The sequence below is a fragment of the Streptomyces sp. NPDC101194 genome (genome assembly GCF_044767885.1).
Taxonomy (GTDB): Bacteria; Actinomycetota; Actinomycetes; order Streptomycetales; family Streptomycetaceae; genus Streptomyces.
Map to the genome: position 1 here is coordinate 516,617 of NZ_JBIWOS010000001.1, position 115,343 is coordinate 631,959.

The window sequence follows — 115,343 nt, forward strand, 5'->3', positions numbered from 1 at the left end:
GCCGCGGGGCCCCTTGTTCCTCCGCCCGCCCGGGGGGGGGGGGGGGGGGCGGGGCCCGGCCCCCCCCCCCCGCGCCCCGCCTCTCACGCGTACAGCGCGGCCAGGTTCGGCAGCCGCAGCGCCACCCGCTCCGCGTCGTCGAAGTCGAAGTCCCACTCCGGGTCCAGCGCGGGGTATCTGATCGAGAACGAGCCACCGGGCAGGTCCTCGCCGGTCGCCGCCCGGTGCGCCTCCCAGGCCAACGCGAGCATCGACTCGCACTCCACCTCCTCCCCCTCCGCCGCCGCGGCCCTGATCACCGGCAGCTCGGCCAGCGTGTCCGGATCGGCGACGACCCGCTCGAACACCTCACGCCCCTGCGCTGTCAGCCAGCCCCGGAAGTAGTCGAAGCCGTCGTCGGAACAGCCTCCGTTGATCGTGTACGCCGCGGCCCACAGCGGTGCCCGGTAGGAGGCGGCCATCAGGTCCCACAACAGCTGCTGCGCGGCGACGATCTCCTCCACGGGCCGGGCGGCGAGCAGTTCACGGGCCCGCTCGACGACGGCCTCCGCATCCGTCGGGTCGGTGACCTGTGCGCGGGCGTCGTCGATCAGATTCCAGAAGTCCGTCCTGTCCATGGGGTGCAGCATGACGGAGAGGTCTGACAGTCGGGCGGACGCCCGGTCGCGTGGAACCGGGCGGGCGTGGAAGCGGGCCACCGAAGAAGCAGGGACCCCGAGGGAGCCGGGGCGTTGCCGTCACCGCCTGCCCAACTCACCGAACCAGCGCACGATCGCCGACGTGGCCGCGACATTGGACCCCAGGTGACGGGATCTCTGGTAGTCGACAGCGCCGAGATCGACGACCGGGGCGTTCACGCCGTTCCTGAGCAGAGCCGCTCGGCAGTGCTCGGTGTTGGCGGTGTCGGCCTGCTCGTCCCCGGTCGCCATGTAGAGCCGGACCGGGGCACGGGGGGCCCAATCGTTGCATACGGCGTCGGTTGTGCGCAGCGCCGCCGCCAGCGGCCCCGTCGGATGCGTGAGCAATGCGCGGCCGTGCTCGGTCAGCAGCTCGTCCAGAGTGCCCGGGGTGCCCTGCATCAGTTGTTGCCCCGTGTGTGCGCCGTCGAAGAGCCCCTCGACGGTGTCGGCGTAGGGATCCGAGAAGACCTCGCCCGGGCTGTCGTAGATGTGGTGGAGACGGTTGAACGCCACCAAGGTGTACGCCGCGTACAGCACACCGGACTTGGTATCCAGCCTGCCCTGAAGCAGCGCGGGCAGCTCGACGCCACCGAAGTCGTACGCGCCACTGACCGGTGCCAGCGCGCCCAGCCTGAACCAGCGGTCCTCGCCCGCCTGAAGAGCCCGGCCGAGCCCCAGTGCCGCGGAGGCTCCCTGCGAGAAGCCGGTGACCATGACCTCGCGCTCCAGCACATGTCCGGTGCGGGGCGCGAAGGCGCGGGCCGCCCGCAGCATGTCCAGGGATGCCGTGGTCTCGGAGCCGATGTCCATCCAGGGGTGCAGACCGGGACCCTTGCCCATGCCCAGGTAGTCGGGCGCGACCCCCGCGGCCCCGGCCGACGCGTGCGCGATCACCGACGCGGACACGAACGCGCCGCGCCGCATGGACGGGGAATCGTCCTTGTGACTGCCGGTGCCGTGCGCGAAGGAAACGGCCCGCAACCGTCCCTCGCCGTCGAGCGGCAGCACGAACAGCCCGCTCGCCGTGGTGGGCCGCCCGTACGCGTCGACGGTCCGGTAGACCAGTCGGTACGCGACCACGCCGTGCCGGACGGTGTCGTCCCCGAACCCGGCCGAGCCCAGCTCGGCGGCCACGGCCTGCGGGGTCGCGAGCGTGTACAACTTCTCGGCGGAGACCAGCGTGCCCCGGCCGCGCTCCTCGTGCCGCACCTGGGCATGGGCGGCGGGCGGAGCGGCGGCGGTGGCGACGGCCGACCCGCTCAGCAGCAGTCCGCAGCAGAGGGCTGCCGCTCTGAGACCGCTGCGGTACCGGGTTCCACCGCGCGGCGATGTCGAGGCGGGGACGGCCATGATTTCCTCCAAGTACGGTTCGGATCAAGCCCGTTCAGCCTCACGCGCGGCGAGTGCCGGCGCACTGGTGCGGGCCCCCGGCTTCTCCTGGAGGCTGCCCCCGGTCACGGAGCCGACCGAAGGGCCGGCCCAGCGGGCGGAGACCGAGGCGCTGAAGGCGGCCGTAGGCGGTCAGGCCGCACCGACCCCTTGCCGGGGGCCGGTGCCTTCGTCGGCGGGCACCGAGGCCCGCCGCCCCGCCACGACGAGGGCCAGGGACACGGTGAGGGAGGCCGCGGCCATCACCGCCATCGCCGTCCCCGGCGAGGTCCGCTGGGCGACGGCACCCGCGAGCGCGGCCGCGACGCCCTGCACGGTGAGCATCCCGGAGGAATGCAGTCCGAGGGCCTGACCGGTGAACTCGTCCGGGGTCAGAGCCATCAGCCGCTCCTGGAACAGCAGACTCGCCGCGAACCCGACCGAGGCGAGCGTGGTCAGAGCGAACGCCACCGGCAGCGCCGGATACGCGGCGAAGAGCAGATACGGGGCGGCCAGGAGCAGCTGCAGCGGGGTCGCCAGTCGTCCCCGCCAGTGCCTGGCGACGAACCGGCCCGCCACCGTGTCCCCGACGAGCATCCCCAGCGCGCCGAACGCGAAGAGGAGCCCCGCGTGTTTTGGGGAGTACGGAACGAACAGCGACTCGCAGCCCACGATCAGCCCGTTCGGCACCCAGAGCGCGAGGTAGACCCGGCGGCGCGGACCGGACGACCACAGCACGGCGTTGGTCCGCCAGGTCTCGGCGACCGACGGCCGCCCGGCGGCGCGCGGCGGCCGGTGCACGAGCCCGAACCGGGCGACGGCCGCACCGGTCAGATACAGGGCGGCGGCGACCAGCAGTGTGCCGCGCGCGGTGAGCGTCGCCACCAGGAGTCCGCCGAGCGCGAACCCGCCGATCTGCATCAGGCCCGAGCACATGTTCAGCACCGAACGCCCCAGCAGATAGCCGTCCTTGGGCAGCACCTCGTTGAGCAGGCCGTACCGCACCCCACCGCCCACGGCGGCGATCACGCCTTCGACCAGGATGATCGCGAAGAGCACCGGCAACGGGAGCCCGGGGACGGCGAGCACGGCGGTGGCCAGCCCGAAGGCGAGAGCCATGCCGGACATCGCGGCCCGCGGCGGCAGCCGGTCCGCCGCCGACATCAGCACGGTCGCCCCGATCACCTGGGCGAGCGAGGAGCCGAACATGGACAGCGCGGTCAGCAGCGGCGAGTCGGTCGCGGCATAGACGAGGGTGCCGAGGGCCAGCCCGCTCATCGTCGACGCGGCGACCTGTACGGCACTGGTCGCGAAGAGCGGCCGGAACTGCGGCGCTCGGAAGAGTTCCCGATAGGTACGCATGCGGGGAGTCTCGGAGGCCGTTCCCGCACGTCGATATTGTTTCGCGGGGAGGCGAAAGGTCATGGGCCTGTGGCAGATCAACACGGACACGCTCGCGGGGAGCCGGTTCGTCGTGTCGCCGCTCGCCGAGACCATCTCCGCCCTGAACGCCCTGGAATGGGGACGGGCCGAGCACCCCGGCGAACGGGCCTGGCTCGATGTCCATCTGCCCGCCTACCGGGCGCGGCAGGCCGCCGACCCGGTCGCCGCCCTCCTGGTACCGGCGGCACTCGGCGGCAGCTGGAACGCCGACTTCATCACCCCCACGCCGACGGGCGAGGGTGCGCCGTCCCTGGAGGAGGAGCTGGCCCCGGTCCGGGCCACCACGCCCGGGCGCGCCCGCGCCGACCTGGTTGTGTCGCTCGGCGGCCGTCCGCTCCCGGAACTCCTGGACCGTGACGACCTGGCGCAGCGCGCCGCCGACGTACTGCACTGGGTCTGGCGGTACACGGTCCTGCCGGACTGGCCGCGCCGCCGCCGGATCATCGAGGCGGACGTCGTCGCGCGCACCGGACAGCTGAGCCAGGGCGGCTGGGCCGCCGCCCTCAGCGGTCTGCGTCCGGGAATGAGGTGGCTCGGCGGGAGCCGGCTCCAGATCAACGCGCACGACTACCCGCCGAAGCAACTGTCGGGTGTGCGGCTGTTGTTCGTCCCGGTCACCCAGCGCAGCGGCTGGGTCTCCTGGGACGACGACGCCCTGCGGTACGCGGTCGTCTACCCGTGCTCGGGCACCCTGGCCGACGCGGGCCGGGACCGGGTGCCGGACGGTCTGGGCCGCCTGCTCGGCCCCGCGCGGGCGGCGGTCCTGGTCCTCCTCGCCTCCCCGAAGAGCACCACCCAACTGGTGGCCCTGACCGGCCAGGGGCTGGGTTCGGTGGGTCGCCACCTCAGGGTCCTGCTGGACTCCGGCCTGGCCGACCGCCGCAGAGCGGGGCGGTCGGTGCTGTACTTCCGCACGGACGTGGGCGACGCGCTGGTGGGTGCCCAGCGGGACGGCTGAGGGGGAGCGGGCCCTCCGGCCGGCCCCGGGCGGGCATAGGCTGCGGGCAGAGCATCGGAGTCATGCGGTGACGAACGGAGAAGGTCCTGCCAACTCCCGGCGCGACACATTCGCGTGACGAATCATCAGGGAGGTTTTACCGTGGCGGATCAGGGCCGGGGGAGCGACGAGCGGCGCCGGAAGGTCGATCCGGCCGAACTGGGACCGGTCCTCGCGACGTACCGGGAACGCCCGACGATGGGCAAGCTCGCCCTGGTCGTCGTCCCGGCCGCCGCGTTCCTGCTGTTCGGCGGCATACCCGACTCCATGCCGGGCGTCGGGCACCTCGTGTTCGACGTCATCTGCGTCCTGCTGTTCGTCTGGGGGGTTTTCGAGCTGCCCCGCTCCCTCGCCTCCTGGCTGATCCTGCACGAGGACGGAATCGTCCACCGGGGCCGGCGCAAGGTGTGGTGGGCGCACCGCTGGGAGGACTTCCACGACGTGGTCCTGACCCGTCATGTCACCCATCTCGGGTCGACCGCCGTACGGCCGATCTCGGACCGGATCGTCGCTCGCCTGTGGACGGCGACCGGTCAGGGCGCCCGTGATCTGTCCGGCAACTACTTCCTGACCGACATCGGTGCCGGACTCCTGCGTACCTTCCTGCGCTCCCCGGGCAGCCTGACACCGATGCTCGGGGGGATCGTCGACCGGGTCGCCGCGGCGCGCGCACAGCACGACGTGCGCCAACTGGCCACCGAGGGCGGCGTGGTCCGGTACGGACCCATCGAGATCGGCACCACGTACCTGTACGTCAAGGGTGCCGCGGACGAGATCCCGTGGGACGAGGTCACCCGGGTGACCGTGGACGACCACCAGGTCGGCGTCACCGTTCCCCATCTGCGGCGCCGCATGGAAGGACTCAAGCTCAAGGCGGACGGCCGCCGGGAGAACTACCGCGTCGGCGGGGACAACACCCTGTACATCGAGGCCAAGGACATGAGTCCGTGCCGGAAGGCGATCATCTGGGCCGTCATGTCCCACCTCGGGGAGTCCCTCGGCAAGGACACGGACAGGGAATCGTGGTGACCGCGCCCCGGGGCAGGGCCCGCACGGGGCGCACCGCTCGATCACGATCGCGCCGCGCGGTCGTGAGGGACCGGGGCGACTCGCCGCCCTTCCCGGGCCGGGCGAGCAGTAGCTGAAGGGCCGTCAGCGGCCGAGCCACTCCGCGACCTCGACCGGGTCCCCGACGGTCACCACGCCCTCGCAGACCACCGCGTTCTTCGCGCCGAAGCTCACCTTGTTCTTGTACTCCGGCTCGCGCCGGTACGTGGCCAGGGTCCGGACCGGTTCCGGGCCCGCACGGCGGCCCGTGCGCTGGTCGACGAGCGGGACGCTGCACCGCATCGCCCGTACGGAATAGGCGAGTTCCACGGAACCGAGGGTCATCCGGCGCACCCGGTCCTCGAAGTGCGGTTCGTCGTTGCCGGTCAGGACGATGTTGGGGCGGAAACGGTCCATCGGCACAGGTTCGGCGTCGCCCCGGGTGGCGATGCGGGCGTTGAGGTCGTCCAGGGAGGCCGTCGAGGCGACCAGCACCGCGTGTGCGTCGGCGAAGTTGACCTTGCCCGGGGTGTCGCCCCAGCCGTCCCGGTCGAAGCCGGGGGCCACCCGTACCAGGCGGGACTCGGCTCCGAGCGCCTCGGAGAACCATTCCGCGACCTCGTCCCCCTGGTCGGCCGCCGCGCCGAGCGGGCGGTCGAACATGCTGACCTCGCGGCGCGGGCCGTCCCGGTCGACCTTCAGTCGGAGCGGCTCGACGCCCTCGGCGGACAGGTCCAACACCGCGCCGGCTTCCAGGACCTCGACCCTGATCGCGGCCATCGAGGCATGCGTGCGCTGACTGCGGAACGCGCCGTCCGCGGCGTCGACCACCATGAACGTCCGGTCGTGTGCGAGGCCGGTCCCGAGGACCTGTGCGGATTCGACCACGGTTCCGGCGCAACCCTTGATCGGGTAGTAGGTCAGTTCTCGAACGGTGATCGTCATGACGTCCCCTCCGGGGCAGCCGCTTCGAGGTCGTCGACGCTGCCGGACATGATGGTGCGGATGTGCTGGGTGAGGTGGTCGACGGGCCAGTCCCACCAGGCGACGGCCAGGAGTCGGGCGATGGTCTCGTCGTCGTACCGGGTGCGGATCAGCTGGGCGGGATTGCCGCCGACGATGCCGTAGTCGGGTACGTCACCGGTGACGACCGAGCCGGCGCCGATGATCGCACCGTGCCCGATCCGTACGCCCGGCATCACCATGGAGCCGTAGCCGAACCAGACGTCGTTGCCGACGATCGTGTCGCCCCGGCCCGGCAGCCCGGCGAGCAGGTCGAAGTGCTCGGTCCATGAGCCGCCCATGGTGGGGAAGGGGAACGTCGACGGGCCGTCCATCCGGTGGTTGGCGCCGTTCATGATGAACCGCACCCCCGTTCCCAGCGCGCAGAACTTCCCGATGACGAGCTTCTCCGGACCGTAGTGGTAGAGCACGTTGCGGGTCTCGAACGCCGTCGCGTCGTCGGGGTCGTCGTAGTACGAGTAGTCACCGACCTCGATCAGTTCGGACGTGACCAGGGGCTTCAGCTGTACGACCCGGGGCTGGCCCGGCATCGGGTGCAGGACGGTGGGGTCGGCAGGGGGAGCGCTCATGGCGCCCATCATTGCATTCACCTCGCATGATGTAAGTTCCCTTTGGGAACTCACATGCATTCGAGAGGGGAACATGTCATGACGACGGCGCGATGGACCGAGGTCGACGACTACTTCAACGGCCTGCTGGTGGGCTCGGACGAAGCCCTGGACGCGGCCGTCGAGGCCAGTGACGAGGCCGGGCTCCCGGCCATCCAGGTCGCCGCCAACCAGGGCAAGCTGCTGCACCTGCTGGCCAGGCTCCAAGGGGCGCGCACCGTGCTGGAGATCGGCACCCTGGGCGGCTACAGCACGATCTGGCTGGCCCGCGCGCTGCCCGAGGGGGGCAGGCTCGTGACGCTCGAATCCGATCCCGGGTGCGCCGAGGTCGCGCGGGCCAACATCGAGCGGGCCGGTCTCTCGGACGTCGTGGAGATCAGGGTCGGGCGGGCCCTGGACACGCTGCCGGAACTCGCGGAAGAGGGATGCGGGCCCTTCGACGTCGTGTTCATCGACGCCGACAAGCCGAGCAACCCCGACTACCTGGCCTGGTCGCTGAAGCTGACCCGGCCCGGCAGCCTGATCATCGCCGACAACGTCGTACGCGACGGCGAGGTGGTCGACGGCGGCAGCGACGACCCGAAGGTGCAAGGTGTGCGCCGCTTCACCGAACTCGTCGCGGCCGAACCGACGTTGAGCGCGACCGCGCTGCAGACGGTCGGCAGCAAGGGGCACGACGGACTGATGATGGCGCTGGTCACCGACGGCCGGTAGGACGCGGCGAGCGCGGCACCGGCCGGGGACGAGGGATGTCCCGGTCCGCGCGATGTGACACAGAGGCCCGCGTCGGCGGCCCACACGCGTGTGCCGTCCGGGTCCGGCGCGGGCTGGAAGTGGTGGAGCAGGGCGTCGCTGACGCGGCCGAGGGCGTAGAGCTCGTGACGGAGATACAGATCCGGTCGCTCGGGCACCTTCCCGCCGGTGCGCCAGGCACCGTCCGCGGAGGCATGCGCGATCGCGTCGCGGTAGCCCCGTCCGGTCCTTGCCAGCCACGGTACGGCCACCCGGCCGAAGGCATCCGGCCCTTCGTGGTCGACCAGGGCGCGGAAGAGTTCGCGGGCGTCGGTCTCCTCCTCGTGCATGCGCAGAGCGTAGGAGCGAACCGTGGGCCGGTCGACGGATTTACGCCTCGGCGTCCGGGCCGGCCAGATGCGCGACCCGGAGCGCGCCTCGCGCGGCAGCCGGGCGTCGGCGGTCCCGCGCCGCCCGACGTGGTGGAAAGCCTCCAAGAGCGGCTGAGCATTACTGTGCCTGACGAGGCGACTGTCGGTGTTCGTGCGGTCGCAGACTTGCAGGGTGTGGTGCGGGCCTCCGTGCCGCCACCTCCATTCGTGACGACCCGAAGGGCCCGAGCCCATGAACGAACGCGTCATCGCCCCCAAGAACCGCGGCTTCCTCTTCCTCGATTCCCACCCGGCCGGCTGCGAGCGCCTGGTGCAGGACATGTGGCGGGCCGTCCCCGCGCCCTCCCGGGTGCCGGACCGGGCACCCGTGGCACTGGTCATCGGCTCCTCCGCCGGGTACGGGCTGGCCGCGACGATCGCCGGCCTCGCCCGGGCCGGCATCCGCGGGATCGGGGTCTGCTTCGAGAAGGCCCCCGGACGCCGCACCGGTACGGCCGGTTGGTACCGCACGGCCGCGACCGCCGAACTCGCCCGGCGGCACGGTCACGACATGGTGTTCCTCAACGGGGACGCGTTCTCCGACGAGATGAAGCACCAGGTCGCCCAGGTGCTGGAGGAGCGCTTCGGCGGCCGTCTGGACCACCTGATCTACTCGGTGGCCGCCCCGCGCCGCACCGACCCCGACACCGGGACCACCTACGCGTCCGTCCTCAAGCCCGTCGGCGAGGCGTACAGCACCAAGACCCTCGTCTTCGACGACCGGGGCGCCGGCGAGGTGCGGGAGGTCGAGACGCAGCCCGCCGACGGCGACGACATCGAGCAGACCATCGCCGTCATGGGCGGAACGGACTGGGAACGGTGGATCGACCATCTCGCCGACCGCGGGCTGCTCGCCGATGGATTCAGCACCGCCGCCCTCTCCTACATCGGTTCCCCCCTGACCGCCGCGATCTACCGGCAGGGCACCATCGGCGCCGCCAAGTCCCATCTCGAAGCGACCGCCCGCATCCTCGACGAGCGGCTCGCGAAGCTGGTGGACGGCCGCGCGGTCACCTCCGTCAACGCGGCGGCCGTCACCCAGTCCTCGACCGCGATCCCCGGCATCGCCCTCTACGTCGGGCTGCTCCGCGGCGTCCTCGGCGACGCCATGGTCCCGCCGATCGGGCAGCTCACCGACCTGTGGGACCAGCTCACCGGTGCCCGCCCACTCGAACTCGACGACGAGGGGCGTGTGCGCCTGGACACCTGGGAGCTCGATCCTGCTGTCCAGGCGGCCGTCACCGAGCGGTGGAACGCGGCCACCACCGAGAACATCACCGAACTCGCCGACCTCGACTGGTTCCACGCCGAAGTGCAGCGCCTGTACGGGTTCGCCGTGCCCGGCATCGACTATGCCGCGCCGGCCGAGACCGACACCGCCTGGCCGGACGCCACCGCCCCCTGAAGCGGTCCGGTCCGGGTCCGGTGAACGTCCTTCGGCCAAACCCCTTCGACACGCTCCGCGGATCCGGTCATGATCGGGCGCATGACTTTGCACATGATCGACCCGGTTCGTATCGGTACCGAACAGCTGCCGGGAGGGCGGCAGCTGGGCTGGGCCGAGTGGGGACCGGCGGACGGGGTGCCGGTGCTGCTGTCGCCGGGGGCGGCCACCAGCAGGCATCTGGGGTTCGGTCACGACGTGGCGGCCGGCCTCGGCGTGCGGCTGATCTCGCTGGACCGTCCGGGGCTGGGCGCCTCCTCACCGGTGCCCGGCCGCACCTTCGGGGACTTCGCCGACGACATCCGCGCGTTCGCCGCCCTGCGCGGCCTGGGCCGGCCCCTGATGGTCGGCAACTCGCAGGGAGCGCCCTTCGCCCTCGCGTGCGCCGCCGCCGACGTGATCCACGCGCTCGCCGTGGTCTCCGGCGCGGACGAGGTCGCCGCACCGCGGTTCGCCGACGCGCTTCCGGACGACCTGCGGGGCCTGGTCGACCTGGCGGTGTCCGACCCGGCCGCCGCCGAGAAGGTCTTCGCCGGGTTCGCCGCGCAGGCGATGTGGGACATGGTCATGTCCGGCAGTCCGGAGCGCGACCTCGCCGTCTATCAGCAGCCCGCGTTCGCGGCCGCCTACCGGCGCGCGCTCGACGAGGCGTTCGCGCAGGGGGCCGCCGCGGGCTATGCCCGGGACACGGTTCTGGCCATGGGGCGCTGGGGCATCGCACTGTCGGACATCGCCGTACCGGTCGACCTCTGGTACGGGGAGGAGGACACCGGTCACTCGCCCGATCTCGGCGCCGGTCTGGCCGCGCGCATCCCGGGTGCGGTCCGGTACCTGGTGCCGGACGCGGGCGGGGCGGTGCTCTGGACGCATGCCGAGCAGGTGCTGAGCACGCTGCTGGGGCGCGCCGCGGGCCGCTGAGCCGCCGGACGCACAGAAGGACCCCCGCCCGTCACGTCCGGGCGGAGGTCCTCCCTTCATCCGCCTGCCCGGTGAAGGTTGAGAAGACGATCACGAGGCAGGACGTTCGTGTGCCTCCCGGTCAGGGGGCGAGCAGCAGCACGTCGGCGCGCTCCTTGGCGGCCGCGTAACGCTTCGCCACGTCCTGCCAGTTGACGACGGCCCACATGGCGTCGATGAAGTCGACCTTCTGGTTCTTGTACTGGAGGTAGAAGGCGTGCTCCCAGGCGTCGAAGACCAGGATCGGGGTGGAGCCCTGGCCGACGTTGCCCTGGTGGTCGTAGACCTGCTCGACGATCAGCCTGCCGCTCACCGGCTCGTAGGCGAGGACACCCCAGCCGGAGCCCTGCGTGGTGGCCGCGGCCTTCGTCAGCTGGGACTTGAAACCGGCGAACGTGCCGAACGACTCCGTGATCGCGTCCGCGAGGTCGCCGACACCGTCCGCCGCGAGGGGCTCGCCGCCGCCGTCGCCGGTCATGTTGTGCCAGTAGATCGAGTGCAGGATGTGGCCGGAGAGGTGGAACGCGAGGTTCTTCTGGAGCCCGTTGATCGCTCCCCAGGCCTCCTTGTCGCGCGCCTCTGCCAGCTGCTCCAGGGTGTCGTTCGCGCCCTTCACATAGGCGGCGTGGTGCTTGTCGTGGTGGAGCTCGATGATCTGCGGATTGATGACCGGTTCGAGCGCCGCGTAGTCGTACGGGAGTTCCGGGAGCGTGTACGTGGCCATGTGGTCGAACCCTCCAGCTGCTTTCCTGTTGTTATTGCAACCACTATGCAGGAGCAGGCTAACAGCAGGAGGGGATGATGGTGATCAGCCCTTCGACTTAGGACCGGGCGCGCGTCGTCCCGCGTGCACGCGGCCGGTGCGGCGACCGGGCGCGCACCGCTCACTCACGCGCGGGCCCGCGCACGGGCCTCGGCGAGCCGGGTCAGGTGGTCCTCGTACGCCTTCGCGTAGAACGACGCCCGCGCCGGGTCGGGTTCGACGACCGTGGTCGGGGCCGTCCAGGCGGCCGTGTCCAGCTCCGCCCCGAAGCGCCGCGCCGCCGCGAGCACCGCGCCCCGCGCACCGACCTCGCCCTCCACGATCCGGACCGGTCGGCCCAGTACGTCCGCGAACAGGCGCATCCAGGCGGGGGAGCGGGTGCCGCCGCCGCACAGGGCGAGGGAGCCGGTGAGGCCCGAGGCCTCCAGGCAGTGGCGGGCGGCGAAGCCGATGCCCTCGCAGACCGCGCGGATCAGATCCGCCGGGGTGGTCTCCAGGGACACGCCGGTGAGCTCGGCGCGCAGGCGTGGCTCGACGAACGGGGCGCGCTCGCCGGACGGGGCGAAGTAGGGGAGTACGTGGACACCGTTCGCGCCGGGCGGGGTGGCGGCGAGCAGGGGGTCGACCTCCGTGTGCCGCACGCCGGTGGTGCTCAGGACCCAGTCGAGGGCCGCGGTGCCGACCATCGCGGGCATGGCGCGCAGCCAGTGGCCGGGCCGGTCGGTGGAGATGTGGAGACCGGCGGGCTCGCCGTTCAGATCGAGTCGTTCGGTGGCCACCAGGGCGGCCAGACAGGTGCCGACGATCAGCAGACCGTCACCGGGACGGGTGACGCCCGCGCCGAGGGCGCAGGCCGGCAGATCGTACGGGCCGTTGGAGATCCTTACCCCGGAGGGGAGTTCGGCGGTGGCGACCGGGTCGCTGACCGGGGCGAGGAGCGAGGCCCGGTGGTCGAGGCCGAGCGCGGCCACGACGTCGGACGAGTACGTACGGGTCATCGGGTCCAGGAACGGCATCGACGCGTCGGAGACGTCCGTGGCCCGCACCCCGGTCAGCCGTTGGAACACCATGTCCTTGCAGTACAGCGCGGTCGTCGCCGCGTCGAGCGAGGCCGGGTCGTGACGGTCGAGCCAGGCCAGCACCGGGCCCGGACAGCCGGGGAACATCGCGCTGCCGGTGCGCCGGTAGACCGCCCCGAAGACACCGGACGCCTGCCAGGCGTCGACCAGTTCATGGGCGCGGCCGTCCATCCAGGAGATCGCCGTACGGACCGGTCGGCCCGCCGCGTCGACCAGCCAGACCCCGTCGCCCTGTCCGGTGAGACCGGCGAACGCGACCCCGTCGGAGCCCAGTGCGGCCAGGACCTCGCAGACCGCTGCGTACACCTCGTCCATGTCCTGTTCCACGCAACCGCCGTGGATCGTGAGTGCCACCGGGCGGGACTCGACGGCCAGTGTCCGGCCGCGCGGGTCGAAGGCCGCGGCCTTCACCACGGATGTGCCGACATCGATGCCGATGTATCTCGTCATGGGTCCGGCCTTCCTCACAGGGCGTGGGCGAGGGGTTCGTCCCGCACGTAGCGCGCCACCTCGGCCGCGGCGATCCGGGCCGCCTTCTGTGCGACGGCCCGGCTGGCGCCCGCCACGTGCGGGGTCATCAGCAGACGCGGGGTGCGAAGGATCCGTGACCCGGCCGGGGGCGGTTCCTGCTCGTACGTGTCCAGTGCCGCGGTCCGCAACCGCCCCGAGTCCAGGGCGTCGCACAGTGCCTCCGTGTCCAGCAGTCCGCCCCTGGCGGCGTTGACCAGAACCGCGTCGCGCGGCAGCAGGGCCAGCTCGCGCGCGCCGATGAGGTGCCGGGTCTCCGGGGTGAGCCTGGCGTGCAGGGTGAGGACACGGGAGCGGTTCAGGAGCGCCTCCAGCGAGGGTGCCCGCATGCCGTGGACGTCGCCCCGCACGTACGGGTCGTACACCTCGACCTCGGCGCCGAACGCGGAGAGCACCCGGGCGACCCGGCTGCCCACCGCCCCGTAGCCGATCAGGCCGACGGGGGTGTCCTCCAGCTCCAGCCCGCAGTTCTCGTACGTGTAGTGGGAGGCGTCCCAGCGGCCGTCGTCGGCGAGGGAGCGGTGGGCCTCGGGGATGCGGCGCAGGGCGCAGAGGATCAGACCCACGGTGAACTCCGCGGTCGCCGCCGCGTTGCGGCCGGGCGCGAAGCAGACCCGCACCCCCCGGGCCCGTGCCGCGGCCGCGTTCACGTTGACCGGGCCGCCCCGGCAGACCACGACCAGCCGCAGATCGGGTGCGGCGGCCAGGACCCGCTCGGTGAACGGGCCCATCTGCGTCACGCACACCTCCACCCCGTCCAGGGCGGCGATCAGCGCGTCCTCGGCGTCGCTGGCCTCGTCGACCTCGGCGACCTTGCCGAAGGGCTCCAGGGGCCAGGGGAGGGTGAGTTCGGTGAGGTGAGGCTCCGTGCCGAGAGGGCCGAGGGCGCGCCGCAGGGCCTCGGAGATCAGGGAGTTGCGGACGAAATGGTCACCGGCGACCAGAATTCTCGTCGTGGGGCGGACCGTCGCGGGGCGGTTCATCGCAGAGCGTCTCCTGTCCGGGAGTCGAAGACATGGATGTGCCGGGGGTCGGCGGTGATGCGTACGGTGTCGTCCCGGTCGAGCCGTACCTCCGGACCGGTCACGGCGACCAGGGGCTCCGCCACCCCGTCGAGCGAGAGCGTGGCGATGCCGGATTCCAGCAGGGGTTCATGGGCGGCGACCCGGGCCCGTGCACCAGTGTCGTCCAGGCGCAGGTCCTCCGGGCGGATGCCGAGCACCACCGCGCGTCCCGCCGCCGGGCGGTGCGGTACGGGGATGCGCACGGAGTCCGAGAGCCGTACCCCGCCCGCCCCGTCGGCCGTCCCCGGCAGCAGATTGATCGCCGGTTCCCCGACGAAGTCGGCGACGAACAGATTCACCGGCGCGTCGTAGATCTCCTCGGGGGTGCCGAGCTGCTGGATCTCGCCGTCCCGCATCACCGCGATCCGGTCGGCGAGCGACAGCGCCTCCTCCTGATCGTGCGTGACGAGGATGGTGGTGTGGCCGCTGTCCCGCTGGATGCGCTTCAACTCCCGTCGGGTGGTGTCGCGCTGGGCGGCGTCCAGATGGGACAGCGGCTCGTCGAGCAGCAGCACGTCCGGGGTGCGGATCAGGGCGCGGGCGAGGGCGACCCGCTGCTTCTGGCCGCTGGAGAGCCCGGCGGGGCGCGCGTCCAGCAGATCCGTGATCCCGATGCGTGCGGCCATGTCGGCCACCCGGCGGCGGATCTCGGCCCGGCCGTACCGGCGCCGGGCGGCGAGTCCGAATCCGAGGTTCTCCGCGACCGTCAGCGGCGGGTACAGGGCGTAGTTCTCGAACGCCACCCCGATGTTGCGCCGCTGGGCGGGGAGTCCCACCACCGAGGTGCCGCCGATGAGGATGTCGCCGCCGGTGACCGGCTCCAGTCCGGCGATCATCCGCAAGGTGGTGGACTTGCCGCAGCCGGACGGGCCGAGCAGCCCCAGCAGTTCGCCGGAGCGCAGTTCGACGTCGAGGGAGCGGACCGCTTCGACGGCGGCCCGGCCACGTCCGGTGTAGGTCTTGCGCAGTGCGCGCAGGACCAGTTCAGTCATCCGTCATCGCCGCCTCCCGTTCCGGACTCGCGGCCGGTGCCGCAGACCTCGTAGGGCACCTTGTGCTCGTCGAGTTCGCGCAGGTCCCGCTCGGACGCCCCGTCGTCGACCAGCAGCAGATCGAACCGGGAGAGCGGGGCGAGCCGGTGCAGGGCGACCCGGCCCAGCTTGGAGTGGTCGAGCAGCAGCACATTGCGGCTCGCCGAGTCGAGCATCGCCCGCTTCACGGAGACGATGTGCTGCTCCTGGTGGTAGGCGTAACCGCCGGACGCCGCGGAGGTGGAGGTGAAACAGATGTCGACCTGGAGCGACTGCACCGCCTCCACGCAGGAGACGCCGAGGAAGGAGGAGTGCAGCGGATCGAAGTCGCCGCCGAGGCCCATCAGATGGATGCCGCGCTCCTGCGACAGCAGGTTGATCGCCTCCAGGAAGTTGGTGACGACGGTCAGCGGGGTGATGGAGCGCAGCCTGCGCGCTATCTCCAGGGTGGACGTCGAATCGTCGAGCATCACCGCCATGCCCGGTTCTATGAGCCGCAGGGCCCGCTCGGCGACGGCGGCCTTCTCGGCGCGCATCGTCTTCAGCCGGTAGGAGACGTTCGATTCGAAGACCCCGGACGGCTGGGCGGTGACACCGCCGCGGAACTTGCGGACGATGCCCTGCCGTTCCAGCTCGTCCAGGTCCCGGTGGATGGTCATCAGACTGACGTCGAAGCGTTCCGCCAGCTCGGCGGCGCTCACCTCGCCCTGTGCGAGGACGTACTCGGCTATGGATGCCTGGCGAGGGGCGGGGCCCCGCTGCGGAACGTTGCTCACGTGCTGATCCTTCGTCCTGGACGTGCCGGCCGGTCGGCCTCGAACAGCAGCAGACTCTCAGGCGGTACGGAGAGCCGGACCGGGCGGTCGGGACTCAGGCCCGACGCGTCGGCGCGCGGGACGACGAGGGACAGCCTCAGGCCGCCGATCCGGACGGTGACCTCGGTGGCCCGGCCCAGCAGTTCGGTCACATGGACGACTCCGGTCAGCTCCAGGCCCTCGCACGTGCCGGCGCCGGCCGGCACCGCACCCGGGCCCTCGCCGGGTCCGAGGAGCCGGATGTCCCGCGGCCTCACGCCCAGTTGGACCGCGGTTCCGGGCGGTGCGGGCACCCTCAGCGGCAGTTCGTACCCGCCGTCGGGCGACCGGACGTGCCCCTCGGCCGTGACCGTGCCCGGCAGCAGATTGATCCGGGGTCTGCCGAAGGACCGGGCGACGAAGGTGTCGTACGGGCGGTGCCACAGCTCTTCGCGGGTGCCGGTCTGCACCATGCGGCCGTCGCTGATCACCCCGATCCGGTCCCCGAGCGCCAGTGCCTCCACCGAGTCGTGGGTGACGTAGAGCGTGGTCGTGCTCCGGACCGAGCCGATCGCCTTCAGCTCCGCGCGCATCGCCTGTCGCAGCTTCGCGTCGAGATGCGACAGCGGCTCGTCGAGCAGGAACGCGCGGGCCGGCCGGACCAGTACCCGGCCGAGCGCCACCCGCTGCCGCTGACCGTTGGAGAGCCTGCCCACCGGACGGTCCAACAGGCCGCCGATCCCGAGGAGTTCGGCGACCTCCCCGATCCGCTCGCGCGCCTCGTGCGCGGGGAGGCGGTGGCGCGGCGAGCGGAGCGGGGAGGCGAGATTGTCGTACGCGGTGCGGTGCGGGTACAAGGCGTACGACTCGAAACACATGGCCACGCCCCGGTCGTACGGTTCCACGCCCGCCATGTCCCTCCCGCCCAGTTCGACCGTCCCGGTCTGTGGCTCCTCCAGGCCGGCGATCGTCTTGAGCGTGGTCGTCTTCCCGGCGCCGGACGGGCCGAGCAGGCAGAAGAACTCGCCCTCGGCCACCTCCAGGTCCAGACCGTCGAGCGCGGTGTTCCTCCCGTACCGCTTGCCGACCCCGCGCAGCGTGATCGCCGCAGGGCCGGTCACGACTTCACCGCCCCGAACGACAGTCCGCGCACCAGATACCGCTGGATGGTGAGCGCCAGCAGCAGCGGCGGGACCACCGAGACCAGGGCCGCCGCGGCCGTCAGGTTGTACTTGGGCCGGTCGCCGCCGAGGAAGGACAGCGCGCCCACCGTCACCGTCTGGGCGTCCGACGAGGTGAGGATCAGCGGGAAGACGAAGTTGTTCCACGCGAAGATGAACGCCAGCAGCGAGACGGCCGCGATGCCCGGTTTCACCAGCGGCAGCGCGACCTTGAAGAACGCCTGCTTGCGGGTGTATCCGTCCAGCAGCGCCGCCTGCTCCAGCTCGGGGGAGAGATCCGAGAAGTACGACCGCATGATCCAGACGATCAGCGGGAGGGTCACCAGTTGCAGCACCCACACCATGCCGACATACGTGTCGAAGAGCCCGAGCTTCTGGTAGAGCACGAACAGCGGGATGATGACGGTGAGTTCGGGTGCGAAGCGGAACGAGAGCAGGGTGAACATCAGGTTTTCCGAGCCGCGGAACCGCCACCGCGCGGCGGCGTAAGCGGCGGGCAGCCCGATCAGCAGCGACAGCGCGACCGCGCCCAGCGACACGACCAGGCTGTTCACGAAGAACCGCACGAACGGCACGCCCTGGTCGTCCCCGGCGCCGAGCACGGTGCGGTAGGAGTCGAAGGTCGGGGTGAACGAGAAGTACGTACTGAACAGCTCGTTCGTCGGCTTCAGCGACAGGATCACCATCCAGGCGACCGGGAACAGCGCGAAGACGAAGTAGAGGATCAGCGCCAGGTCGGCGGCGACGGCGAGCACCCTGCGCCTCATCGCGGCACCTCCGTGTCCGCCCCTGTACGTCCGCGCCTCATCCCGGCACCTCCGCCGCCCGGTTCTGGATCCGGCCCAGATAGCGCACCAGCACCATCGTGACCAGGTACACCACGGCCCAGAGCACGATCATGTAGCTGATCCCGAACGAGTAGCGCTGGAAGCGGATCGCCTCCAGATAGGCCCGGATCTGGAGGACCATCGTGGAGTCGCCGGGGCCGCCCTCGGTCAGCGCGTAGATGATGTCGAAGACCTTCAGCGAGTCCATGAACCGGAAGATCACGGCGACCAGGACGTACGGCCACAGCATCGGCAGGGTGAGGCGCCGGAAGGTGAACCACCAGCCCGCCCCGTCGACCGCCGCCGCCTCGAACGGCGAGGCGGGCAGCGAGCGCAGTCCGGCCAGCGCGAGGATCGCGACGAACGGGGTGTAGACCCACACGTCCACGGCGATCGACGACAGCAGCGCGCCCGTCGGCGTGTCCGTCCACTGCACACCGCCGAGGCCGAACGGCCTGAGCAGATGGTTGACGACGCCGACCGACGGCTGGAGCATCAGCTTCCACATGATCGCGGCGATCACCGGCGCGATCATCAGGGGCAGGATGAGGATCTTCTCCAGCACCCGTCCGACGAGGCTCGACCGGTGCAGCAGCAGGGCCACGGCCACCCCGAGCACGGTCTCGACGGCCGCCGCGCCGACCGCGTACAGCGTCGTCACCCGCGCCGAGTCCCAGAACGAGGGCTGGGTGAGGATCCGCCGGTAGTTCTCGATGCCGACCAGGTCCGGCCGCGGCCTGCTCGCCGCGAAGTCGAACACCGTGTAGTAGAGGCCGAGTCCGAACGGGTAGAGGATGCCGCCGGTCAGCAGCAGTGCGGGCACGATCAGCAGATACGGCCGCAGCGAGCGGCGCCACGCCGGTACCGCCCGCCGTGCCCGCTTCCCGGCCCCCGTTCCGGAGGCCGCCCCGTGGCCGGTCTCCGGCACGGGCGCCACACGTCCGGACATCGGTCAGCCGGCCTTCGACGCCAGATCGCCGGCCAGCGAGTTCAGCACGGACGAGGCGTTCTTCCCGCCGTAGATCTCCTGGAGCGCGGCGGCCCAGCTGGTCGTCGCGTCGAAGAACTGCTCCTGCGGGGTGAACTGGATCTTCGTCTGGTCGACGACCGCCTCGAACGTCTCGATGAAGCCGGGGACGGTCCGCATCTTCTCCTTGTACGCGGGGTCCTGGCTGACCGACCTGCGTACGGGATCGATGTGGTTGTGCTCGATCGCGCCCTTGCGCAGATGCTCCTTGCCGGTCGCCCACTGGAGGAACAGCCAGGCCGCGGACTTGTTGCGGCTCCTGGCGTTCATGCCGAGCGACCAGATCCACATGTTCGTGGCGAGCGAGCCGTCGGGGCCCTTGGGGCCGGGGTGGAAGGCGATCTTCCCGGAGGCGGGGGAGGCCCCCTTCACCGCCTGGAAGTAGGCGGCGGTGTCCGCGTCGAAGAGCATCCCCGCCTTCTCGGCACCGAGATCGCCGGAGCACTGGTACCAGGTGTACGAGGTCCAGGACGGCGGCCCGCCCTTCCTGACCATCTCCGCCCAGTCCCGGGTGAACGCGATCGCCTCCGGGGTGTTCATCGCGGGCTTCACCCCGCCGCCCTCGACGGTGAAGTCCTTCAGCCCGTTGCGGGCGTACATCGTCATGAAGCCCGGGTGGATCGTCGCCCAGCTGCGCGAGCCGCGCACCGCGACCCCGTACATCCCGTCGAAGCCCGCCTTCGGCGCCCTGCGGGTGATGGCCCCGGCCACCTCGCGCAGTTCGTCGAAGGTCTCGGCCGGCTTGAGGCCCAGCTTCTCGAACACCTCGGTGTTGTACGCGACGACATTGGTCTCCCAGCCCCACGGCAGCGCGTACTGCCCGCCCCGCCCGAGCGGAGCGCCCGCCTCCAGTGACCACTGGTCCGCCCGGAGCAGGTTGGGGAAGAAGTCCGCCTGGTCCCATTCGGCCCCGGTGGCCGAGGAGTTGCGCATCCACGGGCCGAGATCCTCCAGCCAGCCCGGCGGGCCGTACTGCCACACCATGTACGCGCCGAGCATGAACACGTCGTAGGACGCGCGCCCGCTGGAGAGGTCGACGGTGAGCTTGTCGAAGTAGTTGTCCTCGGGGAAGACGTCGTACTCGACCTCGATGCCGGTCTTCTCGGTGAACGCCTTCAGATCGGCGATCAGGGCATCGGTGTACGGGTGCTTGTTGAGCAGGGCCTTGACCGTCCTGCCCTTGGCCCGCTTCCAGTCGAAGGAGCCGGTGACGTCGTCGGCCGCGGAGCCGCCGCCCTTGCTGTCGTCACCGCCGAAGCCCGTACCGCAGGCGGTGAGCAGCGGGGCGGCGGACGCGGCCGCCGCCGCACCGATGGCGAGGAACCGCCGCCGGTCGTGCGCGTGCATGTCCATCCGTGACCTCCACGGTCCGGCCGGAGATGGGTGGGGGGAGCGGAGCGATGCCGTTCACACGTCGAGTCGACTGGTTAACAGAGCTTGGAACAACAGAAGTTGGCCGTCAATCCCTCGCGCAACGGAAATTCTCGGTGCAGAGTGAGAACTTCACAAGGAGGGCCGATATGTGGATGGGCATCGATCTCGGCACGCAGAGCGTCCGCGCGGTGGTGGCGGGAGACCGTGGTGAGATCCTCGGCAGCGGCTCCGCGCCGCTCGCCGGCAGACGCGACGGGGTGCGGCACGAGCAGAGCCCCCTCGACTGGTGGACGGCCGTCTGCGCGGCCAGCCGCCAGGCGCTGCGCGACTGCCCCGCGCCGCGTGCGCTCGCCGTCTGCGCCACCTCCGGCACCGTTCTGCTCGGCGACCGGACCGGCCGGCCGCTGACCCCGGGGGTGATGTACGACGACGGGCGCGCCGCGACGGAGGCGGCCACGGCCCGGACCCCGCCGAGCTGGGCGCTGCCCAAGGTGATGTGGCTGCTGAAGGAGTACGGGGGAGGAGCGGGTGACGCCGTGCGGGTCATGCACCAGGCCGACCTGGTGCTGGCGCGGCTCGCCGGGACTCCTCTGCCCACCGACTCCAGCCATGCCCTGAAGACCGGCTACGACCTGGAACGCGACGCCTGGCCGCACCGGAGGTTCGGCGAGCTGGGCCTGCCCGACGGGCTGTTCCCGGACGTGGTGCGGCCGGGCCGGCGGATCGGTGAGGTCGGGCGGGCGGCAGCGGCGGAGACCGGGATTCCGGCGGGCACGCTCCTGGTGTCGGGGATGACGGACGGGTGCGCGGCGCAGATCGCCTCCGGCGCACTGACCGTGGGCTCCTGGAACTCGGTGCTCGGTACGACGCTGGTCCTGAAGGGGGTGACCTCGTCGCCGGTCGTGGACCGGGCCGGGGTGGTCTACAACCACCGGGCTCCGGACGGGCTCTGGCTTCCGGGCGGGGCCTCGGGGGTGGGTGGCGGGGCGCTGACCGCCGCCTTCCCGGGCGTGGACCCGGCGCGGATGGACGCGCTGGCCGGTGAGCACGAGCCCGCGCGGGTGGTGGCGTACCCCCTTGCCGCGCCGGGCGAGCGCTTCCCCTTCGCCGCGCCGGAGGCCACCGGTTTCCTGCTCGGCGAGCCCGCCACCGACGCCGAGCACTGGGCCGCCCTGCTGACCGGGGTGGGCCTGGTCGAACGGCTCTGCCTCGACTACCTCGACCTGCTCGGTGCCCAGCTGTACGGGCGGCTCACCTTCACCGGCGGCGCGGTCCGCAGCGGCCACTGGAGCCGGCTGCGCGCCGACATCCTGGGCCGGCCCGTGCACATTCCGCGGTACAGCGAGCCGGCGCTCGGCATGGCCGTCCTCGCCGCGTACGGGGCGCGGGCCACGACCACGCTGCAGGCGGCGGCGGGCCGGATGGTGCGGTTGCGGCACGTACTGCACCCGCATCCGGTGCGTACGGCGTGGTACACCGAGCCGTACCTCACGCTGGTGGACGAACTGGAGCGAAGGGGCTGGCTCCCGGGCCCGGTCGCCGCCCATGCCCGTACCCGGGCCCAGTCGTCGTGATCCGCCCGTACCCGATCGGAGAAGCCGTGATCCGCACCCGGTCGTTCGGCGACACCCCGATCCGCCCGTACCCGAACGGAGAAGCCATGACCATGCGCACCCGAACGGAGAAGCCATGACCGGGAGACCGGCCGCTCTGCTGCTCGTCCGCCACGGACAGACCGTCTGGCACGCGGAGAACCGTTACGCCGGGGTCAGCGACATCGCCCTCACCGACGAAGGGCGTCGCCAGGCCGAGCGGCTGGGCGAGTGGGCGGTCCGGCACCCGGTCGACGCGATCTGGACCTCGACGGTCACGCGCGCCATCGAGACGGCGGAGCCCGCGTGCCGGGCGCTCGGCCTCGTCCCCCGGCGCGCATACGACCTGCGCGAATGCGATTTCGGCGAGGTGGAGGGGCGCACTCTGACGGAGTTCGCGGCCGAGGACCCGGAGCGGGCCCGGCAGTACCGCGCGGACCCGGTGGCCCACCCCTTCCCCGGAGCCGAGGACCCCCGGGCGGCCGCGGCCCGGGGGGCGATGGCGCTGCGCCGGATCGCGGACGGGCACCCGGGGCAGCGGGTCCTCGTCGTCGCGCACAACACCCTGCTCCGGCTCGTGCTGTGCGAACTGCTGTCGATTCCGCTGGGCGCCTACCGCAGGGTCTTCCCGCAATTGCGCAACGGTGCGGTCAGCGAGATCCGGATCGGGGAGCAGGGCGGTGCGCTGCTCTCCCTCAACGTGCCGTGCGTGCCCGGCGTCAGCCCGTGACGGCCGCGGACCGCCGCTGCCGTACGAGACCGACCGCCGCCAGCGCGACGGTCAGGGCGCCGGACGCCATCAGCTGGTCACGTGTGCCGGGCTGGCGCAGCATCAGGACGAAGATGCCGAGCATGGCCAGGAGCGCCACGACCGTCAGGACCGGGAAGAACCACATCCGTACGACCAGCTTCTCCGGTGCCTCGCGTTGCAGCCGGCCGCGCAGGATCAGCTGGGAGAGGGCGATGAAGATCCAGACGACCAGGATCACCGCGCCGATCATGTTGAGCAGCCACGGGAAGACGTCATCGGGACGCCAGTAGCTGAGCAGCACGCAGAGGAAGCCGAACACGGACGAGACCAGGACGGCCGCGCGCGGGACGCCCGAGGAGATCCTGCCGAGCCGCTTCGGACCCTGGCCACGGGCGACCAGCGAGCAGGCCATGCGTGAGGAGCCGTAGATGTTGGCGTTCATCGCGGAGAGCAGGGCGACCAGGATGACCACGTTCATGATCTCCGCGGCGCCGCTGATGCCGAGGTGGTTCAGCGCCGCGTAGAACGGGCCGACCTCCACGACCTTCGGGTCGTCCCACGGGACCAGGGTGACGACGACGGCCATCGAACCGACGTAGAAGAGCGCGATCCGCCACATCGCCGTCCGCACGGCCTTCGCGACACCCCGCACCGGGTTCTCGGACTCGGCCGCGGCGATGGTGACGGTCTCCAGACCGCCGTATGCGAAGACGGAGGCGAGCAGCCCGATCACCAGGCCCTCGGAGCCGTTCGGCATGAAGCCGCCCTCGCCCCTGAGGTTGGTGGCGCCGGGGGCGTCCGTGCCCGGCAGCACACCCAGGATCGCCAGCACGCCCAGCACCAGGAAGAGGGTGATCGCCACGACCTTGAGGGTGGCGAACCAGAACTCGAACTCGCCGAACTTCTTCACCGAGGCCAGGTTCGTGCCCAGGAAGACCAGCATGAACAGCGCGACCCAGGCCCACTCCGGCGTGCCGGGCAGCCAGCCGGTGACGATCTTCGCCGCACCGATGCCCTCCAGACCGACGGCGACACAGAGCAGCACCCAGAACGCCCAGCCCACGGTGAACCCCGCCCACGGCCCGATCGCCCGCTCCGCGTGGACGGAGAAGGAACCGGAGGCCGGGTTCGCGGCGGACATCTCGCCGAGCATCCGCATCACGAGCATGACCAGCAGCCCGGAGACGGCATACGCGACGACGATCGACGGGCCGGCGGCGGCGATGCCCGCACCCGAGCCGACGAAGAGCCCGGCGCCGATGACACCACCGAGGGCGATCATCGAGAGGTGGCGCTGCTTGAGCCCGTGGGTGAGCGCCGAATCGTCCCCGGTGCCGGAGACGGCGACCGGGGAGCGGGTGGGGGGAGACGCGGTGTTCCGAGACATGGACGAGCTCTGTTCGGTAGGGGGGCACGGCGCACGCGGGGGCCGGGGAGGGACGGAGCAGGTGGCGGGGGGTGTGGGGGACCTGCGCGGACAGTCTGGGCACGCACTCCGCCCACAGGGAACCACTGTCCGCATTACGGGCACGATGCTCACACATGGTGCACACCCGGGCACGCACCGATGCCGGGGAGGGATCCGGGACGGTTCGGGGGCGGGCCCCCGGCGGACCGGGAACGGCTCCGCAGGGTGCGGGAACAGTCCCCGGCGGGCGGGGAGCGGCCCGCGGGCGGCCCCAGTTTTGGCGGGACCCTACAGTCTCCCCCGGCCGCCCCTCCCGGCAGAATATGAGCCGATCCGGCCTCACCTCAGTGACGAGCATCACGCCGGTACGTGATTGCGTGAGCTCCTTTGTGCGAATCCCACCAACGCCTCGACCGCCGCTTTGTGGGCCACTGATGGTGATCGGGCGTTAACCCGTGGGCTAACGTCGGCCTCAGTCTGTCCCCACCTGCCCTCACCCCGCGGAGTCCCGATGAGCACTGCTGCCGCCGCCCCTGCCCGTACCGGAGCGGTCCTCGCCGACCTGCTGCCCGCCGCCAGGCACCGTTACGCCGTCGACGCGGCCCTGGTCGTCGGTGGTGCCGCGCTCACCGGCATCGCCGCCCAGATCGCCGTCCCGGTGCCCGGCTCCCCGGTCCCGGTCACCGGCCAGACCTTCGCCGCGCTCCTCGTCGGCACCGCGCTCGGCGCCCGCCGCGGCTTCCTCTCCCTCGCCGTGTACGCGCTCGTCGGCATGGCGGGCATGCCCTGGTTCTCCGAGGGCACCTCCGGCGCGGGCTTCCCCTCGTTCGGCTACGTCCTCGGCATGCTGCTCGCCGCCACCGTGGTCGGCGGCCTCGCCCGCCGCGGCGGCGACCGCTCCGTGCTGCGCACGGCGGGCACGATGGTGCTGGGTTCCGCGATCATCTACGCGGTCGGCGTCCCGTACCTGGCCCTGGCCACCGGCATGTCGGCGAGCGCCGCGATCGCGGTCGGCCTGGTGCCGTTCCTGCTCGGCGACGCGCTGAAGGCGGCGCTGGCGATGGGCGCGCTGCCCGCGGCCTGGAAGCTCATCGGCCGTCGCGGCTGATGCCGTAGCTCCCTCCGAAGAGGCTCGCCGGGTCGTGTTGCGACACCAGACCGGCGAGCCTCGCTTGCGTCCGCGCGTCGTGGAAGCCCTCGGTGCGGTCCCCGCCGCCGAAGGAGAAGTTCAGCGAACGGCCCAGGGCGAGCGGGCCGAGCACCCCGGCCACCTCCGCGTACAGGGCCCGTACCGACGGCACGTCCGTACCGTCGAGCGGCGACAGCAGCCGCAGCAGGAATCCGGCCTCGCGGTACGGCACCGCATTGTCGACGGCCGGCCGCGCGGCCAGCGCGCCGCCCAGGTGGTTGAGCTGGACCACGGTCATCATCGGCGCCCTCGGCCCGGTCAGTTCCAGCGTGCGCACGGCACGCCCCGCGTCCAGATCGCCGAGCACCACGCCGTCGCCGTAGTAGGCGTGCGGAAACGGTGGGTCGCTGTGAATGGTGTGGCTGTCGGTGTACGGCATCTCCCGCAGCGAGTCCGTGAGCGCGGGCCCGATCGCGCGCAGCGGCGCGACCAGCCGCTCGCCCTCGGCCGCTTCGCCGGTGTACGCGACCCGCACCGAGATCACGTACCGGCCGCGCATCGGCTCCGGCAGCCGGGGGCTGTCGGGGAACCGCAGCGCGGACAGTGAGGACGTCAGCGTGTCGGGGACGGTCCGGGTCCACTCCAGATAGCGGCGGATCACGCGGTCGCCGACCCCGGCCCCGTCGAAGGCGATCGACCCGCCGTACAGCCGCCCGACCTCCACCAGGTCGACCTCCAGGCGGGTCACGACACCGAGCCGGTGCCCGCCGCCGCGCAGCGCCCAGAAGAGTTCGGGCTCGCTGTGCGGGGAGACGTGGCGCAGTGCGCCGTCGGCGGTCACCACGTCGAGCGAGCGGACCCGGTCGGCGGCGTAGCCGAACTCCCGGGCCAGGACGGGGAGCCCGCCGCCGAGGGTGTACGAGACGGCGCCGACGCCCGGTGCGGAGCCGTTCAGCGGGGCGAGCGCGTGCGGTGCGGCGGCCTCGATCACCTGGCCCCAGGTGACGCCCGCGCCGATGCGTGCGGTGCGGCGCACCGGGTCGATCTCGACGGAGTCCATCCGGCGGGTGCTGATCAGCAGCCCGCCCTCGACGGTCCCGGACAGCCCGTGGCCGGTGGCGTGGACGTGGACGGGCAGGCCGCGCGCGGCGGCGTCGGCCACGGCGGTCCGTACGTCCTCGGCGTGGGCGGCCTCGACGACGAGGTCGGGACGGACGGCGAAGCCGGTCTGGAAACCGGTGGGGACACGTGCGGGGGCGGATGTCATGAGGAGGCTCTCCGGTCGTTCGCTCGGTGGCGTTGCGACGGAGAGCCTCCCCGGTATACCTGACATCCGCCGTCAGGTATCGGTACGGCCGACGGCCTCAGGCACGCGCCTTCCGCTGCCGGACCTCACGCACCAGCGAGATCGCCACCACCAGTGCCGCGACGAGCAGGGAGAGCAGCACCTGCCGGCGTCCGCCGTCGTCGGTCAGCATGTAGACGAGGACGAACGAGATCATCGCGATGGTCGCCCAGGTCAGATACGGGAAGAGCCACATCCGTACGACCAGCTTCTCCGGCGACTCGCGCAGGATCATGCCGCGCATCCGCAACTGCGTGAAGCAGATGACCAGCCAGACGAACAGGGCGACCGCACCGGAGGAGTTCAGCAGGAACTGGAAGACGGTGTCGGGCCACTGGTAGTTGAAGAACACGGCGACGAAGCCGAAGACGACGGACGAGAGGATCGCCGCCTGCGGCACACCCCGCTTGTTCACCCGCGCGAAGGCCTTGGGCGCGTCCCCGCGGCCACCGAGCGAGAAGGCCATCCGCGAGGCGGTGTAGAGGCCGGAGTTGAGGCAGGACAGCACGGCGGTGAGGACGATGACGTTCATCACCTGGCCGGCGTGCGGGATGCCGATGGAGTTGAGGGCGGCGACGTAGCTGCCGTCCTTCACGATCGACTTGTCGTTCCACGGCAGCAGGGTGAGCACGATGAAGATCGAGCCCAGGTAGAAGACGGCGATCCGCCAGATCACGCTGTTGGTGGCCTTCTGGACGGCGCGCTGCGGGTTCTCGGACTCGCCGGCCGCCAGCGTGACGATCTCACTGCCCATGAAGGAGAAGACGACCATCAGCACACCGGTGAGGATGGCGCCGGGTCCCTGGGGGAAGAACCCGCCGCTGTCGGTGAGGTGCGCCAGCCCCGCACCGGGGTTGTCCGAGCCGGGCAGCACCCCGAAGACGGCGAGCAGTCCGACGATCACGAAGGCGCCGATCGCCACGACCTTGATCCCGGCGAACCAGAACTCGAACTCGCCGTACGAGCCGACCGAGACCAGGTTCGTCGCGGTCAGTACGACCATCACGATCAGTGCCCAGGCCCACTGCGGGACGCCCGGCACCCAGCCCTCCAGGATCTTGGCACCCGCCGTCGCCTCGACGGCGAGCACCACGACCCAGAAGAACCAGTACAGCCAGCCGATCGAGAAGCCTGCCCAGCGGCCCAGCGCCTGGTCGGCGTAGGCGGAGAAGGAGCCGGAGCTGGGGCGGGCCGCGGCCATCTCGCCGAGCATCCGCATCACGAAGACGACCATCAGGCCGACCAGAGCGTAGGACAGCAGGATGGCCGGTCCCGCGGCGGCGATCCCGGCGCCGGAGCCCACGAAGAGGCCCGCGCCGATCACCCCGCCGATGGCGATCATCGAGAGATGGCGGTTCTTGAGGCCTGCCTGGAGTCCGTCGGATGAGCCCGTTGTGTCCGGCCCGTTCGGCCGGCCCGGCTGCTCGGGCCGGTTGCCCGGCTCGGCCAGAGTCGTCTGCGACGTCATGGATCGAATCCTCACGTTCTCGGAGCACGCGATGCGTGACTCTCCGCCGGAGTGGGGTGCGGCGGCGAGTGATGCATTGAAGCCCGCCGGAGCACAAAAGCGGAACCCTTTCTTCCGTATTTGCCCCAGTGGCGTCGGCCACACTGGGTCCGCACACGGCTCCCGTAGGCGGCCCCACCGCCCGCCGGGGCGGACCGGCCGGAGGGTCCCGACCCCGATGACGGCTACCCGGCGACGCTCGTGCCACACTCGGAACATGCGCGTGTACCTCGGCTCGGACCATGCCGGCTATGAACTCAAGAACCACCTCGTCGAGTGGCTCACGGCCCAGGGCCACGAGGCCGTCGACTGTGGCCCCCACATCTACGACGCCCAGGACGACTACCCGCCGTTCTGCCTGCGTGCCGCCGAGAGGACGGCCGCGGACCCGGACAGCCTCGGCATCGTGATCGGCGGCTCCGGCAACGGCGAGCAGATCGCCGCCAACAAGGTCAAGGGGGTGCGTGCGGCACTCGCCTGGAGCGAGCAGACCGCCGCCCTGGGCCGCGAGCACAACAACGCCAACGTGGTCGCCATCGGTGGCCGGATGCACTCGGTGGAGGAGTCCACCAAGTTCGTCGAGATCTTCCTCGCCACCCCGTACTCGGGTGAGGAGCGTCACACCCGCCGGATCGAGATGCTCACGGCGTACGAGACGACCGGCGAGCTCCCCCCGATCCCGGCCCACCACCCGCAGCAGGGCTGACCGGCTTCCGTCCCTGTGCCGCCGGTATCCCCGGCGGCACAGCCATGTGCGCACGTCACCACGTGCGCACGCCATCGAGGAGAGCAGCTGTCGTGCCCGAGGGACACACGATCCACCGTCTCGCGGCGGACCACCGGGACAGGTTCGCCGGGCGGCCGGTGCGGGTGAGCAGCCCGCAGGGCAAGTTCTCCGACAGCGCCGCGCTGCTCGACGGCCGGACGTTCACCGGCGTCGACGCCCACGGCAAGCACCTCTTCCTCGGGTTCGAGGGCGCCGGCTGGGTCCACATCCACCTGGGCCTCTTCGGCAAGCTGGGCTTCGGTACGGCCCCGGCCCCGCCGCCCACCGACACGGTCCGGCTGCGCCTGGTGAACGAGGACCACCACGCGGATCTGCGCGGCCCCACCACGTGTGCGCTGATCACCGACCCCGAGAAGCGCGCGATACACGACCGGCTCGGCCCGGACCCGCTGCGGACCGACGAGGACGGGGAGCGGGCGTGGCGGCGCGTCTCCCGCAGCCGGATCACCGTGGCGGCCCTGCTGATGGACCAGAAGGTCATCGCGGGGGTCGGCAACGTGTACCGGGCCGAGGTGCTGTTCCGGCACGGGATCGACCCCTACCGGCCGGGCAAGGACCTCGGGCGCGCGGAGTGGGACGCGATCTGGGCCGACCTGGTGGTGCTGATGCGCGAGGGCGTGCGGAACAACCGGATCGACACGGTCCGCCCCGAGCACACGCCGGAGGCGATGGGACGTCCGCCCCGGGTCGACGACCACGGCGGCGAGGTGTACGTGTACCGCAGGGCCCGGCAGGCCTGCCACATCTGTGGCGGCGAGATCCGCACCGCCGATCTCGCCGCCCGCAACCTCTTCTGGTGCCCGGGGTGCCAGAAGGCCCAGTAGTGCTTGGTCATGTGCGGTCCGCGATGGCGTGTCTTCCTGATGGGTCGTGTCGGTGATCGGGTGTGCCGAGTGGGGAGTCGGCTGCGGTCCGCGGCGGCGGTGAACTGGCGTCTGTTCCTGCCCGAGAGCCGGGATCCCGCCTCGCTCAGGGCCGACCGGGCCAAAGTGGTCCGTCGTGAACCCTCGTCTCGGTCGCCCACGCCTTCTGCACATTTCAGCGACTGACCCGATCCCCGAAAGAGACGGCGTCGGCCTGAGCCTCTGCCGAGTCGTCCACGAGCTGCAAACACTCCTCGTGAACGTGACCGGCGCCTGCCCCACCTGTCACCGCGACATGCCGGACCCCGCACCGACATGACCAAGCACTACTGGGCGGTGAGGGTCCGGCGGACGGTGGCCGGCCGGTCGGTGATGCGGCGGCTGTCGAGGGAGGACGCGTCGGTGCCGGAGACGGTGGCCGCGGGGGTTCGCCGAGGTGGAGCGGGCGACGCGGGTATTGGAAACGATCTTGGGCGGAGTTCGTGCGGACTTGGTGAGGCCGTGCTTTCGGATGCAACCGGTGCGTCTTGAAGGATCATCCTGCTTCTCAGTTGGCTCTCAGATTTTTTGATGGGGAAGAAGGAAGTTCATGCGCACTCGTGCCCGTACCCGCATAGCCGCTGCCGGCGCACTCGCTGCACTGTCCGCGCTCGCGCTCACCGGCTGCAACAGCGGTGACGAGGCTGACGCCGCCGCCGGTTCGTCGGCCTCGACCGCGGCTTCGCCCGAGGCGTCGTCCGGGAGCAGCTCGAACGGTGGCGGCAGCTCGTCCGGTGGCGGCAGCTCGTCCGGGAGCAGCTCGAACGGTGGCGGCAGCTCGTCCGGTGGTAGCTCGTCCGGTGGCGCCACCGCGGCCTGCACCACCCAGAACACCTCGGCGCAGTTCCGCCAGAGCGCGAACCACGCCAGCGAGTCGCAGGCGGCCGCCGGTTCGCTCAGGATCACCAACTCCTCCGGCGCCGCCTGCACCATCGTCGGTCCCACGGTCGTGACCGTCACCGATGAGGCGAAGGGCAGCGGGCCGGTCTCCGCGGACAACTCCGAGGAAGGCTCGGATGCGGTCGACATCCCGGCGGGCGGCACGGCGACGGCCGACGTGATGTACAACGACGTGAACACCGAGGGGACCGCGCGCTTCTCCTGCAGGACGGAATCGCCCACGGTCAAGGTCGCGCTGCCGAAGGACGCGGGCACCACGGTGAACGTGATGAAGGCGGACGGCTCGCCGGGCGGTGTCTTCAGCCTCTGCGCCGACTCCTTCAAGCTCGGCGCCTTCTCGGTCGGCTAGCCTCGATCGTTCATGAGTTCTCGTCGGTTCGCCGGCGGGGCTCTGTGTGTGCGGGGCCGGTGTCCGCCGTCCGCGGCGGGAGAGCCAGTCGAGGGTGCCGTCGGCGGAGTCGGTGCGGACCGGCGTTTGCCGGCCCCGCCGCAGGTGTTTGGGCAGTTGAGTCAGGGCGAGGCGGGTGGTTTCGATACCCCGTGGCCGACTACCGGTCCGAGGTCGCCGCGGTCTGCATGGCCGGATGGCTCTGCGAGGAGCTCGACGCACCGGACCCCGGCATCACGGTCAGGGCTGACCCGGAGAGAGGTGCGTTTGTCTTCGCATGGGGCGACCTGGTAGGGGACCCGTTCACGGAGTAATCGCAACTCGACAAGGAACCACCGCTGCGTGCCTGCGACTCGCGGCGTCGCATCACCCGAGTGCGGCCGGCACGAGGGCGGTCCTCCGCCTCGCGACGCTCCGCACCGGACGCCGCGAGCCTCACGGCAAACCTTTCCGGCCGCAGCGCCAGGGATTGCCTAGAACCCCCGCGGCAGCCACGGCGCCGCGTCCGACGAGAAGGCCGGCGACGCCTCCGCCAGTGCGCCCGCACGCAACTCCCGTACCCGCCCGGCCAGGGCCAGCGAGTTCAGCGATTCGCCGCCCAGGTACGCCGAGCCCAACTCCCGTACCGAGAGCGCCAGGTCGGCCGCCTCGTCGGTCCGCCGGCAGGTCGCCGTCCCCTTCGCGTCGGACGTGAGCCGCCAACGCCCCTCGTTCCAGGGGCAGAACGCGTCCTCGACCTCGAACACCACGTCCACCGGCGCCCGGTACGCCCGCGCCTCCAGCGCCGCCCCCAGCTCCACCAGTCGCACGTGCAGACAGTCCCGGATCCGGATGTTGCACCGTCGCACGTCCGACACCAGGTGCAGCACCGCGTCGTCGACCGGTCGGTTGCGCGCGTCGATCGTCGAGGTCAGATCGATCTCGAAGAGGAACCGCCACAGCGCCGCGTACGCCGCCGGGTCGAGCGCGGCCAGGTCGTTCAGCTTCACCTGGCCCTTGGGACCGGACGGCTCCCACTCGGGCTTGATGTGGTACGTCACATAGCCGACGACCTGCCCGTTCAGCTCCGCCAGCACGCACTGCTGCGCCGAACCGCCCTGCCGTTCACTCACCGGGTCCACCATCGGCTTGCGTTCCCAGCCCGGGCCGTGGGCCGGTGTGCCGGGCCGGCCGGCCACCAGCCGGTCGTACACGGCCTCGCACGCGGCCATCGCCTCGTCCGGCTTCGCGTGACGCAGCCGCACCTCGTCCGTGCCCTCCGGAACCGTCAGCCGCACCCGGTCCGTGTCGATCGTCAACGACATCTGACGCGAGGCCGCGCCGTACCCGAACCGGCCGTAGATCACCGGTTCCGAAGCCGTCAGGACGGCGATCGGCTCGCCCAGCGCCCGGACGTCGTCGAGCTGCCGACGCATCATCGAGGTCAGCAGCCCGCGCCTGCGATGGGTGGACGCGACACTCACCATCGTGACACCTGCGGCGGGTACCAGCGTCCCGCCGGGCACGGCGAGCCGGAAGCTGAACGCCCCCGCCGTGGCGACGACGTCGGAACCGTCCCAGATCCCGATCGACCGCTCGTACTCGGTCAGCTGTTCGTCCAGCTCGCGCTGCTCGGGAGGCTCTGCGACACCGCCGAATGCGAGCTCCAGACACTCGAACCATTCGTTCCATTCGGACGGCTGCAGTACGCGAAGCTCTGTAGTCATGAGCCATCCCTATCAGGGGCGCGGCGGCCGGTCGACCCGATTTCGAACGCATTGTCATGGGGTCCCCCTGCACCGGAGGCCGTCGGGTCGATAAAGTCCCCGCAATGGCCCGACGCGCAGGAACAGAGTCGTACCCGGCCCGATTGCGAAAATCGGCGCACCGGGCACGCATCGCGCTGCGCAAGTCCGGTGTCGACTACTTCCGCGGCGACGGTTCGGACTGGATCGCGCTGGCCGGTCTGCTGCTCACCGTTCCGGCCATCACCTGCGCCACTCTGTTCGACCCGGTGTGGTGCTCACCGGCCGCGCTCGTCCTGCCGATCGTCGCGGGCGGCCTGCTGCTGAGGCCCGCGAGTCTGCTGGGTCTGTACGCGACCGCGGCCACGGCCCTGATCGTGGAGTCGCTCGCACTCGGTCCGTACGAGGAGGGGCCGGCCCGGGTGACGCCAGGCATCGTCCTGGTGGTCGCGGCCTGCGGCTTCTTCGGACTGGTCCTCGCCCAGTTCCGGGCCAGGGTCGGTGTGCCGTGGCGGCGCGGCGGCACCATGCTCTTCGACCTGCGCGAACGCATCAGGGTGCAGAGCGCCCTGCCCCGGCTGCCGCAGGGCTGGCACCGCGAGATGGCGCTGCGCCCGGCGGGCGGGCAGTCCTTCTCCGGTGACTTCGTCGTCGCCGCCCGTACCAATGGCGGGCGGACGCTGGAGGCCGTCCTCACCGATGTCTCCGGCAAGGGAATGGACGCGGGCTCCCGCGCCCTGCTGCTGTCCGGTGCCTTCGGCGGGCTCCTCGGCTCGCTCCCCCCGCACGGCTTCCTCCCGGCGGCCAACGGCTATCTGCTGCGCCAGGACTGGGACGAGGGTTTCGCCACCTCGATCCATCTGGTCCTGGACCTCGAATCCGGTGACTACGAACTCTTCTCGGCGGGCCACCCGCCGGCCCTGCAGCTGCACTCGGGCAGTGGCCGGTGGGAGGAGAAGGTCGCGGAGGGCCCGCTGCTCGGCGTGTACGACGGGGCGCAGTTCGATGCCGTTAAGGGCTCGCTGGCCCCCGGTGACGTGCTGATGCTCTTCACGGACGGCCTGGTGGAGGCGTCGGACCGCGACATCGCGGAGGGCATGGACCGGCTGACCGGTGAGGCCGACCGTTACGTCGTCACCGGTTTCGAGGGTGCGGCCTGGCATCTGATCGAGGCGTGCGCCAAGGACGTCAACGACGACCGGGCGCTGCTGCTGCTGTCACGCCGGTCCTGAACCCTGCGGAAGCGGCTCGGGCCGGGCGTGCGCCGGTGGGCGTCGGACGTTCACCGGTACCCGGCTCTCGGCAGGTCCGGGTGTCCGGCGTGGTGCCGGTCCCCGGACCTGCCGGCCGTCGTCTCAGGCCGGGACCGAGATCTGTCCGGCGCCGGTGTCGCTGTCACTGCCCTCACCCCGGCCCCGCCCGCCCGGCAGGACGCGGGCCAGCCAGTGCGACCGTCCGGCTGCCAGCGGTGCGAGGACCGCGAGGAGGAGTACGTATCCGGCGATGAACGGGGAGAGCCGCTCGTCCAGCCCCGCGGCCGCCGCCATCGTGGCGAGGATCAGGGCGAACTCGCCGCGGGCCACCAGTGTGGTGGAGATGTTCGCGGTGGCCTGCGGGCCGAACGCGTACACCTTGGCGGCGGCGATCCCGGCGAGGACGTTCATGGCGAGGGTCACCGCGACGGCGGCCAGTACCGGCCACAGGACGATCGGCAGGTCGCCCGGGTCGATGGAGAGACCGAAGGCGAAGAAGAAGATCGCGCCGAAGGCGTCCCGCAGAGGGTGGACCAGCTTGAGGATGCGGGCGCCGGAGGACGTGCTGCCGAGCATCAGGCCGACCATGAAGGCGCCGATCGCGTCCGCGACCCCGAACCACTCCGAGACCCCCGCCACGAGCACCGCGGCACCGAGGAAGGAGATGACGAGGAGTTCGTCGTCACGGGTGTTGATCAGCTTGCCGATGACCCGGGTGCCGTACCGGGCGATCAGGGCGAGCAGCAGCAGGAAGCCGAAGGCCTTGCCGCCGTCGACCGCCGCGGCGGAGAGGCTTTCGGCGCCCGACAGGATCGGCTGGAGAGCGGCCAGGTAGAGAGCGAGGAACACGTCCTCGACGACGATGATGCCGAGGATCGGCTTGGTCTCCGGATTGCCGATACGGCCCAGGTCGACCAGGACCTTGGTGACGATGGCCGACGACGAGATGCCGAGCACTCCGGCGAGGACCAGCGCTTCGGACGTGCCCCAGCCCAGCGCGAAGCCGAAGCCGAGCCCGGCGCCGACGTTCAGGGCGAGATAGGTGCCGCCGGCGACGGCCATCTTGCGGCCGCCGGCCTTGAGGTCGTCGAGATGGAACTCGAGGCCGAGATAGAAGAGCAGCAGCACCAGGCCGAGCGCGGAGAGCATCTCCAGGTCGTGCGGGTCGGCGACGAGCACGATGCCGGGTGTGTGCGGGCCGAGCAGGATTCCGGCCAGGATGAACAGGGGGATGGTCGGCAGTCCGATGCGGCTGCCGACGCGGGCGAGGACGGCGGCGGCGAGGAAGGCGCCGCCCATGGCGATGAGCGTGTCTGCGTGTCCGATGAGCCTGTTCCTTCGGTGGGTCAAGAGAGTGTCAAGAAATCGTCAGTAATTAGTTTACCGAATGATTGACGTTGCAAGTATGGCCACCGGCGGCCCGAGGGCCGGTCCCTTCCGCAGCGCCCTGGATCCGCCCCTCCCGCACCCCCGACCGCCGTCCCGCCTCTCCGACGGCTTCCCGAAGCCCGCCCGCCCCTTCGACGGGCCCCGGGCCCGCCCCGGCAGCACCCTGGGGTTTCCCCCACCCCCGATCCGCCAGCAGCCGCCATGGTCCCCACCCGCCCGTGATCCGTACGTTCGGGATACCGGGCGGAAGACCGGCCGGGAGCAACCGAAAGGCAGGACACCATGGGGCTGCGACGCACCAGGCAGGGCGCGCAGGACAGGCAGTCGACGGCGGGCATCCCTCACGGACCCGGCTCCTCGGACCTCGCCGTCGAACTGCGCGGCGTCCGTCGGCAGTACGGCCGCGGCAGCTCCGCCGTCCACGCCCTGCGGGGCATCGACCTCGCCCTCCCGCGCTCCAGTTTCACGGCGGTCATGGGTCCGTCCGGCTCCGGGAAGTCGACCTTCCTGCAGTGCGCGGCGGGACTCGACCGCCCCACCGAGGGCTCCGTACGCCTCGGCGGCACCGAGATCACCGGCATGAGCGAGAACCGGCTCACCGAACTGCGCCGCACCCGCCTCGGCTTCGTCTTCCAGGCCTTCAACCTGCTCCCGTCCCTCACGGTCGAGCAGAACGTCGTCCTGCCCATGCGCCTGGCCGGACAGCGCACCGGCTCCACCCGCAGCCGTCGCGAAGCCGCCGAGATGCTCGGCCGGGTCGGTCTCGGCGACAAGGGCGACCGTCGCCCCAGCCAGCTCTCCGGCGGCCAGCAGCAGCGCGTCGCCGTCGCCCGCGCCCTGGTCACCCGCCCCGACGTGGTCTTCGCCGACGAACCGACCGGCGCCCTCGACACCACCACCGCCGCCGAGATCCTCGCCCTCCTCCGGCACGCGGTGGACAGCCTTGGCGCCACCGTCGTCATGGTCACCCACGACCCGGTGGCCGCCGCCTATGCCGACCGGGTGCTCTTCCTCGCCGACGGCTCGATCGCGGACAGCCTGCCGCGCGCCGGTGCCGCACAGATCGCGGCCCGGATGACCGCTCTGACCGCCAGGACCGCCAGGACCGCCCCCGCCCACGCAGGAGCAGCAGCCTGATGTTCAGCCCGCGCGTCCCCAACGGCCTCGCCCGCGCGGCCGTCCGCTTCAAACCCGCGTCGTTCGCCGGGACCTTCGTCGCGCTCCTGCTGGCCGCGGCGATCGTCTCCGCCTGCGGCATCCTGCTGGAGACCGGCGCGCGTGCCTCCGTGCCGGCGGAGCGCTACGCCAAGGCGCCCGTGGTCGTCGCCGCCGACCAGCAGGCCCATATGACGGTCGGCAGCGGCGACGGGGAGTACGACGCCGCCACACCCGTACCGGGGACCGCGAGGCTCCCCGAATCCCTGGTGGGCAAGGTGGCCTCCGTCCCCGGCGCCGCGGCCGCGATCGGCGACGTGGGCTACCCCGTACGGCGGGACGACACCCCCCTCACCGCACACGGCTGGGGCTCCACCGCCCTCACCGGCACGCGGCTGCTCACCGGCGACGCGCCCGGGACCGGCGAGGTCGTCGTCCCCACCGGCACCGGGGCCCGGGTCGGCGAGAAGATCACCCTCGACACCCCCGTGGGCGTACGGGAGTTCCGCGTCGCGGGCACCACCGCCACCGGTGGCACCGTCTGGTTCGCCGACCGGCAGGCGGTACAGCTCTCCGGCCACCCCGGCCGGATCGACGCCATCGCCGTGACGGCCACCCGCTCCACCTCCACCGCCGACCTCGCCGACCGGGTACGCGAGGCCGTCGGTCACACCGCCGGGGCCCGGGTCCACACCGGTGACGCCCGGGGCGCCGTCGAGGACGCGGAACTCGCGGGCGCCAAGGAGCTCCTCGTCGGCCTCGGCGGCTCCTTCGGCGGCGTCGCCACCATGGTCGCCGTCTTCACCGCCGCCGGTACGGTCGCCCTCTCCGTCGGTCAGCGCAGCCGCGAGTTCGCTCTGCTCCGTGCCATCGGTGCCACCCCGCGCCAGCTGCGCCGGACCATCGCCACCGAGTCCCTGCTCGTCGCGCCGCTCGCCGGAGCGCTCGGCTGCCTGCCAGGAATCGCCCTGGCCCACTGGTGGTTCGGGCAGCTCCAGGACAGGGGCGCCATTCCGGAAGCCGTCGCGCTGCGGGTGTCCTGGCTGCCACTGACCGTCACCGCGGCCATCACGATGCTCACCGCGCTGGGCGCCGGATACTTCGCCGCCCGCCGTCCGTCGAAGATCAAGCCGGGCCTGGCCCTCGCGCAGTCCGCGGTGGAACGCCCGCCGTTCGGCTGGATCCGCACCCCGCTCGGCGTCTCCGCCCTCGGCGGCGGCGTGGCCTTCGCGGGCGTCGCCGCGTCCACGAGCGGCGAGGACGCGGCGAACGCCGCACTCGGCGTCGTCATGTTCTTCATGCTCGCGGTCGGCCTGCTCGGCCCGCTGATCGCCCGGATCTGCGCCGCCGTCATCGGCTTCCCACTGCGCGCCGCCGGCGCGTCGGGCTCGCTGGCCGCCGCCAACTCCCGGACGAACTCGCGCCGCCTGGCCTCCGCGATCACCCCGATCGTGCTCGCCATGGCCTTCTCCTCCACGCTCGTCTTCATGCACACCAGCGAGGAACGGGTGATCGCACACCAGCAGCGCGACGCCATCACCGCCGACCACATCGTCTCCGCGCCGGCCGGACTCGCCTCCGACGCGACCGAACGGGCCGCCGCCACACCCGGTGTCACGACCGCCGTCGGGCTGCTCCGCGGCTCCGTCCTGGTGCCCATCGGATCGGGCGGGGAGCAGCGGCTCCAGACCACCTCCGTCCAGGGGATCATCGGCTCCGGCAAGGACCTCACCGAGGTCCAGGACCTCGACGTCCGGTCCGGATCGCTGACCGGCCTGCGCCCCGGCACCGTCGCCATCGACACCACCCTCGCCGGATCCGCGAAGGTCGGCGCGGGCGACCGGCTGGACCTGCGCCTCCCGGACGGCACCAAGGCGGCTCCGAAGATCGTCGCCGTCTACGGCCGCGGCCTGGGCACGGGTCTGGTCACCCTGCCCGCCGCCGACCTCAGCACCCATGTCACCTCGCCGTACGCCACCGACCTGCTGGTACGGGCCACACCCGCCGCCGCACAGAAGCTCGCCGCGCTCGGCATCGTCACCGACCGGACCGGTTACGCCGCCGCGCAGGACCAGAGCCGTGAACTCAACGCCTGGGCCAACGCCACCATGGCCGCGGTCCTCGGCGGCTTCGCGGCCGTCGCCGCGGTCAACACCCTGGTGATGACCGTCCTCGACCGGCGCCGCGAACTGACCGTGCTGCGGCTCGTCGGCTCCACCCGCCGTCAGGTCATGGGGATGATCCACTGGGAGGCGCTGCTCGTCACGGTGGCCGGCGCCGCCCTCGGTACCGCGATCGCACTGGCCACACTGGTCCCGATGGTGAAGGGACTCACGGGCGAATCGCCTTACATCCCGCCGGCGTTGTACATGTCCTTCCTCGCCGCGACCGTCGGACTCGGCCTGGCCGCCGTGACGGTCCCGGCCAGGGCCGCCCTGCGCGGGACGGTCACGCGTCCGTAGAGTCGGGCCATGCCCACACCACGCGCACGGCTGACCCTGGCCCAAATCGAGGCGATCGCCCGCGAGGCCCATGCCGACCAGCGGGACAAGGCGGGACGCCCGTACACCGAGCATCTCGCCGCGGTCGCCGAGGGCGTGCGGATCAGGGGCGGCAGCGACGAACAGATCGCCGCGGCCTGGCTGCACGACGCCGTCGAGGACGACGCGCTGTCGCAGGAGTGGCTGGCCGGTGCCGCGCTGCCGCAGCGGGTCAAGGACATGGTCCTCGCCGTCACCAAACGTGACGGCGAGGATCTCGGTTCCTACACCCGGCGCATCCTCGACACCCCGGGCGCGCTGCTGGTCAAGGAGTCCGACCTGGCGCACAACGCCGACCCGGCCCGTCTCGCCGTGCTGGAGCCGGCGACCCGTACCCGGCTGACCGAGAAGTATGCGCAGGTACGGCGGTTGCTCGGGCTCACCCCGGGTGGATCGCCCGTCGAGCAATCGGTTCAAGCCAACACGGGGCAGGACTGAGCCACCGGATCAGCGCCGGGCCGCGTCCCGTCGGAACGCCCAGTCCATCTCCGGCTCGGTCACCGGACGCAGCACCCGCCGTACGGGCGGTGTACACATCAGCGTCACCGCCCCGGCCGCGACGAGGGAGACGAGGACCAGTCCGCCGGGCGCCGAGAGCCAGTCGTAGGTGTCGAACAGCCCGGCGTACTCGGCGCCCTTGATCAGGAACCCGTGCAGCAGATAGCCGCAGATCGTCCCCGCGCCGAGCACGGTGAACCACATGCGGCGCCGCGGCACCCAGGACAGGAACCCGATGGTGAGCAGCAGGGCGCAGCCGAACATGGCCAGCGTCATCACGGCACCGGACCACCACGGGGCGCCCATCTCCTGCGCGCTGTTGCTGCGGTAGAACCAGCCCAGTTGCATCCGCGACGCCGCCCAGTACGCGAACACCAGGGCCCCGGCGAACAGCGGGAGCGCGAGCATCCGCACCTCGCGCCGGCGGACCATCTCGAAGTGCTCGGGCCTCAGCCGGAGTCCCAGTACGAAGAACGGCAGGAACTGCAGAACGCGCTGGAGATCGAGATCGTCGCCGATCGTCGGGGAGAAGGAGGCGAACACGGCGATGACGAGTGCCACCGGCAGCGGATGGCGCAGCGACTGCCAAAGCGGCGTGGTGATGCGCCAGATGAACAGCGCGACCAGGAACCAGGTGAGATACCAGGGGTCGATCAGACTGATCGGATGATCGGGCGAGTCGTCCGCGTACCGCTTGAACAGTGAATACGCCGTCTCGAACACCACGTAGGGCACGGCGACGCCGGTGACCAGGCGTTTTACCTTGGCGGCGGACAGGTCGAACGAGCGGGAGAAATAGCCGGAGATGATGATGAAGGCCGGCATGTGAAAGGTGTAGGCCACCATGTACAGCGCACGGGCGGTCCGGCTGCCGTCCATCACCGGTTCCCATGAGTGCGCCACCGCGACGAGCACGATGGCCAGGTATTTGACGTTGTCGAAGTAGGCGTCCCGCCTCTTCGCCGACGAGGTCGCCGGAGGCTTGTTCGCCACCGTTGCGGGGGGCGCCGCGGTGGTGGTCATCGTCCCTTGGTGTCTGGGCTCCGACTCCCGGGGCGCTGATGGGAGCGGGGCCCTGTGAAATACGTTCGGAGCGGGGAACATCTAAAACACCCTAGACGCCTCGATTGCAATTCGTAAAACCCCTCGCGGATATCTGGTGTTCGCGTCCAATCAAAAGCGAAACCGCCGAGAACCGACCGGTATGCCCGGGTTCATCCCTATTAAATAGGGCATATCGTCGGGCTATTAGGGGGGTTGATATTGCCATGCACTCGCCCTGGAATTGCATGTGAATGAAGTGTGTGGATATGGGAACCGTCACAGTCGCGCGGCGTTGTGATTGTTTGATTCACAGCTCGCTCACAGGGTCGGCGGAACCTTGCCCGGGGCCCCGTGGCGCCCCCCTCGTGCGGTTGTGCGCCCCCCCGGCGCACATGGGGCGCAAGGATGGCGCGATCCCGTCACTTCGATCCGTCACCTGGCAGCGACCACAGGGGAGTTGGTGGCACGATGGATGGAACGGAGGAGTGCTCGGCCGGACACCTCCGGGCCGGCAAGGCGGACCGACCAAGGGTGTGATCAGTTGTGGCCATTTCACTGTCTGTGGTGCTGATGTTGGCGATCATCCTGGTGGTCCTGATCCGAGGCGGCTCGATCAAGGCCGGTCCCGCGATCGTCGCGGTGCTCTTCGGCTTCTTCCTGGCGTCGACAGGCATGGCGCCGTCGATCAACAGGTTCATGAACTCGATAGCGGAGACCATCAACCAGATCAGCTTCTGATCCGGCCGAACCGGCCGCCCCGCGCCCCGGCGCGGGAGGTCACCCGGCCAGGCGCGGCCGGCGGAACCCGGCAAAAAGCAAAGGGCCCGGTCCGACGGGCAATTCGTCGGACCGGGCCCAAGCATGGAGCGGGCGACGGGAATCGAACCCGCGTAGCTAGTTTGGAAGACTAGGGCTCTACCATTGAGCTACGCCCGCAAGCAACGCACCGCAGGTCCGGGGACCGCGGTACGAGAAGCATCGTAGCGGGTCGCGGGCGCTGCCCGCACACCCGATTGCGGACACCCGGTCTCGCGTTCGGTGCCGCCCGAGCAAAGCGGCCGATGCGCCGCCTTTCTGCATGTACCCTACGTGTCGCACCGACGGGGTGTGGCGCAGCTTGGTAGCGCGTCCGCTTTGGGAGCGGAAGGTCGTCGGTTCGAATCCGGCCACCCCGACCACCGGCACGATCACGGACCACTCGCGGGACCGCGGACCACCGGCACGATCGCATTGTGGGAGTCCGTCTCCTTGCCGTTACTATGCAAAATGCGTGCCCGTGTGTCTGATGTACCGGGCTCGGTCCGCGAAGCCGCCTCCCGTGCGGCGGAGCAGAACCCCAAGAAGTCAGCCACAAGGAGACCGAACCGTGAAGAGCGCCGTGGAGACCCTGAACCCGACCCGGGTTCGGCTCACTGTCGAGGTGCCCTTCGAGGAGCTCAAGGACAGCCTCGACGCGGCGTACAAGAAGATCAACCAGCAGGTCACGGTGAAGGGCTTCCGCAAGGGCAAGATCCCCGCCCGGGTCATCGACCAGCGCTTCGGCCGCGGTGCGGTGCTGGAGGAGGCCGTCAACGACGCCCTCCCGAAGTTCTACACCGAGGCCGTCAACGAGGGTGAGCTCAACGTCCTCGGCCAGCCCGAGGTCGACATCACCGAGCTGAAGGACGGCGAGCTGCTGGCCTTCACCGCCGAGGTTGACGTACGCCCCGAGATCGAGATCCCGGACTACTCCGGCATCGAGGTCACCGTCGACGCCCTCGAGGTCAGCGACGAGGACGTCGAGAAGGCCGTGGAGCAGCTCCGTGAGCGCTTCGCCTCCACCAACCCGGTCGAGCGCGCCGCCGCCGAGGGCGACGTCGTGACGATCGACCTGCAGGCCAAGGTCGACGGCGAGGTCCTGGAGGACGGCGTGGCCGAGGGTGTCTCGTACACCATCGGTTCCGGCGAGCTCCTCGACGGCATCGACGCCGCCGTCACCGGCCTGGAGGCGGGTGGCGAGGCCACCTTCACCTCCGAGCTGAAGGGTGGCTCGGCCGAGGGCAAGGAGGCCGAGGTCACCGTCAAGGTCACCGCGGTCGCCGCCCGCGAGCTCCCCGAGCTGGACGACGAGTTCGCCCAGATGGCGAGCGAGTTCGACACCCTCGACGAGCTGAAGGCGGACAGCCGCAAGCGCCTGGAGAGCACCAAGCAGTACGACCAGGCCACCCAGGCCCAGGAGCGTGTCCTGGACGAGCTGCTCAAGCTCGCCGAGGTCCCGATCCCGGAGAAGCTGCTCGCGGACGAGGTCCAGACCCGCAAGCACAACCTGGAGCACCACCAGCTCGGTCAGATGGGTCTGACCCTCGACAAGTACCTGGAGATCCAGGGCAAGACGGTCGAGGAGTTCGAGGCCGAGACCTCCGAGCAGGCGATCAAGGGCATCAAGACCCAGTTCATCCTGGACGAGCTCGTCAACAAGGAGAAGCTGAACGTCAACCAGGAGGAGCTCACCGAGCACCTCATGCGGCGTGCCGCTTCCTCCGGCATGAGCCCCGACCAGTTCGCCCAGGCCGTCGTCGAGGGCGGCCAGGTGCCGATGCTCGTCGGCGAGGTCGCCCGCGGCAAGGCGCTGGCCGTGGTCGTCGAGGCCGCCAAGGTCGTCGACACCAACGGTGAGGTCGTCGAGCTGGAAGACGACGAAGAGATCGCGGAGGAGGCCATCGAGACGGTCGAGGCCGCCGAGGGCACCACCGAGGCAGCGGCCGACGCCGCCGAGGAGAAGAACGAGGCCTGAGCCTCGCGCTGACCCCGTACGACGGGCTCCGGACGCTGTGCGTTCGGAGCCCGTCGCCGTATGGCGTACGGTGCCCCACAACCCTTGTGCGGACTGCGGAGCTTGCGCTCCCAGCGAACAGTTGCGGAAGCGGGATGGCGTTGTCCTACCTGCGCGTTAGGGTCCATGAATAGGAAGGGCAGGGGAGTCCCCGCCCACCCGGTACGAAGACGCTGAGACGGCCGGAGCCGTCAGAGACGAGCAGGTGGATACGTGACGAATCTGATGCCCTACGCCGCCGGTGAGCCGTCCCTCGGTGGAGGCCTCGGTGACCAGGTCTACAGCCGACTGCTCGGCGAGCGCATCATCTTCCTCGGTCAGCAGGTCGACGATGAGATCGCCAACAAGATCACGGCGCAGCTGCTTCTCCTCGCCGCCGAGCCCGAGAAGGACATCTACCTCTACATCAACAGCCCCGGCGGCTCGGTGACGGCCGGCATGGCGGTCTACGACACCATGCAGTACATCCCGAACGACGTGGTCACCATCGGTATGGGCATGGCGGCCTCGATGGGCCAGTTCCTGCTCACCGGCGGCACCGCGGGCAAGCGCTTCGCGCTCCCGAACACCGACATCCTCATGCACCAGGGTTCGGCCGGCATCGGCGGCACGGCCTCGGACATCAAGATCCAGGCCCAGTACCTGCTGCGCACCAAGCAGCGGATGGCGGAGATCACGGCCCGCCACTCCGGCCAGACGGTCGAGACGATCATCCGTGACGGCGACCGCGACCGCTGGTACACCGCGGAGGAGGCCAAGGAGTACGGCCTCATCGACGAGATCATCACGATCGCATCGGGCGTTCCGGGCGGCGGCGGCACCGGCGCCTGATCCGGTACCCACCGGTTCGGGCTCCGCAGCCCCGCGCACCTCTCGTACGCCGAGACACCCAGCCACAGAACGCCACCAGGATGGTGAACACCCACATGAACAACTTCCCCGGCGCCTCCGCGAGCGGCCTCTACACCGGCCCGCAGGTGGACAACCGCTACATCGTGCCGCGCTTCGTGGAGCGCACCTCGCAGGGCGTGCGTGAGTACGACCCGTACGCGAAGCTCTTCGAGGAGCGCGTGATCTTCCTCGGCGTGCAGATCGACGACGCCTCGGCCAACGACGTCATGGCGCAGCTGCTGTGCCTGGAGTCGATGGACCCGGACCGGGACATCTCGATCTACATCAACAGCCCCGGCGGCTCGTTCACCGCGCTCACCGCGATCTACGACACGATGCAGTTCGTGAAGCCGGACATCCAGACGGTCTGCATGGGCCAGGCGGCCTCCGCCGCGGCCGTGCTGCTCGCCGCGGGTACGCCCGGCAAGCGGATGGCGCTGCCCAACGCCCGTGTACTGATCCACCAGCCGTCCTCGCAGACCGGCCGTGAGCAGCTCTCCGACCTGGAGATCGCGGCCAACGAGATCCTGCGGATGCGTACTCAGCTGGAGGAGATGCTGGCCAAGCACTCCACCACGCCGCTGGAGAAGATCCGCGACGACATCGAGCGCGACAAGATCCTGACCGCCGAGGACGCCCTCGCCTACGGTCTCGTCGACCAGATCGTGTCGACCCGCAAGCAGGCGGCCGCGGCCGTCTGACGTCGGCCTTCACCCCTTGGCACGGGGAGTTCGCACCGCATCGGCGGTGTGAACCGTGCCAAGGGGGGCCCGAACGGGGGGCAAGGCAAGGTACCGTCGGATAGAGGCACCAGGAGCCGCTGAACCAGGCTGCTCCCAGGCGAAGGGGAAGCACCTCGTGGCACGCATCGGTGATGGCGGCGATCTGCTCAAGTGCTCGTTCTGCGGAAAGAGCCAGAAGCAGGTGAAGAAGCTCATCGCGGGACCCGGTGTGTACATCTGCGACGAGTGCATCGATCTCTGCAACGAGATCATCGAGGAGGAGCTCGCGGAGACCTCCGAAGTGCGGTGGGAGGAACTCCCCAAGCCGCGCGAGATCTACGAGTTCCTCGAGGGCTACGTGGTCGGGCAGGAGCCCGCCAAGAAGGCTCTCTCAGTCGCTGTGTACAACCACTACAAGCGGGTCCAGGCCGGCGAGAACGGCGGCGCGCAGGGCCGGGACGACGCCATCGAGCTGGCCAAGTCCAACATCCTGCTGCTGGGGCCCACGGGCTCCGGCAAGACGCTTCTCGCGCAGACCCTGGCCCGCATGCTCAACGTCCCGTTCGCCATCGCCGACGCGACCGCGCTGACGGAGGCCGGCTATGTCGGCGAGGACGTCGAGAACATCCTGCTGAAGCTGATCCAGGCCGCGGACTACGACGTCAAGAAGGCCGAGACCGGGATCATCTACATCGACGAGATCGACAAGGTCGCCCGCAAGAGCGAGAACCCGTCGATCACCCGCGATGTCTCCGGCGAGGGCGTCCAGCAGGCCCTGTTGAAGATCCTGGAGGGCACCACCGCCTCCGTACCGCCGCAGGGCGGCCGGAAGCACCCGCACCAGGAGTTCATCCAGATCGACACGACGAACGTGCTGTTCATCGTGGGCGGTGCCTTCTCCGGTCTGGAGAAGATCATCGAGTCGCGTGCGGGTGCCAAGGGCATCGGCTTCGGCGCGACGATCCGCTCCAAGCGCGAGATCGAGGCGAGCGACCAGTTCCAGGAGGTCATGCCGGAGGACCTGGTGAAGTTCGGGATGATCCCGGAGTTCATCGGCCGTCTGCCCGTCCTCACCTCGGTCCACAACCTGGACCGTGAGGCGCTGCTGCAGATTCTCGTCGAGCCCCGCAACGCGCTGGTGAAGCAGTACCAACGACTGTTCGAACTCGACGGTGTGGAACTGGACTTCGACCGCCCGGCGCTGGAGGCCATCGCCGACCAGGCGATCCTGCGCGGCACCGGCGCGCGTGGCCTGCGGGCCATCATGGAAGAGGTCCTCCAGTCCGTGATGTACGAGGTGCCGTCCCGCAAGGACGTCGCCCGGGTGGTCATCACGGCGGACGTGGTCCGCAACAACGTGAACCCGACGCTGGTCCCGCGCGAGCCGCGGACGATCGGGAACAGCGACGGCGGGCGGCACGAGAAGTCCGCGTAGCGGCATGTGAAAACAGACGGAAGGGGCGCCCGGCCAGGTGGACTGGCGGGGCGCCCCTTCCGACGTCGTGACGCGATCAGATCTTGGTGCGGGACGTGTTGTAGAGCTTGGCGGTCAGCGCGGCCACGTCGTCCTGGGACATGCCCTTGCCGGCCATGGAGAGGGCCACGTCGACGCCGCTCACCACACCGACAGTGCTGTAGTCGGCCCAGATACAGGTGGGGATGGTGAACTCCTTGGGGCCGCCCTTCGCGGTGCCGTCCGCCTTCTTGTTGGTCACCTTCATGTCCTGGCACTTCATCAGTGCTCCCTTGAATCCGGACGGGGTTGCGGCCTTGGGGCTGCCGACGAGGGAGTACTCCATGTCCGTGTTGCTCTTCTTCATATCGTTCTCGGTGTTCGTGAACGAATTGTCGATGACTTTCGCGGGGTCGGTGACGTCACCCCAAATACCCTGGAGGGTGAGGCCCTTGATGCTGAGCTCGTTCTCCTTGGAGCCCACGCTGTACTGGGCCACCGTCTGCTGAGGATTCTTGATCCCCATCGCTTCGGCCTTCGTCTTGCGCTCGCCGGTCAACGGCGCCGATGCCGCCGACCCCGTTGACTCATTCTTGTACTCGTCCACCGAGGCCGCAGGCGTCAGCTTGTACCCCTTGGTGGAGTCCGCGACATCGCTGTTGCTGGCGCCCCCGCCCGACGTCAGGAAGTACACCCCGCCCGCGATGACCGCCAGCGCCACGACCGCGCCGCCGATGATCAGACCCGTCTTCTTCTTCGGCTGGGCCGGGGGGAACGGGGGCTGGCCGCCGTACGCCTGCTGGCCGCCGTACGGGGGCGTGGGCGGCTGCTGGCCGTACGGGCCGGGCTGCTGGCCCTGCGGGTAGCCGTAGCCCGGCTGGGGCTGCTGCGGCGGGACACCCTGGGGGGCCTGCTGCGGGTACCCGTAACCGGGCTGGCCCTGCGGAGGCTGACCGCCGTACGGCCCCGGCTGCTGGCCGTACGGGCCCGGCTGACCCTGCGGCGGCTGGCCGCCGTACGGTCCGGGCTGGCCCTGCGGAGGCTGGCCGCCGTACGGGCCCGGCTGGTTGTAGCTCATCTGCGGTGTCCCCTGTTCGGAAGTGCTCATCGGAATGCTTATGCGTTCCGAACATCCTGACGGAAGGTCCACCCGCATGGACCACCGGGAGCGACACCGTTACCGAACAAACCGGTTTCAGTGCACGACTGTGACGGCCCTAAACTGTCCCCCGTGACCGAGAACACTCAGCAGACGCCAGCCAGCAACCCCGAACTGCCGACCCAGTACGCACCGGCCGAGGTAGAGGGGAAGCTGTATGAGCGCTGGGTAGAACGTGGTTACTTCGAGGCCGACGAGCACAGCGAGAAGCCGCCGTACTCCATCGTCATCCCGCCGCCCAACGTCACCGGCAGCCTGCACCTGGGCCACGCCTTCGAGCACACGCTGATCGACGCCCTCGTCCGCCGCAAGCGCATGCAGGGCTTCGAGGCGCTGTACCAGCCCGGCATGGACCACGCGGGCATCGCCACCCAGAACGTCGTCGAGCGCGAGCTCGGCAAGGAGGGCAAGTCCCGCCACGACCTGGGCCGCGAGGCGTTCGTCGAGCGCGTCTGGAAGTGGAAGAACGAGTCCGGCGGCCAGATCTCCGGCCAGATGCGCCGGCTCGGTGAGGGCGTCGCCTGGTCCCGCGAGCGCTTCACCATGGACGAGGGGCTGTCCACCGCCGTCCAGACCGTCTTCAAGAAGATGTACGACGACGGGCTGATCTACCGCGCCGAGCGCATCATCAACTGGTGCCCGCGCTGTCTGACCGCGATCTCGGACATCGAGGTCGAGTACCAGGACGACGACGGCGAGCTCGTCTCCATGACGTACGGGGAGGGCGACGACACCATCGTCGTCGCCACGACCCGCGCCGAGACGATGCTCGGTGACACCGCCGTCGCCGTCCACCCCGACGACGAGCGCTACCAGCACCTGATCGGCAGGCAGATCAAGCTGCCGCTGACCGACCGCACGATCCCCGTCGTCGCCGACCACCACGTCGACCCGGAGTTCGGCACCGGCGCGGTGAAGGTCACGCCCGCCCACGACCCGAACGACTTCGAGATCGGCAAGCGCCACGACCTGCCGTTCCTCACGGTCATGGACGAGCGCGCCGTCATCACGGTCCCCGGCCCCTTCGAGGGCCTCGACCGCCTGGAGGCCAGGTCCGCCATTGTCGGCGCGCTGCGGGCCGAGGGCCGGATCGTCGCCGAGAAGCGTCCGTACGTCCACTCCGTCGGTCACTGCTCGCGCTGCAAGACCACCATCGAGCCGCGTCTGTCACTCCAGTGGTGGGTCAAGGTCGCCCCGCTCGCCAAGGCGGCCGGTGACGCCGTCCGCGACGGCAGCGTCAAGATCCACCCGCAGGAGATGGAGAAGCGCTACTTCGACTGGGTCGACAACCTCCACGACTGGACGATCTCGCGCCAGCTCTGGTGGGGCCACCGCATCCCCGTCTGGTACGGCCCGAACGGCGAGGTCGTCTGCGTCGGACCGGACGACGAGGTTCCCACGGGCGAGGGCTGGACGCAGGACAGCGATGTCCTGGACACCTGGTTCTCCTCCGGCCTGTGGCCGTTCTCCACGCTCGGCTGGCCGGAGCGGACCGACAGCCTCGCGAAGTTCTATCCGAACTCCGTCCTGGTCACCGGCTACGACATCCTCTTCTTCTGGGTCGCCCGGATGATGATGTTCGGCCTGTACGTCAACGACGGCGTCCCGCCGTTCCACACCATCGTCCTGCACGGCATGGTCCGCGACGAGTTCGGCAAGAAGATGTCGAAGTCCTTCGGCAATGTCGTCAACCCGCTCGACTGGATGGACAAGTACGGCTCGGACGCGCTGCGCTTCACCCTGGCGCGCGGCGCCAACCCGGGTGTCGACGTCCCGATCGGTGAGGACTGGGTCCAGGGCTCGCGCAACTTCGCCAACAAGATCTGGAACGCCACGCGCTTCGCGCTGATGAACGGCGCGACGGTGGAGGGTGAACTGCCGCCCGTCGACCAGCTGTCGGTGACCGACCGGTGGATCCTGTCGCGGCTCAACAAGACGGTCGCCGAAGTCGACGCGTTCTACGACGACTTCCAGTTCGCCAAGCTCAGCGAGGCCCTCTACCACTTCGCGTGGGACGAGGTCTTCGACTGGTACGTCGAGCTGTCCAAGACGACGTTCTTCGCGGGCGGCGAGCAGGCCAGGGTCTCCGGCCGGGTCCTCGGCGAGGTCCTCGACGTGATGCTGAGGCTGCTCCACCCGGTGGTCCCGTTCGTCACCGAGACCCTCTGGACCACACTGACCGGCAGGGAATCCGTCGTCATCGCCGACTGGCCGGCCGCCGTGTCCGTTCCCGGGGCTGACGCCGCGGGCGGCTTCCGCGACGATGCCGCGGAGCGGGAGATCGCGCTCGTCCAGCAGGTCGTCACCGAGGTCCGACGGTTCCGTTCCGACCAGGGCCTGCAGCCCGGCCAGAAGGTCCCGGCCGAGCTCACCCTGACGGGCACCGCGCTCGCCCCGCACGAGGCGGCCATCCGTCAGGTGCTGCGCCTGCAGCCCGCCGAGGAGGGCTTCCACGCCACCGCGTCGTTGCCGGTCGCCGGGGCCACGGTCGCCCTCGACCTGTCCGGCACGATCGACGTCGAGGCCGAGCGCAAGCGCCTGACGAAGGACCTGGGCGCCGCCGAGAAGGAGAAGGCCCAGGCCAACGGCAAGCTCTCCAACGAGGCGTTCCTCGGCAAGGCCCCGGACAACGTGGTCGACAAGATCCGTGGCCGGCTCGCGAAGGCCGAGGCGGACATCGAGCGGATCACCAACCAGCTGGCGAACCTGCCGAAGGCCTGATCGCCCGCTGACGGCGAAGCCCCCGTACCCCCGGCAGGGGGAACGGGGGCTTCGCCGTTGCCCGCAGGGTCGGGGTCGGGGCTCCCGCACCGCCGGGCGCCGCGCACGATGTCCGTGCCCATCCGTAGACTGGCCCCGTGAGTGAGCCCCGCCCTTCCGACCGGCACGACGATCCCGATCCCGACGAGACCTTCGCGGAGATCGTCGACGAAGCGACCCAGCGCGACCCCGACCTGGCGGTGATCGAGGCCGGGAGCCGCACGCTGCGCACCCACTCGGGGCCGCCGCAGGGCCAGGAGGTCCCGACCCGCCCCGCCGACCCCGAGGTGGACAAGGCGCTCCGCGCGGTGGAGCAGGAGCTCGCCGGCCGCTGGGGCGAGACCAAGTTGGAGCCGTCCGTCGCGCGTATCGCCGCGCTGATGGACGTGCTCGGCGAGCCGCAGCGCGCCTACCCCTCGATCCACATCACCGGGACCAACGGCAAGACGAGCACGGCCCGCATGATCGAGGCCCTGCTCGGCGCCTTTGATCTGCGTACCGGCCGCTACACCTCGCCGCACGTCCAGTCGATCACCGAGCGGATCAGCCTGGACGGCTCGCCGATCGACCCCGAGCGGTTCATCGAGGCGTACCAGGACATCAAGCCGTACGTGGAGATGGTCGACGCCCAGCAGCCGTACCGGCTCTCGTTCTTCGAGGTGCTGACGGGCATGGCGTACGCGGCCTTCGCCGACGCACCGGTCGATGTCGCCGTCGTCGAGGTCGGCATGGGCGGCAGCTGGGACGCGACGAACGTGATCGACTCCTCGGTCGCCGTCGTCACCCCCATCTCGCTGGACCACACCGACCGGCTCGGCGCCACGCCCGCCGAGATCGCCGGTGAGAAGTCCGGGATCATCAAGCAGGGGGCCACGGTCGTCCTGGCGCAGCAGCCGGTCGACGCCGCGCAGGTCATGCTGAAGAAGGCCGTCGAGGTCGACGCCACGGTCGCCCGCGAGGGCATGGAGTTCGGTGTCCTCTCCCGTGAGATCGCCGTCGGCGGGCAGCTGCTGACGCTGCGCGGTCTCGGCGGTGAGTACGAGGAGGTCTTCCTCCCGCTGTACGGCGCCCACCAGGCGCACAACGCGGCGGTGGCGCTCTGTGCCGTGGAGGCGTTCTTCGGGATCGGCGCCGAGCAGCCCGGCGCACTCGACATCGACACGGTCCGCCGGGCCTTCGCCTCGGTGATCTCGCCCGGGCGCCTCGAAGTGGTCCGCTCCAGCCCGACCGTCGTCCTGGACGCGGCCCACAACCCGGCGGGCGCCCGCGCCACCGCCGACGGGATCTCCGAGGCGTTCGGTTTCTCCCGGCTGATCGGTGTGGTCGGCGCCAGCGGCGACAAGGACGTCAAGGGGCTCCTCGAAGCCTTCGAGCCGATCTTCGCCGAGGTCGTCGTCACCCAGAACTCCAGCGGCCGCGCGATGGACGCCGACGAGCTGGCCGCCGTCGCGGTCGAGGTCTTCGGCCACGACCGCGTCCAGGTCGAACCGCGTCTCGACGACGCGCTGGAGGCGGCGATCACCCTCGCCGAGGAAGAGGACGAATACGCGGGCGCCGGCGTCCTGGTGACCGGTTCCGTGATCACGGTCGGCGAGGCCCGGCTGCTCCTGGGGAGGCACTGACCGAAGTGCGTACGCTCTGTGCATCGACGCTGATCGGCGAGTTCTTCGTGATCGGTTTCGCCGGTCTCGTCGCGATGAAGTCCGACGACCTGACGAACACCACGGTCTGGACGGTCTGCGGCATCGGCATGCTGCTCTCCGTGCTGCTCTGCGGGATGATCACCCGCCCCGGCGGGGTGCAGCTCGGCTGGGCGCTGCAGATCGCCCTGGTGCTGAGCGGCTTCGTCGTCCCGATGATGTTCATCCTCGGCCTGGTCTTCGGCGGCCTGTGGTGGGCCTCGGTCCACTACGGCCGCAAGGTCGACGAGGCGAAGGCCCGCTGGGCGGCCGCGCAGGAGGCGGCCGAGGCCGCGGCCGGTGGCTGATCCCGTACCCCGTGGCCTCGGACCCCGGCCGGTCCAACCCGGCCACGGGGCCGTTCCCCTGTCCCTGTAGCCTCGCCTCACCGCACCCGCATGCCTTCAAGGAGCCGCACACCATGACCCAGCGCACCCTCGTTCTGCTCAAGCCCGACGCCGTCCGGCGCGGACTGGTCGGCGAGATCGTCGGGCGGATCGAGCGCAAGGCCGGCTGGCGGATCACCGCGCTGGAGCTGCGTACCCTCGACCGCGCCACGCTGGAGCAGCACTACGCCGAACACGTCGGCCGCCCCTTCTACGAGCCGCTCGTCGAGTTCATGCAGTCCGGCCCGATCGTGGCACTGGTCGCCGAGGGCGAGCGGGTCATCGAGGGCATCCGTACACTCGCCGGACCCACCGACCCGATCGCCGCCGCGCCCGGCTCCATCCGTGGTGACTTCGGCACGATCACCCGGGAGAACCTCATCCACGCCTCGGACTCCGAGGAGTCCGCGGAGCGAGAACTGAAGCTTTTCTTCCCCGGACTTTCCTGACCTCGGATCAGCCGAACAGCGCTCATGACCTGGGGCGACCGAATTAATTCGGTCGCCCTTCGGCATAGGGTCCCGGATCGCGGGAACGCATCACCCCGACGTAACGTCACCATGAGTGGAACGGCCACCCGTTCCGCCCACAAAGGCGAAGGACCCTCGCGCGGTGTCCGTGCATACGGCACTACGATGGAATCTTCCACGCCCGCAGCGCCCACCTCGCCGACCAGAACAAGCCATCATTGCTTGTCCGGAAGGCCCGACGCATCCTCATGGGGAACAAGGGGAACTCAATGTCGTTCATCGGCCGTGACATGGCTATCGACCTCGGGACTGCCAACACGCTGGTGTACGTCAGGGGGCGCGGCATCGTTCTCAACGAGCCGTCCGTCGTGGCCATCAACACCAACACCGGCGGCATCCTCGCGGTCGGCTCCGAGGCCAAGAAGATGATCGGACGCACACCGGGCAACATCGTTGCCGTGCGCCCGCTGAAGGACGGCGTGATCGCCGACTTCGAGATCACGGAGCGGATGCTCCGCTACTTCATCCTCAAGATCCACAAGCGCCGCTACCTGGCCCGTCCGCGGGTCGTCGTCTGTGTGCCCTCCGGCATCACCGGGGTCGAGCGACGCGCCGTCATCGAGGCGTCGACGCAGGCCGGCGCGCGCCAGGTGCACATCATCGAGGAGCCCATGGCGGCGGCCATCGGTTCCGGGCTGCCGGTCCACGAGGCCACCGGCAACATGGTCGTCGACATCGGTGGCGGCACCACCGAGGTCGCGGTCATCTCGCTCGGCGGAATCGTCACTGCCCAGTCGATCCGGGTCGCCGGTGACGAGCTGGACAACGCGATCATCCAGCACATCAAGAAGGAGTACTCGCTCCTCCTCGGTGAGCGCACCGCCGAACAGATCAAGATCACGATCGGTTCGGCGTACGACATGGACAAGGACGAGCACACCGAGATCCGCGGCCGGGACCTGGTCTCCGGGCTGCCCAAGACCGTGGTCATCTCGGCCGCCGAGGTCCGCAAGGCCATCGAGGAACCGGTCAACGCGATCGTCGACGCGGTGAAGACCACGCTCGACAAGTGCCCGCCGGAGCTCTCCGGCGACGTCATGGACCGCGGCATCGTCCTCACCGGCGGCGGCGCGCTGCTGCGCGGACTGGACGAGCGGCTGCGCCGCGAGACCGGCATGCCGATCCATATCGCCGAGGACCCGCTGGACTCGGTGGCGCTCGGGTCGGGCAAGTGCGTCGAGGAGTTCGAGGCACTCCAGCAGGTGCTGGACGCCCAGCCCCGCCGGTAGCCGGCACGGGCCGGCCCACAGGTACACAACACATCAGTCTGCTGTACGGACCACTGCGGCTCCGTACGCCGGATCGTTGATATACAGGCACGAACATTCCGACGAGGAAGGCACGGCCGCCGCACGTGAGGGACACACGAGAGAGCCGGCTGCTCCTGGTGCTGCTGATCGCCATCGCATTCGCACTGATCACGGTGGACATCCGCGGCGGCGAGGAATCACCGGTGGACGGCGCCCGGCGGGCCGCCGCCACGGTCTTCGGGCCGGTCGAGAACGGCGTCGCGGCGGCCGTCGACCCGGTGGGCAACGCCATAGGAGCGGTACGCGACTCCGGCACCCGGCACAACCGGATCGCTGAACTGGAGCAGCAGAACACCGCGCTCAAGACGAGGCTCGGCAGCGACGACCGGAACCGCAACCGGGTGCGCGAACTGGACCGGATGCTGAAGAAGTCGGCCGCCGGACAGTACGGCATCAAGGGCGCCGAGGTCATCGCCATAGGAGCGGCCCAGGGCTTCTCCTGGACCGTCACCATCGACGCGGGCTCCAACGACGGCATCAAGCGCGACATGACCGTCATCAACGGCGACGGGCTCGTCGGCCGGGTCACCACCGTCGGCCCGGACACCGCCACGGTGCTCCTCGCCAACGACCCCGACTTCACCGTCGGCACCCGTATGGAGAAGACCGACGAGCTGGGCTTCGCCACCGGCCAGGGCTCCCGGCCGCTGTCCGTCCAGTTCCTCAACGGCAAGGCCAAGGTGAAGAAGGGCGACCGTCTGGTCACCTTCGGCTCCAGCAAGGACAAGCCGTTCGTGCCCGGCGTCCCGGTCGGCGAGGTCGTCCGCGTCGACCCGTCGGGCGGTGGCCTGACCCGTACCGTCTACGTCCGCCCGTACGTCGGGTTCACCAAGCTCGACATCGTCGGCGTCGTCGTCCAGGCCCCGCGCGAGGACCCCCGCGACATGGTCCTGCCGAAGGCGCCGGCCAAGCCCGCCAAACCGAAGCCCACCCCGACCGTCACCGTGACCATCTCGCCCAACGGGGACATCGTCGACACCGACGGCAACGTCGTCGGGAACATCCACGAGAGTCCGGACCCCAGCGGAGGCCCGGACCCGAGCGGAAGTCCGGGCGCCACACCGAACACCGGCACCGCGGTCAACGAGCAGAGGTAGAGCTGATTCCCATGCGTCTGAACCGGATTCTGCTCTCCGTCGTACTGGTCGTGGTCGCCCTGGTCGTCCAGGTCTCGGTCCTCGCCCGGCTCCAACTCCCCGGCGCCGTGCCCGACCTGCTGCTCCTCGTCGTCCTCGCCCTCGCGTTCGTGTACGGGCACGTCAGCGGCGCACTCATCGGCTTCGGCGCGGGACTGCTCGCCGACCTGGCACCGCCGGCCGACCACGCCGCCGGGCGCTACGCACTGGTGCTCTGTGTCATCGGCTACCTCGCCGGACTGGTCAAGCCGGAGAACGGGCAGCTCAAGTCGGCGTTCGTCCCGATGGTCGGGGTCGTGGCCGCGGCGATCGGATCGACCCTGCTGTACGCGCTCGTCGGCGCGCTCGTCGGGGACACGGCGGCCCGTCATGTCGGGCTCGGCAGCCTGCTGTTCACCGCCGCCGTCTACGACCTGCTCCTCGCGCCGTTCGTCGTGCCCCTGGTCATGGCGGTCGCCAGACGCACGGTGAACGACCCGCTCGCCGACTCGTCCGGCGGCGACGTCGCCGCGGGCTGGCTGTCCTCCGGCACCGGACTGCGGATCGGCGGCCAGCGCGGCGGACTGCGCGTCAAGGTCGCCCGCAACCGGGCCGCACGCGCCGGACGGATCAAGGGAGTCAAGCGACTGTGAGGCCGCACCACCGGGAGGACATCCCCCGTACCTCCGGCCCGACCACCACCGGGGGCGCCCCGTGAGCAACATCCCCGAGACCGGCCGGACCCAACGGGTCCAGATCCGTCTCGTCGTCATCCAGGTCCTCGTCTTCTCCCTGCTGCTCACGCTCGGCGGGCGCCTGTGGTACCTCCAGATCCGCAACGGCCAGGAGTACAGCGACGAGGCGAGGAACAACCACGTCCAGCAGGTCGTCCAGCCCGCCGTCCGCGGCTCCATCCTCGACGCGCGCGGCGTGCCCCTCGCCGACAACGAGACCCGCCTGGTCGTCTCCGCCAGCCGCACCGAGCTGCTGAAGATGAAGGACGACGGCAAGGGCGTCCTGACCCGGCTCGCCGACGTCCTCGGCATGGAGCCCAAGGAGGTCCTCGACAAGGTCCGGCTCTGCGACGCGAAGACGCCGCAGCCCTGCTGGAACGGTTCGCCGTACCAGCCGATCCCGGTCACCGACGAGGCCACCACCCAGCAGGCCCTCCAGATCCGCGAACGTGCCGAGGACTTCCCCGGCATCACCGCCGAGCCCACCGCCGTACGCCGCTACGCCGCGCCCGGCAAGGCCAACACCGCCCAGGTCCTCGGCTACCTCTCGCCCGTCACCGACGAAGAGATCACCAAGGCCCAGGACACCGACTCGCCCTACCTGCGCTCCGACCAGGTCGGCCGCTCCGGGCTGGAGCGCACCTACGACAAGGAACTGCGCGGCAAGGCCGGTGTCACCCGCTACGAGGTCGACAACCTCGGCCGGGTCATCGGCGAGGCGAAGAACGACGAGGCGGAGCCCGGTTCCAGCGTCGTCACCTCCATCGACGCGAGGGTCCAGGCCGTCGCCGAGTACGAGCTCAACGAGGCGATGAAGATCGCCCGTCAGTCGTTCGACAAGAACACCGGTGAGAACTACAAGGCCGACTCCGGCGCCGTCGTCGTCATGGAGGCCAAGACCGGCCGGGTCGTCGCGATGGCGTCCCTGCCGAACTACGACCCCAACTCCTGGGTCGGCGGCATCTCCGCCAAGGACTACGCCAAGCTCACCGGCAAGAAGTCCAACTTCCCGCTGCTGAACCGGGCCATCCAGGGCCAGGCCGCACCCGGCTCGATCTTCAAGGTCATCTCCTCGACCGCGGCCGTCAACGCCGGCTACCCCTTCGACGGCCACTACCCCTGCCCCAGCTCGTACAACGTCGGCGGGCAGACCTTCAAGAACTTCGAGTCCCAGGGCTACGGGGACATCACCATCGGCCGGGCCCTCGAAGTCTCCTGCGACACCGTCTACTACGGCATCGCGCACAAGGAGTGGCTGAAGGACGGCGGCATGAACCCGAAGAAGAACGCCAAGGACTGGTTCTACCGGACCGCCCACCAGTTCGGCCTCGGCAAGGAGACCGGCATCGACCTCCCCAACGAGGTCAGCGGCCGCGTCCCCGACCGCAAGTGGAAGCAGAACTTCTACAAGGCGAACAAGGACGCCTGGTGCAAGCAGGGCAAGAAGGACGGCTCGTACGTCGAGAAGATCGCCTACGAGAACTGCCTCGAAGGCGACAAGATGCGCGCCGGTGACTCCGTCAACTACTCCATCGGCCAGGGCGACACCCTCGTCACCCCGATCCAGATGGCCACCATCTACGCCGCGATCTCCAACGGCGGCACCCTCTACGACCCCACCGTCGGCAAGGCGATCGTCAGCGGCGACGGCAAGAGCGTCAAGGAGATCGCGCCGAAGTCGCACGGCAAGCTGCCGTTCTCCCGCAAGACCCGCAACGAGATCGACGGCGCCCTCGCGGGAGTCGCGACCCGCGGTTCGGCGGCCTGGCGGTTCGGCGGCTGGCCGCAGGACAAGATCCCGATGCACGCCAAGACGGGTACGGCGGAGGTCTACGGCAAGCAGACGACCTCCTGGTTCGCCACGTACACCAAGGACTACTCGATCGTCATGACGATCTCTCAGGGCGGTACGGGTTCCGGCGCGTCCGGGCCCGCCGTGCGCAACATCTACGACGCCCTCTACGGTCTCGACGACTCCGGCAAGCAGGACCTGAAGAAGGCGCTGCTGCCCACCCCGCAGAAGTCCCTGCCGAAGATCCAGCGGGACGGCTCGATCGACGCCCCGGAGATCAAGCCGTACGACCCGAACTCGCAGAAGACCCCGGAGGAACAGACCCTCGCGGCGGCCCTGGGGAGGCGCGACTGATGGCCGGCTTCTCCGTCTCGCGGTACGCCCCCGAGCGCTCAGCCTGGGGCAAACTCGTCGCCCGCGACTCCGTCGTGCGCAAGCTCGACTGGCCGCTGCTCGGGTCCGCGATCGCCCTCTCCTTCATCGGCTCGCTGCTGGTCTACTCCGCGACCCGGGGCCGTGATTCGCTCACCCACGGCGACCCGTACTACTTCCTCTTCCGGCACGTGCTCAACTCCGGCATCGGCTTCGCCCTGATGATCGGCACGATCTGGCTCGGCCACCGCACCCTGCGCGGCGCCGTCCCGATCCTCTACGGCCTTTCGGTGATCCTCGTACTGGCGGTCCTCACCCCGCTCGGCGCCACCGTCAACGGCGCGCACGCCTGGATCATCATCGGCGGCGGCTTCTCGCTCCAGCCGTCCGAGTTCACCAAGATCACCATCATCCTGATCATGGCGATGCTGCTCGCCGAGCGCGTCGACGCGGGTGACCAGCTCCACCCCGACCACCGGACCGTCGCCAAGGCGCTGGGCCTCGCGGCCGTACCGATGCTCGTCGTCATGGGGATGCCGGACCTCGGCTCCGTGATGGTCATGGTCGTCATCGTGCTCGGTGTGCTCCTCGCCTCCGGCGCCTCGAACCGATGGATCCTCGGCCTGCTCGGCGCGGGCGTGGCGGGCGCCGTGGCCGTCTGGCAGCTCGGCCTGCTCGACGAATACCAGATCGCCCGCTTCGCCGCCTTCGCCAACCCCGCGCTCGACCCGGCGGGCGTCGGCTACAACACCAACCAGGCCCGCATCGCGATCGGATCCGGCGGCCTCACCGGAACGGGCCTCTTCCATGGCACCCAGACCACCGGCCAGTTCGTCCCCGAGCAGCAGACCGACTTCGTCTTCACCGTCGCGGGCGAGGAGCTCGGCTTCCTCGGTGCCGGGCTGATCCTCGTCCTGCTCGGCGTCGTCCTGTGGCGCGCCTGCCGGATCGCCCGCGAGACGACCGAGCTGTACGGCACGATCGTCGCCGCCGGAATCATCGCCTGGTTCGCCTTCCAGGCCTTCGAGAACATCGGGATGACGCTCGGCATCATGCCGGTCGCCGGGCTTCCGCTGCCGTTCGTGTCGTACGGAGGGTCCTCGATGTTCGCCGTCTGGGTGGCTGTCGGACTGCTCCAGTCGATCAGGGTGCAACGGCCGATAAGCGCCTGAGCCGGTGCGGTAGCACTGCCCATCCTCGGGCAATACGTCTAGATTCGGGTCATGGCGGACTCGAAGCGTGAGATCGAGCGGAAGTACGAAGCCACCGCTCGGACCCGGCTCCCGGATCTGAGCCGGGTGGCCGGGGTCTCGGCCGTCGTCCACCGGGGCGTCAGCGAGCTGGACGCCGTCTACCACGACACCGAGGACCTGCGGCTGGCCGCCGGCTCCCTCACCCTGCGCCGCCGCACCGGGGGGAGCGACGCCGGCTGGCACCTCAAGTTCCCCGTCGCCTCCGGTATCCGGGACGAGCTCCAGGAACCGCTCTCCGACACCCTGCCGCGCTCCTTCGCCGGTCTGCTCCGGTCCCGGCTCCGGGGGAGCGAGCTCGTCCCCGTCGTCCGGCTGCGCACCGCCCGCGACGTCCACCACCTGGTCGACGCCGAAGGCGCGCCGCTCGCCGAGGTCGCCGTCGACACCGTGCGGGCCGAACGGCTGACGGGCGGCGACGGCACGGCCGCCTGGACCGAGATCGAGGTGGAGCTCGCCGAGAACGGCGATCCGGCCCTCCTGGACGCCGTCGAACGGCGGCTGCGCAAAGCCGGTGTCCGCCCGTCCGCGCTGCCGTCCAAGCTGGCCAGGGCGCTCGCCGAGACCGCGCCGGAACGGAACCGGAAGGGCGGGGAGGACCGGAAGGGCGGGAAGGACCGGGAGAAAGGGACCGGCGGGGCCACCGCACGGCGCACCGCGGGCGACCACGTCCTCGCGTACATCCGCCGACAGGCCGAGACGATCGTCGCCCTCGACCCCGCCGTACGCCGTGACCTCCCCGACTCCGTGCATCAGATGCGGGTCGCCACCCGCCGGCTCCGCAGCGCGCTGCGGACGTACCGCAGGATCCTCGACCGGAGCGTCACCGACCCGGTCGGCGACGAGCTCAAGTGGCTGGCCGCCGAGCTCGGCATCGACCGCGACCAGGAGGTTCTCGACGCACGTCTGCGCGCCTGCCTCGCCGTTCTGCCCCGCACCCTGGTCCTCGGGCCCGTCCACAGCCGGCTCCGGATCTGGTCGGTGACCCGCCGGGGCGGCTCCCGGCACCGGACCGTCGCCGTGCTCGACGGGAAGCGGTACCTGGCCCTCCTGGAGCACCTCGACACCCTGCTCGCCGCCCCGCCGCTGCTGCCCGACGCGTCCCGCGCCCCCGAGCGGGCACTGCCCCGCGCCGTGCTGAAGGAGTACGCGCGCCTGGCGGCCCGCGTCGGCCGCGCGCTGGAGCTCCCGCCCGGTCACGACCGCGATCTCGCCCTGCACGACGCCCGCAAGGCCGCCAAGCGCGCCCGTTACGCGGCGGAGGCCGCCCGGCCCGCGCTCGGGAAGCCCGCCGAGCGCTTCGCCGAACGGATGAAGGCCGTGCAGACCCTCCTCGGCGACCACCAGGACAGCGTGGTGGCCCGCGACGCCCTGCGCACCCTGGCCGCCCAGGCACACGCGGCGGGGGAGTCCGCGTTCACCTGGGGACTGCTGTACGGGCGCGAGGAGGCGGCGGCCGCCGCCGGTGAGCGGGAGCTGTCGGGGGTCTGGGAGCGGGCGTCCCGGCCGCGGGTCCGGGCGGCGCTGGGAGGCTGAGCGCCGGGGTACGCTGGATGGTCACCCTTGCCGGCTCTCGAAAGTTCGCGATGTCTGTCGATTCGGTCTTCCCACAGCTCGAAGCTCTGCTCCCGCATGTGCAGAAGCCCATCCAGTACGTCGGCGGTGAGCTGAACTCCACCGTCAAGCCGTGGGACGAATGCGACGTCCGCTGGGCGCTGATGTACCCGGACGCGTACGAGGTCGGACTCCCCAACCAGGGCGTCATGATCCTCTACGAGGTGCTCAACGAGCGCCAGGGCGTTCTCGCCGAGCGCACCTACAGCGTGTGGCCGGACCTCGAAGAGCTGATGCGCGAGCACCGGGTCCCGCAGTTCACCGTGGACAGCCACCGCCCGGTCAAGGCGTTCGACGTCTTCGGGCTGAGCTTCTCCACCGAGCTCGGCTACACCAACATGCTCACCGCCCTGGATCTCGCCGGCATTCCGCTGGACGCCAGGGACCGCACCGTCGACGACCCGATCGTGCTGGCCGGCGGCCATGCGGCGTTCAACCCCGAGCCCATCGCGGAGTTCATCGACTGCGCGGTCATCGGCGACGGCGAGCAGGCCGTCCTGGAGATCACCGAGATCATCCGCGCCTGGAAGGCCGAGGGCCGGCCCGGCGGCCGCGAGGAGCTGCTCTTCCGCCTCGCGAAGACCGGCGGCGTCTACGTCCCGGGCTTCTACGACGTCGAGTACCTCCCGGACGGGCGCATCGGCCGTGTCGTGCCCAACAAGTCGGGCGTGCCGTGGCGGGTGTCCAAGCACACGGTGATGGACCTCGACGAGTGGCCGTACCCGAAGCAGCCCCTCGTGCCCCTCGCCGAGACCGTCCACGAGCGGATGTCCGTCGAGATCTTCCGCGGCTGCACCCGCGGCTGCCGTTTCTGCCAGGCCGGCATGATCACGCGCCCCGTGCGGGAGCGAAGCATCACCGGCATCGGCGAGATGGTCGACAAGGGTCTCAAGGCGACCGGCTTCGAGGAGGTCGGCCTGCTCTCGCTCTCCTCCGCGGACCACACCGAGATCGGCGAGATCGCCAAGGGGCTCGCCGACCGGTACACCGAGGACAAGATCGGCCTCTCGCTGCCCTCCACCCGCGTCGACGCGTTCAACGTGGACCTGGCCAACGAGCTGACCCGCAACGGCCGTCGTTCCGGCCTCACCTTCGCCCCCGAGGGCGGCTCCGAGCGCATGCGCAAGGTCATCAACAAGATGGTCTCGGAAGAGGACCTCATCCGTACCGTCGCGACCGCGTACGGCAACGGATGGCGCCAGGTGAAGCTGTACTTCATGTGCGGCCTGCCCACCGAGACCGACGAGGACGTCCTCCAGATCGGTGACATGGCGGTCAACGTGATCGCCAAGGGCCGCGAGGTCTCCGGCCAGAACGACATCCGCTGCACCGTCTCCATCGGCGGCTTCGTGCCCAAGCCGCACACGCCGTTCCAGTGGGCCCCGCAGCTCGGCGCCGAGGAGACCGACGCGCGGCTGGCCAAGCTCCGCGACAAGATCCGCGGCGACAAGAAGTACGGCCGTTCCATCGGCTTCCGCTACCACGACGGCAAGCCCGGCATCGTCGAGGGCCTGCTCTCGCGCGGCGACCGCCGTGTCGGCTCCGTCATCCGCGCGGTCTACGAGTCCGGCGGCCGCTTCGACGGCTGGCGCGAGCACTTCAGCTACGACCGCTGGATGACCGCCGCCGAGAAGACGCTGCCCGAGTACGGCGTGGACGTCGACTGGTACACCACCCGCGAGCGGACCTACGAGGAGGTCCTGCCCTGGGACCACCTGGACTCCGGTCTCGACAAGGACTGGCTCTGGGAGGACTGGCAGGACGCGCTCGACGAGACCGAGGTCGAGGACTGCCGCTGGACCCCGTGCTTCGACTGCGGCGTCTGCCCGCAGATGGACACCAGCATCCAGATCGGCCCGACCGGCAGGAAGCTGTTGCCGTTGTCGGTCGTGAAGTAGCCGTCTCCGGTGAGTCCGTCCGGGTGACAGCTCGGTGACGAAGGCCCGGACCGGGAAACCCCGGTCCGGGCCTTCGCGTCGTGTACGGCATGGAGTACGGCAAGCACCAGGCCCCCGCGCGGTACGAAGCCGGAGAGGGCTGTCCGACCACCCTGATCAGGATCCCGGTACGGATCGTGGTGCTGGTGATCGTCCTGCCCGTGCGGTTGGCCTGGGACGCCCTGGTGGCGGGTGCCCGCGCCGCCGACCGCGTACTGCTGCGCCCCCTGGGCCGGGCCCTGTCCCGGCTGTTCCGGACCGCGGTGCTGATCCCCGCGGCATGGCTGTACGAGACGGTGCTCACCCCGCTGGGCCGTGCGCTGCTGTGGCTGGCCGCGGCGGTCCTCGTGTGGCCGTGGGTCGCGCTCTGGCGGTATGCGCTGGTACCGGTGGTGCGCTACGGGCTCGTGGTGCCGGTGGTGTGGCTGTACGGGGCGGTGCTCACCCCGATCGGTCACGGGCTGCGCCGGGTGTACCGCGAACTGCTCGTCCCGCTCGGCCGGGGGATCGGCGTCGTGGTCGCATGGCTGCTCACCACCCTGTTGGTCCGGCCGGTCGTCGGCCTGTGGCGGTACGTCCTGGTGCCCCTGGCGCTCGCCGCCTCATGGCTGCTGGACCACCTGCTCGTACGGCCGGTGGTCTGGACGTACCGGCACCTGCTCACCCCGCTCGGCCACGGGATCACGTGGCTGCTCGAACGGATGGCGCGCGGAATCGCGGCGTTGGTGAGCGGGCTGTGCGCGGCGGTGGTGTGGCTCGTTGCGACGCTGGTCGTCGCACCGCTGGGATGGCTGTACCGGCGGGTCCTCGCCCCGGTCGGCCGGGAGGTCGCCGCCGCGTTCGGTGTCGCCTGGCGCATCGCGGGATTCATCTCGCGCGCCGTCGGCCGAGCCGTCGCCCGGCTGGCGTGGCATCTCGTCGGGGCGCCGGTGGCCTGGGTCTGGCGCACGGTGTGCACGCCGGTGGGACATTGCGTACGTGACGCCGTCTGGGCTCCGGCCAGGCGGGCCGCGGTCGGGACGGGACGCGCGGTCCGGGCGGCGCTGCTCTCGGCGCGCGCGACGGTGGCCCGGGCGCGCCGTGACGCCTGGCGGGCACTGGTCGGTGGGCGGGGGGCGTCCTGGCCCCGGGAACCGGGAAGCCCCCGTGCGCGTACTCTGGGTAGTACAACGACTGTGCCCTGCGCGGCGCCCGAACCAGAGATCTCCCCGCTCGGAGAGAAGAACGCCGAGCGGGGGTGAGCCGGACCGGACACCCCGGGCCACCCGCATTTCGAGGGCGGCGTGCCACCGCGTCCGCCCCGCACCGAGGAGAAGAACCACTGGGCAAGCGACAGCCCGAAGGCCCGCCGCCCGCACCGGCGGTGCAGCGCATCCGACTGCGCTACACCAAGCGCGGCCGCCTCCGGTTCACCAGCCACCGTGACTTCCAGCGTGCCTTCGAGCGGGCACTGCGCCGCTCCGAGGTGCCCATGGCCTACTCGGCCGGCTTCACCCCGCACCCGAAGGTGTCGTACGCCAATGCCGCCCCCACCGGCACGGGCAGTGAGGCCGAGTTCCTGGAGATCGCCCTCACCGAGGCCCGGGATCCGGGCGTCCTGCGCGAGCTGCTCAACGACTCGCTGCCGGACGGTCTCGACATCACCGACGCCGTCGAGGCCCGCACCTCGGGCCTCGCGGAGCGGCTGACGGCCTCCGTCTGGGAGCTGCGTCTCGACGGAGTCACCGCCGAGGAGGCCGTCAAGGCCGTGGCCGCCTTCAACGGAGCCGAGACCGTCGAGGTCCAGCGCCGTGCGAAGAACGGCATGCGGACCTTCGACGCCCGTGCCGCCGTGGTCGACCTGCAGGCCCTTGATCCACAGGCTGATAGGCCCGAGGACAAGCCCTGTGCGATACTGCGGCTGGTTGTTCGGCACGTGACACCTGCCGTGCGACCTGACGACGTCCTGTCCGGTCTCCGCGTTGTGGCCGACCTGGCGCCGCCGGTCCCCGCAGCGGTGACCAGGCTGGCGCAGGGGCTCTTCGACGAGGAGTCCGGCACGGTGACCGACCCGCTCGCGCCCGACCGCGAGGCAGCCCCGGCCGCTCCACCCACGGCCGTCGGGACCGCCGTCGCGACGGCGCCGGAAGGTACAGGTTCCGCGTAAGGCGGTCGTTGCAGCGCAGCCCTCCGACTCGGGAGCCACCTGGTCCGGGCCGCGCGATGACCCATAAGACTTTCGCCAGGCCGTACGCACGGAGCGTACGGAACCGGCGAGCCAGACATTGAGCTCCCGTGCGGCGCCCGCGCCCCGGACGGCGGTCCCGCGTACATCACGCGGACCGTGCCGGACCGGAACCAGACGCGGCGCCCGGGAGCCTGACGGGAGAACCGCCCGCATGCCCCAGTCCAACGAACCCGGCACGACCGGGAACGACGAAGAGAACAACGCACCCGGCGACAAGCTGCCGCCGCGCCGCAGGCGCCGCGCCGCGTCCCGCCCGGCCGGTCCGCCGGTGGCGGATGTCCAGGGTGCCGCCGCGCCGGCCATACCGGCCGTTGACGCCGCAGTGTCCGACAGCACCGTTGCCGAAGTTGGTGCCCCGGAGGCGGAGGCCGCGCCGCCCGCGCGTACCCGTCGCCGTGCGGTCCGCAAGGCGACCGCCCCGGCGGGCGCGCCGAAGGCCGCCGAGGCCGTGGAGATCGTGGAGCCCGCCGTCGAGCCCGTTGCCGAGGCCGAGGTCGTGGAGGCGCCGCCCGCGCGTACACGTCGTCGTGCGGTCCGCAAGGCGACCGCTCCGGCCGGTGCGCCCAAGGCCGCCGAGCCCGTGGTCGAGCCCGAGGCGGCCATCGAGCCCGTTGCCGAGGCCGAGGTCGTGGAGGCGCCGCCCGCGCGTACGCGTCGTCGTGCGGTCCGCAAGGCGACCGCCCCGGCCGGTGCGCCGAAGGCCGCCGAGCCCGTCGAGATCGTCGAGGAAGCCGCGGCCGTGGTGAGTGCCGAGCCCGAGCCGGCCGTGGTCGCCGAGCCCGAGCCCGCCGCGCCGCGCGGTCGCACCCGGCGCAGGGCATCCGCCCCGGCGGGCGCGCCGCAGCCCGCCGAGGCCGCTGTCGAGCCGGAGCCCGTGGTCGAGCCCGAGGCAGCCGTCGAGCCCGTTGCCGAGGCCGAGGTCGTGGAGGCGCCGCCCGCGCGTACGCGTCGTCGTGCGGTCCGCAAGGCGACCGCCCCGGCCGGTGCGCCGAAGGCCGCCGAGACGGTTGTCGAGACCGAGGAACCGGTCGCCGAAACCGCTGAAACCGCCGAGGCTGTCGAGCCGACCGAGGCCGTCGAGCCCGCCGAGGCCGAGGACACCGCACCGCGTGGTCGCCAGCGCCGCCGGGCCACTGCGGCCGCCGGCCGGCCCGAGTTCACCGGCAAGGTCGAGGAGCCCGTACGCAAGAGCCGTCGCGTGACGCGCCCCGCCGTGGCCGTGTTCCAGGCTCCGGTCTTCGCCGAGCCGATGTTCCAGACCCCGGAGACCGCTGCCGCCGCCGCTGCCGCCTCGCGTCGCGACGAGATCGAGGAAGAGCCCGAGACGGTCGAGGAGCCGACCGCCACGACCGAGGCCCCGACCGCCGAGGCCGCGCCGCAGGCGGTTTCGCGCCGCCGTCGCCGCCGTCGCGGTGAGGCCGCCGAGCCCGAGCAGGCCGCCGCTCCCGCGGTGGAGGAGCACGCCGAGGACGAGCACGAGCCCGAGAGCGAGGCCGAGCACGAGGGCGAGGAGACGGACGAGTACGGGGACCGGCCCTCGCGCCGTCGCCGTCGGGGTGGCCGTCGTCGCCGTCGTGGCGAGATCAGCGAGGGCGACGAGGGCGCCGAGCAGCACGGTGACGAGGCCGCCGCCGACCTCTCCGAGGAGGACCAGGAGCACGCTCAGGAGCCCGAGGAGGAGGACGAGGAGCACGAGGCGTCCGCCACCGGATCCAGCAGCAGCCGTCGTCGTCGCCGTCGTCGCCGTCGCAGCGGTGACGTCGCGGCCGACGCCGAGAGCGGTGCGGACGACCCGGAGCGTACGGTCGTCAAGGTCCGCGAGCCCCGCCGGAAGGAGGAGCGGGAGGCCGGCACCGGCTTCGACGAGGTCCAGTCGATCAAGGGCTCGACCCGTATGGAGGCGAAGAAGCAGCGCCGCCGCGAGGGCCGTGAGCAGGGTCGCCGCCGTGTCCCGATCATCACTGAGGCCGAGTTCCTGGCCCGTCGCGAGGCCGTGGAGCGGGTCATGGTCGTCCGCCAGAACGGCGAGCGCACCCAGATCGGTGTCCTCGAGGACAACGTGCTCGTCGAGCACTACGTCAACAAGGAGCAGGCCACCAGCTACGTCGGCAACGTCTATCTGGGCAAGGTCCAGAACGTACTGCCGTCCATGGAGGCCGCCTTCGTCGACATCGGCAAGGGCCGCAACGCGGTCCTGTACGCCGGCGAGGTGAACTTCGAGGCGCTCGGCATGGCCCACGGGCCGCGTCGTATCGAGACCGCGCTCAAGTCCGGCCAGTCCGTCCTCGTCCAGGTGACCAAGGACCCGATCGGCCACAAGGGCGCCCGCCTGACCAGTCAGGTCTCGCTGCCCGGCCGCTACCTGGTCTATGTGCCCGAGGGCTCGATGACCGGTATCAGCCGCAAGCTCCCCGACACCGAGCGGGCCCGGCTGAAGACCATCCTCAAGAAGATCGTTCCCGAGGACGCGGGCGTCATCGTCCGCACCGCTGCGGAGGGCGCGAGCGAGGACGAGCTGCGCCGCGACGTCGAGCGGCTGCAGCAGCAGTGGGAGGACATCCAGAAGAAGTCCAAGAGCACCGGCAGTTCCAACGCGCCGACGCTGCTCTACGGCGAGCCGGACATGACCGTCCGGGTCGTCCGCGACATCTTCAACGAGGACTTCTCCAAGGTCATCGTCAGCGGCGACGACGCGTGGGAGACCATCCACGGCTACGTCTCGCACGTGGCGCCCGACCTGACGGACCGTCTGTCGCGATGGACCTCCGAGGTCGACATCTTCGCGACGTACCGGATCGACGAGCAGCTGATGAAGGCGCTGGACCGGAAGGTCTATCTGCCGAGCGGCGGTTCGCTGGTGATCGACAAGACCGAGGCGATGGTCGTCGTCGACGTCAACACCGGCAAGTTCACCGGTCAGGGCGGCAACCTCGAGGAGACCGTCACCAAGAACAACCTGGAGGCGGCCGAGGAGATCGTGCGCCAGCTGCGGCTGCGCGACCTCGGCGGGATCGTCGTCGTCGACTTCATCGACATGGTGCTGGAGTCCAACCGGGACCTGGTGCTGCGCCGTCTGCTGGAGTGCCTGGGACGCGACCGTACGAAGCACCAGGTCGCCGAGGTCACCTCGCTGGGCCTGGTCCAGATGACCCGCAAGCGGGTGGGCCAGGGTCTGCTGGAGTCCTTCTCCGAGACCTGTGTCCACTGCAACGGGCGCGGCGTGATCGTGCACATGGAGCAGCCGACCTCGGTCGGCGGCGGCGGCAACGGCAAGCGTTCCAAGAAGCGCGGCCGGGGCGGCGCGGGCCACGAGCACGAGCACGAGCACGAGCAGATCGCCGAGCTGGACCACGGGCACATCGCGGAGAGCGAGACCGAGGCCGAGGTGGCCGCCGAGGTGGCCGCCCCGGTGGCGCTGCCCGAGCCGGAGTTCGTCCCGGACGAGGAGCTGTACAGCAGCCCGGCCGAGGCCGAGGCAGCCGCTTCGCGTGGCCGTGGCAGGCGTCGTGCGACCCGTAAGGCATCGGCTCCGGCCGGCGCCCCGAAGGCCGCCGCCCCCGTCCCGGTCGTCGAACCGGAGCCGGTGGTGGAGGCCGTGGAGGCGGAACCTGTGGTGGAGCCCGAGCCGGCTGTCGAGGCCCCGCAGGGCCGTACGCGTCGTCGTGCGACCCGTAAGGCCACCGCCCCGGCGGGCTCGCCGGCCCCGGTCGAGCAGGTCGAGGAGCCGGTGCCGGCCGCGGCCCCGGTCGTCGAGGCGGCCCCCGTCGTCGAGGCCCCGCAGCCCGAGGCGGCACCCGAGGAGGTCGTCCCCGAGGCCGCACCGCCGCGTGCCCGCCGCCGGGTGACCCGTAAGGTCACCGCCCCCGCGGGTTCGCCCGCCGGTGCGGACGCGGCGGAGGTCGTCGTGGTGACCGGCTCCATCGAGCCGAAGCCCGAGGCCGAGCCGGCCGAAGCCCAGGAGGCCGCGGAGGCCCCGGAGGCTCCGAAGGCGGAGGCCCCGGCCAAGAAGACGGCCCGCAAGACGGCCAAGAAGGCCACCGCCAAGAAGGCAGCCACCAAGAAGACGGCTGCCAAGAAGACCGCCGCGAAGAAGACGACGGCCAAGAAGGCGGCGGCGAAGAAGACGGTCGCCGCGGAGAAGACGGCGCAGGCCTCCGTCTCGGCCGGTACCGAGGCGTAGGCGGCAGCGGGGTACGGCCGCGGAGGGACCTTCTCCGCAGCCGTACCGCATGACACGACGGCCGGTGGGCCGCACCTCGACAAGGGGGGCGGCCCACCGGCCGTCGTGTCGGACCGCGGTGACTGCCCGGGACCGCCCGTCGGCCGACCGGCCCAGCGGCCGCCGTAGGGCTTCGGGGACCTGCGGGGCTCCGTGGGCGTCCCGACCGCCGCCGACGCCGGTCAGGAGGCCGCCGGCGGCGCCGGCGGGCCGTCCGCGGCCGGACGGGGGCAGGCCGATGGGCCCGGGAAGGGACGAGCCGGAGAACGCGGGGTGGGGCACGGAGCCCGGTTTGACCCTCCGGTCGGCGGCCCGTAACCTTGCCCATCGGCGTGTTTCCGTATGCGCCTGTCCCTGAGCAACCCCCTCCCGTCATCGGTGAGAGGCCGCTCGTCCATTCGGATCACCTCGGGCCCCGGCCCGTGTGAGCGGCTGGCATCAGGGGCTCCGTTCCGAGCGAGAGAGAGATCCGCGTGTACGCCATCGTGCGCAGCGGTGGCCGCCAGCACAAGGTTGCTGTCGGTGACATCGTTGAGGTTGACAAGATTTCCACTGCCCAGGTTGGCGACACGGTCGAGCTCTCGACCCTGCTCGTGGTCGACGGCGACGCCGTGACCAGCGACCCGTGGGTGCTGGCCGGGATCAAGGTCCAGGCCGAGGTCGTGGACCACCACAAGGGCGCGAAGATCGACATCCTTCGCTACAAGAACAAGACCGGCTACCGCCGTCGCCAGGGTCACCGTCAGCAGTACACGGCGATCAAGGTCACCGGTATCCCCGCGGCTGCGAAGTAAGGGACTGAGGAGACATGGCACACAAGAAGGGCGCATCGTCCACCCGGAACGGGCGCGATTCCAATGCTCAGCGGCTCGGCGTGAAGCGCTTCGGCGGTCAGGCCGTCAACGCCGGTGAGATCCTGGTCCGCCAGCGCGGCACTCACTTCCACCCGGGCACGGGCGTCGGCCGTGGCGGCGACGACACGCTGTTCGCACTCGCCGCCGGTGCGGTCGAGTTCGGCACGCACCGTGGCCGCAAGGTCGTGAACATCGTTCCGATCGCCGGCTGAATTTTCGGCGCTCGTCGAGCGGTTTCTGCGGAGGCGGACCTCACTTCCCGTACGGGAAGCGGGTCCGCCTTTCGCGTGTTTCTCCCATGAGAGACGGCTTTCTCCTATGGGGGACAGCGCGAGTGAGACATTTCTGCATGTATGTAACTGGAGGTTCCCACCATGACCACCTTCGTGGACCGCGTCGAGCTGCATGTCGCCGCGGGTAACGGAGGCCACGGCTGCGCCTCCGTACACCGTGAGAAGTTCAAACCGCTCGGCGGTCCGGACGGCGGCAACGGCGGCCGTGGCGGCGATGTGACCCTGGTCGTCGACCAGGACATCACCACGCTCCTCGACTACCACCACAGCCCTCACCGCAAGGCGACCAACGGCCAGCCCGGCGCGGGCGACCACCGCTCCGGCAAGGACGGCCAGGACCTCGTCCTGCCGGTGCCCGACGGCACGGTCGTGCTCGACCGGAAGGGGAACGTGCTGGCCGACCTGGTCGGCCAGGGCACCACGTTCGTCGCCGGCCAGGGCGGCCGCGGCGGCCTCGGCAACGCCGCGCTCGCCTCCGCCCGGCGCAAGGCCCCCGGCTTCGCGCTGCTCGGCGAGCCCGGTGAGGCCCGGGACATCGTCCTGGAGCTCAAGACCGTCGCCGATGTCGCGCTGGTGGGTTACCCGAGCGCCGGGAAGTCCTCGCTGATCTCCGTCCTGTCCGCGGCCAGGCCGAAGATCGCCGACTACCCCTTCACGACCCTCGTCCCGAATCTCGGCGTGGTCACCGCGGGCAGCACCGTCTACACCATCGCCGACGTCCCGGGCCTGATCCCCGGCGCCAGCCAGGGCCGCGGTCTCGGCCTGGAGTTCCTGCGGCACGTGGAGCGCTGCTCGGTGCTCGTGCACGTGCTGGACACCGCGACGCTGGAGTCCGACCGCGACCCCGTCTCCGACCTCGACATGATCGAGGAGGAGCTGAAGCAGTACGGCGGGCTGGAGGACCGGCCCCGCATCGTCGTCCTCAACAAGATCGATATCCCGGACGGCCAGGACCTCGCCGACATGATCCGCCCGGACCTGGAGGCGCGCGGCTACCAGGTCTTCGAGGCGTCGGCGGTCGCCCGTACCGGACTGAAGGAGCTCTCCTTCGCGCTCGCGGGCGTCGTGGCCGAGGCGCGTGCGGCCAAGCCCGTGGAGGTGGCGACCCGTATCGTCATCCGCCCGAAGGCAGTCGACGACGCGGGATTCACCGTCACCAAGGAGGAGGACGGCCTCTACCGGGTGCGTGGCGAGAAGCCCGAACGCTGGGTCCGGCAGACCGACTTCAACAACGACGAGGCCGTCGGTTACCTGGCGGACCGGCTCAACCGCCTCGGTGTCGAGGACGAGTTGATGAAGACCGGCGCCCGTGCGGGCGACGGTGTGGCCATCGGTGCCGAGGACAACGCGGTCGTCTTCGACTGGGAGCCCACCCTGGCGGCGGGCGCGGAGATGCTCGGTCGACGCGGCGAGGACCACCGTCTCGAAGCGCCGCGCCCGGCGGCGCAGCGGCGCCGCGACCGTGAGGCCGAACGCGACGAGTCGCAGCGCGAGTTCGACGACTTCAACCCGTTCTAGCGCCCCTCCCGGCGAGCTCCGCCCGTCCGTTCCGTCGCGGCGGTCGTTCTCCGGGCCGTTTCGCCGTGGTCGACTCCGCCGGACGGGCCTGCTCAACCGGCCCGTCCGGCGGTCCGGTGCGCCCTCCCCGTCGCGCAAACGGGGGATCCGAACCCGCTCAAGGGTGATTCATGCCGCTCAACCGTGTGGTGTCGGTCACCCGGTCAAGAGGGATCAATTCGGGTATTCGCCCTGATCGCAAGGCGCCGCAAGGTTTCGACAGGGCGTGCGGCGCCCGACGTCCACCTTGCGAGACGGTAACGGAGAGTGCAACCATCGCTGTATCTCCCAGCCCTCGCAAGGTAGGTCGTCTGTGTCTGCTCAGCACATAGCCAAAGCCCGAACCACAGCAGTCGTGCTCGCCGGCGGTACCGGCCAGCGCGTGGGACTGTCCATCCCCAAGCAGCTGCTGAAGATCGCAGGCAAGGCTGTCATCGAGCACACGCTGTCGATCTTCCAGCAGGCCGACTCCATCGACGACGTCATCGTGCTGATGGCTCCGGGCTATGTGCCCGACGTGGAGAAGATCGTCGCGAAGGCCGGACTCACCAAGGTCACCAAGGTGATCGAGGGCGGTTCCACCCGTAACGAGACCACCGAGCGCGCCATCGCGGCCCTCGGTGAGGGCCTGGCCGAGGGCGAGGACCGCAACGTCCTGTTCCACGACGCCGTGCGCCCCCTGCTCTCGCAGCGGGTCATCAAGGACTGCGTCGACGCCCTCGACCGCTACCAGGCGGTCGACGTCGCCATCCCCTCCGCGGACACGATCATCGTGACCCGTACCCACGGCGGCGACGGCGAGTTCATCACCGACGTGCCCGACCGTTCCCGGCTGCGCCGGGGCCAGACGCCGCAGGCCTTCAAGCTCTCCACGATCCGCCGGGCCTACGAGGTCGCGGCGGGCGACCCGAACTTCCAGGCCACCGACGACTGCTCGGTCGTCCTGAAGTACCTCCCCGACGTGCCGATCTACGTCGTCGCGGGCGACGAGTACAACATGAAGGTCACTCAGCCGGTCGACGTCTTCATCGCGGACAAGCTCTTCCAGCTGGCGTCCACGGCCGTCCCGCAGCCGACGGACGACGCCGCCTACCGCGAGCTGCTCACCGGCAAGACCCTCGTCGTCTTCGGCGGCTCGTACGGCATCGGCGCGGACATCGCGGCGCTCGCCGAGTCCTACGGCGCCACCGTCTACGCCCTGGGCCGCTCCACCACCGGTACCCACGTGGAGAACCCGGAGCACGTCGACGACGCGCTCTCCAAGGCGTACGCGGACACCGGCCGCATCGACTACGTGATCAACACCGCGGGCGTGCTCCGCATCGGCAAGCTGGCCGAGACGGACAACACGACCATCCAGGAAGCGCTGAACGTCAACTACCTGGCACCCGTGCAGATCGCCCGCGCTTCCTACAAGTACCTCGCCGAGACCAAGGGCCAGCTGCTGCTCTACACCTCCAGCAGCTACACCCGGGGCCGCGCGGAGTACAGCCTCTACTCGTCCACCAAGGCCGCCATGGTGAACCTCACCCAGGCGCTCTCGGACGAGTGGGCAGGCGACGGGGTGCGGGTGAACTGCGTGAACCCGGAGCGCACGGCCACCCCGATGCGCACCAAGGCGTTCGGCGACGAGCCCGCGGGCACGCTGCTCTCCTCCGAGGCGGTCGCCAGGACCTCCCTCGACGTCCTGCTCTCCGAGATGACCGGCCATGTCATCGACGTACGGCAGCAGGACCCGACCCGCGGTGCCTCCGAGGCGTCGGACTTCGAGCAGGCGCTGGCCGCTGTCCTGGACCGTCAGGCCGATGTGTAATACTTCTTGGTAATCGACTATTCGGACCCCTGCAGTTCGCCATGTGCGAACTGCAGGGGTCCGAATTCGTGAAGCTCTGGCTTCACATTTCCCTCGCAAGGTAATCAGTCGGCACCCTCGGAAGCGGTACTTCGTGATTTCGAAAGCCATGCGCTTGGCTCGGGTGGGCAGTGGTTCGGAACTGGCCGCCGCTCTCCTGGTGGCTGTGGGGTTCCCGTGCGTCATGCTCGCGGCGATAATCCCCAATCTCTGGTTCTTCGCCGCGGCGACCGCGGTCACCTATCTCGCGGACCGATATCTGCACCACTGCGGCAGCTATCTGATCAACCGGCTCGCCGCGGTCCGTGCCGGACTGTCGATCCGCTTCCTCGTCCGCCAGCTGCTGCTCATCCTGCTGCTCTCGCGCATGGGATACGGCGAGGAGACGCTGTTCTATGTGACGGTCGCCTGCCTGCTGGCCTTCTACGGACTCCAGGCACCGCAGAGCGCGATGGTCACCCTCATCCGGCTGCGCCGCAAGCTTCCGGTGGTCACCCGCAACATCGACCTCGGGTCGGTGCGGATAGGGGACGCGCCGCCGCAGATCCTGATGAGCAGGCCCGCGGAGAAGATGTTGCACCTGGACATCTTCTCGATGGTGGGGGTGCTGCTCGCGGTCGAGACCGGCAAGTACGTCATCGCCTATGCGGGCCTGGGCCTCACGCTCGTCCTCGCGGTCGGCTATCTGGCGGCGCTCCTGCCGTACGTCCGGCCGAGCCGGCTCGTACCGCCGGAGACCAAGGTCCTCAACGCGGTGGGCGACTGGCTCGCCGAGTACCGGCCGACCGTGATGCTGTACTTCTCCGGCTCCAAGGACTCGGCCTACCAGGTCAACATGTGGCTGGAGACGATGGCCCAGCTCGGTGGGCGGCCGCTGATCTGTCTGCGTGAGCGCAACATCGTCCCGCAGCTCGCGGGCACATCGGTGCCCGTGCTCTGCGTGCCCGGTGGTGTGCACCTCATGAACCTGGACCTGTCGTCGGTACGCGTCGCGCTCTACGCGGCCAACGTCGGCAAGAACATCCATCTGCTCCGGGTGCCGACGATGAAGCACGTCTTCATCGGCCACGGTGACAGCGACAAGCTCGCCAGCGTCAACCCGTACAGCAAGGCCTACGACGAGGTCTGGACCGCGGGCCGGGCCGGCCGCGACCGTTACGCGCTGGCCGACGTCGGCGTGCGCGACGAGGACATCGTCGAGGTGGGCCGCCCGCAGCTGGCCGCCATCCAGCCGTGGTCCGGTGCGCCGAGGAACCCGATTCCGACCGTGCTGTACGCCCCCACCTGGGAGGGCTGGGACGACAACCCGGGCAACACCTCGCTGCTGCTGGCCGGCGAGAACATCGTCAAGCGGCTGCTGGACTCCGAGCAGCCGATCCGCCTGCTCTACAAGCCGCACTCCTTCACCGGTACCCGCAGCGCCAAGGCCAAGGCCGTGCACCTGCGCATCACCGAGATGATCGAGCGGGCCGCCGCCGAGCGCGCCACCGACTCCCGCTGGGCGACGGAATCGGCCGCTCTGCGGGGCGAGCAGTCCGAGGCGCGGGCCGAGATGGCCCGTATCGAGGCGCGTCTGGCCGAACTCTCCAGCGGCGGTCGCACCGCCCGGGACGAGGCGGAGCTGTCCCGGGACTCGCTGGCCGACCCGGCGCGCGACGCCGAGACCGCACGGCTCAAGGACGAGTGGAACGCCGCGTCCTGGCGTGCCCAGGGCTGGTGGGAGCACCGGGTCATCACCGGTGCCCAGATGCGGCTGTACGACTGCTTCAACGAGTCGGACGCCATGGTCTCGGACATCTCCAGCGTGGTGTCGGACTTCATCACGAGCGGCAAGCCGTACGCGGTCACGGACTCGGCGGAGCTGGGCGAGGACGAGTTCCGCCGGCAGAACACCGCGGTGCGCGCCGCGGTGATCCTCTCCAACTCGGCGGTCGAGCTGGACGCCCTGCTCGCCGCGGTGAAGGACCCCGGTGCGGACACCCTCGCCGAGGACCGGCGCGAGCTCAAGCGGTACCTCCTCGGCCCGGACGAGCCCACGTCGCTCATGCAGTTCGACGCCGCCGTGAAGGCGCTCGCGGCCAAGTCGGAGGCGCGGAACGCCGGGGTGGCGAAGAGCCTGGGCGAGCCGGTCGGCGGCTGAGCGTCCGTCACCCGCATTACATGATCGAATAAGGCCCGGCATACCCCGCAAAGGGTTGTGCCGGGCCTTTGTGATGAGTGTCACTTTTTATGCGTGCGACGGCAGACAACCAACGCAGCGGTCAACCTGTCTTCAGTTTGTGTGAACGAGACGCAAATTCCTGACGTAACCGTGGTTGTCGGTGCGTATGAGGCGATGCCCTACCTCATTCGCTGTCTCGAATCCGTGGAGGCGCAGACCATAGGCGCCGATCGGATCGAAATCGTCGCAGTCGACGACGGTTCCACCGATGGCACGGGTGAGTATCTGGAGGAGTTCGCAGCCCGGACCGAGGTCCCGACCAGAGTGATCAGGCAGAAGAACTCCGGCGGCCCCAGCGGGCCGCGCAATGTGGGCCTCGGAATGGCGCGCGGACGTTATGTGTTCTTCCTCGACGCCGACGACTACTTCGGCGAGGAGGCCCTGGAGCGGATGGTGGCCATGGCCGACCGCGCGGGCACCGATGTGGTGCTGGGCAAGGTGGTCGGCGTGAACAGGGGCGCGCCGCGGTCGATGTGGGGAGCCACCAGGACGCGCGTGGACGTCTACAACTCCAAGGTCATATACACGCTGAGCGCACAGAAGCTTTTTCGGCGGGAATTGCTGGAGCGTCTCTCCCTGAGGTTCGACGAGAATCTCAAGACCGGTGAGGACGCCCTCTTCACCATGGAGGCGTATCTGCGCGGTGCGGGAGTCTCCGTGATCTCCAACTACGTCTGCTATTACCTGGTGGGTCGTGACGACGGGAAGCACGTCACGAAGAGCGGCACCTATGAATGGCGTTTCGAATCGATGCGCGCCATGATGGCGCTCATTCACCGGATCGAGCCGGCGGGACCGAAGCGTGACTTCCTCATGGTCCGGCCATTCACGGTCGGCATGCTGCAACAGTTCGGACCGGGCGTGCTGAAGGATTCCGAGAAAGTCCGGCAGCACAAGATGGAACTAGCGGCTCCGCTGATGGACGCCTACTGGGACGACGGAGTGGCCCGGTTGATCAAGGTGGGCGAGCGGCTGCGGCTCGCCTGTGTGGCACGGGGCCGCATGGACCTGCTGGTCGACGTACTGCGGTACCTCCGCGCGAAGAAGGTCCCGGACGTGGTCGCCTCGCGCTCCGGCGACAAGCTCCACCTCGCGTACCCGCACTTCCGTGACAGGTCGGCCGGCCTGGCCGATTCCACCTACGAGGTCACCGTGCCCGACTGGCACGACGGCAAGCGCATCGAGCGGCCGGAGGTCACGGCCCGCCGGGCCTCCCTGTCCAGGCGTCTGGCACGCAGGATGCGCCGGGACGTGCGCCGCTGGAGGGCGCGGCTGAGCATGGGTTAGCCGACACTCCCGCACCGTGCGGGTTCCCACGCCGGGCCCGCACGAGTGATTCTCCGAAGAACAAACCGAGAAACTCAGTAAAATTCGTTCGGACGTCGCGCTCCCGCGACAGGACCGACATCTCACCATGAGGACTGGTCACGTGAAGGCTCTCGTACTGTCCGGAGGGGCCGGCACCCGCCTGCGTCCCATCACCCACACCTCGGCCAAACAGCTGGTGCCCGTGGCGAACAAGCCCGTGCTGTTCTACGGCCTGGAAGCCATCGCCGAAGCGGGCATCACGGAGGTCGGCATCATCGTGGGCGACACCGCCCAGGAGATCCGCGAGGCGGTCGGCGACGGTTCCCGGCTCGGTATCGAGGTCACGTACATCCCGCAGGACGAGCCGCTCGGCCTCGCCCACGCGGTGCTGATCGCCCGTGACTTCCTGGGGGACGACGACTTCGTCATGTACCTCGGCGACAACTTCATCGTCGGCGGGATCACCGATCTGGTGGAGGAGTTCCGCACGGACCGGCCCGATGCGCAGATCCTGCTGACCCAGGTGCCGAACCCGACCTCCTTCGGGGTGGCGGAGCTCGACGCCGAAGGCCGGGTCGCGGCCCTGGAGGAGAAGCCGAAGGAGCCCAAGAGCGATCTGGCGCTCGTCGGCGTCTACCTCTTCACCCCCGCGGTCCACGAGGCCGTCCGCTCGATCGAGCCCTCCTGGCGCGGCGAGCTGGAGATCACGCACGCCATCCAGTGGCTCATCGACCAGAAGCGCGACGTCCGCTCCACCACGATCCGCGGTTACTGGAAGGACACCGGCAACGTCACCGACATGCTGGAGGTCAACCGGACCGTCCTGGAGACCATCGAGCCGTCCCACGAGGAGGCCGAGGTCGACGAGGAGAGCGAGATCATCGGCCGGGTACGCATCGAGGCGGGGGCCAAGGTCAGCGGCAGCCGCATCGTCGGGCCGGCGATCATCGGCGCCCGGTCGGTGATCAGCGGCGCGTACGTCGGTCCGTTCACCTCGGTCTCCGAGGACTGCCGGATCGAGGACAGCGAGATCGAGTACTCCATCGTCCTGCGGGGTGCCTCCATCGCCGGTGTCCGCCGCGTGGAGGCCTCGCTCATCGGCCGTGACGTCGAAGTGACCCCCGCGCCCCGTTCCCCTTCCGCCCACCGACTCGTACTCGGCGACCACAGCAAGGTGCAGATCTCTTCATGACCACCGACATCCTGGTGACCGGCGGCGCCGGCTTCATCGGCTCGCACTACGTCCGTACGGTGCTCGGCCCCGAGGGCCCCGGCGACATCGCCGTCACCGTCCTCGACAAGCTCACCTACGCGGGCAACCCGGCCAACCTCGACGAGGTGCGCGACCACCCCGGCTTCAGGTTCGTGCAGGGCGACATCTGCGACCCCGAGCTGGTCTCCAAGCTGATGGCCGAGCACGACCAGGTGGTGCACTTCGCCGCCGAGTCCCACGTGGACCGCTCCATCGACGGCGGCGCCGAGTTCGTCCGTACGAACGTCGTGGGCACCCACACCCTGATCCACGCCGCGCACCTGGCCGGCATCAAGACCTTCGTGCACATCTCCACCGACGAGGTCTACGGCTCCATCGACGAGGGCTCCTGGCCCGAGACCGATCCGCTCGCGCCCAACTCGCCGTACTCCGCGGCCAAGGCGTCCAGCGACCTGATCGCGCTGTCGTACCACCGCACCCACGGGCTCGACGTGCGGGTGACGCGCTGCTCCAACAACTACGGGCACCACCACTTCCCCGAGAAGGTCATCCCGCTCTTCGTCACCAACCTGCTGGACGGCAGGACGGTCCCGCTGTACGGCGACGGCGCCAACGTCCGTGACTGGCTGCACATCGACGACCACGTCCAGGGCATCGAGCTGGTCCGCACGAAGGGCCGGGCGGGCGAGGTGTACAACATCGGCGGCGGCACCGAGCTGTCCAACAAGGAGCTCACCGGCCTGCTGCTGGACGCCTGCGGCGCCGACTGGGACACCAGCGTCACCTACGTCGAGGACCGCAAGGGCCACGACCGCCGCTACTCGGTCGACTGCACCAAGATCCGCGAGGAGCTCGGCTACGAGCCCCGCAAGGACTTCCGCACCGGCCTCGCCGAGACCGTGCAGTGGTACCGCGACAACCGCTCCTGGTGGGAGCCGCTGAAGGACCGGGCCGCGCTGTGAGCGCCGTCTGGCTCGTCACCGGGGCCGCCGGGATGCTGGGCCGGGACGTCCTGGCACGGCTCGCCGGTGAGGACGTCACCGCGGTCGCCGCGGACCGGGCGGCCATGGACATCGCGGACCCGGGGTCGGTGCGCGCCGGTTTCGAGAAGCACCGCCCCGCCGTCGTGGTGAACTGCGCCGCCTGGACCGCTGTCGACGACGCGGAGTCCCAGGAGGACGCCGCGCTGCGGGTCAACGGCACGGGCCCCGAGGTCCTCGCCGCGGCCTGCCGCGAACACGGGGCCGTCCTCCTCCAGGTCTCCACCGACTACGTCTTCGCCGGGGACGGCGGGAAGCCGTACGCCGAGGACGACCCCACCGGACCGCGCAGCGCCTACGGCCGCACCAAACTGGCCGGGGAGCGGGCCGTGCTGGACACCCTTCCGGACACCGGTTACGTGGTCCGTACCGCCTGGCTGTACGGCGCGGGCGGAGGCAACTTCGTCCGTACGATGATCAAGCTGGAGGGCGTCAAGGACACCCTCGACGTGGTGGACGACCAGCGCGGACAGCCCACCTGGACCGTCGACCTGGCCGACCGGCTGGTCCGGCTCGGACAGGCCGCCCTCACGGGCAGCGCCCCCGCGGGCGTCTACCACGGCACCAGCGGCGGCGAGACGACCTGGTTCGGTTTCACCCGGGAGATCTTCCGGCTGCTCGGCGCCGACCCGGAGCGCGTCCGCCCCACGAACAGCGAGGCCTTCGTGCGGCCGGCCCCCCGGCCCGCGTTCAGCGTGTTGGGACACGACCGCTGGGCGACGGCCGGGATCGAACCGATCCGGGACTGGCGGGCGGCGCTGGACGAGGCATTTCCGGCACTCGTCGCAGCACAGCGATCATGATCGTCGATTGATCGTATTGAGGGCCGAATCCAATCGAATTCCAAAGAAGTGAACAGCGGAGGTTTACATACGGGGGGAACGCTTACATCACAGTGCGGTCATGCGGTAACTTCGCCGGGGACCAGACCAGTTGGTTTTCTCCGAAGGGCTGCTCCACGTGAACCGCCATGACTTTCTGCGTCATTTGCACCGTGTCTACCGTCCTCGCAACTATTTGGAGATCGGGGTCAACGACGGCAGGAGCCTGGCCCTCTCGAGAGTGCCCTCCGTCGCCGTCGACCCCGCCTTCAGAGTGGTGACGGACATCAGTTGCGACGTCCACCTGGTCAAGGCGACGAGCGACGACTTCTTCACCCGCAAGGATCCGCTGCTGCACCTGCGCAACGGCCGCAACCCGTTCCGCGCCCTGGCCCGCCGCGATCCGCTCAATGTGCTCGGCGGCGACCCGAAGCTGGAGCTCGCCTTCATCGACGGCATGCACCTCTTCGAGTACGCCCTGCGCGACTTCATGAATGTCGAGAAGCATTCCCGCTGGTCGAGCGTGATCGTGCTGGACGACATGCTGCCGCGCGATGTCGACGAGGCGGCCCGCGACCGGCACACCAAGTACTGGACCGGTGACGTGTACAAGGTGGTGCAGGTGCTGCGCCGCTTCCGTCCCGATCTGGTCGTCGTCGAGGTGGACACGGAACCGACCGGAGTCGTCGCCGTGTTCGGCGCCAACCCGGAGAGCGACGTCCTGAAGAACGCGTACGACAAGATCATCGAGGAATATGTCGTCCCCGATCCGCAGGACGTTCCCGACGAGGTGCTGGTGCGCAAGAACGCCGTCCGGCCCGAGACGCTGCTCGGCGCCGACTTCTGGCCGGCCCTGGCACGCGCACGCAATCTGCGCCGCCCGCGTTCGGCGTTCGCGCCGCTGCGCAAGCGCATCGAGGCCGTGACGGGCTGAGACCGGGCCGGACCGTACGAAGCCCCCGTGATCCGTACGGAACCACGGGGGCTTCGGGCTCTCCGAGCTCAGCCGCGGGCGCGCAGCTCGGCGTAGTAGGCCTGGCAGTCCTCGTAGGACGGCAGCAGGCCCCGTGCCTCGGCCTCGGCCAGCGAGGGGGCCGCGGCGTCCTTCTCGGACAGCAGCGGAGTGATCCCCTTCGGCCACTCGATGCCGAGCTCGGGGTCGAGCGGGTTGACGCCGTGCTCGCGGCCGGGGGCGTAGCCCTCGGAGCAGAGATAGACGACCGTCGCGTCGTCCGTCAGAGCCATGAAGGCGTGGCCGAGCCCTTCGGAGAGGTAGACGGCGTGATGGTCCACGTCGTCGAGGCGGACCGCCTCCCACTGCTTGTACGTGGGGGAGCCGACCCGGATGTCCACGATGACGTCGAGCACCGCGCCGCGTACGCACTTGACGTACTTCGCCTGGCTCGGCGGCACATCGGCGAAGTGGACACCGCGCAGTGTTCCCCGGCTGGATACGGAGCAGTTGGCCTGCGCGAGCCGCAGTGTGTGTCCGGCCGCCTCGCTGAGCTCCGACGCCTTGAACCACTCGTGGAAGCTGCCGCGGCTGTCCGGGAAGACCTTGGGCTCGTGCACCCAGGCCTCTGCGATGGAGAGCTGCCGCATGCGATCACGTCCTTGTTCTGTTGCTCGTGGCCGAGGTTCTCGGCCGATGTCTGCTGATGGGTGCCGGCGCGTGCCGGTGTCCGCCGGTGGGAAGCGTACGGCGGTACGTGGACGGGTCAGCCGGTGAACCGGGCGGCGAGGCGACGCGCCCGCTTGCGGCCCTTGGCCGGCAGCCTGCGCACGATCGGACCGCCGACGGCACGCAGTGCCCGGCGGAGCCTGGCCTTCCTGCGCTTGGTGGTGATCCCGAGCATGATCCCGGGTTCGACCGCGGGCAGCTCGGAGGCGACGCTGATCCGGCCGCCCCTGTCGACGGTCACGTCACAGAGGCGAAGCGCGGGGTTCTTGTCGCTGTCCAGCCGGACCGAGAGCTTCCAGGTGCCGGGCCGGACGCCGGGGGCTCGGCCGGGCACGGTGAGATGGGCCCGGCCCTCGGTGGGGCGCAGCACGGTGGGCAGCTGGTGCGAGGTCCCGTCCGCCCCGTCCGCAGGGCTCAGCACGAGCGTGGTCGTGGAGGGCTCGGTGGCGGGGGTCGTGAAGAGGTCCAGCCGGAGCTCGGTGCGGCCACCGGGGGTCCGCCGGAGCGGACGGCCTTCGAGGTGGTCGGCCAGCTTCTTGCTGCGCCGGGCGACATCGAGGGTGAGGTTGCCGTGCGGGTCGGTGAAGTACGGGATCACCGCGCGGGCCGGGGAGCCCAGCGAGGCCGGCACACAGGCCGCGTCCACCTCCGGCGCCCGGTCGGCACCGAGCCGGGCCTTGCGGACCAGGCCGAGGCCGCGCAGCGGCACCCACACGTCCCAGAAGCCGCGCGACACGCGACCGCGCCCCTTGAACGCCTCCGAGGAGATCTGGCCGCTGCCGTGCAGGACGACCTCGCAGACGTCGTCGCCGAGTTCCTCGACCCGGGCCGTGAAGGTCGCGGGGCAGGACCACTCCACGGCCGTTTCGCGGTTGCGCATCGCCAGTTCGGCCGAGAACCCGTCCATGTCGTCGGTGACGTCCAGGAGCTCGCCGTCCGGCAGCAGCCCCTCGGTGATGTCGGGGTGCAGGAAGTAGCGCCCGTCGCGGCGCAGCAGGGTCAGCGGGGCCCGGTCGTCGCCGTGGACCAGTCGGCCGCTGACGGTCAGGTCGATCCTGCCGTCCGGCCGCCAGGCGAAGTCCTCCAGGCGGGCCGCGGCCTTGACGGACGCGGCGAAGCGGGAGATCCGGACGAGGCCCTGGCGGTCGTTGTCGCGCAGCAGCGTGGAGCGCAGCCGGAGCACCGGGCCGAGCCCGTTGTGCACACCGTCGTCCATGAAGTCCGCGGCCAAGCCCCGGACGGCGTCGCACATCTCGTCGAGGTAGTCCGGCTCGTACTTGAGGACCGCGGGTTCGCTGAGGCGGCCGAGCATCTCGACGCGGTAGAAGCGGCGCAGCAGCCTGTCCCGGAACTCACCGGGCTCCGTGTTGTCCACGACGACGTCGAGGACCTCACGGAGGTTGCCGTAGTAGCCGGACGGGACGATCTTCGCGGAGCCGGCGTTCTGGCCGTCGTCCCGGCGGGAGTAGTAGTAGCAGGTGTAGCTGCCGAGGATCGAGACGACCTCGGCGGGGAAGTACGCCTGCATCATGTAGAGCTGGTCCTCGAGCCGGCGCTTGCCCTCGGGGTAGGCGATGCCGTTCTCGCGGAGGAACTCCGTACGGAACATCTTGTGCGGGGTGAGGCTGTCGTACAGGGGCGCGTCGTGCAGGGTGCACTTCTCGCGGTCCTTCTTGAAGACGCCGTGCGGCACACCGCGGAAGTTGCTGGCCACCTTGCCGATGACGATGTCCGACCCGTTGCGGTGGCCCATGTCGTACAGACGCTTCAGGGCGCCGGAGGCGAGGTAGTCGTCCTGGTCGACGAACTGGACGTACTCGCCCTTCGCCTCGGCCACACCGATGTTGCGGGGCTTTCCGGGCCAGCCGGAATTCGGGATGGTGATGACACGGAAATGCGGGTGCTCCACGGCCAGCTTCTCGAGCCGTTCACGAGTGTCGTCCGTCGAGCCATCGTTGACGAAGAGAACTTCGAAATCCCCTGCGGGGAGGGTCTGCCTCAGAAGCGAGTCGATGCAGGGGTCGATGTACTTGCCCGGATTGTATACAGGAATGACGACACTTACTTTGACTGGCATCGCTGCTGTCCCATGTCTGGTAGAGGTCCCTCTGGCTGGCGGCGGGTGCGGGCCTGCGCTGCCGAGAATGGGCAGAGGAAGTCGCCCGCCGTGCACCCTATCGGCTATTAGATGACCGGGACGCCCGGATGGTTGCCCGGTCGCACGCACAGTGATTCTCCCGACAGTGCGCGGACACCGTCCAAGGCTCTGAATATTTATTCGATATTTACATTGGATCGCCGTCGCCGAATGGAGGAGCGGGCGCCCGGATCCGGAAGTACTACTTTCGGAATATGTGATTCCGGTAGTTCGGTCGTGCTGCCGGGATCCGGTGGTCGAGGAGGCTCGGATCCCGGGGTCGGGACCGGAGGTCCGGATGCCGGGGCCCGGGTCCGGTGGCGCGGGCTCGGTGGCGCGGGTCCGGGGCTCGGTTGCGGAGGCCTCGGTCCAGAGGGCGAAACGCACGGGCGCCCCTTCCCGCGCTCGCGTAGATTGCGAGGGCTGGGCGAGGCCGAATCATTGGGGATGCACGTGTCAGGGGCAAGGCAGGGCGTCACAGAGGCCCGCAGGATCGTGGTCAAGGTCGGATCCTCATCCCTCACCACCGCGTCGGGCGGCCTCGACGCGGACCGCGTCGACGCGCTCGTGGACGTACTGGCCAAGGTGCGCAGCGGCGGGGAGCGCGAGATCGTGCTCGTCTCCAGCGGCGCGATCGCGGCCGGACTCGCCCCGCTCGGCCTGCACCGCCGGCCCAAGGACCTGGCCAGGCAGCAGGCCGCGGCCAGCGTCGGCCAGGGACTGCTCGTCGCCCGCTACACCGCCTCCTTCGCACGGTACGGCGTACGCGTCGGCCAGGTGCTGCTCACCAGCAACGACACCAGCCGCCGCGCCCACTACCGCAACGCCTACCGCACCCTCGACCAACTGCTGGACATGGGTGCGCTGCCGATCGTCAACGAGAACGACACCGTCGCCACGGACGAGATCCGGTTCGGCGACAACGACCGGCTCGCGGCGCTGGTCGCCCATCTCGTCCGCGCCGATCTGCTGGTCCTCCTCTCGGACGTGGACGGTTTGTACGACGGCGATCCCAGCAGGCCGGGCACGTCGCGGGTCGCCGAGGTGGCCGGCCCCGAGGACCTCGCGGGCGTCACCATCGGCAGCGCCGGGAAGGCGGGCGTCGGCACCGGCGGCATGGTGACCAAGGTCGAGGCCGCCCGGATCGCCACGGCCGCCGGAGTCCCGGTCGTCCTCACCTCGGCGAGCCGGGCCGCCGACGCCCTGGCCGGCCGCGACACCGGTACGTACTTCCACCGCACCGGACGCCGCTCCGCGGACCGGTTGCTCTGGCTCGCCCACGCCTCCACCCCGCAGGGCTCGCTGACCCTGGACGACGGGGCCGTCCAGGCGGTCGTCGAGCGGCACAGCTCGCTGCTGCCCGCCGGAATCGCGGCGGTCGAGGGCGAGTTCACCGCGGGCGACCCGGTGGAACTGCGCGACCTCGAAGGCCGCCCCGTGGCCCGCGGACTGGTCAACTTCGACGCCAAGGAGATCCCGCAGCTGCTCGGCCGCTCCACCCGTGATCTGGCGCGGGAGCTCGGTCCGGCATACGAGCGCGAGGTCGTACACAGGGACGATCTCGTCGTCCTGCACCCCTGACAGACCCCCTGAAACGGCTGAAAGTCCAGCCTCAGGACGGAGACCTTCACCAAAACCGCCCCATTCTCGGCCGCGGACTGGTCAACTTTGTAACGGGGACACAGCGGGGTACAGCACAGTGAACGCATTCACAGGAGGCCGCCGGTGAGACGAGCGCGCCCGGGGGCGCCACCCCGAGGAACGGGTGGCCGGGCCCTGACCAGCGTCGGAGCAGGTGCCGGTTTCGACGGGAGCCGGTCCATGGAACGCGGGGACGACCGGACCACCGGAGGGGCGCCGAAGGCGGCGGGGGAGGAACGTGTCCCGTCGAGACTCTGGCACATCACGCTCAGTGTCTCGGGCGCCTCGATTCCGCTGGAGGAGGTCAGACGCGGTCTCGAACAACTCGCGCACGACCACCCCTTCCTGCTGACCAGCCGGTACGCCGACGATCGCGCGGAGATCCGCTACTGGGAGGAGGCGCGCGATCTGCACGACGCGGCGGCCGTCGCGCTGCGGTTGTGGGGAGAGCACCGTTCCACCGCCGGGCTTCCGCCCTGGGAGATCGTCGGCCTGGAGGTCATCGACCGCGAGACGTACCACCAACGCGTCGCCGAGGGATACGGGCCGCCCCCGGCGACCCCGGTCGGCGTCCACCCGTACTGAGCGCGAGGACGGTCCTGGGGAACGGTCCCGGTCAGTTGTCTCGCATCACGGGATACGTGACGGATGCCCGCAGTGTGCGCACTACTCTGCGGGCATGACCACGCTCTCGCCGTACGACAACATGTCCCCGGTCGCCCAGGCCGCCTACCGGGCCCGCTCCGCCGCCGCCGACATCGCGCCGCTGCCGCGCGCGGCGAAGGACGACGCGCTGCTGGCGATCGCGGACGCCCTGGAGGTGCGGACGGGCGAGATCGTCGCGGCCAACGCCGAGGACGTCGCCCGCGCCCGCGAGGCCGGGACCAGCGAGTCGATCGTCGACCGGCTCACCCTCACCCCGGAGCGGATCCGGGCCATCGCCGCCGATGTGCGGGACGTGGCCGCGCTGCCCGACCCGGTCGGCGAGATCGTCCGCGGCTCGACCCTGCCCAACGGCATCGACCTGCGGCAGGTCCGGGTACCGCTCGGCGTCGTGGGGATCATCTACGAGGCCCGGCCCAATGTGACGGTCGACGCCGCGGCCCTCTGCCTGAAGTCGGGCAACGCCGTCCTGCTGCGCGGCTCGTCCTCCGCGTACGCCTCCAACGTCGCACTGGTGCGGGTGCTGCGCGACGCGGTCGGAGGATCCGGTCTCCCCGCCGACGCGGTGCAACTGGTACCGGGCGAGAGCCGCGATTCGGTACGGGAACTGATGCGGGCCCGCGGCCTCGTCGACGTGCTCATCCCGCGCGGCGGTGCCTCGCTGATCCGTACGGTGGTCGAAGAATCAACCGTTCCGGTCATCGAGACGGGCACCGGCAACTGCCATGTGTACGTGGACGCGCAGACCGATCTCGACATGGCCGTCGACATCCTGATCAATTCCAAGGCGCAGCGTCCGAGCGTCTGCAACGCGGCCGAGACGCTCCTGGTCCACAAGGACGTCGCCGCGCAGTTCCTGCCCCGCGCCCTGGACGCGCTGGCCGAGGCCGGGGTGACCGTGCACGGCGACGAGCGGGTGCTCGAGCACGCCGAGGGGTCCAAGGCCACCGTGGTGGCGGCCACGCCGGAGGACTGGGAGACCGAGTACCTCTCGTACGACATCGCCGCGGCCGTCGTCGAGTCGCTGGACGCGGCCGTCGCGCACATCCGGCTCTGGTCCTCCGGGCACACCGAGGCGATCGTGACCACCTCCCAGGCCGCGGCCCGCCGCTTCACCCAGTTGGTGGACTCCACGACGGTGGCCGTGAACGCTTCCACCCGCTTCACCGACGGCGGGCAGTTCGGCTTCGGTGCCGAGATCGGTATCTCCACGCAGAAGCTGCACGCCAGGGGTCCGATGGGGCTGCCGGAGCTGACCTCGACGAAGTACATCGTCACGGGCGACGGCCACGTGCGGTGACGGTCCGGGTGCGGTGAATGTTGCGGGCTCCCTGCCCAGAACGACCGCGCGGGGCTAGTCTGGAGCCGTGCCGGACGACGTGGGGGGCAGGCCGTTCCCGGACGGCTGGGAGCCCGACGACGACCGCGGGGGCGCGGACGAGGACTTCGCCTCCGTGGTGTTCGACGAGGACTTCGTACGGGCCGCCGAGTTCCATGAACCCACCGCGGTGGAGCGGTTGCTGGCGGCCGCGCAGGCGCGCGCCGAGGCCGAGGCGTCGCGTGCGCGGGCAGGCGGGGGCCCGCTGGACGACGAACACCACGACGAGGCGTACGGGCCGGGCGGCCTGTACGGCCGCGGGAGCGCCTACGACGACCCGCTGGACCCTGACGACGACACGTACGGCAGCGGCCCCTACGGGCGCCACGGCGGTGCGCTGCGCCCCTACCGGGGCGCGGCGCGCTGGCACCGGCCGGTGGCCTGGCTGCTCGCCGTGCTGATGGGCATCGGAATGGTCGCGCTGGCCTTCAGCGCCGTCTACCGCAACACCTCGGGCGGCAGCCGTCAGGACCCCGCCCCGCCGCCCGCCACCACGGGCGTGGACAGCGCCCCGGGGCCCGTCCCCAGCGCCATCCCGTCGACCTCCGTCGGACATCTAGCACCCACGGCTTCGGCGGTCCCCCGTACCGGCTGAGGGTGCCGGTCCCGTCGGCGCAGATCCTGCCCGGGGCCGCGCCGCCCGTGCGCCCGTCGCGCCCGCGTTCCCGATGTCCCGCGACGGCCTGCCAGGGCCACGATCGTCAGGGGAGCGCCCGAAAGCCGTCCGGAGAGCGGTTCCCCGGGCTCCGGGGCAACTCTCGGACGGTTCTCCTGCCGCTCGGCGTTTACCGGGGTCCCGATCGACCTACCCTGAAGGTGTGACCCCTCTCTCCGAGGGGGCTTCTCACTCGTCCGTATGCGTAGTCGTACGAGTCATGCGAGTTCATGGCGGGCGGGCCCTGTCCGAAGCCATTCGGCCGAAGCAGAGCGAAGCGTTTCGGCCCCGGTCGGTGACGTGGAGTCGGGAGAAGTCATGGCAGACCGCGGAGAACCACCAGAAGGCCAGCCCGAGAACGCGCCGGGCGGCGGTGAGGACGAGTACAGGTCACTCGTCTTCGACGAGTCGTTCGTGCGTGCTGCCCGGCTGAAGGAGTTCTCCGCCGAGGAGCGTATGGAGGACCATACCCCCGCCGTACGCAGTCTTCCGCCCCGGAGCCTGCGAGCGGGTTCCAGAGCCGTCATCGCCCTGGTGCTCCTCATCGCTCTGGCTTTCGGAACAGCCGTGTACATGGGCTTCCGCCACCCCTACACCGCGCCCGTCGGCCGAAGGGCCGAGCCTCTGAGGTCGACCGTCGTGCCCCTGGCCCCCCGGGACGCCGTACCCGGTGGAACCGCCGCCGGCCTCCTCGCGCGGAGCCCCGCCGCACAGTTCGCACAAGGTGCCGCAGGCATCAACCTGCCGGCGATCCGGGGGACGGACCACTTCTCGGACAGTGAGGTCGCGGCGGCGCTGACCACGGCCAAGGACTACCTGGTGGCGTCCTCGCTCGACCCCGACGTCCTCACGGGACACGCCGTGCGGCCGGTGGAGCTGCTGCTCGACCCGGACCAGATGGCCCAGTTCAACCGCAGCATGAGCCGATCTGACGACGACGGACAGCACGCCGCGACCGGCTGGCTGGTCCGGTTCGACCCGGCGAAGGTGGCGCTCGCCGGTCCGGACATACGGGTCCGGGGCACCCTGAGCTACACCGAGACGGGGGCCGACACCCTGGAGGTGGTGTCCGACCACACCTTCACCTACACGCTCCGCCCGGCCACTCAGGGGCCCCAACGCGCGGGCGATGCCTCGCTCTTCACCGTGCGGCGCGAGCTGCACTTCCGCTTCGACCGGGAAGACCTGCGGCTGCACCGGCTGGAGCTGCGCACCAGCTACGTACAGGCCGGACCGCAGGCGTGCCCGACGGACACCACCGGTGCGCTGCGGCCGCTGCTCGCCGGACAGCGGGCCCTCTCCCACGGCCCCGCGGGCACCGACCCGTATGCGACGGGCCGGCCCACGGGAGCGGTCTGCGGGACGCTGGCGGTCAGCTCTCCGCAGACCCCGGCCCGGGCTGATCAGGGTTCCGGGGCTCCTCCGGCCGCGCCGGGCCGCCCGTAGCGCCGTCCTTGCCGGCGGCACCGCCCCCGCCCTGACCGGTGAACTTGTCGCGGAGCTTGCCGCCGAGGTCCCCGGCGCCGCCCGCTATGTCGCCGACCAGCTTCATCAGCGGATCCTTGCTGGTCCGCACCGAATCCGCATAGTGGGCCGCGGACTGGCGGAAGGAGTCCGTCACCGAGGTGTCCTTGTCCTCGTCGCGCCGCGGGTAGTGACCGTCCATGATCCGCTGGTAGTCGCGGCTCTCGGACCACTTCTTCAGCTCGGCGGCGCGCACCGTGGTGAAGGGGTGCGAGCGGGGCAGCAGATTGAGGATCTTGAGCACGGAATCGCGCAGATCGCCGCCCTTCTCGTACTCGTCGGCCTGGGCGAGGAAGGCGTCCACATTCATCTCGTGCAGATGATTGCCGCCCGCGATCTTCATCAGACCGCGCATCGACGCCTGCAGATCCTGGCCGACGAGCAGCCCCGCCCGGTCGGCCGACAGCTCCGACTTGCGGAACCACTCACGCAGCGCCGTCACGATCGCCATGATCGCCACATTGCCGAGCGGGATCCAGGCGACCTTCAGCGCGATGTTCGTGAGGAACAGCAGGATCGTGCGGTACACGGCGTGGCCGGAGAGGGCATGCCCCACCTCGTGGCCGATGACGGCCCGCATCTCCTCCTCGTCGAGCAGCTCCACCAGCCCCGTCGTCACCACGATGATCGGCTCGTCGAGACCGATGCACATGGCATTGGGCTGCGGGTCCTGGTTGACATACATCGGCGGGACCTTCTCCAGGTCCAGGATGTAACAGGCGTCTCGCAACATGTCGTTGAGATGGACGAACTGCGCGTCGCTCACCCGGACGGAGTCGGAGAGGAAGAGCAGTCGCAGGCTGCGCTCCGGCAGCAGACCGCTCAAGGTCTTGAAGACCGTGTCGAAACCGCTCAGCTTGCGCAGGGCCACCAGGGCCGAGCGATCCGCCGGGTGTTCGTAGGCCCGGGACGAGATTCCGGCGAACCGCCTGCGCTGGCGGCTCGGCACACCCTCGTGGCTCTCGTGGCTGCGTTCGGTCATGAATTGGGCCCCCTGTTCGTACGAGACGTCGCTCGCCCCCCTGACAAATCCCAGCGTAGGTGCTGGGGCTACGGTGTGCGGGGGGCTGTGGATAACTGAGGAGACGCCCGACATGCCGCACACCGTTGCTCTGCTCGCCGCCGCATCCGGGGACCAGGGGCCCGGCAACACGCTCCGCATCGTGCTGCTCGCCTCGCTCGTCGGAGCCGGCCTGCTCGCCTGGTTCCTGCTCCGCGGATACCGCAACGACGACCACAACGACTGAGTCGGCGTGAGCGTGCCCGGGGCACCCGCATACGATGTGCGCGACGTCTCCCTTCCCACTCCCGATCGATAGGTCCTGCCGAAGATGAGCCTCACGAGCACCGCGCACCAGCTGGTCACTCTCGCCGCCGAGGGCGGCGAGCACGGTGGCAACCACGAAAGCCTCAGCCCGTACGTCACCGGGGGCGGTGCGTTCGTGGTGCTGCTCCTCCTGCTGTGGATCACCACCCGCTTCAACCGCGACCGCTGAGGCAAAGGCGTACAGCTGTGCCAGTAGGCTCTGCACGCATGGGAGAGCAGGAAATGCCTACCGGCCGGAGTAAGCGCCGAATCGGCGTGATGGGCGGGACGTTCGACCCGATTCATCATGGACACTTGGTGGCGGCCAGCGAAGTGGCCGCCCAGTTCCACCTCGACGAGGTGATCTTCGTTCCGACCGGGCAGCCGTGGCAGAAGAGCCACAAGCACGTCTCCCCGGCCGAGGACCGCTATCTGATGACGGTCATCGCGACGGCGTCCAACCCGCAGTTCTCGGTCAGCCGGAGCGACATCGACCGCAGCGGGCCGACGTACACCATCGATACGCTGCGGGACCTGCGCGCGATCCACGGCGACGCGGACCTCTTCTTCATCACCGGCGCCGACGCGCTCTCCCAGATCCTCACCTGGCGGGACGCCGACGAGCTGTTCTCGCTCTCCCACTTCATCGGCGTGACCCGACCCGGGCATGTGCTCGCGGACCCCGGGCTGCCGGAGGGCGGGGTCTCGCTCGTGGAGGTTCCCGCGCTCGCGATCTCGTCCACCGACTGCCGTGAGAGGGTCGCTCAAGGGGATCCGGTCTGGTACTTGGTGCCGGACGGCGTGGTCCGCTACATCGACAAGCGCCAGCTGTACCGCGGCGACTGAGTCACGCAGAGGGGCACCGGTGAACGACCGACAGAACCCGTACGACCCGTACTACCAGCAGCCGCAGGTCATCGGCTACGACGAGTACGGGCAGCCGGTGTACCAGCAGCCCGGACAGCAGGCGTACGACCCGTATGCGCCTCAGCAGCCGCAGCAGCAGTCACATCAGGCCGATCAGGGGTACGGATACGACCCGTACGCGCAGCCTCAACAGCCGCACCCCGTGCAGCCGCAGCAGCAGTACGACCCGTACGGCTCCCAGCAGCCCCAGCAGCCCCAGCAGCCCCAGCAGCCCCAGCAGCCGCAACAGCCTCAGCAGCAGGCATACGGCGGTTACGACGGCTATGGATACGACACCGGCGGGCAGCCCGCCGCGGTCGACACCACCCAGCAGTGGAACATCCCGCAGCAGGCCGCCGCGCAGCAGACCCCGCCCGCACCGGCACCGGTCACGCCGGAGCCCCGGTCGGAGCCCGACGCCGAGACCCAGCCGGAACCGGCTGTTCCAGGGCAGCGCCGTGCCGACTACCGCACCGAACAGTTCTCCTTCATCGAAGAGCCCGACGAGGACTCCGAAGACGTCATCGACTGGCTGAAGTTCACCGAGAGCCGCAGTGAGCGGCGCGAGGAGGCACGGCGTCGCGGCCGCAACCGCATGGTCGCACTGATAGTCGTGGTGGCCCTGGTGGTGGTCGGCGGTGTCGGCTACCTCTGGTCCGCCGGAATGCTTCCGGGCCTCTCCGGCTCGGAGAAGGACGACACGGCCTCGACGGGCCCGCAGAAGCGGGACGTCATCGTGGTCCATCTGCACAACACCAAGAAGGGCGGCACCTCCACGGCGCTGCTCGTCGACAATGTGACGACCAAACAGGGGACCACCGTCCTGCTCCCCAACTCGCTCACGGTCGCCGACGACGACGGTGTCACGACCACCCTCGGCAAGTCCGTCGAGGACGACGGCGCCACCGGCACCCGTGGCTCCATCGACACCCTGCTCGGCACGAGGATCAGCGGTACGTGGCGGCTCGACACCCCCTATCTGGAGACCCTCGTCGATCTGGTCGGCAACATCGAGATCGACACCGACAGCGAGGTGCCCGACACGAAGAAGGGCGCCTCCCCCCTGGTGAAGAAGGGCGAGGCGCAGACGCTGAGCGGTCAGATGGCCGTCGCGTACGCCACCTACCGGGCGCCCGGTGAGGCGGAGACGAAGCAGCTCATGCGGTTCGGAGAGGTTCTGCGGGGCGTTCTGCGGAAGATCTCGGACGACCCGAAGGCCGCCACGGTCACCGTGCAGACGCTGGCGCAGATCCTCGACCCGTCCCTCCCGGAGAAGGATCTCGGTGCCTCGCTGGCGAAGCTCGCGCAGCGCGCCAAGATCGGCGACTACAAGACGGCGCTCCTGCCGGTGCAGGCCGACGGCACGCTCACCGACGCGGCCACCGAGAGCGTCGTCAAGGACATCCTCGGCGGCACGGTGAAGGCCCCGGACGTCGACGCGGCGGTGCGGGTCGCAGTCAAGAACGCCACCGGTGACAAGGACGGCATGGAGTCCGCCCGGATCAAGCTGGTCAACGGCGGCTATGCCTTCGTCGGCGGCGGAACGGCCGAGACCGCGGCACTGTCCGAGGTCGTCTACAAGACCGCGGCGGACAAGGACAAGGCGACGCAGGCCGCGAAGACCCTGGGCCTGCCGACGAGCGCGGTGAAGCAGGGCAAGCCCGCCGCGAACGCCGATGTGTCCGTCGTGATCGGCCAGGACTACGCGATCAAGTGACCGGGTCCGCACCGCCCGGATGACATCGATTCGATCGTCGAACGTTCGCTGCGTGGGCTGTCGGCGGTCCGTGAGACCCTAGGGGTTGATCTGACCGCCGACGAAAGCCTGCTTGTGACCGCCACGGACCGCTCCATCGAGCTCATCAACGCCGCCGCCCAGGCGGCCGCCGACCGGCTCGCGCACGACATCATCGCGTACGACGTCAGCGACGTGCTGTCGATCACGGACGCCTTCCTGCTGGCCTCGGCCCCCAGTGACCGCCAGGTCAAGTCGATCGTCGACGAGATCGAGGAACGGCTCCAGAAGGAGCTGGGCGCCAAGCCGGTACGCCGTGAGGGCGACCGCGACGCGCGCTGGATCCTCCTCGACTACGTCGACATCGTCATCCACGTCCAGCACAGCGAGGAGCGGGTCTTCTACGCGCTGGAGCGCCTCTGGAAGGACTGCCCCGAGATCCCGCTCCCCGAGGACGCCGTCAAGACCCGCGGCAAGGCCGAGGAGCACGCCAGGCTCACCGGCAGCACGGAAGGTGAGCAGAGCTGAACGGCACCGGAAGCGGCAGGGGCCGCAGGATCGTCCTCTGGCGGCACGGCCAGACGGCATGGAATCTGGAGCGTCGGTTCCAAGGATCCACGGACATCGCGCTCACCGAGACCGGTGTCGGACAGGCTCGGCGGGCCGCCCGGCTGCTCGCCCCGCTGAAGCCGGACGCGATCGTCGCCTCCGATCTTCAGCGGGCGATGGCCACGGCCGCCGAGCTCGCCGCGATCACCGGCCTCGAAGTCGCGCACGACGCGGGACTGCGCGAAACCTACGCGGGCGCCTGGCAGGGCCTCACGCACGAGGAGATCGTCGGGCAGTACGGCGAGCAGTACGCCGCGTGGAAGCGCGGTGAGCCGGTGCGCCGCGGCGGCGGTGAGCTGGAGACCGAGGTCGCCGACCGGGCCGCCCCGGTCGTGCTCGGACACGCCGACAAGCTGCCCGAAGGCGGCACGCTCGTCGTGGTCAGCCACGGCGGCACCATCCGCACCACCATCGGTCGGCTGCTGGGCCTGGAGTCGCACCACTGGGAAGGGCTCGGAGGGCTCTCCAACTGCTGCTGGTCGGTGCTGGGCGAGGGTGCGCGCGGCTGGCGCCTGCTGGAGCACAACGCCGGCACTCTGCCCGAGCCGGTGCTCGGCGACGACACCTGACGGGACAGCCCGCGGCCAGGGTCCTTCGTCTGGATCACGCCGGGCCCGGAGTGCCGATGGCGGCATGGCGGGGAAGAGCAGGGGCCTGTTGTTCCGGTGGTCGGGGGCGGTGCTCGGAGGCCGGCTCCGGGCGGCGTCGGCCGGATTTCACTTTCTGGCTGGTCACAGGCTAAAGTTCTTCTTGTTCGCAGCGCGGAAACGCAGAGAAACACAGCGAACAGCGGGGCTATAGCTCAGTTGGTAGAGCGCCTGCATGGCATGCAGGAGGTCAGGAGTTCAATTCTCCTTAGCTCCACAATCGAGATCCCGTCCCCATCAGGGGGCGGGATCTTCGTTTTCCCTGACCACCCCTCCGGTCACACCTGCCGGTGCCACCGCGCCGTCGCCTGCTGTCCGCCCTCCTCGTCGGCCGGAGCGCGGACCATGACCCGCCACTCCGGCAGCCCGCTGACGGTCAGTGGCATCGAGTCGTCCGGCCGCCCGTCGACGGTCGCCGGAACCGACGTCGCCGCCTTCGCGATCGCCGCTCGGCGACTCGCCGCGGCCGGCCGCACCAGGTCGCACCCCCATGGGCGTGTCGGCGAGTGCGCGCCCTGGAGATGCTGCCGACGTGAGCGGTGTCCGGGTGACCGTCGCTCGGACAGGCAGGCTGATCGATGCCGTGACAGTCGGCTCGTTCCGTCTCAACCGCCTTGATGCGTCCGGGAGACAGTGGCCGGGGTATGCGCGGCGAGGATGCGCTCCCGCACTGTCGGGGCCGCGACGACGCGCGTGTGCGCGGGTCTCGTGCGGTGTCGGTGACCAGCCGGACATCGAGTGGGCTGACCCCCTTGCGGGGCCATGGCAGAATCGGACCGCCGGAGGGGGCGACGGACCGAACGGGAGGGAGCGCGCGATGCCTGCGAGCCGCCACGAGGTCCCGGACCTGCTCCTTGTTCACCGATGCCGCGCCCGTACCGGTCGTCCTGCCGTCGGTCCGTCCCGCGCGGCCCATGTGCCCGGCGGGAGCGGTGGAGCCCTCTGCGTGTGTACCGCCCGCGGCCGAAGCCGGAGCTGACTCATGGGTGCACACAGGCGGAAATGCGACTGGTGCGGGAGCGGTACGCCCATCGTCAGGGACATGGATCCGATCAACCCGGAGTACCAGTACTGGTGCGAGGAGTGCGCGCGGGCGCTGGTCATAAAGGGCGACCCGATCGAGACCTACCGAGAGCTGGAGGGGGAGCCGATCTACGGACGGCTGCTGGAGGAGCACTGCACTCTCAAGCGCTTCTACTCCTTCGCCACTGCCTGAGGCCCTGCCTCGACGCATGACCGAGCTGTTGTGGATCGGTCAAATCGGACCGGGTGGGAATCGATTTGGTGGAGTGGTGGGGTCACCGGTAATGTTCTCGATGTCGCCAGGGGGAACCGGGCGGCACACAGCAAGGGGCTATAGCTCAGTTGGTAGAGCGCCTGCATGGCATGCAGGAGGTCAGGAGTTCAATTCTCCTTAGCTCCACAGTGAAGAAACAAGAAGCGGGTCATCCTTCGAGGGTGGCCCGCTTCTTTTGCGTGCGCGTCAATTGTGCCCGCTGCCGCGAGCCTTCGGCTCGGTGTCGCACTGCGCCTCCGGGGACGTGGTCGCGCCGTCCTTGCCCGGAAGGCGTCGCGCGGCGCGCCGATGGCTTCGGTGACCGGCATCGGCGGGCCCGTCCGGCGAGCCGAATCCGATCAGCTCCGCCGTCCGGCCCGTGCTCGGCGGGCCGAGGTTGCGCGCGTGCCGATCCGGTCGCGGAGCGGCCGTGCCCGGGCCGGCTCCGGGTCCGTGCGGTACCCTGGCGCCATGCGTGCCGTACGCCTTCTGCTTAGCGAGCCGCGCTGATCAGTCCCGACCGGTGAGAATGCCTGGTCGGAATCGGCGCGGCGTCCCCTCCTGTGCGAGGGGATTTTTCGTTTCCGTAGACGCGTGTCCGTAGACGTGGGCGCCGGCAGATGACGATCGATGGAGCTTTGAGGATCATGAGCGAGACGAATTCCGCAGCCGAGACGGCTGCGCCGCACCGCTACACGGCGGCGATGGCCGCCGACATCGAGGCACGCTGGCAGGACTTCTGGGACGCCGAGGGCACGTACGAGGCGCCGAATCCGACCGGTGACCTGGCGGACGATCCGGAACTGGCCGCCAAGCCGAAGAAGTTCATCATGGACATGTTCCCGTACCCCTCGGGTGCGGGCCTGCACGTCGGTCACCCCCTGGGCTACATCGCCACCGATGTCTTCGCCCGTCACCAGCGGATGACCGGGCACAACGTGCTGCACACCCTGGGCTTCGACGCCTTCGGCCTGCCCGCGGAGCAGTACGCCGTGCAGACCGGCACGCACCCGCGGGTCTCCACCGAGGCCAACATCGAGAACATGACCGCTCAGCTGCGCCGGCTGGGCCTGGGCCACGACAAGCGCCGCTCGTTCGCCACGATCGAGTCGGAGTACTACAAGTGGACCCAGTGGATCTTCCTGCAGATCTTCAACTCCTGGTACGACACCGAGGCCGACCGGGCCCGTCCGATCGACGAGCTGGTCGCGCAGTTCGAGAGCGGTTCGCGTGCCACCCCGGACGGCCGTGACTGGAGCGCGCTGAGCGCAGCCGAGCGCGCGGACGTCCTGGGCGGGTACCGCCTGGCGTACGCCTCCGACGCGCCCGTCAACTGGTCGCCGGGGCTGGGCACCGTCCTGGCCAATGAGGAAGTGACGGCCGACGGACGCTCCGAGCGCGGCAACTTCCCCGTCTTCAAGGCCAAGCTGCGCCAGTGGAACATGCGGATCACCGCCTACGCCGACCGGCTGCTGAACGACCTGGACGGGCTGGACTGGCCCGAGGCCATCAAGCTGCAGCAGCGCAACTGGATCGGGCGTTCCGAGGGGGCGCGCGTCGACTTCCCGGTCGACGGCGCGGGCGACATCACCGTCTTCACCACCCGCCAGGACACCCTGTTCGGTGCCACCTACATGGTGCTGGCGCCCGAGCACGAGCTGGTCGAGCGGATCATTCCGGCCGCCTGGCCCGAAGGCACCCACCCGGTGTGGACCGGCGGACACGCGTCCCCGGCCGAGGCGGTCACCGCGTACCGCAAGCTGGCCGCCGCCAAGTCCGACGTGGAGCGGCAGGCCGAGGCCAAGGACAAGACCGGTGTCTTCACCGGTGCGTACGCGACCAACCCGGTCAGCGGCGAGAAGGTGCCCGTATTCATCGCGGACTACGTCCTGATGGGCTACGGCACCGGCGCGATCATGGCCGTACCGGCACACGACGCGCGGGACTTCGCCTTCGCGCGCGCCTTCGAGCTGCCGATGCGCTGTGTCGTCGAGCCGTCGGACGACCGTGGCACGGACACCTCGACCTGGGACGACGCCTTCGCCTCGTACGAAGCGAAGCTGGTCAACTCCGCCAATGACGAGATCTCGCTGGACGGCCTGGGTGTCGTCGACGCCAAGGCGAGGATCACCGAGTGGCTGAAGGCGCACGGTGTCGGCGAGGGCACCGTCAACTTCCGGCTGCGCGACTGGCTGTTCAGCCGCCAGCGGTACTGGGGAGAGCCCTTCCCGATCGTCTACGACGAGGACGGCATCGCGCACCCGCTGCCCGAGTCGATGCTGCCCCTGGAACTGCCGGAGGTCGACGACTACTCGCCGCGCACGTTCGATCCGGAGGACGCCGACACCCAGCCCGAGACCCCGCTGTCCCGGAACGCCGACTGGGTCGACGTCACCCTGGACCTGGGCGACGGCAACGGTCCCAGGAAGTACCGCCGCGAGACCAACACCATGCCCAACTGGGCCGGTTCCTGCTGGTACGAGCTGCGCTACCTGGACCCGAACAACGACCGCAAGCTGGTCGACCCGGAGATCGAGCAGTACTGGATGGGCCCGCGAGAGGGGCAGCCGACCGGCGGCGTCGACCTGTACGTCGGCGGCGCCGAGCACGCCGTGCTGCACCTGCTGTACGCCCGTTTCTGGTCCAAGGTGCTGCACGACCTGGGGCACATCTCGTCCGCCGAGCCGTTCCACAAGCTGTACAACCAGGGCATGATCCAGGCGTTCGTCTACCGGGACAGCCGCGGCATCGCGGTCCCGGCGGCCGAGGTCGAGGAGCGCGACGGAAAGTTCTATCACCAGGGCGAGAAGGTCAGCCGCGTCCTGGGCAAGATGGGCAAGTCCCTGAAGAACGCCGTCACGCCGGACGAGATCTGCGCCGAGTACGGGGCGGACACGCTGCGCCTGTACGAGATGGCGATGGGCCCTCTGGACGTGTCGCGGCCGTGGGACACGCGCGCCGTCGTCGGCCAGTACCGACTGCTGCAGCGGCTGTGGCGCAATGTCGTCGACGAGGAGACCGGCGAGGTCACCGTCGTCGACACGGAGCCGGGCGAGGAGACGCTGCGGGCGCTGCACAAGGCGATCGACGGGGTCGGCCAGGACATGGCCGGGATGCGGTTCAACACGGCCATCGCCAAGGTCACCGAGCTGAACAACCACCTGACCAAGGCGGGCGGCCCGCTGTCCCGGAGCGTCGCCGAGTCGCTGGTGCTGCTGGTGGCGCCGCTGGCGCCGCACATCGCCGAGGAGCTGTGGCGGCGCCTGGGCCACACCGAGTCGGTCGTGCACCAGGACTTTCCGGTCGCCGACCCGGCATACGTCGTGGACGAGACCGTGACCTGTGTCGTACAGGTCAAGGGCAAGGTGAAGGCACGCCTGGAGATCTCCCCGTCGATCACCGACGAGGAACTGGAAGCACTGGCCCTGGCCGACCCGGCCGTGGTCGCGGCGCTGGACGGTGCGGGCATCCGCAAGGTGATCGTGCGCGCGCCGAAGCTGGTCAACATCGTCCCGGCGTGACGGCGCCGACAGTCGTCGCGTGAGGGTGAGCACCGTTCTCGCGTGACGTCCGTCGTGCAACCGCACGATGCCGTACGGCGATGTGGGGGCGTTCCCCTACGGGCAGGTTGGGGGTTCCGAAGGAACCCGCGGCCTGCCCTTTCCGTTTACCGTGGAGGGGCCGGCACCCGGCAGCCGAAACGACACCCGAGGGGCGCTCATGGAAGCCGTGATCCTGATTCTGGGGTTGCTCTTTTTCGCGTTCGTGGCCCTGGGCGTCTATGTGGGCGTCAAGGCCATCGGTGCGGCGAAGCGGGGCGTGGACCGCACGATCACCCAGGCACGCCGCACCGTCGAGGACACCACGCTGCGGGCGAAGAGCTACGGCCAGCCGGGCGTGGCCGGTGAGCTGGCCCAGCTGCGGCTCGCGCTGCGCACGTCCATGCGGGCCACGCAGGAGGCGCTGCGGACGGGCGTAGTGGAGGATGCCTCGCTCTCGGAGTCGCTGGGTCTCTTCCAGCGGTTGAGCGTGCACGGTCGGGAGCTGGACGACGACCTGAAGAGACTGGAGCGCGAACCCGACCGTGCGACGGTCGCCTCGCTGCTGCCGGGCCTGAAGCAGCGTACGGAGCGGATCACGCACTCGGCGGATTCACTGCGCTGGGCCGCGCGCGACCGGGCGCGGCGGTTCGTCGAGGACGATCTGGACGCGCTGAACGCGCAGATCGACGTGGAGGCGGGGGCGCTGCGGCACTGGACGGTGGAGCCGGACGAGCCTGTCCGCGGACAGGGACAGCCGCAGGGCGAGCGGCATGAGCCGGGGACCGGACAGGCGCAGGGGAGCCGGCAGGGGCAGGGGGCCGGGTCGGCCGACGATGCGGCGCAGGCGATCACGGCTCCGGATCCGCGACGGCGAACCGCCTACCCGTGGCAGAAGACAGCCCGGCCCGAAACGACGAACTGAGCCCGGCCCGAAGCGACGAACCGACTGGGACGTTCGTCGACCGGAGGCGACAGGATGCGGTCCGAAGAGATCGGGAGCGATCATTCGGTCGGGGTCGGACTGCCGAGTCGCGGACTCGCCAGGTAACCTCCCGCTCATGTCCCGCCATGTCGCGATCGTCACCGATTCCACGGCCTACCTGCCGCCCGAGACGATGGAGCGGCACGGCATCACCGCGGTGCCGCTGACCGTCGTGCTCGGTGATCAGGCTCTGGAGGACGGCACCGAGATCTCGGCCCGCTCCCTCGCCCTGGCACTCCAGAAGCGTCGCCCCGTGACGACCTCCCGGCCCAGTCCGGAAGTCTTCGCCGCCGCGTACCGGGCGTCCGCCGAGGCAGGAGCCGAGGGCATCGTCTCGCTGCACCTCTCGGCCGAGATCTCGGGTACGTACGATGCCGCTCTGCTCGCGGCGAAGGACGCGCCGGTCCCGGTACGGGTCGTCGACACCGGGATGGTCGCCATGGCCCTCGGATTCTGCGCCCTGGCGGCTGCGGAGACGGCGGAGGCGGGCGGAAGCCTGGACGAGGCCGTCGCGGCGGCGGAGAAGCGGGCCGCGGGCACCTGCGCGTACTTCTACGTCGACACGCTGGACTATCTGCGCCGCGGCGGCCGTATCGGGGCCGCACAGGCGCTGCTGGGTTCGGCGCTCGCCGTGAAGCCGCTGCTCCAGCTGGACGGAGGCCGCATCGAACTGCTGGAGAAGGTACGGACGGCCTCGAAGGCGATCGCGCGCCTGGAGGAAATCGTCACGGAGCGGGCGGGAGGGGACCGGGTGGACATCGCCGTGCATCACCTGGCGGCACCCGAGCGGGCCGAGCGGCTGGCCGAGCGGTTGCGCGAGCGGGTGTCCGGCCTCGTCGAACTGCATGTCAGCGAGGTGGGCGCGGTGATCGGAGCGCACACCGGGCCCGGTCTGCTCGGGGCCGTGGTCTCGCCGCGCTGAAGCCGGTACGACGACCCCCGCTCATCGGCCTTCACCCGTCGGGGTGGTCGAGTTGTCCACAACTGGCCGGTTGTCCACCGGAATTGGGTCTGCTCGGCGAGTCCGGACGGATGTGCCTACCGTCGTGAGGCATGGCTCCCCGATCACATCGTGCAACCAGAGGAAGCGGCAGCGGTCCCGGCCGCGCCGGTGACGGCCCCGGTCCGGGCCCGGGACGACGACGGTCCTCGCGCGGCCGTGCGGAGGGCTTGGCGGCGGCTTCGCGAGGTCGGGCGGACGCCCTCATGGCGGGGGCCCACGGCGGCCGGGTGGCGCGGCCCGCGTTGGGTATGGCAGTGGCTCCGGTTTCGGCGCCCGCTTCCGCTTCGGGCTCTGCCTCCGTCTCCGCCGTGGCACCTGCGCCCTCTTCCACTTCTGTCCCTGCCGCGGCTTCTGCTGCCGCTGCCGCTTCAGCCCCGGTTCGCGACCCGGACCTGAGCCCGGCGTCGGGTTCCGCTGCCGACAGGGCCATGGTCATGACCGCGGTGACAGCCACGGCCTCCACGTCGCCCTCGGCGGCTACTCCGTCGGCCGCCTCGACGGCGGCCCGGACGCCGTCACCGACACCGACAACGGCGCCGGGCTACGGGGCACCGGGACGGTGGGCGCGGACGGTTCCCGCGTTGCGGGAGCGGATTCCGGTGTGGCTGCAGCTCAGATGCGGCGTGGAGCCGCGGACCCTTGCCGCGCTGGCCGTTGTCCTGGTCGCGGCCGCGGTCTTCGCCGCGGTGCATTTCTGGTCCGCGCGCCCTCATTCCGTACGCGTTCCCGACCCGGTCGACGAGATTGCGCACGGCAGGACTTCGAAACCGGTGGCGGCGGGCGACGCGATGCCCGAACCGACACCCGGGCTGCCACCCGCGACAGGGCCGGACGGGCACGTCGTCGTGGATGTGAGCGGAAAGGTCCGAAAGCCGGGAGTCCTTCGACTGCCGTCCGGCTCAAGGGTCGCCGATGCGCTGCGAGCGGCGGGCGGAGCCGGGCCCGGTGCCGATCTCACGGGTCTCAACAGGGCTCGCGTGCTCATGGACGGAGAGCAGATCGTGGTGGGTGCCCCATCCGGCCCCCCTGGCGCCGGTGGCACGGGAGGAGTCGCTCCGGGGGCCGGCGGTGGGCCCGTGGCCGGACCGGTCAGTCTCAACCAGGCGACCGTCGAACAGCTCGACACCCTGCCCGGTGTCGGCCCGGTTCTCGCCCAGCGCATCATCGACTACCGCACACAGCACGGCGGCTTCAGGTCCGTCGATGAACTCCGCGAGGTCAACGGGATCGGCGACCGCCGGTTCGCCGACCTCCGGCCGCTGGTGGGGCCGTGAGTCCCCCGGACGTCCATGCGGCATCGGGCCGACGACTGGGTGTCTCCGACCCGCGGCAGGAGGGCCCGCTGGACCTTCGGCTGGTCTTGCCGGCCGTGGCGGCCTGGGCCGGAGCGTCGCTCGCGCTGAGCGCGCCGGGGCGGTGGACGACGGTGGGCGTGATGCTCTGCTTCGGTGCGGCCATGGTGCTCCTGGCGATGCGCGGAGTCTCGGCGACCCGCGCGATGCGCAGTCGGCCGGCCGGTGCCGGGGGCGGGGCTGCGCGGGGCGAAGACGCGGTGGGCCATCGGTGGCCGCGCAGCAACGCCGCCACAACCGTGACGGCCGCCGCTGCGGCGCTCCTCTGCGCGGCGGCCGGGGCCGCGTCTGCCGGGCTGCACCGCGCCGAGGCGCGGCAGGGACCGGTCCCGGGGATGGCCCAGCGGTTCGCGCGGGTCGAGGCGGAGGTGACGGTGACGTCCGACGCCCGGTGGACCCTGCCCCGGGTGCGCGGTGATCACAGCATGCCCGCCTCGCTCCTCATGGACGCCGAGATCACGGCGCTGACCGGGCCCGACGGGGCGGTCACCCGGTTGAGCACGCCGGTGCTGCTCATCGTCCCGCCCGGCCGATCGACGGCCCGGTGGCAGCAGTTGCTTCCTTCGACACGCCTGCGCTTGGACGGTCGGCTGGCGCCTTCGCCGCACGACGGGGAGCGCAATGCCGCCGTGCTGCGGCCGGAGGGCAAGGGTCCGCCCCGCGTCACCGGGCCGCCCTCCTCGGTCCAGCGCACGGCCGGTGCCCTGCGAGGGGGGCTGCGGCAGGCGACCGAGCGGCTCGATCCCGATGCGCGGGCTCTTCTGCCGGGCCTGGTGGTCGGCGACACCTCACGGGTCACCCCGGAACTGCACGATGCCTTCCAGGCGGCCGACCTCACCCACCTGATGGCGGTCTCCGGTGCCAACCTGGCGATCCTGCTCGTCCTGTTGATCGGGCCGCCGGGCACGGCGACACGCGCCGAACGCCGGGGCCTGGCGCCCAGGTTGGGCATCTCACTGCGGATGACCGCGTTGCTCGGTGGCGGGCTCACGCTCGCCTTCGTCATCGTCTGCAGACCCGAGCCGAGCGTGTTGCGGGCCGCGGCCTGCGGACTGATCACGCTGCTCGCCATCGGTACGGGGCGCCGCAGGTCGCTGATCCCCGCGCTGGCCGCCGCGGTCCTGCTGCTGCTCCTGTACGACCCGTGGATGGCACGCAGTTACGGCTTCGTCCTCTCCGTCCTGGCCACCGGAGCCCTGCTCACCATCGCCCCGAAATGGAGCGACGCGCTGCGGCGGCGTCGAGTTCCGGCCCGGTTCGCCGAGGCGCTGGCCGCGGCGGCCGCCGCGCAGGCGGTGTGCGCGCCGGTGGTCGTGCTGCTCGCCTCCCGGGTCAGCCTGGTGGCGATCCCGTGCAATCTGCTGGCCGAGTTCGCGGTGGCGCCCGCCACGGTTCTCGGGTTCGCGGCACTCGCGCTGGCACCGGTGGCCATGCCGGTGGCAGAGCTGTTCGCCCGGATCGCGGGGTGGCCTGCCGGGTGGATCGCCTCGGTGGCCCGCACCGGGGCGGCCCTGCCCGGTGCGGAGATCGACTGGCCCGACGGCGGGAGGGGCGCGCTGCTGCTCGCCGCGCCGACGGCTCTCGTGGTGCTGTGCGCCCGTCGTGTCGTGCGCCGTCCCTGGGTCTGTTCGGCCGCCGTACTGCTGCTGCTCCTCGCCGTGCTGCGCCCGGTTCCCCTCACCCGGGTGCTGTCCGGATGGCCGCCGCCGGACTGGGCGTTCGCGATGTGTGACGTGGGGCAGGGCGACTCGCTGGTGCTGGCCGCGGGGGACGGCGCGGGCGTGGTCGTCGACACCGGTCCCGATCCCCGGCTCGCCGACCGGTGCCTGCGCGACCTGGGCATCACGGAGGTGCCGCTCCTGGTGCTCACACACTTCCACGCGGACCACGTGCGGGGCCTGCCCGGCGTGCTGCGGGGCCGAGTGGTGGGAGCGATCCAGACGACGAGCCTGGACGAACCGCCGGACCAGGTCGCGTTCGTACGGAGAACCGCTGCGGTGTCGCGCGTCCCTCTGGTGCGGGCCGCTCCCGGCGAGCGCCGCCGGATCGGGCCGCTCGACTGGCGGGTCCTCTGGCCGAACGGCGGTACGGGGGCGGACGGTTCACCCGTGGTCCCGGGGACCGGGCCCGTACCGCAGGAGCCGAACGACGCCAGCGTCACCCTGTACGTCCGGACCGGCGGGCTGACCCTGTTGCTCCTGGGCGACCTCGAACCTCCCGCCCAGCAGGGGTTGTTGCGCAGCCGTCCCACGCTGCCACGGGTGGACGTCCTCAAGGTCGCCCATCACGGCTCCGCCCATCAGGACCCCGCTCTGCTGCGCAGCGCGCACCCGAGACTGGCCCTGGTGAGCGTCGGCAGGGGCAACCCGTACGGTCACCCCGCCCCGCGCACCGTCGACGCGCTCAGAGCGGGCGGTGCGGTGGTGCTGCGCACGGACACGGACGGCGCGATCGCCGTGACGGGTGCCGGGGCCGGGCTGAGGGCGGTGAGCCGGTCGTGAGTCCCACTCCGGCGGCTGCCCGCACGGCCGCGCGTGCGGTCGTGCGGGCGTACGGTCGCCGAGGCTCAGTCCAGCCAGACCCCGTCGGCCATGAGATCCCGCCCGGCCAGTTCGTTCTCCTCCCTCCACGCCTTGACCGCGTGCGGGGTGAAACGGAGGTAGACCCACGTGGTGCGGCCCCGCAGATCCCAGTTCAGTTTTGTCGCGAAGGCGTCGCCCGATGCCACGGTGAGGTCCGCCCCCTCGACGACCTCGGCCGTGGCCTCGATGAGCACCACGTCACGGGTGTGACCGAGGCTGATCCTGGCCCGCCCGGCCGGAGTCACATTGACCGCGGTGGGGTTGGTGCGCCGGGTGGCCATCAGCAGTGTTCCGGAGTCCCACACGAACGACAGCGGCACCAGGCTCGGCTCTCCGTCGTCCGAAGCGGTCGCCACCCATGCGTCCTGGTCTTTCTCCAGACGGTCGAGTGCATCCTGCTTGCGCTGCTCCCGGCTGCGTGCCGGCTCTGGATTCGTCATGCTCCGTACGCTAGTGCTGCGACCGGAAGGACGCGACGGACCGGTGAGGCGTGCAGATGGAACGGCCAATTCGGACCTTCGGTAACACCTCTACTCAAGACCCTGCGAGCCGCTCCGTTTGCCTCGAACGGCTCAAGAGTGATCGAATGCATGCTCGTCGGTGGGCCGCTGCTCCGACGAGGACGTCCAGCCGCCAGGCCCCAAGGTGAATCGCCCCCGGGGGTTGGTGGAAGATGTTCGGCCGTTGGCTGGGAAACAAGGGAGCGGCGGGTGCCCCGCGCGGCAACGCCCTCTCCGGACTCGAGGTGCCGCGCACCGCCGGAGTGCTCAGTTGCCGAGTGCTCGACCCGGTCGACGAGCCGGTGCCGCAGGCCGAGTTCGTCATCACGGACAGCGCGGGCCGCAAGGTCGTCGGCGGTGAGACGGACCCGTACGGCAGCGTCCTCGCCACGGTCCCCGCCGCTGAGTACCGACTGGCCGTCACGGCTGAGGGTTTCACTCCGTTCCACGGCGCCGCCACGGTCGTCGAGGGCGGCCACGCGAGCCTCGGCGACGTGACCCTGAAACTGTCCGCGCCCCCGCAACTGCCCGATCCGGGCGAGTGGGAGGTCGAGCCGATGCACTCGCAGATCGGCTTCACGGCCCGTCACATCGGCATGGCGCGCATCCATGGCCGGTTCAACACCTTCGCCGGGGCCGTCCGGATCGCCGACCGCATGGAGGACTCGGCGATGCACGTGATCATCGACGCCGCGTCGATCGACACGAACGTCCAGATGCGCGACGACCACCTGCGCTCCAGCGACTTCCTCGACGTGGGCCGCTACCCGACGCTCGAGTTCTACAGCGACCGTTTCGTCCACCGGGGCGGTACCCGCTGGGGCGTGACCGGCGCGCTCACATTGCACGGCGTCAGCCGCACGGTCACGCTGGACACCCAGTACCTCGGTCTGGGCAACGGCCTGGAGGGCGAGACCCGCGCCGCCTGCCGGGCCACCACGGAACTGCACCGCGAGGACTTCACCCTCACCTGGCAGACCATGCTGGCACGCGGCATCGCGGCCGTCGGCTCCAGCATCTCCATCGACATGGACATCCAGATCGTCCCCAAGAGCTGAGCGGAGGTCCCCGGTACCGGCCCGGGACAGCCCTCAGGGGGCCTCGAGCCAGCCCTCGTACTCCGCGGCGAAGGCATCCAGTGCCGAGGCGTCCAGCAGCCCCGTCGGGTCCTCCACGACCACCAGCCACTGGGCGTCCTCGGCATCGTCCTCGCCGGCCAGCGCATCGCGTACGAGTTGGGGCTCCTCGGGCACCCCGAAACGGTCGGCGAGTTCTCCGGCCACCTCCTCCGCGGCCTCGCGGTCGGGCAGCACCAGCACATGTCTCACATCGCTCACCTGCCCATTCTCCCGTACGGCGTACACCGTGCGGTCCGGCCGACGTGGTCTCGTCGGAAGGGTGGCGCCGGGCGCCCAACAATCGTTCGAGTTCCCCGGGCGCCGCGGAAGGCTCCCGCGCGAGACGGGTCGGGCACGGGCCCCGATGGCTGTCGGTGCCCCATGGGATGCTGGACGGCGATGGCCACCAGAAGGAATTCCACCGACGACCCGCTCGCCCCCGTCACGCTCGCCGTGGGACAGGAGGACCTGCTCCTCGACCGTGCCGTGCAACAGGTGGTGGCGGCGGCCCGCGCCTCCGATCCCGACACGGACGTCCGCGACCTCACCTCCGACCAGCTCCAGCCCGGCACCCTCGCCGAGCTGACGAGCCCGTCGCTCTTCGCCGAGCGCAAAGTGGTGATCGTGCGCAACGCGCAGGACCTCTCCGCCGACACGGTCAAGGACGTCAAGGCGTACCTGGGCGACCCGGTCGAGGAGATCACTCTCGTGCTGCTGCATGCCGGCGGCGCCAAGGGCAAGGGGCTGCTGGACGCGGCCCGCAAGGCCGGGGCTCGGGAGGTCGCGTGTCCGAGGACGACCAAGCCGGCCGAGCGGCTCTCTTTCGTACGGTCGGAGTTCCGGGTGCTGGGGCGCTCGGCGACCCCCGAGGCGTGCCAGGCGCTGGTCGACTCCATCGGCAGCGATCTGCGGGAGCTGGCGAGCGCCGCCTCGCAGCTCGTCGCGGATGTCGAGGGCACGATCGACGAGGCGGTCGTGGCCCGTTACTACACGGGCCGTGCGGAGGCTTCGAGCTTCACGGTCGCCGACCGGGCGGTGGAGGGCCGGGCGGCGGAGGCGCTGGAGGCCTTGCGCTGGTCGCTGTCGACCGGAGTGGCGCCCGTACTGATCACCAGCGCGCTGGCGCAGGGCGTACGCGCGATCGGCAAGCTGTCCTCGGCGCGCGGGGGCCGGCCCGCCGACCTCGCGCGTGAGCTGGGCATGCCTCCGTGGAAGATCGACCGCGTGCGCCAGCAGATGCGCGGCTGGACGCCGGACGGCGTGGCGGTGGCGCTCCGGGCGGTCGCCGATGCGGACGCGGGCGTCAAGGGCGGCGGTGACGACCCCGAGTACGCGTTGGAGAAGGCCGTGGTCGCGGTGGCGCGGGCGGCCCGGTCGGGGCGGTAGGCCGCGTCGACGAACTGTCGTCGTCCGTCGAAGGCCGGGTGTCGGCCCGGCTGACGCGGCCGTCCCGGTCGACCGGCACGGGGTCGACCGGCACGGGGTCGACCGGCACGGGGTCGACCGGCACGGGGTCGACCGGCACGGGCCGGCGTCGCTCGGTGCCGTACGGACGGACTCGGTGGTCCACTCCGCCCACTGATCCATGGCGGGCGGATCGGGCCGGGACCCCGTACGCCGAAGGCCCCGGCCTCGCTCTGGGGGAGAGCGGAGATCGGGGCCTTCGGTTCACGCTTGGTGCGCCGCACCCGCGTGGCGAACGCAGGTTCGGTGTGCGGCGCGGGGGCCGGGCAGGGGCGGGAGAGAGGGCCCGCTGGTCCGTTCCGGCGGTTACATCAGAAGAGCTCAGCCCTGGAGGGAGGCAACCTTGGAGGCCAGCGCCGACTTCTTGTTGGCGGCGGCGTTCTTGTGGATGACACCCTTCGAGACGGCCTTGTCGAGCGCGCGGGAGGCGTCGCGAGCGGCCGTGGTGGCCTTCTCGACGTCACCGGCGGCGGCAGCCTCACGGGCCTTGCGGATAGCGGTCTTGAGCGAGGACTTGACGGCCTTGTTGCGCAGGCGCGCCTTCTCGTTCGTCTTGTTCCGCTTGATCTGGGACTTGATGTTCGCCACGAAAAGAGCCTTTTCAGGTTCGTTGGATCTTCGATGTGCGCCCCACGGCCCGGGAGGGTCGCGAGGCACAGCTGTCAACGGTACCAGCACGGCTCCGACCGGCCCAAACCGGTCTCCGCCCCACAACCATGGGACGATGGAGGCTACGTATCGATCCGACCGAACCGACATCGACCCGAGACACGGCGTTCGGCGTCTCAAGAATCAGGACCCTGCGTGCCCGCGACTCCTACCAACGTGCCCGAGCCGAGCCGTACCGACCCGGCGCTGATCCGTAACTTCTGCATCATCGCGCACATCGACCACGGCAAGTCGACCCTTGCCGACCGGATGCTTCAGCTGACGGGCGTGGTCGACCAGCGGCAGATGCGCGCCCAGTACCTCGACCGGATGGACATCGAGCGCGAGCGCGGCATCACCATCAAGTCCCAGGCGGTTCGACTGCCCTGGGCGCCCGAGACGGGTGAGGACCAGGGCCGCACCCATGTCCTCAACATGATCGACACCCCGGGCCACGTGGACTTCACCTACGAGGTCTCCCGTTCGCTCGCCGCCTGCGAGGGCACGATCCTGCTGGTCGACGCCGCGCAGGGCATCGAGGCCCAGACGCTGGCCAACCTCTACCTGGCGATGGAGAACGACCTCACCATCGTCCCGGTCCTCAACAAGATCGACCTGCCTGCCGCGCAGCCGGAGAAGTTCTCCGAGGAACTGGCCAACCTCATCGGCTGCCAGCCGGAGGACGTGCTCAAGGTCTCGGCGAAGACCGGCCTCGGTGTGGAAGCGCTGCTCGACCGTGTGGTGAAGGACGTCCCGGCCCCGGTCGGCAAGGCCGACGCCCCCGCCCGCGCGATGATCTTCGACTCGGTCTACGACTCCTACCGCGGCGTCGTCACGTACGTCCGTGTCGTCGACGGCCAGCTCAACAAGCGCGAGCGCATCAGGATGATGTCGACGGGCGCCACCCACGAGCTGCTGGAGATCGGTGTCTCCTCCCCGGAGATGACCCCGGCCGACGGCCTCGGTGTGGGTGAGGTGGGCTACCTCATCACCGGGGTGAAGGACGTCCGGCAGTCCAAGGTCGGTGACACCATCACCTCCCTGAGCAAGGGCGCGACCGAGGCGCTGGGCGGCTACAAGGACCCCAAGCCGATGGTGTTCTCGGGCCTGTACCCGCTGGACGGCTCGGACTACCCGGACCTGCGCGAGGCGCTCGACAAGCTCCAGCTCAACGACGCCGCGCTGGTGTACGAACCGGAGACCTCCGCCGCGCTCGGGTTCGGCTTCCGCGTCGGCTTCCTCGGCCTGCTCCACCTCGACGTGATCCGCGAACGGCTGGAGCGCGAGTTCGGCCTCGAACTCATCGCCACCGCCCCCAACGTGGTCTACCGCGTCGAGATGGAGGACGGCACCGAGCACACCGTCACCAACCCGAGCGAATTCCCCGAAGGCAAGATCGACAAGGTGCACGAGCCCGTCGTGCGCGCCACGGTCCTGGCCCCCAGCGAGTTCATCGGCGCGATCATGGAGCTCTGCCAGAACCGGCGCGGCACGCTGCTCGGCATGGACTACCTGTCCGAGGACCGGGTCGAGATCCGCTACACCCTGCCGCTCGCCGAGATCGTCTTCGACTTCTTCGACCAGCTGAAGTCCAAGACGCGGGGTTACGCCTCCCTCGACTACGAGCCCACCGGCGAGCAGTCCGCCCAGCTCGTCAAGGTCGACATCCTGCTGCACGGCGACAAGGTCGACGCGTTCTCCGCGGTCACGCACAAGGACAAGGCGTACGCGTACGGCGTGCGGCTCGTCGCCAAGCTGCGCGAGCTGATCCCGCGGCAGAACTTCGAGGTGCCGATCCAGGCGGCCATCGGCTCCCGGGTCATCGCCCGCGAAACGGTCCGCGCCATCCGCAAGGACGTCCTCGCCAAGTGCTACGGCGGTGACATCTCCCGTAAGCGGAAGCTGCTGGAGAAGCAGAAGGAAGGCAAGAAGCGGATGAAGATGGTCGGCAATGTGGAGGTGCCGCAGGAGGCCTTCATCGCCGTGCTGTCGACGGACGAGTCGGGCGGGGACGGCAAGGGCAAGAAGTAGCGTCCACCGCGGGGCCGAGGAGGTCCTTCGCCCCGGCTCCGCCCCCGCCCCCACCCGGTGGTGGCCCAACGGGCCCCTGTGTCGCACCGCGCCGCGACACAGGGGCCCGTTCGTTATGAAGCGGCGGCCCATTGCCCCTTACGCCGCGGACGCGGGCGCTCTACCCTGATCACGGCCTCGTAGTTACTCGCCAGTTAAACAAGCGGGAACGAGCACCGCAGGACCGAACACAGGCGTACAGCCGAAGACACGGACGTACACAGGAACACGCGCAGGAACACTCGTAGGAACAAGCAGCAACCAGCAGCCGGTCGTGAAGCACTGCCGCAGGCCCGGAGGATGTCGTGAGCGACACACAGACCTTGATCGAGAACCGACCGCCCTCCGTGGCGAACCTCTTCGTCGACCGCGTGGCGGCCACTCCGGACGAGGAGGCCTACCGCTACCCCGTCCCCGCGGCCACCGGCGAGGGGCCCGACGAGTGGAAGTCGCTGAGCTGGGCGCAGGCCGCCGAGCGGGTGTACGCCGTCGCGGCCGGGCTGATCGATCTGGGCGTGCGACCGGAGGAGCGTGTCGCGCTCGCGGCCGGAACCCGGGTGGAATGGATCCTCGTCGACCTCGGTGTGATGTGCGCGGGCGCCGCCACCACCACGATCTACCCGTCGACCAACGCCGAGGAGTCGGCGTTCATCCTCTCCGACTCCGAGAGCCGGGTGCTGATCGCCGAGAACGCCGGCCAGCTGGCCAAGGCCCGTGAGCGGCGCGCGGAGCTGCCGAACCTCGCCCATGTCGTCGTCATCGACCCCGAGGGCGCCGGACCCGCCGAGGGCGACCCGGAGGACTGGGTCCTGACCCTCGCCGATCTGGAGGCCCGCGGTGCCGAGCGCCTGGCGAAGCACCCCGACGCGGTCAAGGAGCGGGTCGCCGCCATCACGGCCGACCAGCTCGCCACGCTGATCTACACCTCGGGCACCACCGGCCGCCCCAAGGGCGTGCGCCTGCCGCACGACAACTGGTCGTACATGGCCAAGGCCACCGTCGCGACCGGCATGATCAACAAGGACGACGTCCAGTACCTCTGGCTGCCGCTCGCGCACGTCTTCGGCAAGGTCCTCACCTCGGGCCAGATCGAGGTCGGCCACGTCACCGCCGTCGACGGCCGGGTCGACAAGATCATCGAGAATCTGCCGGTGGTCCAGCCGACGTACATGGCCGCCGTCCCCCGCATCTTCGAGAAGGTCTACAACGGTGTCGCCGCCAAGGCGCGGGCCGGTGGCGGGGCCAAGTACAAGATCTTCCAGTGGGCGGCCGGGATCGCCCGCGAGTACGCGGTGGTCTCGCAGGACAACTTCCGGCGCACCGGCACGGCCTCCGTCCCGTTCGCACTCGCCGCCAAGCACAAGGTCGCCGACACCCTCGTCTTCGCCAAGATCCGCGAGGCCTTCGGCGGGCGGCTGCGCGCCTGCATCTCCGGTTCCGCGGCCCTCGCCCCCGACATCGGCCACTTCTTCTCGGGCGCGGGCATCCACATCCTGGAGGGCTACGGTCTCACCGAGACCAGCGCCGCCTCCTTCGTCAACCCGGGCGAGGCCTACCGGACCGGCACCGTCGGCAAGCCCCTCCCCGGCACCGAGGTACGGATCGCCGACGACGGCGAGATCCTGCTGCGCGGTCCCGGCCTGATGGAGGGCTACCAGGGGCTGCCGGAGAAGACCGCCGAGGTGCTGGAGGCGGACGGCTGGTTCCACACCGGCGACATCGGAGAGCTGTCCGTGGACGGCTATCTCCGGATCACCGACCGCAAGAAGGACCTGATCAAGACGTCCGGCGGCAAGTACATCGCCCCGGCGGAGGTCGAGGGGCGGTTCAAGGCGGTCTGCCCGTTCGTCTCCAACATCCTGGTGCACGGCGCGGACCGCAACTTCTGCACGGCCCTGATCGCGCTCGACGAGCCGACCATCCTCGGCTGGGCCGCCGAGAACGGCCTGGGCGGGAAACCGTACGCCGAAGTGGTGGCCTCCGCACAGGTCGTCGAGCTGATCGAGGGCTACGTGAAGCGGCTCAACGAGGGGCTGCAGCGCTGGCAGACCATCAAGAAGTTCCGGCTGCTGCCCCGCGATCTCGACATCGAGCACGGCGAACTGACGCCCAGTCTGAAGCTGAAGCGGCCGGTCGTGGAGCGTGAGTACAAGGAACTCATCGACGACATGTACGTGGGGTCCCGCGAGGCTTAGCACGGGTCCTTGCGGACCGGTCGCACGGTGCGGCTGCCTCGGCTCCTCTCCGCTCACTTTCTCTGCTCACTTCGGCAACTCGTCGCTTATGGGCATGGTCCATCTGTCACTCTGTCGGTGTCGTCAGCGGCGCCCAGCGAGAACAGACAGAACGAGAACAGACAGAGCGAGAACAGGTCAGGAGCCGCACCGTGGGGCCCATTCCCTTGCAGCGGGACATAGTTCAGCGTCCCGGCACCACCGCCGATCAGGCGGACGCACGACCGGTCGCCCGTACGTCCCTGCCCGGAAACCTCCTCGCGCCCTCCGCGGGCCGCCGCTTCGTGCGGGCCGCTCTCACCGAGTGGACCGCACTCGGACTGCCGGCGGCCGTGGGCTTCAGCGACCGCCTGGCCGATGACGCGGAGGTCGTCGTCAGCGAACTCGTCACCAATGCGGTCGTGCACGCCGGGACCAACGTCGAGCTGCTCTGCCGGCTGGAGGAGACCACCGAGGACGAGGCGGCTGCCCTGGTGCTGGAGGTCTCCGACCACCACCCGGCGCGTGCCGTGCGCAGCGAACGCAAGGAGGACGACGGCGGCACGACGGACGTGACGCAGGACGGCGTCCTCACCGCCTCCGACGGGCCCGCCGAGTACGGTCGCGGGCTCCAGCTCGTCGGCACCCTCGCCGAGCGCTGGGGCATCACCTACCGCACCGGCCTCAAGACCGTCTGGGCGCGCCTCCCCGTCGACGACTGGAACCCGTTCCCCGAATCCTCCACCGACCCGGGCTTCCAGCACGGGCTGCGGGCCGCCGAGCTGCTCGCCCCCACCGCCCGGCGGGCGCTGCGCGACGACGCGGACTGGGCCGGCCGCGGCGCGCTGTCGTTCCTGGCCGAGGCCTCGGACCTGCTCGC

94 protein-coding genes and 4 tRNA genes (1 of these 98 cut by a window edge) are annotated in these 115,343 nt (G+C 70.4%); 69 read left to right on the top strand and 29 right to left on the bottom strand.

Annotated elements, in window-relative coordinates; all coding sequences use genetic code 11:
- Window positions 1-83: 83 nt before the first annotated feature.
- The 3 genes from ACIRP2_RS02250 to ACIRP2_RS02260 form a co-directional block, all read right to left on the bottom strand.
- On the bottom strand, window positions 84-617 hold the full coding sequence (locus ACIRP2_RS02250) for a DUF4240 domain-containing protein (RefSeq protein ID WP_404245668.1): 534 nt from the start codon (window positions 615-617) through the stop codon (window positions 84-86).
- Between the two features lie 120 nt (window positions 618-737).
- Window positions 738-2,030, bottom strand: coding sequence for an alpha/beta hydrolase family protein (locus ACIRP2_RS02255; RefSeq protein ID WP_404245670.1), 1,293 nt, complete (start codon window positions 2,028-2,030; stop codon window positions 738-740).
- 171 nt (window positions 2,031-2,201) lie between these two features.
- Window positions 2,202-3,410, bottom strand: a complete 1,209-nt coding sequence (locus ACIRP2_RS02260; protein WP_404245672.1) for an MFS transporter — start codon at window positions 3,408-3,410, stop codon at window positions 2,202-2,204.
- Between the two features lie 61 nt (window positions 3,411-3,471).
- On the opposite strand from ACIRP2_RS02260, the gene ACIRP2_RS02265 reads away from it, so the two are divergent.
- Both ACIRP2_RS02265 and ACIRP2_RS02270 read left to right on the top strand, forming a co-directional pair.
- Window positions 3,472-4,449, top strand: a complete 978-nt coding sequence (locus ACIRP2_RS02265) for an ArsR/SmtB family transcription factor (protein ID WP_404245674.1) — start codon at window positions 3,472-3,474, stop codon at window positions 4,447-4,449.
- A 141-nt stretch (window positions 4,450-4,590) separates the two neighbouring features.
- A complete protein-coding gene (locus tag ACIRP2_RS02270) occupies window positions 4,591-5,517 on the top strand; it encodes a hypothetical protein (RefSeq protein ID WP_404245676.1) in 927 nt (308 codons plus the stop codon).
- A gap of 123 nt (window positions 5,518-5,640) precedes the next feature.
- On the opposite strand, the gene ACIRP2_RS02275 is transcribed toward ACIRP2_RS02270, so the two are convergent.
- Window positions 5,641-6,480: an MOSC domain-containing protein gene (locus ACIRP2_RS02275; RefSeq protein WP_404245678.1), complete on the bottom strand. Its 840-nt coding sequence runs from the start codon at window positions 6,478-6,480 to the stop codon at window positions 5,641-5,643.
- Complete coding sequence (locus tag ACIRP2_RS02280; RefSeq protein ID WP_404247131.1) at window positions 6,477-7,136, bottom strand: CatB-related O-acetyltransferase; 660 nt, start codon at window positions 7,134-7,136, stop codon at window positions 6,477-6,479. Before ACIRP2_RS02280 ends, ACIRP2_RS02275 begins: the two co-directional genes overlap by 4 nt.
- Before the next feature lie 69 nt (window positions 7,137-7,205).
- Between ACIRP2_RS02280 and ACIRP2_RS02285 the strand changes: the two genes are divergently transcribed.
- From ACIRP2_RS02285 to ACIRP2_RS02295, 3 genes are all read left to right on the top strand, one after another.
- A complete protein-coding gene (locus ACIRP2_RS02285; RefSeq protein WP_404245680.1) occupies window positions 7,206-7,880 on the top strand; it encodes an O-methyltransferase in 675 nt (224 codons plus the stop codon).
- 642 nt (window positions 7,881-8,522) lie between these two features.
- Window positions 8,523-9,734 carry an enoyl-[acyl-carrier-protein] reductase FabV gene (fabV, locus tag ACIRP2_RS02290; protein WP_404245682.1) on the top strand — a complete coding sequence of 404 codons (1,212 nt, stop codon included), beginning with the start codon at window positions 8,523-8,525 and terminating at the stop codon, window positions 9,732-9,734.
- A gap of 81 nt (window positions 9,735-9,815) precedes the next feature.
- Window positions 9,816-10,691, top strand: a complete 876-nt coding sequence (locus ACIRP2_RS02295) for an alpha/beta fold hydrolase (RefSeq protein ID WP_404245684.1) — start codon at window positions 9,816-9,818, stop codon at window positions 10,689-10,691.
- Between the two features lie 121 nt (window positions 10,692-10,812).
- Here the strand turns inward: ACIRP2_RS02295 and ACIRP2_RS02300 are convergent, their stop codons facing one another.
- The 9 genes from ACIRP2_RS02300 to ACIRP2_RS02340 all read right to left on the bottom strand — a co-directional run bounded on the left by ACIRP2_RS02300 (window position 10,813) and on the right by ACIRP2_RS02340 (window position 20,377).
- A complete protein-coding gene (locus tag ACIRP2_RS02300; RefSeq protein WP_404245686.1) occupies window positions 10,813-11,454 on the bottom strand; it encodes a superoxide dismutase in 642 nt (213 codons plus the stop codon).
- Between the two features lie 164 nt (window positions 11,455-11,618).
- The gene (locus ACIRP2_RS02305; RefSeq protein WP_404245688.1) at window positions 11,619-13,022 is read right to left on the bottom strand and encodes an FGGY family carbohydrate kinase; all 1,404 of its coding nucleotides are present in this window, start codon (window positions 13,020-13,022) and stop codon (window positions 11,619-11,621) included.
- Window positions 13,023-13,036: 14 nt separating this feature from the next.
- Window positions 13,037-14,083 (bottom strand): NAD(P)-dependent oxidoreductase, encoded by a 1,047-nt coding sequence (locus ACIRP2_RS02310; protein WP_404245690.1) that lies wholly within the window; start codon window positions 14,081-14,083, stop codon window positions 13,037-13,039.
- The gene (locus ACIRP2_RS02315; protein ID WP_404245692.1) at window positions 14,080-15,156 is read right to left on the bottom strand and encodes an ABC transporter ATP-binding protein; all 1,077 of its coding nucleotides are present in this window, start codon (window positions 15,154-15,156) and stop codon (window positions 14,080-14,082) included. Before ACIRP2_RS02315 ends, ACIRP2_RS02310 begins: the two co-directional genes overlap by 4 nt.
- Window positions 15,153-15,971, bottom strand: coding sequence for a DeoR/GlpR family DNA-binding transcription regulator (locus tag ACIRP2_RS02320; RefSeq protein ID WP_391740864.1), 819 nt, complete (start codon window positions 15,969-15,971; stop codon window positions 15,153-15,155). Before ACIRP2_RS02320 ends, ACIRP2_RS02315 begins: the two co-directional genes overlap by 4 nt.
- Complete coding sequence (locus tag ACIRP2_RS02325; RefSeq protein WP_404245694.1) at window positions 15,968-17,110, bottom strand: ABC transporter ATP-binding protein; 1,143 nt, start codon at window positions 17,108-17,110, stop codon at window positions 15,968-15,970. Before ACIRP2_RS02325 ends, ACIRP2_RS02320 begins: the two co-directional genes overlap by 4 nt.
- Window positions 17,107-17,937: a carbohydrate ABC transporter permease gene (locus tag ACIRP2_RS02330; RefSeq protein WP_404245696.1), complete on the bottom strand. Its 831-nt coding sequence runs from the start codon at window positions 17,935-17,937 to the stop codon at window positions 17,107-17,109. The genes ACIRP2_RS02325 and ACIRP2_RS02330 overlap by 4 nt, the downstream gene beginning before the upstream one ends.
- 37 nt (window positions 17,938-17,974) lie before the next feature.
- Window positions 17,975-18,946, bottom strand: a complete 972-nt coding sequence (locus ACIRP2_RS02335) for a carbohydrate ABC transporter permease (RefSeq protein WP_404245698.1) — start codon at window positions 18,944-18,946, stop codon at window positions 17,975-17,977.
- A gap of 3 nt (window positions 18,947-18,949) precedes the next feature.
- On the bottom strand, window positions 18,950-20,377 hold the full coding sequence (locus ACIRP2_RS02340; protein ID WP_404245700.1) for an ABC transporter substrate-binding protein: 1,428 nt from the start codon (window positions 20,375-20,377) through the stop codon (window positions 18,950-18,952).
- 167 nt (window positions 20,378-20,544) lie between these two features.
- Here ACIRP2_RS02340 and ACIRP2_RS02345 point away from each other — a divergent pair, with 167 nt between their 5' ends.
- Both ACIRP2_RS02345 and ACIRP2_RS02350 read left to right on the top strand, forming a co-directional pair.
- Window positions 20,545-21,972: an FGGY-family carbohydrate kinase gene (locus ACIRP2_RS02345; protein WP_404245702.1), complete on the top strand. Its 1,428-nt coding sequence runs from the start codon at window positions 20,545-20,547 to the stop codon at window positions 21,970-21,972.
- A 115-nt stretch (window positions 21,973-22,087) separates the two neighbouring features.
- Window positions 22,088-22,720, top strand: a complete 633-nt coding sequence (locus tag ACIRP2_RS02350; protein ID WP_404245704.1) for a histidine phosphatase family protein — start codon at window positions 22,088-22,090, stop codon at window positions 22,718-22,720.
- Here ACIRP2_RS02350 and ACIRP2_RS02355 read toward each other — a convergent pair.
- On the bottom strand, window positions 22,710-24,128 hold the full coding sequence (locus ACIRP2_RS02355) for an amino acid permease (RefSeq protein ID WP_404245706.1): 1,419 nt from the start codon (window positions 24,126-24,128) through the stop codon (window positions 22,710-22,712). The genes ACIRP2_RS02350 and ACIRP2_RS02355 overlap by 11 nt on opposite strands.
- A 532-nt stretch (window positions 24,129-24,660) precedes the next feature.
- On the opposite strand from ACIRP2_RS02355, the gene ACIRP2_RS02360 reads away from it, so the two are divergent.
- Entirely contained in the window at window positions 24,661-25,257 is a 597-nt protein-coding gene (locus tag ACIRP2_RS02360) for a biotin transporter BioY (RefSeq protein ID WP_404245708.1), read from the top strand.
- Here the strand turns inward: ACIRP2_RS02360 and ACIRP2_RS02365 are convergent.
- Together ACIRP2_RS02365 and ACIRP2_RS02370 are read right to left on the bottom strand one after the other, a co-directional pair.
- Window positions 25,238-26,545, bottom strand: a complete 1,308-nt coding sequence (locus tag ACIRP2_RS02365; RefSeq protein WP_404245710.1) for an FAD-binding oxidoreductase — start codon at window positions 26,543-26,545, stop codon at window positions 25,238-25,240. The genes ACIRP2_RS02360 and ACIRP2_RS02365 overlap by 20 nt on opposite strands.
- A 97-nt stretch (window positions 26,546-26,642) precedes the next feature.
- Window positions 26,643-28,091 (bottom strand): amino acid permease, encoded by a 1,449-nt coding sequence (locus tag ACIRP2_RS02370; RefSeq protein ID WP_404245712.1) that lies wholly within the window; start codon window positions 28,089-28,091, stop codon window positions 26,643-26,645.
- A gap of 256 nt (window positions 28,092-28,347) precedes the next feature.
- On the opposite strand from ACIRP2_RS02370, the gene ACIRP2_RS02375 reads away from it, so the two are divergent.
- The 3 genes from ACIRP2_RS02375 to ACIRP2_RS02385 all read left to right on the top strand — a co-directional run bounded on the left by ACIRP2_RS02375 (window position 28,348) and on the right by ACIRP2_RS02385 (window position 31,068).
- Window positions 28,348-28,836: a ribose-5-phosphate isomerase gene (locus ACIRP2_RS02375; protein WP_351204603.1), complete on the top strand. Its 489-nt coding sequence runs from the start codon at window positions 28,348-28,350 to the stop codon at window positions 28,834-28,836.
- A 92-nt stretch (window positions 28,837-28,928) separates the two neighbouring features.
- Window positions 28,929-29,741 carry an Fpg/Nei family DNA glycosylase gene (locus ACIRP2_RS02380; RefSeq protein WP_404245714.1) on the top strand — a complete coding sequence of 271 codons (813 nt, stop codon included), beginning with the start codon at window positions 28,929-28,931 and terminating at the stop codon, window positions 29,739-29,741.
- A 628-nt stretch (window positions 29,742-30,369) separates the two neighbouring features.
- The gene (locus ACIRP2_RS02385; protein WP_404245716.1) at window positions 30,370-31,068 is read left to right on the top strand and encodes a DUF4232 domain-containing protein; all 699 of its coding nucleotides are present in this window, start codon (window positions 30,370-30,372) and stop codon (window positions 31,066-31,068) included.
- A gap of 512 nt (window positions 31,069-31,580) precedes the next feature.
- On the opposite strand, the gene ACIRP2_RS02390 is transcribed toward ACIRP2_RS02385, so the two are convergent.
- Window positions 31,581-32,813, bottom strand: coding sequence for a GNAT family N-acetyltransferase (locus ACIRP2_RS02390; protein WP_404245718.1), 1,233 nt, complete (start codon window positions 32,811-32,813; stop codon window positions 31,581-31,583).
- Window positions 32,814-32,917: 104 nt separating this feature from the next.
- Between ACIRP2_RS02390 and ACIRP2_RS02395 the strand changes: the two genes are divergently transcribed.
- Window positions 32,918-34,063 (top strand): PP2C family protein-serine/threonine phosphatase, encoded by a 1,146-nt coding sequence (locus ACIRP2_RS02395; protein ID WP_404245720.1) that lies wholly within the window; start codon window positions 32,918-32,920, stop codon window positions 34,061-34,063.
- A 123-nt stretch (window positions 34,064-34,186) separates the two neighbouring features.
- On the opposite strand, the gene ACIRP2_RS02400 is transcribed toward ACIRP2_RS02395, so the two are convergent.
- On the bottom strand, window positions 34,187-35,383 hold the full coding sequence (locus ACIRP2_RS02400; RefSeq protein WP_404245722.1) for a cation:proton antiporter: 1,197 nt from the start codon (window positions 35,381-35,383) through the stop codon (window positions 34,187-34,189).
- A gap of 372 nt (window positions 35,384-35,755) precedes the next feature.
- Here ACIRP2_RS02400 and ACIRP2_RS02405 point away from each other — a divergent pair, with 372 nt between their 5' ends.
- From ACIRP2_RS02405 to ACIRP2_RS02415, 3 genes are read left to right on the top strand one after another with little or no spacing between them, the layout of a single operon-like run.
- Complete coding sequence (locus ACIRP2_RS02405) at window positions 35,756-36,610, top strand: ABC transporter ATP-binding protein (protein ID WP_404245724.1); 855 nt, start codon at window positions 35,756-35,758, stop codon at window positions 36,608-36,610.
- Entirely contained in the window at window positions 36,610-39,090 is a 2,481-nt protein-coding gene (locus ACIRP2_RS02410) for an ABC transporter permease (protein WP_404245726.1), read from the top strand. The genes ACIRP2_RS02405 and ACIRP2_RS02410 overlap by 1 nt, the downstream gene beginning before the upstream one ends.
- Window positions 39,091-39,099: 9 nt before the next feature.
- Complete coding sequence (locus ACIRP2_RS02415) at window positions 39,100-39,606, top strand: HD domain-containing protein (RefSeq protein WP_404245728.1); 507 nt, start codon at window positions 39,100-39,102, stop codon at window positions 39,604-39,606.
- 9 nt (window positions 39,607-39,615) lie between these two features.
- Here ACIRP2_RS02415 and ACIRP2_RS02420 read toward each other — a convergent pair whose 3' ends face one another.
- Window positions 39,616-40,770: an acyltransferase family protein gene (locus ACIRP2_RS02420; protein WP_404245730.1), complete on the bottom strand. Its 1,155-nt coding sequence runs from the start codon at window positions 40,768-40,770 to the stop codon at window positions 39,616-39,618.
- 483 nt (window positions 40,771-41,253) lie between these two features.
- Here ACIRP2_RS02420 and ACIRP2_RS02425 point away from each other — a divergent pair, with 483 nt between their 5' ends.
- Window positions 41,254-41,448, top strand: a complete 195-nt coding sequence (locus ACIRP2_RS02425) for a hypothetical protein (protein WP_266419258.1) — start codon at window positions 41,254-41,256, stop codon at window positions 41,446-41,448.
- 124 nt (window positions 41,449-41,572) lie between these two features.
- On the opposite strand, the gene ACIRP2_RS02430 is transcribed toward ACIRP2_RS02425, so the two are convergent.
- Window positions 41,573-41,646: transfer RNA gene (locus ACIRP2_RS02430), tRNA-Gly, on the bottom strand.
- Window positions 41,647-41,811: 165 nt separating this feature from the next.
- Between ACIRP2_RS02430 and ACIRP2_RS02435 the strand changes: the two genes are divergently transcribed.
- The 5 genes from ACIRP2_RS02435 to clpX all read left to right on the top strand — a co-directional run bounded on the left by ACIRP2_RS02435 (window position 41,812) and on the right by clpX (window position 46,570).
- Window positions 41,812-41,888: transfer RNA gene (locus tag ACIRP2_RS02435), tRNA-Pro, on the top strand.
- A gap of 188 nt (window positions 41,889-42,076) precedes the next feature.
- Window positions 42,077-43,483, top strand: a complete 1,407-nt coding sequence (gene tig, locus ACIRP2_RS02440; protein WP_404245733.1) for a trigger factor — start codon at window positions 42,077-42,079, stop codon at window positions 43,481-43,483.
- A gap of 264 nt (window positions 43,484-43,747) precedes the next feature.
- Window positions 43,748-44,353, top strand: a complete 606-nt coding sequence (locus tag ACIRP2_RS02445; RefSeq protein ID WP_177328013.1) for an ATP-dependent Clp protease proteolytic subunit — start codon at window positions 43,748-43,750, stop codon at window positions 44,351-44,353.
- 80 nt (window positions 44,354-44,433) lie between these two features.
- Window positions 44,434-45,114, top strand: coding sequence for an ATP-dependent Clp protease proteolytic subunit (locus tag ACIRP2_RS02450; protein ID WP_308434207.1), 681 nt, complete (start codon window positions 44,434-44,436; stop codon window positions 45,112-45,114).
- Between the two features lie 157 nt (window positions 45,115-45,271).
- Window positions 45,272-46,570 (top strand): ATP-dependent Clp protease ATP-binding subunit ClpX, encoded by a 1,299-nt coding sequence (gene clpX / locus ACIRP2_RS02455; protein WP_351078417.1) that lies wholly within the window; start codon window positions 45,272-45,274, stop codon window positions 46,568-46,570.
- A 76-nt stretch (window positions 46,571-46,646) separates the two neighbouring features.
- Here clpX and ACIRP2_RS02460 read toward each other — a convergent pair whose 3' ends face one another.
- Window positions 46,647-47,666 (bottom strand): hypothetical protein, encoded by a 1,020-nt coding sequence (locus tag ACIRP2_RS02460; RefSeq protein ID WP_404247133.1) that lies wholly within the window; start codon window positions 47,664-47,666, stop codon window positions 46,647-46,649.
- Window positions 47,667-47,819: 153 nt separating this feature from the next.
- Between ACIRP2_RS02460 and ACIRP2_RS02465 the strand changes: the two genes are divergently transcribed.
- The 24 genes from ACIRP2_RS02465 (at window position 47,820) to ACIRP2_RS02580 (ending at window position 81,765) form a co-directional block, all read left to right on the top strand.
- On the top strand, window positions 47,820-50,468 hold the full coding sequence (locus ACIRP2_RS02465) for a valine--tRNA ligase (RefSeq protein WP_404245736.1): 2,649 nt from the start codon (window positions 47,820-47,822) through the stop codon (window positions 50,466-50,468).
- Between the two features lie 137 nt (window positions 50,469-50,605).
- Window positions 50,606-52,129 (top strand): bifunctional folylpolyglutamate synthase/dihydrofolate synthase, encoded by a 1,524-nt coding sequence (locus ACIRP2_RS02470; protein ID WP_404245739.1) that lies wholly within the window; start codon window positions 50,606-50,608, stop codon window positions 52,127-52,129.
- A 5-nt stretch (window positions 52,130-52,134) separates the two neighbouring features.
- Entirely contained in the window at window positions 52,135-52,494 is a 360-nt protein-coding gene (locus tag ACIRP2_RS02475; protein WP_391740841.1) for a DUF4233 domain-containing protein, read from the top strand.
- A gap of 113 nt (window positions 52,495-52,607) precedes the next feature.
- Window positions 52,608-53,021, top strand: a complete 414-nt coding sequence (ndk, locus tag ACIRP2_RS02480; protein ID WP_093898216.1) for a nucleoside-diphosphate kinase — start codon at window positions 52,608-52,610, stop codon at window positions 53,019-53,021.
- A gap of 290 nt (window positions 53,022-53,311) precedes the next feature.
- Window positions 53,312-54,331: a rod shape-determining protein gene (locus ACIRP2_RS02485; protein ID WP_124268240.1), complete on the top strand. Its 1,020-nt coding sequence runs from the start codon at window positions 53,312-53,314 to the stop codon at window positions 54,329-54,331.
- 125 nt (window positions 54,332-54,456) lie between these two features.
- Window positions 54,457-55,509 (top strand): rod shape-determining protein MreC, encoded by a 1,053-nt coding sequence (gene mreC / locus ACIRP2_RS02490; protein ID WP_404245742.1) that lies wholly within the window; start codon window positions 54,457-54,459, stop codon window positions 55,507-55,509.
- Window positions 55,510-55,520: 11 nt separating this feature from the next.
- On the top strand, window positions 55,521-56,180 hold the full coding sequence (gene mreD, locus ACIRP2_RS02495) for a rod shape-determining protein MreD (RefSeq protein ID WP_404245744.1): 660 nt from the start codon (window positions 55,521-55,523) through the stop codon (window positions 56,178-56,180).
- 61 nt (window positions 56,181-56,241) lie between these two features.
- Complete coding sequence (gene mrdA / locus ACIRP2_RS02500) at window positions 56,242-58,407, top strand: penicillin-binding protein 2 (RefSeq protein WP_404245746.1); 2,166 nt, start codon at window positions 56,242-56,244, stop codon at window positions 58,405-58,407.
- On the top strand, window positions 58,407-59,597 hold the full coding sequence (rodA, locus tag ACIRP2_RS02505) for a rod shape-determining protein RodA (protein WP_404245748.1): 1,191 nt from the start codon (window positions 58,407-58,409) through the stop codon (window positions 59,595-59,597). Before mrdA ends, rodA begins: the two co-directional genes overlap by 1 nt.
- Before the next feature lie 51 nt (window positions 59,598-59,648).
- Entirely contained in the window at window positions 59,649-61,211 is a 1,563-nt protein-coding gene (locus ACIRP2_RS02510; RefSeq protein ID WP_404245750.1) for a CHAD domain-containing protein, read from the top strand.
- Between the two features lie 50 nt (window positions 61,212-61,261).
- The gene (locus ACIRP2_RS02515; protein WP_404245752.1) at window positions 61,262-63,187 is read left to right on the top strand and encodes a TIGR03960 family B12-binding radical SAM protein; all 1,926 of its coding nucleotides are present in this window, start codon (window positions 61,262-61,264) and stop codon (window positions 63,185-63,187) included.
- 89 nt (window positions 63,188-63,276) lie between these two features.
- Complete coding sequence (locus ACIRP2_RS02520) at window positions 63,277-64,467, top strand: hypothetical protein (protein ID WP_404245754.1); 1,191 nt, start codon at window positions 63,277-63,279, stop codon at window positions 64,465-64,467.
- A gap of 122 nt (window positions 64,468-64,589) precedes the next feature.
- Window positions 64,590-65,372 carry a TIGR03936 family radical SAM-associated protein gene (locus ACIRP2_RS02525; RefSeq protein WP_404245756.1) on the top strand — a complete coding sequence of 261 codons (783 nt, stop codon included), beginning with the start codon at window positions 64,590-64,592 and terminating at the stop codon, window positions 65,370-65,372.
- 232 nt (window positions 65,373-65,604) lie between these two features.
- Complete coding sequence (locus ACIRP2_RS02530; protein WP_404245758.1) at window positions 65,605-69,633, top strand: Rne/Rng family ribonuclease; 4,029 nt, start codon at window positions 65,605-65,607, stop codon at window positions 69,631-69,633.
- A gap of 512 nt (window positions 69,634-70,145) precedes the next feature.
- Entirely contained in the window at window positions 70,146-70,466 is a 321-nt protein-coding gene (rplU, locus tag ACIRP2_RS02535; RefSeq protein WP_030921216.1) for a 50S ribosomal protein L21, read from the top strand.
- A gap of 14 nt (window positions 70,467-70,480) precedes the next feature.
- Window positions 70,481-70,738, top strand: a complete 258-nt coding sequence (gene rpmA, locus ACIRP2_RS02540; RefSeq protein WP_018103204.1) for a 50S ribosomal protein L27 — start codon at window positions 70,481-70,483, stop codon at window positions 70,736-70,738.
- Between the two features lie 162 nt (window positions 70,739-70,900).
- Entirely contained in the window at window positions 70,901-72,337 is a 1,437-nt protein-coding gene (gene obgE, locus ACIRP2_RS02545) for a GTPase ObgE (RefSeq protein WP_404245761.1), read from the top strand.
- Between the two features lie 352 nt (window positions 72,338-72,689).
- On the top strand, window positions 72,690-74,189 hold the full coding sequence (locus tag ACIRP2_RS02550) for a D-ribitol-5-phosphate cytidylyltransferase (RefSeq protein ID WP_404245763.1): 1,500 nt from the start codon (window positions 72,690-72,692) through the stop codon (window positions 74,187-74,189).
- A 148-nt stretch (window positions 74,190-74,337) separates the two neighbouring features.
- Window positions 74,338-76,368, top strand: coding sequence for a hypothetical protein (locus ACIRP2_RS02555; protein ID WP_404245765.1), 2,031 nt, complete (start codon window positions 74,338-74,340; stop codon window positions 76,366-76,368).
- Between the two features lie 141 nt (window positions 76,369-76,509).
- On the top strand, window positions 76,510-77,736 hold the full coding sequence (locus tag ACIRP2_RS02560; RefSeq protein ID WP_404245767.1) for a glycosyltransferase family 2 protein: 1,227 nt from the start codon (window positions 76,510-76,512) through the stop codon (window positions 77,734-77,736).
- A 142-nt stretch (window positions 77,737-77,878) separates the two neighbouring features.
- Entirely contained in the window at window positions 77,879-78,949 is a 1,071-nt protein-coding gene (locus ACIRP2_RS02565) for a glucose-1-phosphate thymidylyltransferase (RefSeq protein WP_404245769.1), read from the top strand.
- Window positions 78,946-79,932 carry a dTDP-glucose 4,6-dehydratase gene (gene rfbB, locus ACIRP2_RS02570; protein ID WP_404245771.1) on the top strand — a complete coding sequence of 329 codons (987 nt, stop codon included), beginning with the start codon at window positions 78,946-78,948 and terminating at the stop codon, window positions 79,930-79,932. Before ACIRP2_RS02565 ends, rfbB begins: the two co-directional genes overlap by 4 nt.
- On the top strand, window positions 79,929-80,813 hold the full coding sequence (gene rfbD / locus ACIRP2_RS02575; RefSeq protein ID WP_404245773.1) for a dTDP-4-dehydrorhamnose reductase: 885 nt from the start codon (window positions 79,929-79,931) through the stop codon (window positions 80,811-80,813). Before rfbB ends, rfbD begins: the two co-directional genes overlap by 4 nt.
- Before the next feature lie 157 nt (window positions 80,814-80,970).
- On the top strand, window positions 80,971-81,765 hold the full coding sequence (locus tag ACIRP2_RS02580) for a class I SAM-dependent methyltransferase (RefSeq protein WP_404245775.1): 795 nt from the start codon (window positions 80,971-80,973) through the stop codon (window positions 81,763-81,765).
- Between the two features lie 68 nt (window positions 81,766-81,833).
- Here the strand turns inward: ACIRP2_RS02580 and rfbC are convergent, their stop codons facing one another.
- Window positions 81,834-82,433, bottom strand: coding sequence for a dTDP-4-dehydrorhamnose 3,5-epimerase (gene rfbC / locus ACIRP2_RS02585; protein WP_404245777.1), 600 nt, complete (start codon window positions 82,431-82,433; stop codon window positions 81,834-81,836).
- A gap of 116 nt (window positions 82,434-82,549) precedes the next feature.
- Window positions 82,550-84,589, bottom strand: a complete 2,040-nt coding sequence (locus tag ACIRP2_RS02590) for a glycosyltransferase family 2 protein (protein WP_404245779.1) — start codon at window positions 84,587-84,589, stop codon at window positions 82,550-82,552.
- 507 nt (window positions 84,590-85,096) lie between these two features.
- Between ACIRP2_RS02590 and proB the strand changes: the two genes are divergently transcribed.
- From proB to ACIRP2_RS02615, 5 genes are all read left to right on the top strand, one after another.
- A complete protein-coding gene (gene proB / locus ACIRP2_RS02595) occupies window positions 85,097-86,230 on the top strand; it encodes a glutamate 5-kinase (protein ID WP_404245781.1) in 1,134 nt (377 codons plus the stop codon).
- A gap of 144 nt (window positions 86,231-86,374) precedes the next feature.
- On the top strand, window positions 86,375-86,875 hold the full coding sequence (locus tag ACIRP2_RS02600) for a hypothetical protein (RefSeq protein WP_404245783.1): 501 nt from the start codon (window positions 86,375-86,377) through the stop codon (window positions 86,873-86,875).
- Window positions 86,876-86,969: 94 nt separating this feature from the next.
- Window positions 86,970-88,253 carry a glutamate-5-semialdehyde dehydrogenase gene (locus ACIRP2_RS02605; RefSeq protein WP_404245785.1) on the top strand — a complete coding sequence of 428 codons (1,284 nt, stop codon included), beginning with the start codon at window positions 86,970-86,972 and terminating at the stop codon, window positions 88,251-88,253.
- 67 nt (window positions 88,254-88,320) lie between these two features.
- On the top strand, window positions 88,321-88,926 hold the full coding sequence (locus ACIRP2_RS02610) for a hypothetical protein (RefSeq protein WP_404245787.1): 606 nt from the start codon (window positions 88,321-88,323) through the stop codon (window positions 88,924-88,926).
- A 378-nt stretch (window positions 88,927-89,304) separates the two neighbouring features.
- The gene (locus ACIRP2_RS02615; RefSeq protein WP_404245789.1) at window positions 89,305-90,432 is read left to right on the top strand and encodes a hypothetical protein; all 1,128 of its coding nucleotides are present in this window, start codon (window positions 89,305-89,307) and stop codon (window positions 90,430-90,432) included.
- Here the strand turns inward: ACIRP2_RS02615 and ACIRP2_RS02620 are convergent.
- The gene (locus tag ACIRP2_RS02620) at window positions 90,359-91,492 is read right to left on the bottom strand and encodes a M48 family metallopeptidase (protein WP_404245791.1); all 1,134 of its coding nucleotides are present in this window, start codon (window positions 91,490-91,492) and stop codon (window positions 90,359-90,361) included. The genes ACIRP2_RS02615 and ACIRP2_RS02620 overlap by 74 nt on opposite strands.
- 112 nt (window positions 91,493-91,604) lie before the next feature.
- On the opposite strand from ACIRP2_RS02620, the gene ACIRP2_RS02625 reads away from it, so the two are divergent.
- From ACIRP2_RS02625 to ACIRP2_RS02655, 7 genes are all read left to right on the top strand, one after another.
- Entirely contained in the window at window positions 91,605-91,757 is a 153-nt protein-coding gene (locus ACIRP2_RS02625; protein WP_351079044.1) for a hypothetical protein, read from the top strand.
- Between the two features lie 84 nt (window positions 91,758-91,841).
- Entirely contained in the window at window positions 91,842-92,006 is a 165-nt protein-coding gene (locus ACIRP2_RS02630) for a hypothetical protein (protein WP_327367385.1), read from the top strand.
- A gap of 38 nt (window positions 92,007-92,044) precedes the next feature.
- Window positions 92,045-92,662: a nicotinate-nucleotide adenylyltransferase gene (nadD, locus tag ACIRP2_RS02635; RefSeq protein ID WP_404245794.1), complete on the top strand. Its 618-nt coding sequence runs from the start codon at window positions 92,045-92,047 to the stop codon at window positions 92,660-92,662.
- Between the two features lie 19 nt (window positions 92,663-92,681).
- Window positions 92,682-94,439: an LCP family protein gene (locus tag ACIRP2_RS02640; RefSeq protein ID WP_404245796.1), complete on the top strand. Its 1,758-nt coding sequence runs from the start codon at window positions 92,682-92,684 to the stop codon at window positions 94,437-94,439.
- A 114-nt stretch (window positions 94,440-94,553) separates the two neighbouring features.
- Window positions 94,554-94,985, top strand: a complete 432-nt coding sequence (rsfS, locus tag ACIRP2_RS02645; RefSeq protein ID WP_404245798.1) for a ribosome silencing factor — start codon at window positions 94,554-94,556, stop codon at window positions 94,983-94,985.
- Window positions 94,982-95,635, top strand: a complete 654-nt coding sequence (locus ACIRP2_RS02650) for a histidine phosphatase family protein (RefSeq protein WP_404247135.1) — start codon at window positions 94,982-94,984, stop codon at window positions 95,633-95,635. The genes rsfS and ACIRP2_RS02650 overlap by 4 nt, the downstream gene beginning before the upstream one ends.
- A gap of 222 nt (window positions 95,636-95,857) precedes the next feature.
- Window positions 95,858-95,930 (top strand) — tRNA-Ala (locus ACIRP2_RS02655).
- Between the two features lie 61 nt (window positions 95,931-95,991).
- Here the strand turns inward: ACIRP2_RS02655 and ACIRP2_RS02660 are convergent.
- The gene (locus tag ACIRP2_RS02660) at window positions 95,992-96,189 is read right to left on the bottom strand and encodes a hypothetical protein (protein WP_404245800.1); all 198 of its coding nucleotides are present in this window, start codon (window positions 96,187-96,189) and stop codon (window positions 95,992-95,994) included.
- Between the two features lie 506 nt (window positions 96,190-96,695).
- Between ACIRP2_RS02660 and ACIRP2_RS02665 the strand changes: the two genes are divergently transcribed.
- From ACIRP2_RS02665 to ACIRP2_RS02695, 7 genes are all read left to right on the top strand, one after another.
- Complete coding sequence (locus tag ACIRP2_RS02665; RefSeq protein ID WP_093897076.1) at window positions 96,696-96,929, top strand: hypothetical protein; 234 nt, start codon at window positions 96,696-96,698, stop codon at window positions 96,927-96,929.
- Window positions 96,930-97,063: 134 nt separating this feature from the next.
- Window positions 97,064-97,136, top strand: a tRNA-Ala gene (locus tag ACIRP2_RS02670).
- A 500-nt stretch (window positions 97,137-97,636) separates the two neighbouring features.
- Complete coding sequence (leuS, locus tag ACIRP2_RS02675) at window positions 97,637-100,510, top strand: leucine--tRNA ligase (protein WP_404245802.1); 2,874 nt, start codon at window positions 97,637-97,639, stop codon at window positions 100,508-100,510.
- 199 nt (window positions 100,511-100,709) lie between these two features.
- Window positions 100,710-101,453 (top strand): hypothetical protein, encoded by a 744-nt coding sequence (locus tag ACIRP2_RS02680; protein ID WP_404245804.1) that lies wholly within the window; start codon window positions 100,710-100,712, stop codon window positions 101,451-101,453.
- A gap of 136 nt (window positions 101,454-101,589) precedes the next feature.
- Window positions 101,590-102,435, top strand: a complete 846-nt coding sequence (locus tag ACIRP2_RS02685; RefSeq protein WP_404245806.1) for a DegV family protein — start codon at window positions 101,590-101,592, stop codon at window positions 102,433-102,435.
- Window positions 102,436-103,097: 662 nt separating this feature from the next.
- Window positions 103,098-103,790, top strand: coding sequence for a ComEA family DNA-binding protein (locus ACIRP2_RS02690; protein ID WP_404245808.1), 693 nt, complete (start codon window positions 103,098-103,100; stop codon window positions 103,788-103,790).
- Entirely contained in the window at window positions 103,787-106,369 is a 2,583-nt protein-coding gene (locus ACIRP2_RS02695) for a ComEC/Rec2 family competence protein (RefSeq protein ID WP_404245810.1), read from the top strand. The genes ACIRP2_RS02690 and ACIRP2_RS02695 overlap by 4 nt, the downstream gene beginning before the upstream one ends.
- A gap of 65 nt (window positions 106,370-106,434) precedes the next feature.
- Here ACIRP2_RS02695 and ACIRP2_RS02700 read toward each other — a convergent pair whose 3' ends face one another.
- On the bottom strand, window positions 106,435-106,890 hold the full coding sequence (locus ACIRP2_RS02700; RefSeq protein WP_404245812.1) for a pyridoxamine 5'-phosphate oxidase family protein: 456 nt from the start codon (window positions 106,888-106,890) through the stop codon (window positions 106,435-106,437).
- A gap of 233 nt (window positions 106,891-107,123) precedes the next feature.
- Between ACIRP2_RS02700 and ACIRP2_RS02705 the strand changes: the two genes are divergently transcribed.
- Window positions 107,124-108,008 (top strand): YceI family protein, encoded by an 885-nt coding sequence (locus ACIRP2_RS02705; RefSeq protein WP_404245814.1) that lies wholly within the window; start codon window positions 107,124-107,126, stop codon window positions 108,006-108,008.
- A gap of 33 nt (window positions 108,009-108,041) precedes the next feature.
- On the opposite strand, the gene ACIRP2_RS02710 is transcribed toward ACIRP2_RS02705, so the two are convergent.
- On the bottom strand, window positions 108,042-108,287 hold the full coding sequence (locus ACIRP2_RS02710; protein WP_404245816.1) for a hypothetical protein: 246 nt from the start codon (window positions 108,285-108,287) through the stop codon (window positions 108,042-108,044).
- 180 nt (window positions 108,288-108,467) lie between these two features.
- On the opposite strand from ACIRP2_RS02710, the gene holA reads away from it, so the two are divergent.
- Window positions 108,468-109,454 (top strand): DNA polymerase III subunit delta, encoded by a 987-nt coding sequence (gene holA / locus ACIRP2_RS02715; RefSeq protein ID WP_404245818.1) that lies wholly within the window; start codon window positions 108,468-108,470, stop codon window positions 109,452-109,454.
- 399 nt (window positions 109,455-109,853) lie between these two features.
- Here holA and rpsT read toward each other — a convergent pair whose 3' ends face one another.
- Entirely contained in the window at window positions 109,854-110,120 is a 267-nt protein-coding gene (rpsT, locus tag ACIRP2_RS02720; RefSeq protein ID WP_124717766.1) for a 30S ribosomal protein S20, read from the bottom strand.
- A 216-nt stretch (window positions 110,121-110,336) separates the two neighbouring features.
- On the opposite strand from rpsT, the gene lepA reads away from it, so the two are divergent.
- From lepA to ACIRP2_RS02735, 3 genes are all read left to right on the top strand, one after another.
- Entirely contained in the window at window positions 110,337-112,211 is a 1,875-nt protein-coding gene (lepA, locus tag ACIRP2_RS02725; protein ID WP_404245821.1) for a translation elongation factor 4, read from the top strand.
- 344 nt (window positions 112,212-112,555) lie between these two features.
- On the top strand, window positions 112,556-114,445 hold the full coding sequence (locus ACIRP2_RS02730) for an AMP-dependent synthetase/ligase (protein ID WP_404245823.1): 1,890 nt from the start codon (window positions 112,556-112,558) through the stop codon (window positions 114,443-114,445).
- 206 nt (window positions 114,446-114,651) lie between these two features.
- Window positions 114,652-115,343 carry the beginning of a SpoIIE family protein phosphatase gene (locus ACIRP2_RS02735; protein WP_404247137.1) on the top strand. The gene runs 1,240 nt beyond the window's last position, so only the first 692 of its 1,932 coding nucleotides appear in the window; it begins with the start codon at window positions 114,652-114,654; its stop codon lies beyond the right edge, outside the window.

What these genes read in the sequence shown, in the direction of transcription:
- ACIRP2_RS02445 (WP_177328013.1), top strand. Translation starts at nt 43,748, where the DNA reads ATGCCCTACGCCGCCGGTGAGCCGTCCCTCGGTGGAGGCCTCGGTGAC.
- ACIRP2_RS02665 (WP_093897076.1), top strand. Translation starts at nt 96,696, where the DNA reads ATGGGTGCACACAGGCGGAAATGCGACTGGTGCGGGAGCGGTACGCCC.
- ACIRP2_RS02625 (WP_351079044.1), top strand. Translation starts at nt 91,605, where the DNA reads ATGCCGCACACCGTTGCTCTGCTCGCCGCCGCATCCGGGGACCAGGGG.
- obgE (WP_404245761.1), top strand. Translation starts at nt 70,901, where the DNA reads ATGACCACCTTCGTGGACCGCGTCGAGCTGCATGTCGCCGCGGGTAAC.
- proB (WP_404245781.1), top strand. Translation starts at nt 85,097, where the DNA reads ATGCACGTGTCAGGGGCAAGGCAGGGCGTCACAGAGGCCCGCAGGATC.
- holA (WP_404245818.1), top strand. Translation starts at nt 108,468, where the DNA reads ATGGCCACCAGAAGGAATTCCACCGACGACCCGCTCGCCCCCGTCACG.
- ACIRP2_RS02330 (WP_404245696.1), bottom strand. Translation starts at nt 17,937, where the DNA reads ATGAGGCGCAGGGTGCTCGCCGTCGCCGCCGACCTGGCGCTGATCCTC.
- ACIRP2_RS02530 (WP_404245758.1), top strand. Translation starts at nt 65,605, where the DNA reads ATGCCCCAGTCCAACGAACCCGGCACGACCGGGAACGACGAAGAGAAC.
- rpmA (WP_018103204.1), top strand. Translation starts at nt 70,481, where the DNA reads ATGGCACACAAGAAGGGCGCATCGTCCACCCGGAACGGGCGCGATTCC.
- ACIRP2_RS02345 (WP_404245702.1), top strand. Translation starts at nt 20,545, where the DNA reads ATGTGGATGGGCATCGATCTCGGCACGCAGAGCGTCCGCGCGGTGGTG.
- ACIRP2_RS02295 (WP_404245684.1), top strand. Translation starts at nt 9,816, where the DNA reads ATGACTTTGCACATGATCGACCCGGTTCGTATCGGTACCGAACAGCTG.
- ACIRP2_RS02450 (WP_308434207.1), top strand. Translation starts at nt 44,434, where the DNA reads ATGGTGAACACCCACATGAACAACTTCCCCGGCGCCTCCGCGAGCGGC.
- ACIRP2_RS02410 (WP_404245726.1), top strand. Translation starts at nt 36,610, where the DNA reads ATGTTCAGCCCGCGCGTCCCCAACGGCCTCGCCCGCGCGGCCGTCCGC.
- nadD (WP_404245794.1), top strand. Translation starts at nt 92,045, where the DNA reads ATGGGAGAGCAGGAAATGCCTACCGGCCGGAGTAAGCGCCGAATCGGC.
- ACIRP2_RS02420 (WP_404245730.1), bottom strand. Translation starts at nt 40,770, where the DNA reads ATGTTCCCCGCTCCGAACGTATTTCACAGGGCCCCGCTCCCATCAGCG.
- ACIRP2_RS02310 (WP_404245690.1), bottom strand. Translation starts at nt 14,083, where the DNA reads ATGAACCGCCCCGCGACGGTCCGCCCCACGACGAGAATTCTGGTCGCC.
- ACIRP2_RS02335 (WP_404245698.1), bottom strand. Translation starts at nt 18,946, where the DNA reads ATGTCCGGACGTGTGGCGCCCGTGCCGGAGACCGGCCACGGGGCGGCC.
- ACIRP2_RS02305 (WP_404245688.1), bottom strand. Translation starts at nt 13,022, where the DNA reads ATGACGAGATACATCGGCATCGATGTCGGCACATCCGTGGTGAAGGCC.
- ACIRP2_RS02700 (WP_404245812.1), bottom strand. Translation starts at nt 106,890, where the DNA reads ATGACGAATCCAGAGCCGGCACGCAGCCGGGAGCAGCGCAAGCAGGAT.
- ACIRP2_RS02555 (WP_404245765.1), top strand. Translation starts at nt 74,338, where the DNA reads ATGCGCTTGGCTCGGGTGGGCAGTGGTTCGGAACTGGCCGCCGCTCTC.
- ACIRP2_RS02265 (WP_404245674.1), top strand. Translation starts at nt 3,472, where the DNA reads ATGGGCCTGTGGCAGATCAACACGGACACGCTCGCGGGGAGCCGGTTC.
- ACIRP2_RS02390 (WP_404245718.1), bottom strand. Translation starts at nt 32,813, where the DNA reads ATGACTACAGAGCTTCGCGTACTGCAGCCGTCCGAATGGAACGAATGG.
- ACIRP2_RS02375 (WP_351204603.1), top strand. Translation starts at nt 28,348, where the DNA reads ATGCGCGTGTACCTCGGCTCGGACCATGCCGGCTATGAACTCAAGAAC.
- ACIRP2_RS02315 (WP_404245692.1), bottom strand. Translation starts at nt 15,156, where the DNA reads ATGACTGAACTGGTCCTGCGCGCACTGCGCAAGACCTACACCGGACGT.
- ACIRP2_RS02460 (WP_404247133.1), bottom strand. Translation starts at nt 47,666, where the DNA reads ATGAGCTACAACCAGCCGGGCCCGTACGGCGGCCAGCCTCCGCAGGGC.
- ACIRP2_RS02365 (WP_404245710.1), bottom strand. Translation starts at nt 26,545, where the DNA reads ATGACATCCGCCCCCGCACGTGTCCCCACCGGTTTCCAGACCGGCTTC.
- ACIRP2_RS02370 (WP_404245712.1), bottom strand. Translation starts at nt 28,091, where the DNA reads ATGACGTCGCAGACGACTCTGGCCGAGCCGGGCAACCGGCCCGAGCAG.
- ACIRP2_RS02275 (WP_404245678.1), bottom strand. Translation starts at nt 6,480, where the DNA reads ATGACGATCACCGTTCGAGAACTGACCTACTACCCGATCAAGGGTTGC.
- ACIRP2_RS02515 (WP_404245752.1), top strand. Translation starts at nt 61,262, where the DNA reads ATGTCTGTCGATTCGGTCTTCCCACAGCTCGAAGCTCTGCTCCCGCAT.
- ACIRP2_RS02255 (WP_404245670.1), bottom strand. Translation starts at nt 2,030, where the DNA reads ATGGCCGTCCCCGCCTCGACATCGCCGCGCGGTGGAACCCGGTACCGC.
- ACIRP2_RS02285 (WP_404245680.1), top strand. Translation starts at nt 7,206, where the DNA reads ATGACGACGGCGCGATGGACCGAGGTCGACGACTACTTCAACGGCCTG.
- rfbB (WP_404245771.1), top strand. Translation starts at nt 78,946, where the DNA reads ATGACCACCGACATCCTGGTGACCGGCGGCGCCGGCTTCATCGGCTCG.
- ACIRP2_RS02510 (WP_404245750.1), top strand. Translation starts at nt 59,649, where the DNA reads ATGGCGGACTCGAAGCGTGAGATCGAGCGGAAGTACGAAGCCACCGCT.
- ACIRP2_RS02340 (WP_404245700.1), bottom strand. Translation starts at nt 20,377, where the DNA reads ATGGACATGCACGCGCACGACCGGCGGCGGTTCCTCGCCATCGGTGCG.
- ACIRP2_RS02705 (WP_404245814.1), top strand. Translation starts at nt 107,124, where the DNA reads ATGTTCGGCCGTTGGCTGGGAAACAAGGGAGCGGCGGGTGCCCCGCGC.
- ACIRP2_RS02405 (WP_404245724.1), top strand. Translation starts at nt 35,756, where the DNA reads ATGGGGCTGCGACGCACCAGGCAGGGCGCGCAGGACAGGCAGTCGACG.
- ACIRP2_RS02395 (WP_404245720.1), top strand. Translation starts at nt 32,918, where the DNA reads ATGGCCCGACGCGCAGGAACAGAGTCGTACCCGGCCCGATTGCGAAAA.
- ACIRP2_RS02685 (WP_404245806.1), top strand. Translation starts at nt 101,590, where the DNA reads ATGTCCCGCCATGTCGCGATCGTCACCGATTCCACGGCCTACCTGCCG.
- ACIRP2_RS02280 (WP_404247131.1), bottom strand. Translation starts at nt 7,136, where the DNA reads ATGGGCGCCATGAGCGCTCCCCCTGCCGACCCCACCGTCCTGCACCCG.
- ndk (WP_093898216.1), top strand. Translation starts at nt 52,608, where the DNA reads ATGACCCAGCGCACCCTCGTTCTGCTCAAGCCCGACGCCGTCCGGCGC.
- ACIRP2_RS02250 (WP_404245668.1), bottom strand. Translation starts at nt 617, where the DNA reads ATGGACAGGACGGACTTCTGGAATCTGATCGACGACGCCCGCGCACAG.
- rodA (WP_404245748.1), top strand. Translation starts at nt 58,407, where the DNA reads ATGGCCGGCTTCTCCGTCTCGCGGTACGCCCCCGAGCGCTCAGCCTGG.
- ACIRP2_RS02630 (WP_327367385.1), top strand. Translation starts at nt 91,842, where the DNA reads ATGAGCCTCACGAGCACCGCGCACCAGCTGGTCACTCTCGCCGCCGAG.
- ACIRP2_RS02520 (WP_404245754.1), top strand. Translation starts at nt 63,277, where the DNA reads ATGGAGTACGGCAAGCACCAGGCCCCCGCGCGGTACGAAGCCGGAGAG.
- ACIRP2_RS02355 (WP_404245706.1), bottom strand. Translation starts at nt 24,128, where the DNA reads ATGTCTCGGAACACCGCGTCTCCCCCCACCCGCTCCCCGGTCGCCGTC.
- ACIRP2_RS02620 (WP_404245791.1), bottom strand. Translation starts at nt 91,492, where the DNA reads ATGACCGAACGCAGCCACGAGAGCCACGAGGGTGTGCCGAGCCGCCAG.
- ACIRP2_RS02360 (WP_404245708.1), top strand. Translation starts at nt 24,661, where the DNA reads ATGAGCACTGCTGCCGCCGCCCCTGCCCGTACCGGAGCGGTCCTCGCC.
- leuS (WP_404245802.1), top strand. Translation starts at nt 97,637, where the DNA reads ATGAGCGAGACGAATTCCGCAGCCGAGACGGCTGCGCCGCACCGCTAC.
- fabV (WP_404245682.1), top strand. Translation starts at nt 8,523, where the DNA reads ATGAACGAACGCGTCATCGCCCCCAAGAACCGCGGCTTCCTCTTCCTC.
- ACIRP2_RS02400 (WP_404245722.1), bottom strand. Translation starts at nt 35,383, where the DNA reads ATGGGCGGCGCCTTCCTCGCCGCCGCCGTCCTCGCCCGCGTCGGCAGC.
- ACIRP2_RS02415 (WP_404245728.1), top strand. Translation starts at nt 39,100, where the DNA reads ATGCCCACACCACGCGCACGGCTGACCCTGGCCCAAATCGAGGCGATC.
- ACIRP2_RS02680 (WP_404245804.1), top strand. Translation starts at nt 100,710, where the DNA reads ATGGAAGCCGTGATCCTGATTCTGGGGTTGCTCTTTTTCGCGTTCGTG.
- ACIRP2_RS02260 (WP_404245672.1), bottom strand. Translation starts at nt 3,410, where the DNA reads ATGCGTACCTATCGGGAACTCTTCCGAGCGCCGCAGTTCCGGCCGCTC.
- ACIRP2_RS02300 (WP_404245686.1), bottom strand. Translation starts at nt 11,454, where the DNA reads ATGGCCACGTACACGCTCCCGGAACTCCCGTACGACTACGCGGCGCTC.
- ACIRP2_RS02615 (WP_404245789.1), top strand. Translation starts at nt 89,305, where the DNA reads ATGGCAGACCGCGGAGAACCACCAGAAGGCCAGCCCGAGAACGCGCCG.
- ACIRP2_RS02350 (WP_404245704.1), top strand. Translation starts at nt 22,088, where the DNA reads ATGACCGGGAGACCGGCCGCTCTGCTGCTCGTCCGCCACGGACAGACC.
- rfbC (WP_404245777.1), bottom strand. Translation starts at nt 82,433, where the DNA reads ATGCGGCAGCTCTCCATCGCAGAGGCCTGGGTGCACGAGCCCAAGGTC.
- ACIRP2_RS02590 (WP_404245779.1), bottom strand. Translation starts at nt 84,589, where the DNA reads ATGCCAGTCAAAGTAAGTGTCGTCATTCCTGTATACAATCCGGGCAAG.
- ACIRP2_RS02385 (WP_404245716.1), top strand. Translation starts at nt 30,370, where the DNA reads ATGCGCACTCGTGCCCGTACCCGCATAGCCGCTGCCGGCGCACTCGCT.
- ACIRP2_RS02485 (WP_124268240.1), top strand. Translation starts at nt 53,312, where the DNA reads ATGTCGTTCATCGGCCGTGACATGGCTATCGACCTCGGGACTGCCAAC.
- ACIRP2_RS02605 (WP_404245785.1), top strand. Translation starts at nt 86,970, where the DNA reads ATGACCACGCTCTCGCCGTACGACAACATGTCCCCGGTCGCCCAGGCC.
- mreD (WP_404245744.1), top strand. Translation starts at nt 55,521, where the DNA reads ATGCGTCTGAACCGGATTCTGCTCTCCGTCGTACTGGTCGTGGTCGCC.